Genomic DNA, 115343 nt, shown 5'->3' with positions numbered 1-115343 from the left:
GGCGCCGGGCGGCAGTACCAAAGACACCACGCTAACCGTGAGCGGCAACAGCGAGCCGAATAGCATTGTTAATATCTACGATAGCGACGGTAAAACACTGCTGGGCACCGTGACGGCGGGGCCGAGCGGCAGTTGGTCGGTAGCGATTGCATCGCTGGGTGAAGGCTCGCATTCGATAACCGCCACCGCGACTGACGCCTTAGGCAATACCAGCGTCGCGTCGCCGCCAGCCGTGGTCGTTATCGACCTTTCTGCCCCGGCGCAGATGGGCGCGATTACCGTCACCGACAACAAACAGCCGAGCACCGGCGTTATCCATGCCGATGATCGCATCAACGATAATTTGCCAACCCTCAGCGGGCGTGCGGAAGCCTATAGCACCGTTAATATCTATGACGGCCTCACGCTGGTGGCGACCACGCAGACCGATGCCAACGGCAACTGGAGCGTTACGCCGACGGCGCCATTGGGTGATAAGAGCTACACGCTTACCGCCACCGCCACGGATGCGGCGGGCAACACCAGCGTGGCTTCTCCTGGCTTTAGCTTCACCGTCGACACCCAAGCGCCGAACGCGATGTCTGGGCTGACGGTTGCCGCCGATGGCACGCCTTTATTGGGTGGGGCCAGCACTAACGACACCACGCCAAGCATCAGCGGCGTGTCTGAAGTTGGGGCCACTATCATCGTTTACGATACCGATGGTAAAACCGTATTAGGGACAACCGTCGCTGGAGTCGGCGGTGCGTGGACGGTGAACCTGCCGGTTCTCAGCGAAGGCTCGCATACGCTCACCGCCACGTCCACCGACGCCGCTGGCAACGCTAGCGTCGCCTCGTCGCCGGTAGTGGTGGTTATCGATACGACGCCACCAGCGCAAATTAGCGGCATTACCGTCTCTGACACCAAACTCCCGACCACTGGTCCCGTGGTTGGCGGCACGGATATTAACGATAACCTGCCGACCTTAAGCGGCCGCGCCGAAGCGAATAGCATTATCAAGGTGTACAACGGCTCAACGCTGATTGGCACCGGCCAGGCGAATGCAGATGGCGACTGGAGTTTCGCACCGACCGTCGCTCTGCCTGACGGCAACTACAGCCTGACGGCAACGGCGACCGACTCGGTAGGCAACGTCAGCAAACCGTCTCCGTCCTTCTCCTTTACCGTTGATACTCAAGCGCCAGATCCGATTACTGCGCTGATTGTCACCGATAACGTAGCGCCGGTGATTGGCAACGTAGCGAATGGCGGCAGCACCAACGACACCACGCCAACCTTCAGCGGCAAAGTCGAAGCCGGGGCGACCGTGACGCTGTATAACGGTGCCGCTGTGATGGCGACCGTCAAAGCGGACAGCAATGGTAACTGGAGCTATACATCTGCGGCGCTGGACCAAGGGACTTACCATTTCACGGCTAAAGTGACCGACTCAGCGGGGAACGCCAGTACCGCTTCCACCGATTTTGTCCTGACTATCGATACTGCTGCTCCGCTGACTGCACCGACGTTCACCGTCTCCGATGACGTCTCGCCGATTATTTCACCGGTATTGACCGGAGGCAGCACCAACGATCCGACGCCAACCCTCAATGGCTTCGCGGAACTGGGCAGCACGGTGACAATCTACAATGGCACAACGATACTGGGCACCGCCCAGGCATCCGCCATAGACGGCAGTTGGACCTTCACGCCGGGCAGTAATCTGCTTGATGGAGAGTACAACCTCAAGGCGACGGCGACGGATGCCGCGGGCAACGTTGGTCCGGCATCACCGATATTCGACCTGATTATTGACACCGTCGCTCCTGCCAATGTGACCAATCTGGCGGTCAGCGACAATGTTTCACCGGTGACCGGTTTGCTGACCAGCGGCAGCAGCACTAACGACACGACGCCAACCTTCACCGGGCGTGCAGAAGCCGGAAGTACGGTCACGTTCTACAACAACGGCAACGTGCTGTTGGGGGCGGTGACCGCAGACAGCAATGGGCAATGGACCTTTACGCCAACGCTGTCGATAGATGACGTTTACAAGATAACCACGACCGTCACCGACAAAGCGGGTAACGTCAGCATTGGCACGTCGCCAATCTTTGAGCTGACTATCGACACCGTCAAACCAAATCCCGTTGGCAGTTTCGTGGTTACAGATGACGTTCTGCCCGTTTCGGGAAGCGTCGGTAACGGTAAAGCGACCAACGACACTACGCCAACCCTCAGCGGGACTGCTGAGCCAAACAGCAGCGTCATTTTGTTCGATAACGGCGTATGGGTGGCGACGGTCAAGACGGATGGCGGCGGGGCGTGGCAGTATCTGCCGACGGGCAACTTGTCTCAGGGGCAGCATAGCTTTACGACCATCGTCGAGGATGCGGCGGGCAACCAGAGCGTAACTTCACCGCCGTTTGTGATTACCGTCGACAGCGTTGCGCCAAACGCCGTTACCGGCCTGCTGGTGAATGATACGGTTTCGCCGGTTAGCGGCTTGCTGACCAGCGGTAACAGCACCAACGATATGCGCCCAACCTTTAGCGGCAGCGCCGAAGCCGGTACCACGGTTGCGCTTTATGAAGGCACAACCAAACTGGGCGAGGTGCAGGTGGATGTCAACGGGCACTGGAGCCTCAGCCCGACCGATCCCCTTGACCCTGGCTTGCACAACATTAGCGTGGTGGTGACGGACGCGGCGGGTAACGTCTCGACCAGCAATCCAACGTTCACGCTGACGGTGGATACCGTCGCCCCGGATCCGGTCAGCACGATTACGGCGTCGGATAATGCCGCCCCGCAGGTTGGCACTATCACCAACGGTTTTACCAACGATACCACGCCGACGTTTAGCGGCACCGCTGAGAAGGGCAGCACGGTGACTGTCTATGATGGCGTCAAGGTGCTGGGCACCGTGACGGCGTCTGCAACCGACGGTTCATGGAGCTTTACGCCAACCACGCCGCTGGGCGAGGGGGCGCATACGATCACCGCGACGGCAACCGATGCGGCGGGTAATGAAGGCCTCGCCTCTCCGACTCTTAACCTGACGGTAGATACGATAGCGCCAGCGGTAGCCAATTTTGTGGTCAACGATAACGAGCCCGGTGGTAAGACAGGGAATCTCGTCTCGGGCGATGTGAGCAATGATAGGACGCCAACGCTGAACGGCACGGCAGACAACGGCGGCACGGTGACCATTTATAACGGCACTGACCTCCTGGGCACCGTGCCCGTCTCTGATACCGGCGTATGGACCTTTACGCCAGGTTCGCTGTCTGACGGCACCTATAACTTTATTACCGTGGTGACCGACAAAGCCGGCAACGTCAGCGGCCCATCAGCGTCGTTTACGGTGATAGTGGACGGCACCGCGCCGGTCAAACCGGGGAGTATTACGGCTACTGATGACGTTGCGAATTATCAAGGGACCGTGCCGGCAGGTGGGCTGACCAACGATCCAACACCGACGCTGAGCGGCGTGGTGGAGGCTAATGCGCTGGTGACTATCTATCAAGACGGTGTCTTTATCGGTACGACTAATGCGGATGCGGCCGGGCGGTGGAGCTACACGACGGCGCCGCTTACTGACGAAACCTATGGTTTTTATGTGACGGCTACTGATAAGGCCGGGAACGTCAGCGATCGCTCAGACACTCTAAGCCTGGAGATAGACACTAAAGCACCGACAGGGATATCGATACTGCTGGTTTCGGATCTTTCTGGCGCTATTGTCGACAGCAACCAACCGACCTTCACAAGCCTAGCGTTGACTGGTGAATTGGATGTTACGATCAATATTTATGATAACGGCAAGCTTCTCGGCAGCACCACAGTCGACGGCGCAGGGGTCTGGCAATTTACCCCAAATGTACCGCTAGCTGATGGCCCACATAATTTTACCGTTACGGTTATGGATAAGGCCGGCAACGAAAGTCCGCCAAGTGCTGCTGTCCAGGTTACCGTAGATACCTCTGGGCCAAATGGTGGGATTACAGATCTGGCGGTTTATGATGATGTGCAGCCGCTTGTTGGCAATATTACCAGCGGCGGCGTTACTAACGATCAGCGGCCAGACTTCAGCGGCAAGGCACCGGCCGGAGCCGAGATTACGTTTTATGATAACGGACAGGAGATTGGCAGAACGACGGTAAATGGTGATGGCACTTGGAGTTTCACTCCATCTTCATTACTCGATGGCTCTCACCTCATCACTACCACGGTGACTGACGGGGGCATCACCTCGCCGCCGAAAGCGCTTATCCAATTTACCGTGGATACCTCCGCCCCTAGCAACCTCGGGACGCTGGTGGTCACTGACGATCAGGCCCCGGGGCTTGGCAATCTCACCAGTGGTGACACCACCAACGATAAAACGCCAACTTTCAGCGGCGGTATTGTCGGGACGGAAATCGGTAGCACGGTCATTATCACCGATGGAGGACTTGAAATTGGTCGCGCAACCATCGGGTTGACCGGTCTGTGGAGTATCACGCCAACTATCCCGCTGGGCGAAGGGTTGCACAACTTTGTCATCACCGTAGTCGATCAGGCGGGCAATAGCAGTGGAACCAACTTCACGTTAACTATTGACTCACTGCCGCCAGCGCAGATAACGACGTTTACGCTGGTTGATGATGTTGCGCCGGGTCTGAGCAATATTGCGCAAAACGGCTTCACCAACGACACCAAACCCACGTTGGTGGGTGCAGCGGGCAGCGCCGAAGGCGGCAGTACCATCAGCGTTTACGACGGTATCTTCCTGCTGGGCACCACCGTTGCAAATCCTGACGGCTCGTGGAGTTTCGAAACGCCAACCTTGTTAAACGGCAGTCACAGCTTGACGGTTACCGCAACGGATAGCGTTGGTAACGTCAGCATCGCTTCACCAGCAGCCAACTTCACGGTCGATACCCTTGCACCAACGCCGATTCTGGCACTGACGGTCAGCAACAACGTTGGCTCCCCGGCGCTGGCAAGCGGGGTGGTCAGTAACGACAATACGCCGATTATCAGCGGGCGTGCGGAAGCCGGCAGCTTAGTGACCGTCTATAACGGCGCGGCGGTTGTCGGCACGGTGACCGCCGCAGCCGACGGCACTTGGAGTCTTGCGCCATCATCAATGGGCGACGGCACCTATGTTCTGACCGCCACCGCCACCGATGCTGCGGGTAACGTTAGCACACCATCGCCGAGCTTCAGCCTGACGATTGACACCGCCGCCCCGAATGCGCCGCTGGCCTTCACCGTCACCGACAATATTTTGCCGAACACGGGAAGCATCGCCAACAACGGCGCCACCAACGATACCCGTCCGGTGCTGACGGGGGCTGCGGGCAGCGTTGAAGCGAATGCGCTGGTAACGGTCTATGATGGCGGCACGCTACTCGGCACCGCCCGGGCGCAGGCGGACGGCTCGTGGTCGTTCACGCCGCTGCTGCCGCTGGGCAATAGCAGCCATGCGCTGTCGGTCACCGCGACCGATGCCGCGGGTAACGTCAGCGGTAGCTCGCCGATATTTAACGTCACCGTGGATACCATCGCCCCCGTGCAGCCGGGGGCGATTACCTTCAACGACAATGTCGGCTCCATCGTCGGCAATCTGACGAACGGCGCTGCGACCGACGATACGCAGCCGTTGCTTAGCGGTACCGTGGAGGGCGGGGCGAAGGTCAATATTTATGATAACGGCGTGCTGCTGACTACGGTCACGGCTAACGGTGCCGGGCTGTGGACCTTCCAGGTCACCACACCTTTGGCGACGGGAAGCCACAGCTTTAGCGTCACGGCAACCGATGCCGCCGGTAACGTCAGCCTGCCGTCGGCAAGCTTTAACGTCACCGTCGATACCACGGCCCCTGCGCCAATCTCTTCATACACCGTGACCGATGATGTCTCGCCGGTAACCGGCACCCTGACCAGCGGATCGGCCACCAACGATAATCGGCCGACGATTTCCGGCCTTGGCGCGACGCCAAATTCGACGGTGATCATCATGGATGGGGCGGTGGAGATTGGGCGCGCGGATGTCAATGCGCTGGGGATCTGGTCGTTTACACCGGTCACCCCGCTGGTCGATGGGCCGCACAGCATCACGCTGCGGGTCACCGATGAGGCGGGCAACACCAGTACCGCAACACCAGCCTTTAACCTGACGGTCGACACGTCAACGCCGACGGTGGGACTACTGCCGATTGTCAGCGACAACTTCGGCGCGGTGGTGGGCGATTTGGCGAACGGCGCGCGATCTGATGACAACACGCCGACGCTTCGTGGCACGGTCGAAGGCTCTGCCTGGGTCAATATCTACGACGGCAGCACGCTGCTGGCGACAGTGCAGGCCAACGCCTCCGGCGCGTGGACCTACACTCCGTCGGCGCTCAGCGACGGTGTTCATCGCTTCAGCACCACGGTAAGCGATAGTGCCGGTAACGTCAGCGCCTCCTCGCCGGTCTTCACCCTGACTATCGACACCACGCCACCGGCGGCGGCATCTAATATCACGGTCAGCGACAACGTGAACCCGGTGAGCGGACTGGTCGCCAACGGTGGCTTCACCAACGACAATACGCCAACGCTTAACGGCACGGCGGAAGCGAACAGCACCGTGACGATTTACAACGGTAACACGGTTCTCGGAACGGCCCTCGCGGACGGCAACGGCGCGTGGACATTCACCCCGAGTGCGTTGACCGATGGCACCTATACCCTCTCAACCACGGTCACCGACCAGGTAGGGAACGTCGGGGCGCGTTCGCCGAACTTTGTCATCACGGTGGACACCCAGGCACCGGCAACCCTTGGGGCGTTGACGGTAACCGACGATGTTCAACCGAACATCGGTACGGTGAATAACAACGGCAGCAGCAACGACACCCGTCCAACAATCGGCGGCGTTTCGGAAGTGGGGGCCACCATCACTATTTATGATGGTGCGAAGGTTCTCGGCACCACCACGGCGGGTGTTGGCGGCGTATGGAGCTTTACGCCGACCGTCGCGCTGGCGGACGGTGCTCATACCTTCACGGCGGTCGCCAGCGACGCGGCGGGCAACATCGGCGGCACCTCGCCAACGTTTACCCTCAATATCGATACCGCGGCACCGGCAGTCATTACGGGGCTGACGGTGACCGATGATGTCGCCCCGGATTTGGGCAACCTGACTACCGGCAGCATCACCAACGATACCAGACCGACCTTTGCTGGCGTGGCGGAGGCCAACAGCCAGGTCAATATCTATGATGGCGGCGTGGTGGTTGCCACGGTAACGGCGGGGGCCAACGGGCAATGGACCTGGACGCCGACCACCGCGCTGACCAGCACCACCCATAACTTCACCTTTAGCGCCACCGATGCGGCGGGTAATGAGGGGCCGAAAACACCGGTCTTCACGGTCACCATCGACCCAACCATCGGCACACAGATCTTGAATGCGGTAAATGATGAGGTCGGGCTGTCGCTGACCACGTCCGTTCAGCAGATTAGCGGCGCAACCGGTGCCACGCAGAACCTCAACGTGCTGAACCTCGGCGTTGGCGATCTGCTGACAGTGAACTTGATTCAGACCAATCAGTTGCCGACCTTCCACGTTGACGAAGGGGCGTCGCGCGCGTTGTCGCTGAAGGCCAGTGCAACGGGTGTGACACTGCTGTCGACCTTCGATCTCTACATCTATAAGGCCAACGGTGATGGCACCTATAGCATGTATCAGAAAGTCGATAACCTGCTGAAAATCCTGCTGCTGACCGGCTCGTCGGGAACGGTGAACCTCAACTTGCCGAGCGGCGATTACGCGCTGATGCTCAAAGCTGACGATGGCCTGTCGTTGCTGACCGGCAGCCAGCTGCAGATAATCTCCGATGTCACGACCGGCGTCTTTGTTGATACTGCGGGCGGCACCACCACCGGTAACGTGATTACCGGCGCGGGCGGCGGCGGGATCGATAGCGCACCAAATGGCACCGTGGTGAGCGGCGTCAGTATCGGGGCGTCCAGCAGCATGACGACGGTGAACGCCACCGGCAATACGGTGATCAACGGGACCTACGGTACGCTGACTATTAACGCCCAAGGCGGCTACACCTATGCGCTGAAAGCGGGGGTATCGCCGTCTAGCATTACCGGGCCTGAAGTATTCACCTACCAGCTTAAAGCGCCAAACGGTAGCACCAGCAATGCAACGCTGACTATCGATCTCAGCCTGCCGAACCTGCATGCCAGCAGCGATGTGGTGACCCTTGAGGTCGACCCAACGCCGATGGATGTGAATACTGCCGGGATCAGCACCACCTCGCTGGTACTCGCCAGCGTCACGCTGGGGACGGTACTGGCGGCAAATATCAGTACCGCCGGACAATTGCAGATTGACGTCCCCGAAGGCGGCACGCGTACCTTTACGCTCGGCGGTAGCGTGGTTGGCGTAGCGCTCGGTGCGACCTACGATCTCTATATCTACAAATACAACCCAACCACCGGGCAGTACGAGCAAAGCCAGTTCCTCGATAACTGGATTAAGGCTCCGCTGCTGGCAGGGAGCAATTCGCAATCCTTCACGCTGGGTTCAGGGCACTACGTGTTCTTACTGAAGGCTGATGGTCTGCTGTCGGTGGCGACCTTTGCCACCATCACCACCAGCAACGACGTTACCCACACGCAGCAGGCGGCGGTGGAGTCGGTCACCGGTAACGTGATTACCGGTGCCGGTAATACCAGCGGCGGCGTGGATGTGGCACCCGCCGGGACGGTGGTCAGCAACGTCAACGGTCAGGCGGTTGCCGCCACCGGTAACACGGTTATTAACGGCAACTACGGTACGCTGACCATTAACGCGCAGGGGGTCTACACCTACACGCTGAAAACCGGTCAGCCGGCGACGTCGTTGGGTCAGGAAACCTTTACCTATGTCATCCGCAACGGCTCGTCGGTGAGCACGGCCACCTTGACCATCTCGCTGCCGTCAGTCGGCCAATCGGCGGCACCACAGTCGATGCTGTCAACCATGGCGCTGGTTTCGGATGAGAGCGTGGTTCAGGACTCGACCTCAACGCAGACCACCGCGCAGGCGGCGACGCTGCTGGCGAGCACCAGCGAGACCACGGCGGAAGGCACGACGCTGCAGGTTGCCAGTGCAGACGCGTTGGAAAATTCGGCCCTGGTGCTGACGTTCTCCACGCTGCCAACAGCCAATGGGCAGGCGGTTTATCAAATCCTCGATGCGCAGGGTCACTTGATAGCCACCGGTACGTTGACCGCCGATCTGACAACGCTCACCGCGAATATTGCACTGGGTAACACCGTGCTTCACGACGGTCAGTACAGCATTTTGCTGCAGGATACCGCAGGCAATGCGCTGAGCAGTGAATTCGGTACGGTGCTGACCAGCGTGGCGGTGACGCCAGAAGCGGCGGCAGCAGGCGTCACGGTTGAAGGGCAAATTACGGAAATCGCCCAGGGGACGCTGTGGGCCAGCATCACCTTCGTCAACGGCAGTGGCCAGCAGGTCACCGAGACCGCCGGAAGCGGGGTGTCGCAAACGTTGCAAGGGCTGTACGGCACGCTGGTGCTGCACGCGGACGGCAGCTACAGCTATACCCTGCGTGATGGGGTCAGCATGGCTGACCTGACCCAGCGCGAGCAGTTCGAATACACCCTAAAAGCCGCGGACGGCACGCTGAGCCACGGAAACCTGACGATTGATCTCCATCCGCACGTGGATGGCAGCGATAAGTCAGATATCACCACCAGCAGTGCGTATGACGATACCTATACGCTCGGCAGCGGCGGCGATACGGTGGTCTTCAATCTGCTGGACGACAAGGATGCCAGCGGTGGCAACGGCCATAACAATCACTGGACAGATTTCTCAGTTAGTGACGGCGATCATATAGATATCAGCAAGCTACTGACCGATTGGAGTGGTAAATCTGAAGATCTCGGCCAATATTTATCTATAGAGCACACGGCATCGGGCGACACGGTGGTCTCAATTGACCGCGACGGCGCAGGAACGCAGTACCAGTCGACGCAACTTATCACGCTGGACGGCGTGCAACCTACGCTTGAGGAGCTGCTGCACCAAGACCCATCGGCTCACCACGGATAACGTTCTGCACGGTTGCAGCAGGTCTGATAGGCCTGAAACAGTATCGCGCACCGTTACGCCGCCGCAAGGCTGCGTAACGGCTGTCGCATCAGGAAGGCATCATCTCAGGAGCACGACCCTCCGCCCTCGCGGTTTCCCTATGGAAGGGACTTCACCGTGGGGAAGGATATTCATCAATAGTCATAAAAATATAAACGACCTTAAAAGGTCAAAATATTGATATTATTGGGGATGTTGTATGGGAACGCGAAGCGGTAAACGCACGAGATTTTTTTGGTTAGCGGTCTGTATCCAGCCGCTACTTTTCTCTAATGCCTGGGCCGTATGGGGGCGTTCGGATAGCGAAATCGCCCGCCATATCGACCCGCAAAAAATCGCCGGGCAAGATCAGCTGCCCAATCTGCGTGGGCGTGACCCCGGCCTTGGGGCCAGCAACGTCACGCCGCCGGCCAATCTTAATATCGGCCAGGCGGTTTCGCGCGCTGTCCAGTGGTATCCGGATATTGGCACCGAAGCCGGCAAACTGTTTACCACCGCCGAAAAGGTGGATGTTGCTCGCGCCCGCTACTATCCGCAGATTAGCGGCGGCCTAAATAACGGTGTCACCAACTCCTATTCCAATCACGGTAACGTCCCTTCGGTGGTGCTATCGCTTTCTCAGATGCTCTATGACTTTGGCCTGACGGACAGCGCGGTGAGTGAAGCCAACGCTGCGGTGGCAGGACAACAGGCCGTTGTGCTGCTAAGCATTGATAAAGTGGCCCACGATACCGCGGCTGCGCTGGTGCAGGTGCAGGGCTACCAGCAACTGGTGGCGATTGCTGAAGAACAGCTCCGCTCACTGCAGCAGCTTGGCAAGCTGGCAAATGAACGTAACAGTGAAGGGGCCAGTTCGCTCTCCGATGTGGTGCAGACCGACGCGCGTATCGAAGGCGCACGGGCGACGCTGGCGCAAAACCAGGCGAATCTTCAGCGCTGGCGGGCGACGCTGTCGACCTATGTGGGCTGGGATAATATCGCGCAGGTGAGTAACGAATTTCCCGCATCGCTTGGAAAATCCTGCAGCGTGGCAACCGTCGATGATCAGCTTGTCCCGTCGGTCTTGGCGGCGCGAGCGCGGGTCAACCAAGCGGTGGCGCAACTGGCGGGGGCCGAAGCGCAGATGAAACCGACAATCTCGGTGGAGTCTGAAGTCACCCACTATCTCAACGACCGCTACGCCAACAGCGAGCAGCTCGACCGAACTCAGTACACGGCCTACGTGCGGGTTAAAATGCCCATTTACCAAGGCGGCGGATTGACCGCCAACCGCGATGCCGCTCAATACAGCCTCGATGCCGCCACCACGGCGGTACGTAGCGCCCAGCTTGAGGTCCGTCAGCAACTGAGCGCGGCGCAGAGTGCGTCGGTCAGCCTGCAACAGGCGCTACAGATCCAGGCGCGCCAGCAGATCCTGACGCAAAAAACCCGCGAGCTCTATCAGCAACAGTATCTTGATCTCGGATCGCGTCCATTCCTCGATGTGTTGAACGCCGAACAAGAAGTCTATCAGGCGCAGTTCACCCAGCAGGAAACGGAAAGCCAACTGCGCACCCTGCAGCTTGACTGTCTGTACAACACCGGACGTACACGTGAGCAGTTTGCGCTTAACAACCAGTCCATTCAGGGCGTGGAGATCCAACCATGAGTGGGAAAGCCAACATCACCGAACAGGAAATATTGGACGCCAGCGCGCTCAGTGATTGGGTCGCCGTGATTAGCCAAATTGCGACGCACTATCGTCTGTCATTTTCCCCCGGCGGCCTGCAGGCCATGGCCCGCTGGCAGTTGGGTAAACCGCTAAACGTCGCCCTCAACAACATGGCGCGTCATGTCGGGCTGACGGCGAGGCTGCTGCATGAAAAACGCGATAACGTCTCCGGCTGGCGATTGCCGCTGGTGGTGCAGCTCAAAGAAGGGCCTATAGGGGTGATCCACAGCTTTGACGGCAAGGAAAACGTCGGCGTTAGCTTTACCCGCGATGCCAACCTGATAGTGACCCAGCCGCTCGTCGAACTGCTCGACAAAATTCAGGTGGTGGTGGCGTTTCGCCCTGCATCTATGGCGCGCGATAGTCGTACCGAAGAGTATCTGGCGGACTTTAACCCCGGCTGGCTTAACGAGCTGGTGATGGTCAAAAGTAAACCTTACTGGCACGTGATGCTGGCCTCGCTGATCATCAACGTTCTGTCGATGGCTGGCATTATTTTCTCCATGCAGGTTTACGACCGAGTGATCCCCGCGCAGTCCTATCCGACGCTGTACGTGCTGTTTATCGGCGTGCTGATTGCGGTGATCTTTGGCTTTGCCATGCGCCTGATGCGCAGCCACGTCAGCGATATTCTCGGCAAACAGGCCGATATGCGCATTTCCGACCGCGTGTTCGGCCACGCGCTGCGGTTGCGAACCAGCGTGGTGCCGCGCTCAACCGGCAGCTTTATCTCGCAGCTGCGCGAACTGGAATCGATCCGCGAAATGGTCACCTCGACCACCGTTTCGGTGATAGCCGACCTGCCGTTTTTCTTCCTATTCCTTTTAGTGATGGCAATTATCGCCCCGCAGCTGGCGTGGATCCCTCCGGTGGCTGCGCTGGTGATGATCGCTCCCGGCCTGTTGCTGCAAAAAAAATTGGCCGATCTTGCGCAGGAGAACGTCAAAGAGTCGACCCTGCGCAACGCCGTGCTGGTCGAGAGCGTGCAGGGGTTGGAGGATATTAAGCTGATGCAGGCGGAAAACCGCTTCCTGCAACAGTGGAACAGCTACATCCGCATCACCGCCCAAACCGGGATGAAAAGCCGCCGCCTGACTCAGGGCCTGCTGGCCTGGGGCAATACCATTCAGGGGCTGGTTTATGCGGTGGTTATCGTGGTGGCAGCGCCGATGGTGATTGGCGGTGACATGACCACCGGGGCCATCGTTGCCGCCTCACAGCTCGCGTCGCGCATGATAGCGCCAATGGCGGCGCTGGTCGGCGTGCTGGCGCGCTGGCAGCAGGCGAAAGCGGCGAAAGGCGGCATCGACAGTATCATGCAATTGCCGGTGGAAAACGGCGGCGATTCCCAACGCCTGCACCGCGACGTGCTGCACGGTAACTATCTCTTTGCCGATACCGCGTTCCGCTACCGCCCTGACTCGCCGACCGTCCCGCTGCGGGTGGCAAAGCTGGAAATTACCGCCGGCGAGCGAATTGCCGTGCTGGGGCGTAACGGCGCGGGCAAATCGACTTTCCTACAGGCGCTTATTGGCGGCGTGCCGCTGGAGCAGGGCGAGCTGCGGCTTGACTCGCTCAGCCTGCCGCACATTGATGTCGCTGACCTGCGGCGCAATACCGGCCTGATGACGCAAAATGCCCGGCTGTTCCACGGTTCGCTACGCGACAACCTGACGCTGGGCGCGCCGCAGGCGAGGGATGATGAAATCTTCGCCGCCTTGGTGATGTGCGGCGCCGATGTGCTGGTCAGCAAATTGCCTCACGGTCTCGATCACGTGGTGATGGAAGGCGGGCTGGGGCTGTCCGGCGGGCAACGCCAGTCAATCCTGCTAGCGCGCCTGATGCTACGCGACCCTAACATTGTGCTGCTCGATGAACCGACCGCTTCGCTTGATGAACATACCGAACGTGATTTCCTCGACCGCCTGAGCCATTGGCTGGCGGGGCGCACCCTGATTATCGCTACCCACCGTAGTGCGGTGCTGTCCGTTGTTGACCGCGTGCTGGTGCTAAAAGACGGTCAACTGGTGATGGATATGCCGAAAGACAAAGCGATGGCGACCAGAAACACCCGTGATGCGGAGGTGGAAAATGAAAGACGACCAGCCTGAAACCGCCGTCATACTGCCCGAACAGGCACCAATCCCGACGCCAGCTAACGCTCAGCCGCTCAATTGGAACGGCGATAGCGGCGAAAATGACCTTGATAACCAGAGCCTGTCGAAGTCTGGACGCATCGTGACAATGTGCGGCGTGCTGCTGCTGGTGGCCTGGGGCTGGGCATCATTCAGCACATTGGATGAAGTCTCGACCGGGACCGGCAAGGTGATCCCCAGCTCTCGTGAACAGGTGCTGCAATCACTGGACGGAGGCATCCTAGTGGCGTTGAACGTGAAGGAGGGGCAGCGCGTCGAGGCGGGCGAAGTGGTGGCCCGGCTTGACCCCACCCGTTCGGAATCTAACGTCGGCGAGAGCCTAGCGCGTTACCAGGCAGCGCTGGCCGCCAGCGCGCGGCTATCGGCGGAAGTGAATGAGCTGCCGCTGACTTTTCCGCCGGAGCTTAAAAACGTGCCCCAGTTGGTGGCTTCGGAAACCCGGCTTTATAAGCTGCGTCGCAGCCAGTTCGCCGACTCGAAGGCGCGGGTGGCTGACTCCGTATCGGCAGTGGAACGTGAGCTAGAAATTACTCGCCGCTTGGCGAAAACCGGTGCCGCCAGCAATGTGGAAGTGTTGCGTCTTGAACGCCAGCGTTCGGATCTGCAGCTTAAAATTCTCGACCTGCGCTCTCAGTACTTAGTTCAGGCCCGCGAAGAGCTGGCAAAAGCGACGGCGGAAGCGGCATCGCTGGCTGAAATCATCCGTGGCCGCACCGACAGCGTGACGCGCATGACGGTACGTTCGCCGGTGAAAGGGATCGTCAAAAAAATCAAAGTGAACACCTTGGGCGGGGTCATTCCGCCGAACGGCGAGCTGATGGAAATTGTGCCCCGCGATGACCATCTGCTGATTGAAACACGCCTGTCGCCACGTGATATCGCCTTTATCCACCCGGATCAGGCGGCGCTGGTGAAAATCACCGCCTATGACTACGCTATCTACGGCAGCTTGAAGGGCGTGGTGGACAGCATCTCACCGGACACCATTCAAGATGAGGCAAAGCCGGAAGTCTATTACTACCGGGTGTTTATCCGTACCGAGCACGATTATCTGCAAAACAAAGCCGGCAAGCATTTCAATATTGTGCCGGGGATGATAGCCAACGTGGACATTAAAACCGGCGAGAAGACGGTGATGGATTATCTGGTAAAACCGTTTAACAAAGTCAAAGAGGCGCTGCGCGAACGCTAGCGTTGAGGATGAATCCGCCGTCTCCGCCGCGGCGGCGGACTCATCTCGCTAATTAAAGCCGCATTATTAAATGCGGCACACGAAAATAGCGGCCGTCAGATTATTATTTATAATCTAATCCATGTATTACTACTATCTCGCACTTATATATCAGTAATAGACGTTCAGTATAGTCATTTATGTGGCACAGAAGGATAAGTTGAGGATGAATTAATCGGCTAACATAGGTTTTTAATAACAAGCCGTGATTTCCATGATTTTAATTAGCTTACTTTTGCGCATCATTCTTTTTGTTGTGGCCGTCGCTGCCGCCGTTCTCTGTCTGCATGTTGATGTTAACCTTCTCAAAAATGGCCTGTCTGAAACCTCATTTACCGAGGTGGTTCAGGAGTCGATCCTCTTCATTATTGTTGTCATTCATCTGGTCCGTGCGCGTAAAGATAGCGCGATGAGACAATGTAATGTATTGATTGCAGGTTTCTTTCTCGCCATGCTTATTCGTGAACTGGACGCCGTATTCGATCTCGTTCGCCACGGCAGCTGGGTCTGGTTTGCATTAGTGGCAAGCATCGTGACCATTGCCTATGCGCTGCGGAAACCTTCGCAGGTCGCCCAACAGCTTATCGCCTATGCCCGTCAGCCGTCCTACGGTGTGATGGTTGCTGGCCTGCTGACGATTTTGATTTTTTCCAGATTATTTGGTATGTCGATTCTCTGGCAGTCCATATTACAAGAAGGCTATGCCCGTATTGTCAAAAATATGGTTGAAGAGGGCGTCGAGCTGTTTGGTTATATTCTGTGCTTAGGCGCGTCTGTGAATTTATTGAGCGCCAGAGCTTCCTCCTAAATTGGCAGCAGAATAACCTTATCGGCAGAAATATATTTCGAGATTGGTCAAATAACCCCCCGCTGATTCTTGATACCGACGGCGGCCCCAGCAGGGGCCGCTTTTTTGTGTCCGTTAGGCAATCGTTTGTTTTGCGCCGCTTATTAATTGCAGGTAGGATGCTCCGCGGCGGTTTTATCCCTACACAGAATGACGGGAAAAACCCTGCGGTTGATGCGGATAGTCGTTCATTTTCGCGTCGGCCAGAAGTCTTCCTTTAATCAGACAGGTAACAGGGAAACGATGGAAACACAAAACACACAGGCTGCGGAAAAACACGCGGCAAAACGGCGCTGGCTCAACGCGCATGAAGCGGGTTACAACAAAGCAATGGGCAACCGCCAGGTCCAGATGATCGCCATCGGCGGGGCGATTGGTACCGGGCTGTTCCTCGGCGCGGGCGCGCGTTTACAAATGGCAGGTCCGGCGCTGGCGCTGGTTTACTTGGTTTGCGGGATTTTCTCCTTCTTTATTCTGCGTGCGCTTGGCGAGCTGGTTTTGCACCGGCCTTCCAGCGGCAGCTTTGTCTCCTATGCACGTGAGTTCCTTGGCGAAAAAGCCGCCTACGTGGCGGGTTGGATGTATTTCGTCAACTGGGCGATGACCGGGATTGTCGATATCACCGCCGTCGCGCTGTATATGCACTATTGGGGCGCATTTGGCGACGTTCCGCAGTGGGTCTTTGCCCTCGGCGCGTTGGCTATCGTGGGCACCATGAACATGATAGGCGTGAAGTGGTTTGCCGAGATGGAGTTCTGGTTTGCACTGGTGAAAGTGCTGGCTATCGTCGTGTTCCTCGTGGTCGGCACCGTTTATCTGGGGAGCGGAAAACCGCTGGATGGCAACGCCACCGGCTTCCATCTGATAACCGATAACGGCGGCTTCTTCCCACACGGCCTGCTGCCTGCGTTGGTGCTGGTTCAGGGCGTGGTGTTTGCCTTTGCTTCTATCGAACTGGTGGGGACTGCCGCCGGGGAATGCAAAGATCCGCAAACCATGGTGCCGAAGGCCATCAACAGCGTTATCTGGCGTATTGGCCTGTTTTACGTTGGCTCCGTGGTTCTGCTGGTGCTGTTATTACCGTGGACCGCATATCAGGCGGGGCAGAGCCCGTTTGTCACCTTCTTCTCTAAGCTTGGCGTGCCGTACATCGGCAGCATTATGAATATTGTGGTACTGACCGCCGCACTCTCAAGCTTAAACTCAGGCCTTTACTGCACCGGGCGTATTTTACGTTCGATGGCGATGGGCGGTTCTGCACCGCAGTTTATGAGCAAAATGAGCCGTCAGCATGTGCCGTACGCGGGCATTCTGGCGACGCTTGCGGTGTATGTGGTTGGGGTGTTCCTCAACTATCTGGTGCCGTCCCAGGTGTTTGAGATTGTGCTGAACTTTGCCTCACTGGGTATTATTGCTTCGTGGGCGTTTATCATGATCTGCCAGCTGCGCCTGCGCAAAGCCATTAAAGAAGGTCAAGCCGCCGATGTCAGCTTTAAGCTGCCGGGCGCGCCGTTCACCTCTTGGCTCACGCTACTGTTCCTGCTGAGCGTACTGGTGCTGATGGCGTTCGATTATCCGAACGGGACGTTTACCATCGCCTCTCTGCCGCTGATTGCCATTTTGCTGGTCGCTGGCTGGTTTGGCGTGCGTAAGCGCGTGGCGGAAATCCACCGTACCGCACCGTAATATAACATCGCCCGGTGGTGCTACGCTTACCGGGCATACATACTCAACGTAGGCCTGATAAGGGTAGCGCCATCAGGCAATAACCCCGACACAGAGTCAGACACACCTAAAGAAGTCGTGCTCCTCCGACAAAACCTTACACAGAACACCTTGCACATACATCTGTATTGTTTATGATTCCGCTGTTCTGAATTATCCGGGAAACTATGCGTAATCGTCAGCGTCTTGCGAAATGGCTTTTGATATTAACCTGCCTTGCCATGCTTATCTGCATGGTTCAGCGGGCGGTCTATCTGCACCATTTTTTACAACAAGCCGCAAATCCAACGCCAATGCTTTCCGTCCCCGCACCAGATGATGCCTCGGCCGGCCCGTCGCCGTGCCAGCTTAGCGCTAGCTCCTTACTGTGCGCGCAGCCGGTATTCTTCGATGGTGCACTGCCCGCCGTTATTCTCTTCCTGACCTTGCTGCAACTGTTCACCGAGGTCCGCGCGCTGGTCTTTAGGGATATCCCCGTACGGCCGCCTACACAGCGAATACACCTACAAAACTGCGTCTTCCGTGAATGAATAATCGCCGTTAACGCGACCTATTATTTATTTACGGAGAAAATATATGCTGAATATCTTCAGGGGATGCGTCCTCCTGTTGCTGTCATGCATGGGCATCGCCTATGCGGCAGATACCGGGTGGCTGACGTCACCCCAAAACGACCACGCCCGAATTCGTTTCCAGGCTGAAAGGCACGACGACCAGCTTCGTGGGCTGCTCACCGTTGAGCTACAGTCCGGCTGGAAAACCTACTGGCGATCGCCGGGAGAAGGGGGCGTTGCGCCCGAAATTCAATGGCATAACGGAGAAAAGGCCCAGTGGTACTGGCCGGTTCCCTCGCGCTTTGAAATCTCCGGGCTGACCACGCAGGGCTACCACGACCGGGTCGTTATCCCGATGGTGATTACCGGCAAGCTCGCCGATGTGCTGGATGGCACGCTAACGCTCTCCACCTGTAGCAACGTCTGTTTGTTAACCGACTATCCGCTGCATCTGGATTTTAATCAGCCGCCGGACGCTGATTTCCCGCAGGCGTTTGCCCAAGCGATGCGCGCCATCCCGCCTGATAGCGGGATCTCAGACGATCTTGTCGCCCATCTCTCGGGCAGTAATCTGGTCATTTCCGGCACGACCGCCGGTGAGTGGCGCGATGCGCAGATCTTCTTTGACCCGCTCGATGGCGGCATTATTCCCGGTGCGCCAACGCTCAAAAGCCAAGGGGCAACGCTGCAGATAAGCGCGCCGGTCACCGATGAATGGGGCGAAAAAGTCACCACGCTTGCGGGGAAAAATCTCTCCTTTGTCCTCACCAACCAGGGGAAAGCGCAGCAAACCACCCTGACGGTCGGAGCGGACGAAACGACAGCCTCTGTGACAAGCATAACGCCCGCTAATCTGGCGCAGATTCTGCTGTTTGCGCTGCTTGGCGGGCTTATCCTGAACCTGATGCCGTGCGTCCTGCCGGTGATGGGCATGAAGCTAAACTCGGTGCTCCATGCCGGGAACGATAAGTCCCGTATCCGTCTGCGTTTTCTGGCGACCAGCGCCGGGATCCTGACTTCCTTTGCGCTGCTTGCCGCAATGGTCACCGCGCTTAAGCTCACCGGCGCATCGCTGGGATGGGGGATTCAGTTCCAAAATCCGTGGTTTATTGGCCTGATGGTAGCGGTCACCTTTATTTTTGCCATGAACCTGTTTGGGCTGTTCGAGATGCTGCTGCCGTCGTCAATGAGCGGACGTCTGGCGACCGCCGGGGGCAATGGCGTGGCGGGTAGCTTCTGCGAAGGGGTTTTTGCCACGCTGCTGGCGACCCCCTGTTCGGCACCGTTTCTCGGCACCGCCGTGGCGTTCGCACTGGCGGCACCGCTAACGGAACTGTGGCTTATCTTTATGCTGCTGGGGCTGGGCATGGCGCTACCGTGGCTGTTTGTCGCGCTAGTCCCGAAAACGGCACTGTTGCTGCCGCGTCCCGGCCCATGGATGAATACCCTCAAGGTGCTGCTGGCGCTGATGATGCTGGCATCGAGTTTGTGGCTGGCGTCGCTGCTGGGGTTACATATGGGAAGTACTGCCAGCGGCATCATCACCCTGCTGCTGACGGCTGTCGCGTTGGTTGTTTTCATCTATACGGGAAAGCACCGGACAACACTTTTCTGGCTGGTGGTGGTAACGCTGGCGGCTTTTGGTGGCTACCAGGTGCATGGACTGTTACAGGCCGACACCGCCGTACCATCGCGTGAAACCGGCCCGCAAATTGCCTGGCAGCCGCTGAGCGAGGAGGCGATTACCCGCGCGCAGGCGCAGGGGAAGCGGGTGTTCGTCGATATCTCCGCCGATTGGTGCGTCACCTGCAAAGTGAATGAACTGCGGGTATTAAATCAGCCGGAAGTGATCGCCGCGCTAAACCAGCCGGATGTCGTGGCGCTGCGTGGCGACTGGAGCCAGCCATCCGAACTGATCACCGCGTTTTTGCATAAAAGAAACAGCTACGCGATCCCCTTCAACCAAATTTATGGGCCAGGACTCACGGACGGCAACATTCTGCCGCCGCTGCTGGAAAAGCGCACTCTCCTGGAAACCCTCAAGAATGCTAAAGGCTAATTAACCATGAAAAAAACACTTCTATCACTAATCCTGCTGGCTGTTTCGCTGCCGCTTTACGCCGCACCGGCATTGACGGCGGCGCAGGAGGCTCGGGTACAGGAGCTGGTTCAGGAAACGCTGCTCAATCATCCGGAAATTCTCACGGCGGTGGCGGAAAAGTTGGACCGTCAGGATGCGCAGGCCAATCAACAGCAGCTCGATAAGGTGATTGCTGACCACGCCGACTTCCTGTTTCGCGACCCGAATTCGCCGCGAATAGGCGCGAAAAACCCACGGCTAACGCTAGTGGTATTCACCGACTACAACTGTCCTTATTGCAAAAAGCTCGACCCCTATTTGGAAAAGATTGTCGCTAAATATCCCGATGTGGCGGTTATCTTTAAATTCCTGCCGTACCGCGCGGAAAGCTCGGTCACTGCCGCTCGCGACGCGCTGACCGTATGGCGGGAAAAACCGCAGCAATTTCTGCACTTTAACGAGGTGCTGATGGCGAAAAAAGGCTACCACGACGACGCCAGTATTGTGGCGGCGAAGAAGAAAGCCGCCGTGGTGGTAGATACCCCGGACAACCAAAGCTTGGAAACGCTCAAGAAAAGCCTCTCTTTGGCGGAGCAACTGGGCATTCAGGGCACGCCCGCGACGCTGATCGGCAACGAATTGCTGGCAGGCTGGGTACCCTTCGAACAGTTTGATGCTATGGTCAGCGATGCGCTGAAAAAACGCTGAGCAGTTAAGGATGATGGGAAGCGGTAGGCCGGATAAGGCGTTTACGCCGCCATCCGGCAATGGGTGCCGGATGGCGCTTTGCTTATCCGGCCTACGGCGATAATTCCCTTTTCTGAGCGGTATTCCCTCGTATAAAAGGAACAATGATGAAACGTATTATATTGACCGCATTAATGTTGGCTCCGGTCGTGGCCTACGCGCAGGACGCCGTACCCGATATCGTCAAGCGCTTTAGCGAACAGCAAAATATTACTCACCTGAAAGCCGTCGACGCCCCCGGCGGCCTAAAAAGCTGGGTTGGGCAGTATCAGGACATCGGGGTGAATCTGTTTTTGACCCCTGACGGGCAGCATGTCATCTCCGGCTATCTGTATGATGCACCGGGAAAAAATCTCAGCGAAGGCTATTTCAAAGAGCAAATCTATATTCCGCTTGGCCGGGAAATGTGGAAGACCTTAAATGAGGCGAAGGCGCTAAAAGAGGGACCGGATACCGCGCAGAGAAAGGTGTTTGTCTTTGCAGACCCGTTCTGCCCTTACTGCAAGGCGTTCTGGTCTGCGGCCCAACCGTGGGTTGCCGCCGGAAAGGTGCAGCTCAATACGCTGATGGTGGCGTTTTTGAATCCGCAAAGCGGGCGCTACGCGACGGCAATCCTAAACGCACCCGATCCGGTTGCGGCCTGGCGTGATTACGAATTGTCAGGAGGCAAAAAGCTGCCTCGTTTTGATGGGGTGACGCCGAAAGCAACTTTTAATCTGTTGCAGCACCATCAAAAGCTGATGGATGACTTAGGCGCCAATGCGACCCCGGCAATTTACTACATGAATGCTAACAATGAGCTTTCGCAGGTGCTCGGTATGCCGGATGAAAAACAGCTGGTAGAGATGTTCGGCCCGCGCCCTTAAACGGGCGTATCAGGATAGGGTGGCGGCTGCTTGCGGGCCGCTATCCTTTAGGCCGTCAGGTTGAGGATTTGCCACGCAGCTTATTGACCACCGGTGTTAGCACCATGACCAGCGTAACGAAGGTGAACAGCAATATTGCTGAAAGCCATTTATGGTTATTGATGTTGTTTAATATTGTCGGCAACGTCAAATGAATATCCTTGCGAATAGCGGCAGCGCTGTAAATGCACCCTGATAAATAGGAGGTGCATAAAATGCTATTTATGTGTAAAGAGGATCTTGACTAAAATCAATATAATCGGACGGATGGCGCAACGTATTAAAAAATGATGTGCATCAATTTACGCTAAATATAATATTTTGGGTGTTTTGTTATTATTCCATGAGGTGTTTAAGGGGTGATAATACCGGGGTAAATAATAACGTAAAAACCATTATAACTGCGCACTGGAAATGCGAATTATATTATCCAGAGGATAGGGCGTAGGAGTACAGACGGCGATACTTAGCCCGTCGGTCTGTAAGTCGGTGACGAAATACCCCGCATTGCGGGTGCTGTCCACGCTTGCCATCTGCCAGACGCTGCCGCCGCGCTGTTTCACGATAGCTTCTTTACGCGTCCAGATTCGCCAGAAAGCGGCAAGCTGCTGCTCGGGCGCTTCAAGCGTTATCTGTTCCCGCTCGGCGGGGCAAAACAGCGACTCGGCCAGCGCCGGCCAGTTTTTTCGTGCCCGAAGCACTTCAATGTCGCAGCCCACTTCACCTTCATCGCTAAGCAGCAGCGCAATATCATCACCGCTGTGGCTCAGGTTGAACCACAGCGACGAGGCCACGGCGAACGCCGGTTTACCGCGCTCGGCGTAGCTTATCTCCGGTAGCGGCGAAACGGCCCGGCAAAGTAGAACCCGACCGGCCAGCCAGCTTGCACGTGTCGGCCCGTTGGGTGCGCGGGCGATGACGTTGGCAGGTAGCTCACCGTGGCTTAATTGCGACACTTTGCCCAGCCAAAAGCGGTACATCTTAGGGCCAGCGCCGAATAATGATCGAGGTGTTAATTCCACCGAAGGCAAAGTTGTTACTTTGCAGAAATTCGCAGTCGATCCGGCGGGCCTCGCCCATGATGTAATCCAGTTCGCCGCATTGGGCATCGGGATTGCGCAAATTAAGCGTCGGCGCAAACCAGCCTTCGCGCATCATTTGCAGGCTCATCCACGCCTCCAGCGCACCGCAGGCTCCCAAGGTGTGACCAAAATAGCTTTTCAGTGACGATATCGGCACGTTTTCGCCATAAATCGCCGCCGTTGCCTGACTCTCAGCAATATCGCCGCGATCGGTTGCTGTACCGTGAGCGGAAATATAGCCGATATCCCGAGCGCCTAAGCCCGCCATTTTCAGCGACTTTTCCATGCAAATTTGCATGGTTTCACGCTGCGGCTGAGTAATATGCGCGGCGTCACAGTTGGTGGCAAAGCCGATGATCTCGCCGTATATCGTCGCACCGCGTGCTTTGGCATGCTCCAGTTCTTCCAGAACAAGCGTCCCGGCACCTTCACCAATCACCAGACCGTCGCGCAGGGTGTCGAACGGGGAAGGGGTAGTTTTCGGCGCATCATTACGCTGGCTGGTGGCAAACAGGGTATCAAAAACCGCCGCTTCCGAAGGGCACAACTCTTCCGCGCCGCCGGCGACCATCACCGTTTGATAACCGTGACGAATGGCCTCCCAGGCGTAGCCAATCGCTTGGCTGCCGGAAGTGCAGGCGCTGGACGTCGGGATAACCCGCCCACGTAAACCAAAAAACAGCCCAGCATTGACGGCGGTGGTGTGTGGCATCATCTGCACATAGGTGGTGCCGGTAATGTTACGGGTGTGATGTTCGGTGAGCATGGTGGCGAATTCGCTCACCGAATCGGTGCTGCCGGTCGACGAACCGTAAGCAATGCCGGTTTCACCGTTGGTCAATACCGCCTCGCCGATTAGCCCAGCCTGTTCCAGCGCCAGTTCGGTGGCGCGGGTAGCGAGTTTTGACACCCGGCCCATCGCGCGAATACGTTTACGGGTGTAGTGTTCCGGCAGGGTGAAATCGTCAATCGGTGCGCCGAGTAGCGTTTGCAATCCGTCATAAACCTGCCATTCCGTCATGGTGCGCACCGTATTCTCATACGCTAACAGCCCAGCGGACACCTCCTGCCAGCTGTGACCAAACGCGGTCACGCCGCCCATGCCAGTAATCACCACGCGTCGTGTCATAACATCCCTCCATTGATTGAAATCACCTGGCGCGTGACGTAACCCGCAATATCCGACATCAAATAGCGGGCAAGGCCTGCAACCTCATCGGCCTGGCCCATGCGTTTCATTGGGATTATCGCCATCGCTTCTTTCAGTGCGGTTTCTTCCATGTCGAGCATTCCGGTGTCGATAAGCCCAGGCGCAATGCAGTTGACGGTAATTTTGCGCTTCGCCAGCTCTATCGCCAGCGCCTTAGTTGCGCCGATAATCCCGGCCTTGGCGGCGCTGTAGTTGACCTGCCCACGGTTACCCATCACCCCGGAAACGGAAGAGAGGGTAATGATGCGCCCTCCCTGACGGGCGCCGATCATCGGCATGACGCACGGCTTTATCACGTTGTAAAAACTGTCGAGATTGGTGTTTAGCACCTGATCCCAGTCATCGTCGCTAAGCGCCGGAAACGCCGCGTCACGGGCGATCCCCGCATTGCTGACCACGCCGTACCATGCGCCGTTTTCGGCAAGATCCTGCTCCAGCACTTCCCGACACTGTGTGCGGTCACAGACATCAAAACACAGTAAACGGCCCGCGCCGCCAGCGGCAGTGATTGCCTCCAGCGTTTGCTGTGCGCCTTGCGCATCGCGGTGGTAGTGGACGCCGACGACAAAGCCGTCTGCCGCCAGCGCCAAGGCGATAGCACGACCGATACCTTTACTGGCACCGGTCACCAAAACTGAACGATTCATGCGGACGTTCCTTGCTGAAATAAAGTATGAAGTTCTGCCGTTGTGGGCTGAAAGGTGTTGATTCGCCCGTGGGCGAGCACCGAATTATTCGCCTCAATAGTGCATTCAAAGCTGCCGAAGCGCGTATCTTGCATCAGCCGCGTGGCGCTGATGATGAGCGTGGAATCCGCCGGCAGGCGACCGGCCTCGCAGAGAAGTTCACGCGCGCTGAGCACCATGCCTAACGCAATATGTGTTTCGCCCCGCTGATGGCGGTGCCAGCCGGACCAGACGCCCACGGTCTGCGCCATCAGTTCCAGCGAAAACCAGCCGGGTAGGTCGCCAAGCGGGTCGAGAAACGGCGCCAGAACGCCGTGCGGCGTCACCGTGACGCGGCAGGTTGCTGACTCTTCACTCACATCGACCACCTCTTCAAGCAACAGCATCGGCGCGTCGTGCGGCAGATATTCGCCGGGCGGTAAATAGTGGCTCATGAAACTCTCCCGAGCAAAATGCTGGCGTTATTGCCGCCAAAGGCAAACGAATTGGACAGGATAACCGGACGCGCCAGTGCCTGCGGCGAGGTCAAAATGCCACACGGCATGAGGGTTTCGTCCCACGAAGAGTGGCTGAAATCCTGCGGCGGTAGCGGCAGATCACGCTGGAGAATGAGCATGCTGAGGGCCGCCTCGGTTATTCCCGCTGCCCCCAGCGTATGCCCGGTCAGATGCTTCGTTGAGCTGCACGGCACCGTCTCGCCAAACAGCGCGTTCACCACCGTGGACTCAATTTGGTCATTTAACGGTGTCGCGGTGCCGTGCAGATTAATATAGCCCACCTGTTGCGGGGTGAGTCCGGCGTCGCGTAGCGCCTGCTCGATGGCGCGGATAGCGCCTTCGCCCTGCGGATGCGGCGCGGAAATATGATAAGCGTCGCTCGACTCGCCAACGCCCAGTAGCGCAATAGGCTGAGGCTCTCGGGTCAGCAGCATTAGCGCGGCACCTTCGCCAATGGTAATGCCACAGCGATTGCGAGCAAACGGCTGGCATAGCACCGGCGAGAGCGACTCCAGGCTGTGAAAACCGTTTATCGGCATCCGGCTTAGGGTATCGGCCCCGCCGACAATCGCCACGTCGGCAAGCCCGGCTTCAATCAACCGCCGCCCGCTGATGATGGCTCGGGCGCTGGAAGAACAGGCGGTGGAAAGCGTAAACGCCGGGCCTTCTAGCGACAGCCAGCGGCTGAGAAAACGCGACGGGTCGCCAAGTTCCTGTTGCGCATAGTGCCAGTTGGCGCTTTCTCGCCCGTGTAACGTCAAATCAACGTGTCTGTCGCCTTCATCGAGCCCGGACGTGCTGGTGCCGAGAACCACCGCCACCCGATCGCGGCCAAAACGGGCGATGGCCTCATCAACCTGCGGTTGGATCTGCGCCAGCGCCGCCAGCAATAGCTGGTTGTTACGCGAACGATGGGCGCTAAACGCTGCGGGAATTGCCGGCAACGTGGCATCAACTCCGGCGAAAACTGCCTGCGGTTGCCCCTGAAGCCAGCCTTCGCGTACGCGCATGCCGGGGGCTACACCTCGCGTCAGATTGGCGGCGATTTCGTCCGCATCGTTGCCCAGCGCATTAATCAAGCCGACGGCAGAAATTGCGATCATCTCAGTCACCCAGATATTGAATGGTGATGTGGTATTTAAAGGCCAACTGCGCGATGGCGATAGGCATGCGCTGACCGTGACGGTTCAGATAGGTGATGACGGTGACCCGCTCGCCGTGGGCATTGCGCAGTTCGCGTTTATCGCCGATATCGCTGAGCGTCCAGCCTTTGGGCAACTGCGGCTGCCAGGCGCTAATCGGCCAGTGGCTCAGCATGACGTCGGCGAGCACTTGGCTTGCAGGCGGTAACTGCGGCACCACGATCGACTGCTCGCTGTGCAAACCTTTGTCGTCATAGGTCAGGAGAAACAGACGGATACCGACCGACGACAACCCGGCGAGGGTCACTTTTTTCTCGTCAGCGTTGAGTATCACCAGCAGCGACTGGCTGCTGCCGTTGAAACTGCCGGTTAGCAGCTGTTGCGCGCTGAGCGGTGTAGAAATTCCCGGCGGCGGTAAGGTCACGCGGGTGCCCGGCTCCAGCCACGCCTGCGGGCGTGCGCTGTTTTGCGGCTGCGGATGGCTACAGGCCGCCAGCAGCAGGGCAGAGAGCACAATAACGGCCTTCAATCGGCGCAGTATCGGTTTAATCATGGCGTTTTTTTCTCTTTTTACCGGGCATCGCCAGCGGCGAAAGCAAGAAGGCGGTGAAAATGCCGCTCACCAGCACGATACCAAAACTGCTGATGGCCTGGGTGGCGCTGAATACCAGCATTCCGAGGGTCAGCAGGGTAGTCAGCATCGCCAGCGTGATAGCCAGCAATGAGGTCAGCGGCGTGCCGCGCGGGTTGCTGAAAAACAGCGTGTAGTTAATACCTATCCCCAGTACCAGCACTAGCGCCAGCAGTGAAAACAGGTTGACCGGATGACCGCTGAACGCCAGCGTCGCCAGGCCACAACTAAGCGACAGCAGCGAAGGCAGCAGGCTTTTTAGCCCATGACGCCAGCCAAGCCGAATTATTGCGCCGCAGGCAATCACCGCCAGCGCTACGGCCAGTAGCCCGGTCAGCAGATGACGATATAGGTTGAACAGCGTGTCGAAACTGCTTTTCCGGTCCACCCATGCGACACCTTCAGTACCACGCTGGCTCAGCTTGCCCAGCGCCGCGCTGTCTTTCACTCCGCTCACCGGCAGCAGAACGGCGCTTTCACCATTCGGCTGCGTCAGCCACATCAGCCGCCAGCCCTCGCTTGCCGGGCTGGCGAGCCAATCCTCTACCGTCACCGGCATGGCGCTGAGATCGGGGTTAACCTCCGTCACGCCCGCGCCGTTCAACGCGCGGGTCACAGCGGGCAGCGCGTCTTTCAATAAGGCCACATCCTGCTGCTGGCGGGTGAGCGAGTTCAGCGGAATGGTGCGATAACCGTCGAGTAATCCATCGCTCTTGGCCTGCTCCAGCGTGGCGGTAAATGCCTCCATCCGCTCTAGCGTTTGCTGCGGCGAACGGCCGTATACCACAAACCATTTCTGATCGACGCTCTGTCCGGTCAGGGCGGTGATGGTTTTTTCCTGCGCCAGAATGTCCTGCGGTAGCGCCTGAAGCTGGGAGATATCATCGTTCACCGTAAGCTGGGTTATCCCCGCCAGCGAGTAGAGAGCCAACACCACCGGCAGGCCGACCAACAGCTTTTTATGGCGTCGCCATCCCGCCAGCCAGCGCAGCATCAGCCCCATTGCTGGCACCGGGCGCACCGGCAATCCCCGACATAACCACGGGTGCCAGAAAATCACCGTCAGGCAGGACGCGCTCAGACCCACCGCGGCAAATAACGCCATTTGACGAATGCTCGGGAAGGGGGCGAGCATCAGCAGCAGATAGGCGATGACGGTGGTCAACAGCGCCAAAAGCAGCGCATTACGCACCTTAGCAAGGCTTTGCCACGGTGAAACATCGTGACCGTGCACCATTCGTTCGGTCAGGTAGTAGAGCGTGTAGTCGGCGGAAATACCGATAATGCTCATGCTCATCACCAGCGTCATCAGGTGCAATTCGCCGAAAATCATCAGCGTCGTCACCGTTCCCGCCAGCGCGCCCATACCAATAGACAGCAGGCACAGCAGTAGCGGCCGCAGTGAGCGAAACACGGCGACGATCAGCAGCAACACGCCCAGCACCGTCACCACGCCGAGGGTGGTGATATCCTTTTGCGCCTGCTGGCTGGCGTAGTCGCTGTAAAACGCCGTGCCGCGTGACAGCACCTGCGCCTGCGGATAGCGGGCCTTCAGCGCATTTTCCTGGTCGCCGAGCAGGGTCACCAGCCGGTGGGTTTGCTGCATATCAAACGAGGAACCGGCCAGCTCGCCGTGGAGTAAATACCAATAGTTGCCTTGTGCGTCTTGGGTGACCAACCAGCCGTCCATCAATCTCAGCCGCTGGCCGTTTTTGGCCATCGCCAACTGCTCTGCGCGCGTTAACATCAGTGGATCGTTTTGCAGCTCTTTACCGCTGACGCCGGAGAACGCCGAGTAAAGCTGGGCGAGCACCCACTGGGCCTGCGCCTCGCCGCCGTGCTGCAAGCGGGCGCGGGTGTCGCTATCGATAAGGCCATTACGGTGATGCCAGAAGAACGTTCCCCACGCCTGCTGGCTGGCGGCATCCATCGGCCCCTTTACATCGGCGAGCAGAGTGGAGGCCGAAAGCTGTGCCAGCCACTTTTGGGCGACAGCCGGGTCGGCTTTTTTTCCAGGGCTGACCAGCCACACCAATTGCCGGTCGAGGCGCTGCATAAAGCCGTCGTTAAGGGCCGGTGGAATGGCTCCCAGCGTCTGTTTTGGCAGCATCGCCAGCACGCTGCTGTTAAGGCGCGCCTGCGGCAGCAGCGTGAGCAGCATACCCAGCAAGAGTAGGCCGACGACTGCCCACAGCAGTGCCGGGCGTTTACTTGGCGGCAAAGCGTTGGCGTTCGTCATCGGTCAGCTGTGCGGGGGTTAATTGGTGTTGGGAGAGGGCAATATCGGTGCTGTCGCCTTGTTTGTCGTTAAGCTTGATGGATTCAAGATAGGTCTTGCCGCCCAAATCGATGGTGGCAAAAATCTTATCCAGCGGCGTAGTGATGGGCGTCAGACGCAGTGTCCAGCGGCCATCGCCAAGGTCGGCAAATTCGACGCGGAAGTTTTCTTCCAGCACCTTACGGTCAGCCTGAAACAGCGCGCGCAGCAGATGGTTAAATTGGAACATCTGCGGATTGTTCTCAGCGGTGATGGTCTGCGGCGGCTGGCCGTTAATGGACTGCACCATCCGCTTATCGTCCAGCAGCAGCTGCATCGGGAACGGCGAGGTTTGATCCCACAGCAGCCCTTGGTCGCGGGCAATTAGCATCTGGCCTGCGGAACGCAAAGGCTGCGGCATATCTTTAATCGTCCGGGTTTGCGTGAAGTGCGCCCGTACCACCGGCTGTTCGGTGAAGCGCTGCTGGAGGGTATCCAGCGTCAGGGCGTTAACCAAAGGGCTGATAAGCAGCATCAGCAGCGGCAGGAATTTCATGGCGTGACTCCCATCCGTTCAAAAAGCACCGCCGGACTGACGAAGCACAGCTCGCGGCTTTGTTCCTCCACCGCCACCTGGATGGTGTAACCGCTGGTGGTGCGCTGGCCGCTTTCGGCATCAAAAATGTCATAGGCGATGCGCAAACGGTTTTCATACTCTTCAACCCGCGCACGCACGCGGATACGCTGTTCAAAGGTAAGGGCATGACGGTACTTCACGCGGGTATCGACCACCGGCCACAGATAACCTGAAGCCTTCATCTGCCGATAGCCGTAGTCAAACTGGTTGAGCAGCGCTTCGCGGGCAATCTCGAAATAGCGGAAATAGTTGCCGTGCCACACCACGCCCATCATATCGATGTCGTGGAAAGCAATGGACAGCTCGACTTCAGCCGTAAAACGGGGATCGTTAAGCACCCTCTACTCCTTATCTTTGGGTTCTGGCAACTGCCAGAAATCGAAAAAGTTAAACCAGTCGAGCGGCGAGCGCAGGGCATAATGCTCGAGGCGCTGTGCGTAGCGGTCGACAGCCTGCTGTAGCGCCTGTTGCCTATCGGCGCGCGGCAACAGCAGCGGGTCGGAAAACGGTTCGCAGTGAACGTGCAGCTTGCCCTGCTCGCGGAGGGCAAACAGCAGATCCACCGGGCAGCGCAAGATTGACGCCAGAATGAATGGCCCCTGCGGGAAGGGGGCATCTTGGCCTAAAAATCGGCTCCAGCAAACGCGCCATCCACCGCCGCGCTGGGGATTAACCGCGACGCGATCGCCAACGATAGCAATCCACTCGCCGCGCTCGAGCTTCTCTTTGAGCAACATGGCGGTATCGGGGCCGATGTCGGTAACCGGCATCAGGTTGACCCCGGCCTGTGGCGCCATCTCTTGCATGATTTGCTTAAAGCGCCGGGCATTATCGCTGAACACCAGAGCGTTGATGGTTTTGCTGCCCTGCAATTGCGCCAGCGCTCGACACACTTCGACGTCGCCGAGATGGGACGCCAGCAGCAGCTTGCCGCGTGGGGACGCCACGTTGAGTGCCGCTTCAGCGCCGGGGGCAAAAACCACATCGCGGCCCCATTGCAGCTCGCCACGCCAGCCGGCGATTTTATCGAGCATCGCCTCACCAAAGCGCAGGAAGTGACGGTAGCTGGAGAGGTTCGCCGGTATCGGCATCTGGCGCTCGGTCAGCTGCGAACGAACGCGTTGCAGCCAGTTTTGCGACGCGCGGCGCGCGCGGGTGGCGCTGAGCCAGTACACGCCCACTACCGGATGCAGCAAACAGGTAAACGCCCGGCGGCCCAAGACGCGCCAGACCCACAGCATCAGCTGCATTCCCCAAAGTCCCTTGACCTCCTGCTGTTGCGCCCAGTGCGGTGTAGCCCGGCGAAACAGCAGCGAAGGTATACGCGGCAGCATGCCGAGAAACAGCCGGGTGTGCATCCAGGAGATGCGCAGATTGTCTTTTAAGGCATCGAAATGCGACAGCCCGTCCTGCGGATAGGTGACGCAGGTGGGGACAAAATGGCTGCTGTTGCCCTGCCAGTAAAGACGCACCATCACCTCGGTATCAAAATCCATCCGTTGACCGAGCGTGACCCTTGCAGCCAATGCCAACGTCGGCTCTACCGGGTAGACCCGAAAGCCGCACATGCTGTCTTTTAGCTGCAAGGACAGGGTTTCAATCCATACCCATACATGAGTGACCCAGCGTCCATACAGTCGCGAACGGGGAATGGAGTCGTCGTAAAGGGGTTGCCCTGAAATCAGCGCGTTCGGGTATTGCTTCGCCTTGGCGAGCAGTTTGGGCAGATCTTCAATAGCGTGCTGACCGTCGGCATCGACCTGTACGGCGTGGCTAAACCCGGCCTGCGCTGCCGCGTGTAAACCGCGGATCACGGCGGCCCCTTTACCGGCGTTTTGCGCTAGGCGAATCAGGGTTAAATTTGGCGTTTGTGCCGCAAGGCGTGAGAGCGTCTGCGCGGTAGAATCATCGCTGCCATCATCGACCACAATGCACGGCAGGCCGAACGGCTGTAAACGCGCGAGCACCCCCGCCATCATCGCGCCGTGGTTGTAGCAGGGGATAACTACGCAGGGGGCGAAGGCTAGCGACATAGCGAAATCTTGCCGCTGCTGGCGGCGTGCCGCGCATCACCGTCGTGGCGCTGGTAGCTAAAGGTCAGCAGTTGACGTGCCTCCTGCCAGTTTAGGCTGAGCGTCACAACGGCGCCCGGCAGCAGCGGCGATTGAAATTTGACGTTTTGCAGCGCGCGAAAGCGCCAGCCGGGGGCAACAAGGCTGGCGTAGTGCATCACCCAGTCAATCTGCGCCACGCCGGGCAACAGCGGCTGCACGGCAAAATGCCCACGAAACCAGGGGAGGGCAGGGTCGAGGCGCAGCGTCACCTCGAGCTGCTGTGGATGCAGTTGGCGGCGCTCAATTTCAGCGGGCTTCATCAAACAACTCCTGTAATTGCGCATCAACACGCTTGTTCATCCCATTGACCGGGATCTCATCGACCACCCGCCAATAGCGCGGAACCGCCACCGGCGTCAGCCAAGCGCGAAGCGCTTTGCGCCACGCCAGTATCTGCTTTTTGTTCCCGGAGGTACGGTGGCCTTCTTCCAGCACCAGCAGCGCGCCAATAGACTGACGCCCCCCGCGGTAAACCGGCACCGCCGCCGCTTCGCGAACCCCCGCAAGCGCCAACAAGCGGCGTTCGATTTCGCAAAGCGAGACGCGATTTTCTTCAATTTTGACGATTCGGTCGTGGCGTCCCAGTAGGTGAAAATCGCCGCTCTCCAGAAACTGCAGGTTATCGTCGAGACACAGACCGTTATTATCGGCAATGAGCGGGGAAAATATACGTGTTGCTGCATTTTCCTTGCGCAAAACCACGCCGGGGAACGGTTGCCATGCGGCATCGTTGTGTTGACAGCGTTTAGCGACAATCCCGGTTTCGGTGCTGCCGTAGATTTCATCCGGCCAGACCCGTAGCCCTGCGGCGGCCTGTGCTGCCAGCTGTTCGTTTAGCTCACCGCCCGCGCTGACCGTCACCGCGATGGGCGGCGGCGTAAGCTGATAGTCCAGTCGTTTTAAAAACGCGGGGCTGGTGATAAACGCATAGCGGTGGCGATGGCTTAACGCCGCAAGCTGCTCGGCAAAACCGATCACTCCCGCGTGCAGTGTTAAACCTAATGCCATAGGCAACACGATGCGAAATGTCAGGCCGTAGAGATGCTGATGGCTGACCGAGCCTACCACCCGACAATCGGTTAAACGTTCGGCAAAATGCCCGGCGAGCAACGCGGCTTCATCGTCGAGCTGTGCCAGCGTTTTCACTACCCGTTTGGGCGCGCCGGTTGAGCCGGAGGTATAAAGTTCAATGCTGGCATCGGGTGGGATCGTGGGGAAATGACCCGTTGCAACGGCGGTCATCGCCGAGGTCACGCGGTGCACCGGCCCCGTCCACTCCAGCGTGTCATCGCTTAGTATGCCGTCGAAAAGCGGCGGCTGTTCGGTGAATAGCGCGAGGTTGCGATGCCCCGGTAGCACCGGCGTCTTGCCGGCGTGCAGCGTGGCGAGCATCGCCACGATAAACAGATAGCTGTTGTCAAAGCACAGCGCCCAACGCGTGCCGCGATGCTGTTGCAAATAGGGCAGAAGCTGTGCGACGTCGTGACGCAGATGGCCCAGCGTCCAGACGTGGTCAGCAAGCCATGCAATAGGCGTGTCTGTCGGACGCGTTGGGGCAAGCCAATCAGCCAGTTTCTGCGTTGAGTTCATGGCTTTTCTCGTCTCCTGACCCGCTGGCGCACCAACCACTCGACGGCCATAAGGGTGCCCATCAGCAGATAGGCAATCATGCCGTTCCAAATGGTCCACAGTGACATATCGCCGTGCAGCGCGGTCAGCAGCGCTATTGTGCCGTTGATAATGAAAAACAGGCACCACACTTGGGTGACGCGGCGGGTATACCTGACGCCAGCAGGCGTGAGTTCCGGCTCGCGCAGGCGAGCGATGCGTTCAACAATTGGCATCGTTGACCATAGAGAACCGCCAAAGACGGCCAGCATGACGCCGTTCACCACCACCGGATAAAACAGCAGCAACTGGTGCGTTTTCAGTAGGTAGCTGGCAGCGCAGAGCACTATCGCCACAACGGCAATCCGCTGCATCACCACCGCCAGCGGCCCGGCCTGATGACGCATCTGCAATGCGCGAACTCCGAACACAACCACCATAAGCGGCAGCAGCCAGCGCAGGCCGTCATGCGCCAGCCCGAAGCCGATGAGTAACGGCCAGGCTAGCAACACTAATCCTGTCAACAAGGCGAAGAGAGGCCGCGAGCGGTTGCCCGACACGGTGAGTTATTCTTCTTTAAACAGACGTTCTACCGCATCCACCACATCCTGCACGGTGCGCACGGCTTTAAACTCTTCCGGCTTGATTTTATTACCGGTTTTTTTCTGTAGATGCACAATCATGTCGATGGCATCGATGCTGTCGAGCTCCAGATCTTCATACAGACGCGCCTCGGGGCGAATATCCTTAGGATCGAGTTCAAACAGCGTCACCAGCAGCGCGGAGACTTCGGTATAAATGGCGTTTTTATCGGTCATGCGCGCGCTCCGTCAATATAGGCGGCTAAGGTGGCGACGGAGAAGAAGTGCTGACGCATCTCTTCGCTCTCGGACGACAGCACGATGCCGTACTGATTTTTCACAGCCAGCCCCAGCTCCAGCGCATCGATGGAGTCCAGCCCCAAACCTTCGCCAAACAGCGGCGCATCGGTATCGATATCGTCGGCGGACAGTTCATCCAAATTCAATGTGGTGATGATGAGATTTTTTATTTCAAGATAGAGCGCTTGCATCGTTCATTCCTGTGCCAGGCGTACAGCCTGATTGTAATTGATGCAAAAGATGCCGGTTAAGCTGCCTTGCCGCCAGCGCCGGTTCTTGGGTACTTGCATCGTAAAATTGGTCAATCTTCACCCGCTCGCCTACCGTAACGGTAAAGCGAGGACGGGTTGGCGGCGCGTTGTACCACTTGCTCTGTTTACCCAGCATATGTTCGGTACAGCGAATAACCACCAGACGTAAATCGCTACCGCAGCGCACGGCAATATTCGCCGCACCGCGCTGTAGCGTCATTTTTTCCCCGGGAAGAGTACGGGTCCCTTCGGGAAAAATCAAAATCGTATCGCCCTGTTGTAGGCGCTGACGACAGGCGGGGAGCAAATCCTCCGCCCGTTCGTTAATCAAATAGTCCGCCGCGCGGATGACGCCGCTGAGAAACGGATTCTTTAACAGCGCGCCCTTCACCATGCAGTCGGTTTCCGGCATCACCGAGGCCAGCATCACATAATCAATCAGGCTGGGATGATTGGCTATCACCAGACATCCGTGCTCTTGGCGCAAAATGGCCTGTCCTTCAATACGATAATCAAGGACGCCGACGCTTTTCACCACCGCCAAAAATAGGCGGAAGCTGGCGGAAATGGAGCGTCTTGCCAGACGGCGACGGCGCTGTTTATTGCGCACGATGACCAGCAGCAGGTTGAACCACACCATCGAGAGTATCAGCCCGCCTAGGCCAAACAGCGCAAAGCAGACTCCGGTCATTGCTGCGCGCCATATCCGGTTTAGCCGTGAAAAAAGCCTGCTCACGCCCGGCTCCAGCGCCAGGCTAAGCGTTCACCGGCGAGGGTGAAGTTGGGCGAATCTTGTAAATAGTGCTGTAAAAATTGCAGGCTTTGCGGCAGGGCAACCTCTGCGCCATCGTGCGGCCGCGTCTCGCAGCGTAAATCGCCGCCGGCTTCAATCACCAGCGCCACGGCATAGGCCCAAGTGGGCATCTCCGGCGGCAGGTGCGGGTGATAAAACTCAGGCAGCGCGCCGTCGAAATCAACCATCAGCACGCGCTGATAACCGGCCTGCAGCAAGCAGATTACCTCGCACAGCCCCTGCTGGAACGTCTCGCTTCCGGCGGATAATGACGAAGAGACAATCGGCTTTTTTGCCGCAATGGTCAGATTGCCTACCGCTGAATTATGCACCGACAGGGCAAAATCCGTAGGGGACAGCGCCTGTTCCGTCGCCAGCGCGTGCAGGATGCGGTAGTTACGTTCCAGCTCACCGTGACGGCTGGTATAGAGCACGGCATCAATTTGATGACGGCGCAGCATCGCCATGCCGCATTCCACGGCCAGCTTGCTGCCGGAACTCAGACGGCGGGCAGTCATCATCGGTAGCTCGCAAAGTTTTGCCTGTGGGGCGTCTGGATGAATGGCGAACGGCTGCCGTGCCCATGATAGCCACTGTGCCGGGTCGCTTAATCCTGGGGCCATTGCCTGCCAGTCAATAACGTTAATTGCGAATTTCATTAATGTGTATGGGTCATCTACCGGTGAATATCATGGCGCTGTTCAATCTTAGAATATCGGCGCGATTTTAGCGGTAAATCGTCGGCAAACTATCGCCTGTTATCCGATATTTGCTGCACATCATACCGTGTTGTGGCAAAACAAGGGAATAAGGGTATTTACCGGGTCAGAATTTGACCCGGTAATAGTAGGAAATTACTGCGCGGGGGTGTAGCTCAGGATAACCTTATCATCCGGAATATCGGTGAAGCGGGTAATCAGCGTGTGGTAATCCGCCAACGGGTCGACATCCTTAAACTGCGTGGGGTAGAAAATCTTACTCAAGGTTTCAATGGCGATAATATTGTACGGATTATTGTAGAAATGATGATACAGCGCGCCCGTATGCCCAGCGACAACCGCCGGAATACTGCTGACACCTTGGCGGCCTAGCAGGGCGTTAAAGGCGTGGGTCACATCAGACTGCGCCACGTTATAGCCGAACGGGATAATGGCAGTGCCTTTGGTCGAACGCTTGGAACCGGTCATCAGGTAGTAGTCCGGGTTCATGGAGATTATCTTCTCCACCGACACGTTACCGGTCGCGCCCGGCAGCAGTTGCGAGCCGATATTCTCACCGCCTGCCGCTTCGACCAGCCCGCCCCAACCGTTATGCGCGTGGGTAAAGCAGCAGCCGTTATCCAACCCGGCCACTCCGGCAATTGGCTCGATAAACACCAGCGGTTTTTTCTTCACGTTTGCCAGACGCTGATGCAGCAAGTCCAGACGCTGCTGGTAGAAATCAAGATAGGCCTGCGCGCGGGCGCTTTGTCCCAGCACTTTGCCCAATAGCGCAATACTTGGGCGCGTGTTTTCAACCGGATGCAGCTCATAATCAACGAACACCACCGGCACATGCAGCGCCTCCAGCTTGGCCAGTACGCCGCTTTGGGTCAGCGACGGCTTGGCGCGTAGTTGGGCTATCATCAGATCCGGATGGCGCGAGAGAATGGTTTCTAAATCGACGTTGCCCTGATCGGAAAACTGCATGTCGAGGATCTTATCCGCCTCGGGCCACTTGCGTTTGAGGACGTCCCAGGTTTGGCTATCCTGCTTTTTCGGCAGGTTATTCCACGCCACCACTTTGGCGAATGGGTTCTCGCGCTCCAGCACAGCCAGTGTCAGTATGTCGCGTCCATCTTGCAAAATAATGCGCTGCGGCTCGTGCGCGATGGTGACCGCGCGGTTATCGAGATCGGTTACCGTCACCGGCCAATTCTGCGCCAACGCCAGCAGCGGCGAGAGCAGCAGGGCGGCGCCCAGTATTGCCTTTTTCATCGTCATATTTCCCCGTGTTGCATTTATTGTTGTGTTGTTAAACCATCGACCACCACGTGGGGCAGCCCTTGTGAACAGCGTTCGACGCGTCCGCGCACGCCGTAGACCGTTGCCAAATTGGCCGGTGAAACCACCGCGCCCGGCTCGCCGCTTGCTATCAGCGCGCCGTTTTTGAGCATCACCGCGTAGTGAGCGTGACGCAGAGCGATGTTGATATCGTGGACGACGACCACGGTGACGATATTGCGTAACCGGGTTTCACGGGCGACGATATCCATCACGTGGAATTGGTAGTTCAAATCGAGGGCACTCAACGGCTCATCGAGCAGCAGCAGTTCCGGCTGGCGAATAAGCGACTGTGCCAGGCCAATGAGCTGCTTCTGCCCCCCGGAAAGCTCCTCGAGGTAGTGCATCGCCAGATGGGCGACGCCGAGCTTTTCGAGGATCGCGTAGGCCTCGGCTTCAGAGTTACCGGTGCTATTGCCGCTGGCGCGGCGCGCCACGATTACCGACTCCAGCGCATGCAGATGCACCCCCGCCGGCAGCGACTGCGGCAGGTAGACCACCTTTTGCGCCCGCGCCGCCGTTGGCAGCGCCATCAGCTCTTCACCGTTGAGACAAATGGAACCCTGTGCTGGATTAAGACTGGCGAGGGCGCGCAAAAGCGTTGATTTGCCGCAGCCGTTTGGCCCCAGCAGCGTGGTGATTTTCCCGCGTGGTAGCGTGGGGATAGTGAGGCCGTCGATGACCTTTTTCTGGCGATACCCGCTACGCAGATCGCTCACGGCTAAACCGTCCATTACAGCGTCCCCCGGTGGCGAATAATAATGCTTAGGAAAAAGGGCACGCCGACCAATGAGGTGACAATGCCGACCGGAATAATCACCCCGGGCACGATATTTTTCGATACGACCGAGGCCAGCGACAGCACCAGCGCGCCAATCAGCATGCTTCCCGGCAGATAAAAACGGTGATCTTCGCCAAACATCATGCGCGAGATATGCGGCGCGACCAGGCCGATAAACCCGATGGGGCCAACAAAGGCGACGGTCAGCGCGGAAATAATGCTGATGCGCAGCAGCGAGGCGAGGCGCAGCTGGCGCACGTTAATGCCAAAACTAATGGCCCGGTCTTCCCCCAGACGCAGCGCGGTGAGCTTCCACGCGTTTTTAAGCGACAACGGCACAATAATCACCAGCGCCACTGCGAGAACCGCCAGCTTGTCCCACGAGGCGCGCGCGAGGCTGCCCATGGTCCAGAACACCAGCCCCTGTAGCGTGTCTTCGCTGGCGACGAACTGCAAAATGGAGATCAGCGCATTGAAGGTGAAGACCAGCGCGATACCAAACAGCACCACGCCGGAGGTGGCGACCTGTGTCCAGCGGCTGATGCCGTCGAGAATAAAACAGGCTAACAGTGCAAAAACGAAGGCGTTGACCGAGATAAACCATTGTTCCGGTACGCCGGGGATGCCCAACCCCAAAATGATGGCGAGCGCGGCGCCAAACGAGGCGGCGGAGGAAACGCCTAGGGTAAACGGGCTCGCCAGCGGGTTATTGAGGATGGTCTGCATTTCCGCTCCGGCAAGGCCCAGCGCTAGGCCGACCATAATCGCCATCAGCGCGAAGGGCAGGCGTAACTCCCAGACGATCACCCGAATACCGGCGTCGGCAGCATCGGCATGAAACAGCGTTTGCCAGAGCGTATGCACTGAAATGCCCGCAGGGCCGAGGGTAAAATCAAGCAACAGTGAGCAGAGAATGCACAGCAGGACAACGCCGGCGAGCAGGTAACGTTGCAAGATGACACGACGATAGCGGCGGGCAATCGCCAGCGCGTCTGGCTCAACGCTTGCGGTAAGGCTGGAATTCATTGGATAACCTTATGGAACACGGCAAAGTCAAAAGACCTCCCACCCGTCCATTGGCGAAAACTGCAGGATATCCAATATCCTGGAGAGAGCTGGCGACAATATAAAAAGTGATAATGCTTATCAATTCAAGATTGAAACTATTAGCGTTCCATTGATTGATTGTTTAAGTGAGCAGGGCTGGTAGCGGACGAGTGGGTCATTGCCAGCCTCATGTTGCACAAATGTGATCATGCCCGCTAACCCGATTTAATGCCGGATTTGTCCTGTCTTATGTCATCTCTGTCCGTTGCTTCAAAACCGCATCCGGCTTGTTATGAGCCATGCGGATTTTTCGAGTGCTACTGCCTGGAGGATGTGAGAAATGAGCCATCAGATTACCCTTCGTTTTGAAGACGGTGTAACGCAGCAGATAGACTGCCGTGCCGATGAGTCGGTTGCCAGCGCCGCGCTGCGTGCCAAAGTTGCGATACCGCTCGATTGCCGCGATGGGGTATGCGGCACCTGTAAAGCCACCTGTCGTTCAGGGGATTATCAGCTTGGTGACTATGTGGATGAGGCGCTATCGCCACAAGAGGCCGGAGCGGGCCGCGTACTCACCTGTCAGATGCACCCATCTAGCGACTGCGTGGTGGATATCAATGCTGCGTCAAACGGCGTTAGTGTGCGTGACTTCCATGGTCGCATCACCGTCAGTCGGGCGCTGTCACCGACGACGCTTACCTTCTCCATTGCGCTCAATGAGCGCGATGCCCTGACCTTCCTGCCGGGGCAGTATGTCAACGTGCAGGTGCCGGGTAGTGAACAGACCCGCTCTTATTCATTTAGCTCGGGCCCTTCTTCAACCGAGGTGACGTTTGTGGTGCGCAACGTCGCGCAGGGGCTGATGTCTGGCTATTTAAGTCAGCAGGCCAAAGCGGGCGATGCCATCTCATTTCGTGGTCCGATGGGCCGCTTTTACTTACGCCCGCTGGAAAGACCTGCGTTATTTCTGGCCGGCGGCACCGGCCTTGCGCCGTTTTTGTCGATGCTGGAAAACCTCGCCGTAACTGGAGAAACCACGCATCCGATCCAGCTTATTTTTGGTGTGACCCGCGAGGAAGATATCGTGGCGCTGGACAAGTTAGAGGACTACGCGCGTCGGTTGCCGAATTTCCGCTATCTGTGCACCGTGGCTGACCCGCAAAGCCAATACCCACATAAGGGCTACGTCACTCAACATATTGACTCTGCGAATCTTAACGGCGGCGATGTCGATATTTACCTTTGCGGCCCGCCGCCGATGGTCTATGCGGTGAGTGACTATCTGCAAGCGCAAGGGCTGACGCCGCGCAACTTTTACTATGAAAAATTCGCGGGCAGCAGCGTGGCGACGACCAATGAGGCGCATCCGGCGCTAGCCGACATCGACGACGCCTTTGATTTGCGTCTGGCGCTGGAATTGGGCGCGGTACAACTGACCATGGGGCGGCTTTCCGGCGAACAGTTGACCATCTTCAGACGGTTGGCGGAGGCCACGGCAACGCATGTCTCCGGGCGGCGATTTGTTGACGTCACGCGCTACGCCGAGGCCAACCACGCTTTCCATCTGTTTTTGATTGAGGCCACTAAAAACGCCCAGTTGATTGCGCTCTACAGCAAGCTGGCGGTGCAGGAATACATCAGCCGTGCGCTAACGGCGAGCGTGGAAATCGTCGGGGATATCGTCCAACAGCATCGGGATCTGGTAGCGGCGTTTGAATACGGCGATCTCAACGCCGCCCGGGACGTTCTTGTGCGGCACGCCCAGCACTCGCGGACCACCATGAGCCGGGCGCTGGCGCTGCGAACGATACCCGCCGATGCTTGCGCGGTTGTTCCGCCGGCCGATAGTGCAGTCCTTGTCAACGAGGAGGCGGATATTTCGCGCTGCCCGTTCCACGCCATGCAGTCCGCGCTGCCACCGTATTCCCATGAACTGAACTGGCCGCCGGGATTGGAACCGTTCAAAGTGGTGGATGACGGTTCGCAGGGCGATCCGTACGAACATTACCGATGGATGCGAGAACATGCGCCGGTGCTGCGCTGCCAGTCGGCGACCTCCGACGTCTGGTTTCTCTCGCGCTACGACGACGTCTACCAAGCTATTCGTAATCCGAAGCTGTTTTCGTCTGAGGTAGTCAGCCCGCCGCCGCTCACCTTCTTGACGCTGTTTGATGCACCGGGGCATACCCGTTTGCGTAAAGTAGCGCAACCGTCGTTTATGCCGCTATCGTTGGACCCGTTTACGGCGCAAATTGAACAGCGCGCCGAAGCGCTGCTCGACAGCATGTTGGCGAGAGGCGGTGGCGATGTAGTGGAAGATTTTGCGATCCCGCTGAGTATCGCCACCATTTCGACGATGATTGACGTGCCCAATGAAGACGAAGAGAAGATGAAGTTCTGGTCGGACGAAACCTTCAGTTACTTTGGCCGTTTAGCGCGCAACGCCCCCGGCACCGGTACCGACGAGCAGAGCGCGATGGCGTTTTTTGCCTACCTGAAAGAGGCGATGGAGCGACTTTATCTTAGCAATAGCCAGTCTATCGGCGGCCATATCGCTCGCATGTGGAAACAAGGGTTACTGTCGGAAAAAGAGGCTAAAGAGCTGTGCGCCTTTGTGTTTATCGCCGGGCACGACACCACCACCATTTTGGTTGCCAACGCGTTTCGCATGTTTGCCGAACAGCCGACGCTGGTGGCGCGCATCCGGCACAATATCGACGACGCCGACAACTTTGTCGAGGAGGTGGCTCGCTATCGCGGCACCGTGCAGCGAGTAAGCCGCATTACCACCGAACAAACCACCGTGGCGGGCGTGACTATCCCAAAAGGGGCGATGGTGCGCCTGCTGCTATCGGCGGCGAACCGCGATAGTCGCAAGTTTGCCAACGGCGAAACCTTTGATATCGACCGTGATACTCATGGGCATCTTGGCTTTGGCAACGGCATGCACAAGTGCTTGGGCCAGCCGCTGGCTAAGCTGGAAACGCTGATCGCCACAAAGCTGGTGGCCCGCAAGGTGGCTGAGATTAGCCTCGACTTGACGCGGCCCATTGAATACGTCCGCGGCAACAACCTGACCAACTCCGGCCCGCAGCACCTGTATGTCAACATGACCCGACGGATGGATTAACGAGAAAGCACCAGGCGGCCCTGCTCCTGCAGACGGTATTCAGTAGGGCGCAGCCCGGTTTGCTTACGGAAAAAACGGCCAAAATAGGCCTCATCGCGAAAGCCCAACTCGCGGGCAATCTGCTTGATGCTATAAGACGAGTAGCCTAACAGCCGCTTGGCTTCGTGGATGGCGCGCCTGTCGATGGCTTCGATAGCCGAGATGCCAAAAGCTTCACGGCAGAGGCGGGTGAGTTGGCCTGCGGAAATTCCCATCGCCGCGGCGTAGCTCGCTACCGGCTGACGCGTGCGACAGCGGTCGTCGAGGAGAGTGCGGAAGCGTTCAACGCGTGCAACGGTAGCGGCGCGCGCCGGGTTTTCCGCCCGCTGAACTTTTTCACTAAGCCGCGCAACCTGCACCAGCAGGGCGATGGTTAACGCCAGCCCGGCGGTGTACTGCCAGCGTTCTGGATGCTCGGCCTCGCGACCGATGGCGTCAAACAGTGCAGTGAGCGAGGAGGTGGAATGTTCGGGGGGAGCGATAGGCAGCACCGCGGGCGTGCGCACCACCGTCAGAAGATCGGGCGCGGCGGTCATCGCCACCGACTCAATCGCAGATTGCGCTGTGGTGACAACGTGACCGTCCACGTCATGGCGAAAGCGAAAACCGTGCACTGAGCGCGCGGGGATCACTAGCAGGCAAGGGGCGCTGAACCGCCAGACCTGACCGTCAATTGAGGTTTCACCGCCACCGTGGGTGATATACAGCAGTTGAATCAACGCATCGTGGAAGTGCGGCTCGATGTCAAAACCAAAGCGGCTGGCGCGTGAAGGAATGCGCTCGTGATGCACGATATCGACGGTGGATTGCGCGGCCTCTGCGCCGTAAAGCGCGTAGTTAGGCAGCGCCCGACGCCCGTTGACGTTAGCAGGCATGATGCCGGTTTTGTCCGGTCTGATGACACAGCATAGTGGCACAACCTCCAAAGAGAATGAGCCTGAATTCGGCGATAAAAAACGCGGTGAGGCAAGGGGCAATTGTTCATCTTGTGACATCGACAAGGCTTAGCGTGTGGCACTTCTTTATTGCCACGTGGGCGTAAAATTCGAGCCAGCACACACTTTGCGACAATTGTCGAAAAGTGCAGGTTTTGGTTGGAAAGTGGCCTTCTTTTTCCTCCGCTAGCTGTGAAAAATGCATGAGTAACGTTTTTTAAACATAAATAAAACAATAAAGATCATTCATCTGCGAGGTACCCTATGGCTGTAGAACTTCCCGCCCGCGAGTGCGATGTGCTGGTGATTGGCAGTGGTGTCGGCGGCCTGTCCGCTGCGGTAACGGCCGGTCTGAATGGGCTTGATGTGCAGATCCTCGAAAAAGAGCCGGTCTTCGGCGGCACGACTGCATTCTCAGGCGGCGTGTTGTGGATCCCGGACAACCATCTGGCACGCCAGCAGGGAATTGAGGACAGCCAGAGCGCCGCGCGCACCTATCTACAAAGCGAGGCGGGCGAGAGTTTTCGTCCTGACCTGGTTGATGCTTTTTTGCAACACGGCCCGGAGATGCTGCGCTTTTTCGAAGATAACACCCGCTTTCGCTGCAACCTGTATCAGTATCCCGATTACCATCCGGATGCGCCCGGCGGCGTGATGCGCGGCCGCTCGGTTGTGCCAGAAGCGTTTGATATTCGCGAACTGGGCGACGCCATGTCACGGCTGCGCAAACCGCTGCGCACCATCACCTTTATGGGCATGATGTTCAGCTCATCCAACAACGACCTGAAGCACTTTTTCAACGCCACCCGGTCATTGAAATCTTTTACCTACGTGGTCAAGCGGCTGAGTCGTCATCTGCTGGAGATTGCGCGCTACGGCCGTGGCATCACCGCCAACGGCGGCAACGCGGTGGTAGCGAGGCTGGCGTGCTCGGCGCGGGATCTCGGTATTCCCATTCACACCGGCGTGGCGGCGAAAGATCTGCTGGTTGAGCAGGGCGCGGTGCGCGGTGTGATTGCCGAGGTCAACGGCGAACGGGTCAAACTGTACGCCAGACGCGGCGTGGTGCTGGCCTCTGGCGGTTTTGCCCGCGACGATGCGCGATTAAAGAAACTCTATCCCCACGTTCGTCGCGGCGGCAGCCAACTGTCGCCAACGCCGCCGGGCGTGGATACCGGGGATGGCATCGCCATGGCTGAGCGTATCGGTGCCCGCTTTGACGACAGCTACCCTCATGGTGCGGCGTGGATCCCTGCGTCGAAGGTGCAGATTGGCCGCAAGGAGTACGTCTTCCCGCACTTGGTCGATCGCTACAAACCCGGCTTTATTATGGTTAACAGCCACGGAGTCCGCTTTTGCAACGAAGCTGATTCCTATCACGATGTGGGCATCGCCATGATTGAAACCTGCCGTGAAGATGCTGAAACCTTCGCTTGGCAGATTTGTGACCACCGTGCGCTGCGCCAATACGGTATGGGTTTTGCCAAACCAGCACCGATCCCGGTGTCGGTGTATTTGAAAAACGGCTATTTGGTGACCGGAAAAACCCTCTTGGAGCTGGCGCAGAAAATGGCACTTTCTCCTAGTGCGCTGGCGCGCACCGTTGAGGAATACAACGCCGATGCCCGACTGGGAAAAGATTCGCGCTTTGGGCGCGGCAAATCTGCTTACAACCGCTATCTCGGTGATGGCAATCATCAACCTAACCCCTGCGTGGCACCGATTGAACAGGGGCCGTTTTACGCGGTGAAGATGTTTATGGGCGATCTTGGCACCTTCCACGGTCTGAAAACCGATGGCGAAGCCCGGGTACTTGACCATCAGGGGTTGCCAATCCCTGGCCTGTTTGCCGCCGGTAACGAGATGGCTAGCATTATGGGCGGCAGCTATCCGGGCGCGGGGATAACCCTCGGCCCGGCGGCGACCTTCGGCTATATCGCCGCCCGCAGCATGGCGGCTCGTGGGGAAACCGAAATCTCGCCGCAACGCGCAGCATCATGAATCAGGAGAACAGCATGTCGACACTTTTTAGTCCGTTACAGATGGGGCCGCTGACGCTGGCTAACCGCATTGTTGTGCCGCCGATGTCGCAATATTCTGCGGCGGCTGATGGCATCGCCACTCCCTGGCATGCCCAGCATATCGGCGGTTTGGCAATTTCCGGCGCGGGCATGGTGATTTGTGAAGCCCATGGCGTGACGCCAGATGGCCGTATCACCCCGCACTGCTTGGGTCTGTGGAATCGCGAACAGGCGCAGGCGCTGCAAAAGCTGCTCGCCGATATTCGCACCTACAGCAACACGCCGGTCGGCGTGCAGCTTAATCATGCGGGGCGAAAAGCCGGCACCAACGCGCCGTGGCGTCATCAGGGCGCATCTTTGGACGATAATGACGGTGGATGGCCGACGGTTGCGCCGTCGGCTGTGGCCTATAAACCCGGCTGGCGAGTGCCGCAGGCGCTGGACGAAGCCGGGATGGCGCGAATCATCGACGGCTTTGTGGCGGCAGCCGAACGGGCGCTTGCTGCGGGCGTTGATTTTGTCGAGCTGCATGCGGCCAACGGCTATCTGCTCAACCAGTTCCTGTCGCCGCTAAGCAACCAGCGTGACGATGAATACGGCAGCAGCCCGCAAAACCGTATGCGTTTCCCACTGCGAGTGGCGCGCGCTCTACGCGACGCATGGCCGAAAAGCCGGGCGCTGGGCGTGCGCTTTAACGGCGGGGAATTTGCCGAAGGCGGACTGGCGCTGGAAGAGGCGGTGCAGTTTGCCCGCGAGCTACATGCCATGGGCTACGACTACCTGCACGTTTCCGGTGGCTATAACATCTATAACCAAACGCCACCCGCCGATCGGCCAGGTTACATGGTCCCGTTCGCGCAGGCGGTGAAAGAGGCGCTACCGGAGGCTGTGGTCATTACCGTTGGGCTAATTTATGAAGCGGCACAGGCCGAGGCAATTGTGCAAACCAAACGGGCGGATCTGGTCGCCATTGGGCGCGGAATGCTCGATGACCCGAACTGGCCGATTCACGCAGCCATTGCGCTTGGTGAAAAGGCCCCATGGCCGCAGCCCTACGATCGTTTTGGTCCGCTGGGCTGGCCGACGCATCAACTGCAGGAGGCCAAATAATGACGCTACCGATTGTCGATCATCGGATTTACACCATTCGGCTACGCAAAATGAACGAATTTATTGAGGTGTTTCAGCGACTGGCAATGCCGGTGCTTATCGACACGCTCGGCAACCCGCTGGGTTTTTACACCAGCTTCGTTGGGCCGCAGAACCAGTTCGTGCATCTCTGGGGCTATGAAAGCCTCGATGAGTACGAACGGCGTAGCCGCTTACGCGATGTTCACCCGGATTTTGCCGCCTATCTTAAAGCCTCAGAGCCGTATATTGTGGCCCAAGAGACCCGGCTGATTCGCGCGACCTCGATGCGCTGAACCTGTGCCGCCCCGGCAAGCGCTGCCGGGGAGTGTCCAACCCAAACGGAGACACCATGAATCTGGCCAATAGCATCCCGGTATTCAAACTCTACGGCGAAAGCTGGCACTGGCCGACGCCCGACCTGTTGCACTGCGAGTCGATTCACAGCCGCAGTAGCCTCTACGACTGGCGTATTCGCGCCCATCAGCATAGCGATCTGGTGCAAGTTCTCTATCTCCAGCAGGGGCAGGGCGATATTGAAATAGAGGGTGTCAGCCAGCCGTTTATGAAGCCGTGCGTGCAGATTATTCCCGCGCTATGCGTACACGGATTTCGCTTCTCGCCGGACACCAACGGCTTTTCACTGTCGCTCGCCGCACCGCTTGTCGCCCAGTTTGAACAGCAGTTCGGCCGCGCAGTACAGGTGCTGAACCGGCCCGCCCGTATCGGGGTTGGCGACGCGAAGGCGCAGCTTAACGCGCTGTTTCAGACGTTGCAGCAGGAGTATCTGGCGGATAACGAGGTGCGAAATATGATGCTGCATTCGCAGCTTAGCGCACTGATGGTGTGGCTTAACCGCCAGGCCGCGCCACAGGTGCAGGTTAGCGATAAGGTCGAACGCAAGCGCAGCGCTGTGCGCCGTTTTAACCAACTGGTGGAAAACCACTATCGCGAGCACTTCCCACTTGCGCGCTATGCCAGTTTGATAGGCATGTCCGGCGTGCATCTCAACACCCTGTGCCGTGAGTTTCATGGCTGCAGCGCGTTGGGGGTGCTGCATCAGCGATTATTGTTGGAAGCCAAACGCAGCCTGCTATATACCAGCATGACCGTCAGCCAAATTTCCGACTATCTCGGTTTTAGCGACGCCACCTATTTTTCCCGTTTCTTTCGGCGTGCCACCGGCTTGTCGCCGCGTGATTTTCGCGATAGGCCCAGCGAAATAGGCTGTGAACCTGCCCAAGCGCTGTCGCACACTGGGCAGGAGAGCTGATTAGCGGGTGAAGCCCGGTCGTGGCAGTTTCCCCATCAGCATGGTGGGCAGACCGCCGTCCACCCCCAGCTCCGCGCCGTTGATATAGCCTGACTTATCGCTTAACAAGAACAGTACCGCGTTGGCAATATCCTCCGGCTTGCCGATGCGCTGGCTGGCGGTAAACGCCTCGCGGCTTTCGCGCACGCCGGGTTGGGCGTAATAGTCGGCAGTGAGTGCGGTTTCAATCATCCCAGGCGCCACCAAATTACTGCGAATGCCATCCTGACCCCATTCCACTGCAATCTGCTGTGACAGCAGGCCAACCGCTGCTTTACCCGGGCTGTATGCGCCGCTCCACGGCTGCGGAATACGCCCGGAGATAGAGCCAATGTGCACAATGCTGCCACGTTTGGCTCGACGCATATCGTGGGCAAACTCACGGGCGCACAGCAGATAACCGGTGAGATTGACGTTAAGCTGAGTTTGCCACTGCTCGACGCTAATCTCCGCAAGCCCCGCTGGACGCAAAATACCGGCGGCGTTGACCAGCCCGTAGCAATCGCCAAGCCGCGTGCGAACGCTCTGCGCCGCTTCCTTAATTTGTGCCTCGCAGGCCACGTCACAGGCCACCGCCAGTCGTCGCCCGGGATAGTGCGAAAGCTTCTCGCCCAACGCCTCGCAGCCCTGTGGGTTACGGTCGAGTAGGGCCACATCGGCACCTTGCGCAGCCAGCGCTGTGGCGATAGCTTCGCCAATGCCGCTTGCCGCACCGGTGACGGCGAAGACCTGTCCCGTCAGCCCCAGCCAGTCGTTATGTTGATCTGATTGCGTCATGGTTTTCCTCTTATTATTTGTGTACAGAAAGCTCCTGCATTGTCGGGTGAGGAAGGGGCAAAAGGAATGCACGAACGAAAACCAGACGGGCACTTTTTGATGCGATTGGCGCAGAGGCGCTTTATTCTCTAACCTATTCATTCTTTGATAAAAGACGAAACAGAGGCCCGATATGGATAATGCTGCCGCCCGCGAGATACTGCCGCTCTACCAGCGTCACGCCGACGCGTTTGCCCGTCTACGCTCACGCTCGCTCTTTGAAAAAACGTGGCTCGATAAATTTATGGCCGCCATGCCGCCGTCCGGGCGGGTTTTGGATATTGGCTGCGGTAACGGTCAGCCAATCGCGGAATACCTTATTCAGCAGGGCGTGGAATTGACCGGGGTCGATGGGGCCGAGGCGATGCTGGCCCGCGCGCGTAGTCGTTTTCCCGCGCAGCGCTGGTTGCAGCATGACATGCGCACGCTGGCACTGGGTGAAACCTTTGATGGTCTGATTGCCTGGGACAGCTTTTTCCATCTTACGCAGGACGACCAACGGCAGATGTTTCCCATATTCGCTCGTCACAGCCGTCCTGGCAGTGTGTTGATGTTCACCAGCGGCACCGGTGACGGCGTCGCGATGGGGCAGTTCGAGGGTGAGCCGCTGTTTCACGCCAGCCTCGCGCCGGATGAATATCGAGCCAAGCTTACGGAAATAGGCTTTGCGGTGCTGGAAATGAAAATGGAAGATCCGGACTGCGGTGGGCACACTATCTGGCTGGCAAAACGGGTTTAGCGCTAACAGGCGCTATGTTGGAAATAGCGCTTTAAATATCCTCTTTATATTTACTATCTATTACCAATATTTCGTGAATTAAAAGTATACAATCTCAAAAATAATAAATAGAGGGACTATCCCCCATGAAATGATAATCCGGAAGTTTTGTTTCCGCTTGCGCGGAAAATAATGTGAGGTGGGTTTTGTTTTTGCCCTCTGAATATCGTTTTTGGGATTTTATTGCGCCAGAACAAATTATCGATTAGATGAGCCTGTATGGTAGCCGGCCAAATTAATGACGGTTTACCTTAAAACGATGAAACGCATTTTGTTACTTTTAGCACTCTTTTCTGCCCCTGCTTGGGCACTGGACTTTTCTTCTACGATCTTACGTTTAAACTGCCCATCGCGCGGCTTGGTGCAAATCACGCTGCACGTTTATGGTCACGTCTCTGAGCTGTGGAAAGGCAATTATGAAGTCGGTGGCGGACACCGTTCGCATAATGGCGTGGACTTGGTGAAATTCACCAACGGCGACCAGTTTATTCATAATTCAAATAGCAATGAGTTTATGTTTCGCTATGCGGGAAAAAAGGCGCTGCAGCATTGTCATAAGCTGTCAGAAAACCGTCTCACGGTTCAGACTTTGCCTTACCACCATTAGCCATTCACCGAGCCAAGATTATCCTGAACCCAGTCGATAAAGGCTTTTTTGGGCAGCGGTTTGCTAAACAGCCAGCCCTGCCCATAGCGTACGCCGTGGGCCACCAGCCACTCGCGCTGGTTATCCCACTCAATACCTTCGGCAACCGTTGATAAATTGAGCGATTTCGCAATCTCGATGATATGACCGATGACGTGATTAGATTCGAGCGTATCAACAAAGGATTTATCGATTTTTAGCGTATCGACTTCAAGATCCTGAAGATAGCTGAGGCTGGAATACCCGACGCCAAAATCGTCGATATATACCGCATGACCCAGTTCGCGATAGGCCTGAAGTACGGGACCCGCCGTATCGGGACAGGCTACGCAGCGTTCGGTTAATTCAATAGCAATCTGCTTCGTTGACAGTTGCCAGTGCTGAATCTGCTGATGAATCAACAACGGAAGCGTGGGGGAGTGAAGATCGGCCGCCGCGATATTAATCGAAATATACAAATCCGGATGCTGCTTCAGCCAGCGCCCCATATCGTCAAAAACATGGCGAACAATGTATTCCGTCAACGGGCTTATCACCTCGGCTTGCTCGGCGAGGGGGATAAAAATATCCGGCGATAACCAGCGGCCATCCGGCTGCTGCCAACGAACCAGCGCCTCAGCACCAACCACACGACCGCTGTTCAGCGCCACGATGGGCTGGTAGTGCACGGTAAACTCCCCATCCTTAATGGCATCAAGGATGCGGTAGTGGGAGGATTGCAGTCGGCGCACCATACGCAGCGTAATGAAGGTGGCAAGCGCGCTTATCACCAGACCAACCGGCAGCCAGAACAGTAACTGACGGAGCATGCTGGCATTGAGATGTTTTTTCGGCGACCAGATTAATAGGATGGCGCCAACCGTTGGCAACAGTTGTTGCTGATAGACGATACCGTTAACCTCAAGCGTCGGCTGGTAGGCCCGTAACGTGTTTTGCCAGATATTGGGGTCTAGCGGATGGGTGCTGGCGATCACGTGATGGCTGCGGATGTTGATGAGCGCGGCATAGATCGGGTACGACGGGTTCGGGAGCACATCGATAAGCGCATCAGGTGAGACCACCGCCATATATTTCCCTCTGCTGATGGCTATTTTATTGTTGTCGGTATCGAGGTCATGACGGGTGGTTAACCATACGTGGTAGCCCGCAGGCGTGGAAAATTCCGAGCCGGGCACTTTTTCCGCCAGCGCATTACTGAGCAGGTTGCAGGGGCTACCGCTGTCATTGAGATAAAAAATGCGCTGAATGTACTGATGAACATATGACACTTTCTGAATATGCTGCAGATGCTCAGGGCTGCAGAGAGCGCCACGAAAGCGGTTGGCCTGTTCGAGGGCGATGTGGGTCTGCTCTTTAACTTGGTTGGTACGTGCCACAACCTGCTCGGCATAACCGTCCATTTCCTGCTGAAATAGTTCGTGTGCCTGGCGATGCGCGAGCCAGAGGCTCAAAATAATGGGTAAAAAAATAGAGACTGTCAGCACGCACGTGATGTGTTTGACCGGACGCTGCGTGGGCATCGAAAATCCTTAACGATCGAGCGGTGAATGGGCGGGGTAATCAAGGCGGGAATTATATAGCCAGCAAACCACCTCGGCTATATCAATATAAAGAATGTTCCTATTATCAGATTTTTCAAACTATGAGTGGGTAGATAATCACCTCTTGAGGATTATCTAGGTGGAAGACTCGGTGGCGCAACCTTAAAGGTCAAGGTCGCACCAATGAATCTATTTTCTGTTTACGGATTGCGCAGGCAGCGAAGCGCGGTGACGGCAATGTTCAGCGATTCCATTACGTAAAAGAACATAGTTACGCTATGTCGCTCATGATGCGATTTTTACCGCTGTGTTTAGCGTCATACAGCAGGCTATCCGCACGCTCTAGCGCTTCTTCAATGCGCAACTCACCCTTCATGCACATACCTCCGCTAAAGGTCACGTGGAGATGGGGTTCACGGAACTGGCGCTGGTCGCAGGTTTCCCGCCAGCGGTTCAGATACCCCAGCGCATCAAGCGGAGTTATTCCTTGGAACAGCACGGCAATCTCTTCACCGCCGTAGCGATAGAGGGTGATGTTATCCAATCCGCGCAGTCGCATGCCGAGATCTGAGACCGTTTTCAATACCATGTCGCCGGTGGCGTGGCCGTAGGTGTCATTGATGGCTTTAAAATTGTCGATATCGATAAGGGCCACACATACATCGGGCGACTGCTGGTGGAATTCAATATCGTTATCAAAAGCACGCCGGTTTTTAAGCTCGGTTAAACCGTCGGTTAGCGCCTCATTTTTGATAGCCTCTTGCTGTGCGCTGGAATTATGGATCTCCTCGTACAGAAGCTGTTCGGCGGCTTTTTGCTCGATGGCGCCGTTACGAATGCTGTTGGCGATGCGAATATAAAGAGCGTTGAGCGCATTGCGCACTGTCCACCAACAGAAAAGCAGCCCCATCAGCGCAAAGATCAGGCAGTAAAGGACATTGGCACTCTTGCCGTAGATCTGCTTGTCCATGTCTTGTGCGCTAACCTCATGCACCATCACCCAGCCGCTGTTGCCAATGCTGCTATAGAAATACCAACTCTTGGTTTCGGAAAGGTAAAAGGAGGCGTTATTGCTGTGCATCTTCGCGGCAGAGGCGGCAACGGTTTGTAAACTGAGCGTTCCTTTTTCGCTGGCAACTAACTGCCCTTTGGCATCAATAATCCACGTCTGACCCGGCAGGGGGGAACTGGCGGAATTGATGACACTTTCACTGGATTTCTTGTTCAGACGAATCGCCATGACCCCGACCTTTTCTCCGTCTTCACCGTTAACCAATGATTTAGAGATAGTTAGCGTCTGTGTGCCATCGTCAAAAATATCCTGACTGTGGGTATAGTGCGCGCTGTCAAAATCGTCTTTTGCCGCACTGACGTACCAAATATGGCTGCGGGCATCAATGGTGAGCTGGGCCTCTTTGGGGAGTACAACATTGGGCACACGAATAAACTTTCCTTTCCTGTCGGCGTACACCAGTGAACGTACGTCCGGCATGGCGTTAAAGCGCTCGAATAACCAGTGGCGAAGTGTGTCGTCGTTTTGTGTAGTGATGATGCCATCGCTGGTGTCGTCAAACTGGCGGAGCGTCTCATCCAGCATCTTTTCATAGCCGATAAGATATTTATGGGTGTAAATGGCCAGATTCTGCACAAACCGCATGTTCTGCCGTTGGTAGGAGGATTTAATCTCATACCACTGGACGGCCATCAGCAGAGAACAGATTAACGTTAGAACACAGGCCGTTATCATAAAATACATATTTAACGGTCGGCGGAAATTCAGGTTTTGAATCACGGCTTTCTCCAAAGCAAAATCAGGCATTCCATTTGCATAAAAACAACGTACTCGCAACACGTGTTATTTTGGATATATACATTTAATCGCAGAGTGTATGTATAAAGGGGGCTTTTTTTAAGGAGCGCATAGTACGATCTGAACCATTAATTGTCAAAGTCGATTGAATTGTCTGATATCGATCGATGAAACCGATCTGGATGAATAGCATTAAAATCTCAGTTTGTAGCGATCAATAATGAGTTATCGATCGGCGAAAGCGATCTTTATTCTTTTGTTTTATTTAAAAAATCAAATAAAAACATACGGTTAAATTTGATTTGTGGAGTTATTATTATCTTTTCTATATTTTCGGTAAAAATAATAAAAATTAATCTATCCGTTTCTATTAATGTTTTTTCTAGTTGTTTGTTTTACGGTTGCTAGTGTCTGGTGTTATTTCTCTGGAAGGTTTATTTCCCGCCATTGCGGAAATAAATATTCCTTAACTTCCTCTTCAAATATATATGTTTGGGAAAATAGGCGATGATCAATGGTTTGATGCGCAGAGCATCTTCACGCGTGGCAAGCGGCAATAAAAAGGCTAGCGAATTGTCGCTAGCCTTGAGCCAGTGTATATCCGAAGACCGTGAGGTGACTAAACCATGCTGCGGCTGATTATCTCATCCTGGACTTCTTTGCACAGTTCAACAAAGAAAGCGCTATAACCGGCCACTCTAACGATCAGGTCACGATAGCGCTCGGGGTGCTGCTGGGCGGCAAAGAGGGTAGCGTTATCGATACAGTTAAACTGCATCTGCCCGTTACCCATAATTGAAGCCGTACGCAGCAGGGTGGTGATGGCGTTTTTGCTTTCCGGCGTATCCAGCGCATGTGCACTCAGCTTAAAGTTATGCGCCATTCCGAGGCTCATCGACTCAACGTTGAGGCGCGAAATGGATTTGATGATAGCGGTAGGGCCTTGGCTATCTGCGCCCTGCGTCGGACTCATGGCATCGGAAAGCGGGGCAAACGCCGCGCGGCCATCGGGCGTGGCGCCAATCATCCCGCCAAGCGGCGTATTAAATGATTGAGATAGCGTGCCATGGATATGGCGGGCATACAGCGAAGGGTACTGGTTCATCCGCTTTTCGGTGTAGTCGATGATGTCGGCGGCTATCAGATCCGCATACGGATCGTCATTACCGTATTTGGGCGCGCTTTTACAATCACGGCGCAGCGCTTCGAATCCTTCCCAGTTGGCGTCCAGCGCATTTTTGATTTGCGAAAGCGTGTACTTTTTATCGTCAAACACCAGCCGTTTGATGGCGGCCATGCTGTCAACAAACGTCCCCAGACCCGCAAATATGGTGCCCGGCCCGTCGTAGCATTCGGCACCGCCCGCCGTGACATCTTTGCCCGTCTGCATGCAGCCCTGCACAAACAGCGACATATACGGCGTTGGCGTGGTATCACGGAACACGCGCTGAATAATATTGCTGCCTTTCGTATTCATGGCGATGAGGTAATCGAGCTGACGTTTGACCAACGCGTCAAATTCTTCATAGTTCGCCAGCGCATCGATGGCACCGGTATCCAGCCAGCGCTTATCACCATATGACTTGAGCATCCCGCGGTTTAGCGCCATTTCCAGCGTGATGGGCCACTGGGTAAATCCACCGGCGGTCCATTGGTGCATGCGTCCAGACTTTTGTGGCTCGACGCAGCCCATTAGGCAATAGTCGCGCGCATCGTCAAAATCGAACCCTTTGCGCAGCATTATCTTGATATGGGCATCGTCAAAGTGGCAGGCGGGCATGCCGATTCCGGTTTTAATGATATCGGTGATTTTGTCCAGATAGCGCTGCGGCGACTGGTTGTGGATGCGACAAGACAAAGACGGTTGATAGACTTTGACCTTCTCCACGGCCTCCATGACTAAGTAGGTCAACGCGTTGGTGCCATCGCCGCCTTCTCGCCGCAGACCGCCGACGGTCATATTGATAAAGGGCATATAGCCGGCGAAATATTTGGCGGTGGCGCTTGGGGTATACCAGATCATTTCCGAACATTTGATCAAGAAGCAGCCAAGCAGTTCTAGGGCGTGGGCATCATCTAACCGCTGGGCCGATTTATCACTGGCAAAGTAGGGGAAGACGTACTGGTCTAGGCGGCCAAGCGAGGTGCTGCACTGATTTTCCTCAAGTAAGAACAGCGATTGAATGGTCCAAATGGCTTGTAACGCTTCATGAAAACTGCTCGGCGGGTTGGCGGGTACGCGCGTGTTAACGGCGGCAATCAGTTCGAGTTCAGCTTTGCGCTGTGGGCAGCGCTCTTGCTGCGCCAATTCTAGGGCGTAGGCCGCCAGCCTCGTGGCATAAATTAAAATCCCGTCGCAGATTTCAAGGGCCGACTGATAAAAAGCGATGCGCTCGCGGTTGTCATCGACGTCGGGAGATAATGACTGGAGGGCGCTTTGTGCCTGCATTCTCAGGCCATTTATGCCGTGTTTGAATAAGATATTGTCGTAGCCCGGGCTGGTATCACCGCCGCCGCTGGTGATGTGGTAAGTCAGGTCGCTTATCGCGGCGGTGATGCCAAACTCCCAAAGCTCTTCATCTTCTTCGCGCAGTGTTTTTTCGCAGGCCTCCGCCAGTGACTTTCCCTGCCAGAACGGAAACAGCGCGTCGCGCATAGTCCGTTTATCCGCTTCGCTGATGAAATAAGGGTCCTGTGGGCGCGTGCCGATGGTGTCGAGTTCATCGGCAAGCCATTGCCAAGCGGTATCGGGCGAAAAGGCCCCGGCGCGGGGTTTACCGCAAGGATGACCCACAATCAGTTCGTTGTCTTGAATCAGTAAAGGCGCAGTTTCACAGGCGCGACGGAACCCTTTTGCTCGACGAAGATTGGCGGGAAGGTCCGGATATTGTTGATAGATTTCGGTAAACGCCAACGCGCGGTGAAGGGTAATACTGGGCTTGGCGGCAAGCCACGCGGTTTTCAACTGCTGTAATCGTGTTGGGAGAGGGCTATGGGATAAGCTCATCACGGATGCTCCGAGAAATGATGGGCTACCTGACGCTGCGGTGCGTTGAATGCGTGCCGCAACGTCAGGTATTGAGGGTTACATACCCGAGAACACGTTCATGATGATCCCGCCGCTGATAATCAGCACCATGGCGAAGATGGCCGGCAGGTCAGGTTTTTGCTTATAGAGGATCATCGAGCAGATGGTCACGCCGACAATACCGAAACCGCACCACAGTGAGTAGGCCACGCCCACCGGGATGGTGCTCATCGCGCGGGTCAGCGCGAAGTAGCACAGCGCGTAGGCGCACACCACCAGAATCGACGGCGCCAGTTTGCTAAAACCGTTGGTCTTTTTGATCATCGAGGTGCCGGTGATTTCGGAACCGATAGACAGTGCCAGCCATAAAAATCCGAGATTAAACATATGAAATTCCTTTTCTATTAGTTGGCAACGTTTTTATCGAGGGTGGAAACCGGCGTCGGCGGTGTCTCCGGCTCTTCTTCATGACCCATTTTCGAGAACAGGTTCATAATCACAATGCCGCTGGCGATGATAGCCATGCCGATAATGGCCGCCGTATCCGGGTGCTGGCCGTAGAAGGCCATACCGAGCGTGGACACAACCAGAATACCGGTGCCAGACCAGGTGGCGTAGGCCAGCCCAACCGGAATATCCTTCACCGCGCGCGACAGCGAGTAGTAGCAAATGCAGTAGAGCACGACGATCAGCGCCAGCAGCAGGGTTTTGGTGGTCCCTTCACTGGTATCAAACATTTTCAGTGATGAAGTTGCCGAGGTTTCAGACACGATAACCAGCAGCATCCATAGCCAACATTTTGTTTTCGAGGACATAATCTAAACTCCAGGGTTTATACCCGTCATACTTCAAGTTGCAGGTGCGTTGGCTGCGCTCGCTCACCCGAATCACTTACTAGAGTAAGCTCATCGGGACTCACTCACCGCATGATTCGGCCTGAAGGCCTCACCCCTGAAGGGGCCAGCGCAAGCGCTGTTCAAAACGCCAATACCGTTTTGTCCTGCAACTCGAATTATTTAGGGCATCTTATTGAGGTAAGGTTATTTTTCTTTGTGCTTTTAAATAATCGACGGCGGCATCGGTCATCACGGCGTTGGGCTTCCCGGCGAGTGACGGATTATTGACGATATCTGTGACAGTCAGATAACGACGCGTCGTCTCGATTGGTGCTGCCTGAGCGCTACCCAGTGCCAGCTCCTCCAGCAGCGCGTTCATGGTGCATAAGCTCACGCCGCAGTTCGTCAGTTGGGCCAGCGTAGCGTCCACGTGCGCGACATAGGCGCTGTCCTCAACCGCTCCGCGCAGTTGGTTTAGCTCGCTGTGCGGACAGCAGTGGTAACGCAAGGCCAGCACCGGAATTCCGGCCAGCAGGGCGTCGTGCAGGCGGCGCGCCACGGGGTTTTTCAGCGTACCGCTCACCAAATCAACGGCCAGCGGATAGTCGAGAAACGGCACCACCACGGCCTTATAGCGAGTGATTGGCCCATCGGTGGCAAGCTGCGTTTCGCCCAACGCCTGCCACTGCAACGCATCTTCCAGTCCGTCGTCTAGCGCCAGGTGCAGGCGTTCACCGCAGCCGGCCAAACGCTGGCGAATAGCGTCGCGATAACCCGTTCCCGGCGTCACCATGACCAGCACCGGCGGCTGCAGGCGGGCCACAATAAGCGTCACCAGACGGTCGAGTTGTGAGTCGGTCATGCTGGCCTCCATTAACGAACTAACGTCACCTGTGCGCCGTTCTTCAGTCCGGCAGCGTTGGCTTCTTCAGTGTCGATGTGGAACTCAAGGGCAAAATCTTCCCGCACCCGCACCACGACTTCATCAAAGGTGAGCTGCCGTTCGCCGTCGCTGCGTACGCTGACCTTCTGCCCGTTGCAGACATGTAAGCGGCGGGCATCGGCAGGCGACAGATGTATGTGTCGCCAAGCGCAGATCACTTGGGATGTCAGCTCGACGTGGCCTTTCGGCCCCACCAGCAGCGCGCTGCCCGCGCCGTCCAGTTGCCCGGACTCGCGAACCGGCGCTTTGATGCCCAGCGCAAAGCAGTCGGCACGCGATACTTCAAGCTGCGTGACCGGGCGGGTTGGGCCAAGCACACGCACGTTGGCAAGCTGTCCTTTGGGGCCGACGATGGTCACGCACTCTTCAGCGGCAAACTGTCCCGGCTGACGCAGTGGTTTAAACGGCGTGAGCGCGTAGCCTTTGCCAAACAGCGCCTCGACGTCGGCCTGTGACAGATGGACGTGGCGGTTAGAAATGCCGACCGGGATCCCCGGCGCGGCCTCATTCAGTCGGGCGCTGATTTTCTCCTGTAGCAGGGTGTCGATCATGCCTTTTTCCCTTTCTTGTGCGCGGCATTTTTGTCATCAACCGCAGGCTCAGGTGAGAGGGCAGGTTCGCTTACCGGCGCTTCGACGACCTGTGCGGTCGGCGCTGGTGCTGCCGCTTTTGCCCGTGGCGGGTGCCCTTTCAAATTGCTCATCGCCTCAACGACGCTGCGTTCCGGACGGGCAATCACCAGCGAGTGAACCTGTGCATCAATCGCTTTTGCGACCTCAACGCCGCGTTCCACGGCGGTCTGCACTGCGCTGATCTCGCCTTCAAAACAGACGCTGACCAGCCCTGAACCGACCTTACGATAGCCAATGCAGGTGACACCTGCAGCTTTACAGGCCGCATCGACGGCCTGAATGGCGGCGACCAATCCTCGCGTTTCAATAACGCCTAAACTTTTCATTATCGGCTCCTTTAATGACGCACTAAGCGAATATCAAAATCAAACTGGGCGAAAAACGTTTCCAGCTTGTCCAGCTCTTCGACGCTGTAGGTCGGGTCCTTTAAGATTGGGTAGGGCATTTCCAGACGCTCATACTTTTTGCGCCCGAGTTGGTGGTACGGCAGCATATCGATGCGGCGAATATTTCCGCGTTTCGCCAGCTTCTGTACGTAGTCAATTGCCCCGGTAATCGCTTCCCACGAATCGTTATATCCGCGCACCAGCGGCATACGTACAATCACGCTGGCCCCGGAATCCACCAGCCACTCCAGGTTGCGGCGAACCCCTTCGTTGCCGATGCCGAACAGCGATTTATGGTGATCGCTATCAATCTGCTTGATGTCGAACAAGAAGGTGTCGGTGACCGGCGCCAGCTTCTGGTAGTTGGAAAGCGGCGTGGTGCCCTGGGTTTCAACGGCGGTATTGAGCATCATCTTTTTGCATTCGCTGAACAGGGCGACGGCAAAGTCGGTCTGTAGACTCATCTCGCCGCCGCCGATGGTGACGCCACCGCCGGAGGAGATATAGAAGTCATAGTCCTGCATGATGATTTCCATCAGTTCGCTGACGGTGACGTCTTTGCCCATAATATCCAGCGCGCTTTGGGTGCAAATTTCTTCGCACTTGCGACAGCCAATACAGTCTTTATTACGGTTGACGAAGTGCTTCATCTCACCGTTTTCTTCCGCGCGATAGTGGATCCCCGCCGGGCAGACGTTGACGCAATCGCCGCAGTTAATGCACTTATCCTGTGAGAACATCACCTGGAACTGGCTAGACAGCCCTTCCGGGTTGGCGCACCACGGGCAGCGAATATTGCAGCCTTTGAAAAACACCAGCGTGCGGATGCCATCGCCGTCGTAGATCGAATATTTCTGAATATTGAAGATTCGACCGGTTAATTCTGTCGTATTGCCAATCACGCTTGCCTCCTGAAAACGTCGGACTTCCTTGTCCGTTTGCTGTCCGTGTTATCAGAACTTCTCAATCACCGTACGGCTGATGATCTCGTCCTGAACTTCTTTGCACAGCTCGACGAAGTAGGCGCTGTAGCCCGCCACGCGAACGATCAAGTCGCGGTATTTTTCCGGCTCCTGCTGCGCTTTTTTCAACACTTCGTTATCGACGTAGCTGAACTGCATCTGGCCGTTGCCGAGAATCGATGCGGTGCGCAGCAGCGTAATCAGGCCGTAGCGACCTTCTGGGGTATCGAGCAGCCCCTTGAGGAACTTGAAGTTGTGCACCATGCCGATGTTCATGGTTTCCACGTTCATCTTGCTGACCGACTTGATGATGGCGGTCGGGCCTTGCTTATCCGCGCCCTGGGTTGGGCTGATGCCGTCAGAGAGCGGCATCCACGCCAGACGGCCGTTCGGCGTGGCGTTGGTCAGCTCGCCGATTGGCGTATTGTTGGAAATTGACAAGGTGCCGTGGCTCAGCGTGGAGTAGAGCATTTGGTATTTACGGCACTCGCGCTCGGTCCACTCGGTGATATCCAGCGCGTACTGGTCGACGTAGTTATCGTCGTTGCCGTACTTCGGCGCGTTGAGACAGTCGCGGCGCAGGCCTTCATAACCTTCGAAGTTCGCCAGCATCGCGTCGCGCATCTGCTCGAGGGTGTATTTTTTGTCTTCAAACACCAGTTTGCGAATGGCAGCGAGGGAGTCGACGTAGGTCGCCAGACCCGAGAAAATCAGCCCCGGACCGTGGTTGACCATCGCACCACCGGCGGCAACGTCTTTGCCTTGCTCCATGCAGCCTTCCACCAGCAATGACATCAGCGGCTTCGGCGCCACGTCGCGGTGCACGCGCTGGCTGATGACCGTACCGATAGCCGACAGGCGCACGATATGGGCGATCTGCTGCTTCACCGCGGCATCGAACTGCTCGAAGGTGTGCAGGTCTTTGAGGTCGCCGGTATCCAGCCCCTGATAGCTGTCAAACAGCACCATGCGGCCACGGTTTAAGACAAACTCGATAGCAATCGGCCACTGGGTATAGCCGGTAGAGGTCCACTGGTAGATGCGGCCCGATTTTTGCGGCTCGACGCAGCCCATCAGGCAGTAGTCGCGGGCGTCTTCAAAATCGAAGCCTTTACGCAGCATCATCTTGATGTGTGAGTCATCGAAGTGACAGGCCGGGAAGCCCATGCCCGCTTTGACCACGTCGACGATTTTTTCCATGTACTTCTGCGGTGACTGGTTGTGAATACGGCAGGCCAGCGATGGCTGGTAGACTTTCACAAAGCGCACGGCGTCCATAATCAGGTAGGTCAGGTCGTTACAGGCATCACCGCCGGAACGTTTCTGACCACCAACGGTCAGGTTGATAAATGGTTGATAACCGGCGAAATATTTCGCCCCCAGCTCGCTGGACATCCACATCAGTTCAGCACATTTGATGATAAAGGCCTGCATCATCTCCAGCGCGGATTCATGCGTCAGGCGGCCTTCGCGGATATCGGCTTCAAACATCGGGTAGCAGTACTGGTCAACGCGGCCCAGCGACAGGCCGGTTTGGTTCTCTTCAATCTCAAACAGCGACTCGACGGTCCAGATACTTTGCAGCGCTTCCTGCAAGGTTTTCGGTGGATTTGCTGGAACATTTTGGTTCACGTCGGCGATGGTCAGCAGCTCGGCGCGACGCTGGGCGTTTTGCTCGACGGCGGCCAGTTCACGGGCGCGGGCGGCAATGCGATGGGAATAATTAATCACCCCTTCGCAGGTTTCAATCGCCGCTTTGTAGTAGTAAATGCGGTCGATATCGTCCGGGTTTTCCATGCTGAGGCCGGCGAGATGTGCTTCGGCGTCGGCTTTAATGCCGTTCATCCCTTTGGTGAACAACAGCACGTCGTAGCCCGGACAGGTGTCGCCACCGCCGTTGATTTGATGGTAGGAGAGGTCGCTGACGAAGGTTTCGCCGCTAAATGCCCACACGCCCGCTTCGCGGTACTGGGCTTCACAGATTTCATCCAACGAGCGACCTTCCCAGAACGGTACGATCTCTTCGCGGATGGTTTTCTTATCGGCTTCGCTGATTTCGAACGGATCCTGCGGACGAGTGCTCATGGTGTCGAGTTCGTCGCGTACCCAGCGCCAAGCGATATCCGGAGAGAATGCGCCCGCACGCGGTTTGCCGCACGGATGGCCGACGATCAGCTCATCGTCTTGAATCAGGATTGGCGCGGTTTCGCAGGCATGACGGAAGGCTTTCGCCCGCAGCAGAATGGTTGGCATGCCAGGATTGGCTTTCACCACTTCGGTAAACGCCAGCGCACGGTAGATAGAAACGCTAGGACGTACGGTCAGGTAGTGATCGCGCAGGCGCTGCATACGCGGCGTCAGCCCTTCTGCCGTGGAAGTGGTTTGTGCGGCGGCAAACGGCACGTGGCTGACCGGCTGCACGCCTTTAAACAGACGCACTGGCAGATTCAGCGCGCTGAGGTTTTGCTGGGCGCTCAGGAACATGTCGGAGAGCGGATTAATGCTGGCGTTTTCAAGGCTTGCACCGTGGAGCAGGGCATCGAACATCGGATAACCGTCAACGGCACAGGCGGCGCGCACTTCGCTCAACTCGGCAAGTTTAAGCCACAGGTTTTCGACGATCTCATAGGCTTGAGCGTCGTTAAGCGCGCCATTGGCGATGTCGTGCTGGTAGAACGGCAGCAGTGCTTTATCGGCGCCTTCCGGGTTAACGGCGTAGCTGCCGTTGTCCAATTGGAGCGCCAGTTGAAACAGGTAAAATGCCTGGCAGGCTTCTTTAAAGCTGCGCGCCGGATGAGCCGGAACGTGGTGCAAAATGGCGGCGCTTTCCAGAAGTTCGGCCTTGCGGAAGGTATTGGTTTCGGCGGCAGCCAGCGTCTCGGCGCTGTTTGCCAGATTCTGCGCCAACGCCATCAGCCCGTCACAGGCGTAAATGGCTGCGCGGCAACCGTTGACTTCATCCATCCCGCTGCGGCTAACCGCACTGCCCAGTGAGCGGGTTTTTTCTTCTAGCTGATGTTTAATCGCCAGTACGCCTTTCTCAACCACCAGCTTGTAGTCCGGCGAGTCGATAGCGCTATTGAGATTTAAAAACTGGAAGGCCGAAGGGCGCAGCGCCGCGTTTTCGTCATGGAAAATCGCACCGTGCAGCTTGCGGGTTTGGTTGCCGACAATCAGTTCGTCGGCGCTGATGGTAAGCGGCAGCTGGCGCATCAGTTCATAGAAGCGGCGCGCCGGTTTAACGGCGGCAGGAACGCCGGCGATATCGCTATCGAGCGCGTTCAGCGTGGTGGCATGCTCGGTGCACAAGGTGCTTTTTTGTGAGAGTAGACGTTCTGCCAACACTTTGACGCGCGGCGTTAAGCTGTAGTGGGCCATGTAGTATTCTCCAGATGTTCTTATTGGTTGCCGGCATTTTGCCGGGTGGCGCTGCGCTTACCCGGCCTACATCAGGCGTTACCCGTAGGTTCGGCGATAGAGTTCAGTGAGCGCCTGCGTATCCGGCGCGCGTGGGTTGGTCGGGGTGCAGCTATCGCGCAATGCCTGACCGACCATTTCCGGCAATCGACGCTCAAAATCGGCGGCATCGACGGCGGCATCGCGAATGCCCGCAGGCATCTGCATCTCTTCTTTCAGCGTTTCAATGGCCACCAGCAGGCTGGCAACGCCTTCACGGGCGGTGCTTGCCGGCAGATCCAATAAATGCGCCAGACGGGCATACTTGCGCGCGGCGTCGGTATCGCACTGGCCGTCAAAATCAGCGTTCCACGCCACGACGTTGGCCATCAACAAGGCGTTGGCGCGACCGTGGGGTACGCGGAACACGCCGCCAAGCGCATGGGCCAAGCTATGGGTGATGCCCAGCGAGGCGTTGGTGAACGCCATCCCGGCCATGCAAGACGCGTTGTGCATTTTTTCGCGGGCCAGCAGGTCTTTACCGTCGCGCCAGCAGGTCGGCAGATAGCGAAAGACCTGCTGCACGACTTTCTCCGCCAGCGCATCGGTAAAGTCGCTGGCAGCGCGGGAAACGTAGGCCTCCAGCGCGTGGCACAGCACGTCCATACCGGTGTCGGCGGTAATAGCGGGTGGCACCGAGGCCACAAGCGTAGGATCAAGAATGGCGATATCCGGCAGCAGCGATGGGTCAACCAGCACCAGTTTTTCGGCGTGTGCTTTGACCACCGAAAAACTGGTGACTTCAGAACCGGTGCCGCTGGTGGTCGGGATAGCCACAAAGCATGGGCGTTCACGCGCGGAGTCCGGACGGGTCTGTGCCAGGGCGAAAATAACCGCTTTGGCTGCATCAATCACCGAACCACCGCCCAGCGCAATCACCAGATCCGGATAGCAACTGTCCATCCGCTTCATTCCGCGCACCACGGTGGCGATATCCGGGTCAGCGACCACATCGTCCCAGATCTGGAAGTCGATGCCGCGTTGACGCAAAATCTGCGTGACGCGTTCGGCCAAGCCAAATTTCACCATCGCCTGGTCGGTGACCAGCAGTGCGCGTTGGGCGGAGACTTCGGTCAGTGACGACAGCGCGTCCTGACCAAAGCGGATCCGGGGTTTCAGCAAAAATTCACTCATTGGGTTATTTACTCCTCAGCGTCCCGAAACACGTTCTCGACAATGGCAACTACCGACATGGCCTTGTAGCGCTCTTTGTTAAGCGCCAAATACTCTTCGGCCAGCACGATGTCGTGCATACCGGCCCCCACGCTATCGACGGCGACCCAGGTCTGGTTTTGCATCGGCTGCTGGTCATCATCTAATTTGCTGATGAGCAGCAGGTTGCTTCCCCGTAGCTCATCGCATTTCTGCGTGGCGACGACATGTCCGACTACCTTTGCGAGAATCATTGTTTTTATCGCCTTATATCAATGTGTTACTTACCAAGGCGTTCCAGCACTTGGCGGATGACGCGCTCGACGTTTTGCTCGCTGATCTCGCCTTCTACGCTTGCCGGTGCGCTTGCTGCGAAGCGATCGTCCGCATGTACGGCGTGGCTGGCAGGTGCGGGAGCGGCGAAGCGGGCATCGTCAAGAATGCTGCGGCGCGGGTCGGCGGCAGGGGCGGGAGCGGTGATGGTCGGCTGCGGTTCTACGCGGCTGCCCGGTGCTCGCAGTTCATCAATGGAACGCACGCCGTAGCCCACTTTGCGGATATTCAGCAGGTTCATCGGCCCGACGTTATCAGAGCTTGATCCGCCGCCAACAGCACCGCAGCCGAGCGTCAGCGCTGGGGTGATGTTGGTGGTGGCGCCGATACCGCCGAGGGCCGCGGGCGTATTAATCAGGATGCGGTTCACCGGTTTTTCAAGGCAGAACTGGCGGATAACGTCCTGATTACGGGTGTGGATGACCAACGTATGGCCGAGGCCTTCGTTGGTCAAAAGCTCAACCACGCGATGGCAGGCGGCTTTCCAGTCCTCTTCCACATACAGGCCAAGTACCGGGCACAGTTTTTCGCGGGAATACGGGTTTTTGTGGGAGACGGTGGTCTGTGCAGCAATCAACACACGGGTGCTGGCAGGTACGCAGAAGCCCGCCATCTGGCTTAAATACAGCGCGGTTTTACCCACCACTTTCGGGTTGATAGTGCCGTTTGGACGCAGCAGCAGGGCGGCCATTTTCGCGGCTTCGCTCTCATTCATAAAGTGCGCGCCCTGGGCTTCCAGTTCGCGATGCACTTCGTCGTAAATGCAGCGTTCAACGATGATTGACTGCTCTGAGGCGCAGATCACGCCGTTATCGAAGGTTTTGCTGGTGATGATATCTTTCACCGCATGGTGGATATCGGCGCTGCGTTCGATAAAGGCCGGGCCGTTACCCGGGCCACCGCTGATGGTCGGCGTGCCGGAGGCGTACGCTGCGCGCACCATGCCTTCACCGCCGGTGGCCAGAATCAGCGACACATCTTTGCTGTGCATCAGCTCGGAAGTGGCTTCCAGCGTCAGTTCAGTGATAGCGTCGACAATCCCGACCGGCGCGCCAGCGGCTTCGGCGGCACGTTTCACAATCTCAATCGCCTTCCAGCTACACTGACGTGCGCCTGGATGCGGTGAGAAGATAATGGCGTTACCGGCCTTCAGGGCGATAAGCGTTTTGTAGATAACCGTTGAGGTCGGGTTGGTGGAGGGTACTAGCGCACAAATCACACCGAGCGGCACGCCCACGTCCATCACTTTTCGTTGTTGATCGTCATGAATGATGCCGACGGTCTTCATATCTTTGATGGCGTCGTAAACGCGCAGCGAGGCAAAACGGTTCTTCAGAACCTTGTCCTGCCAGTTACCAAAGCCGGTTTCTTCAGCGGCCATTTTCGCCAGCGATTCGGCGTGGTGCGCCGCTTCCTGGGCCACGTTTTTCACGATGGCGTCGATTTGCTGTTGCGAAAAGGTGGCCATAATCGCTTGCGCCTTTTTGGCGTTGCGCACCCGTTCTCTCGCATTCTGGCGGGAGAGCAAATCGGTATCCAGTTCAATCATGAGTCTATCCTTCATCAGACTAAAAGAGTGCAGACGGGGCGTGCCCGCTCAGTCATGCCTTGTGCTGCGCCGCGATTTTTTCGATGTCGTTGTGCGGACGCGCAATCACGCGGGAGGTGACAACTTCACCAATGCGTTTCGCGGCTTCTACGCCGGAGTCGACCGCCGCGTTGACCGCGCCAACGTCGCCTTTGACCATCGCGGTAACGAGGCCGGAGCCGACGTTTTCATAGCCGATAAGCTCGACGTTAGCGGCTTTACACATCGCATCTGCGGCTTCGATACAGGCCACCAGACCTTTGGTTTCAATCAGACCAAGCGCTTCTTTCATCATGTTTTCTCCGGTTACTCGATAATTTTGTAGTGCGAGATAATTTTGCTGATGTCGTTATGCGGACGCGCAATCACCAGCGACGTCACCACTTCACCAATGCGCTGTGCGGATTCCACGCCGGAATCAACCGCCGCTTTTACCGCGCCGACGTCGCCTTTCACCATCGCGGTGACGAGGCCGGAGCCGACGTTTTCGTAGCCGATAAGCTCGACGTTGGCGGCTTTACACATCGCATCTGCCGCTTCGATACAGGCCACCAGACCTTTGGTTTCAATCAGACCTAATGCATCACCCATTTGCGTTCTCCCAGCGTTATGCTCTGTGGCTTACGCCTTGTGTTTAATGACGATTTTGTTGATGTCGTTGTGCGGACGTGCAATCACCAGCGACGTCACCACTTCGCCAATTCGCTGCGCGGATTCCACGCCGGAATCGACCGCTGCTTTCACCGCGCCGACGTCACCTTTCACCATCACGGTGACGAGGCCGGAGCCGATGTTTTCGTAGCTAATCAGCTCAACGTTGGCGGATTTGCACATGGCATCCGCGGCTTCAATGCAGGCCACCAGACCTTTCGTTTCGATAAGCCCTAATGCATCACCCATGGTTCTCTCCTCTGGACTGTTGTGTGATTTCAGGAAAACCGTCCGTGTCACGGCGTTAACCCACGGCAGCGGCGTTCGAGGGTTACTATAGGGAAGGGGAGGCATGTTGGAATTTAAATCTGTCAGTGATGCTGATTTAGAATATCGTTCTTTAATTTAGCCTTTTATGGTGGTCTATTTATCTATTCATGCTGATTTTTCGGTGTGGATTTTGCTTTCGATGTGGCAAGTTTTAGTGCGTTTTTGCCGAGGGCTTTGTGTGTTATAAAATTGCTAAATAATTACATTGGCAGGGTAAAAAGGCCGACAGGGAACTGTGGGGGGAATCATGTTTTATGACGGAACCTAAACGCAAAAAATGCTTTTTTATCAGCGGGAAAAGTGGGTTAAAAATGCAATGTGCGGTGGATCACACTAAATGAGTGGGTCTATCTGGTGTTTATGCCTAACCCTTGGCGGCTGTGCCTGATGACGCTTCGCTTATCAGGCCTACGGATGGGGTGCGGAGAGGGTGTTGTAGGCTCGGCAAGCGAAGACTGTACCTGATGGCGCTTCGCTTATCAGGCCTACAGATGGGGTGTGGAGAGGGTGTTGTAGGCCCGGTAAGCGAAGCGCCACCGGGCATTGCTGGGAGCAGCAGCCCTATAAAGGCATGGTCTTTTACGATACGCGACGGACTAGTCTAGCTTGCTGCCGGACTTCAGCGTGCAGATCCACAGCGGTGAGTTGATGGAACTCAGTAAAATAGCTTTGTCATTTAGCTTCTGTGCGTTCAGAAAAAGCCCGTCGTGGCTGTCGGACATTTCGCGCATAAAATAATCGAAGATGACGTTGGGGGACTGGTCGATAGACGAAGCGCTAGATTCCCACTGACTTATCCGATAGTGGCGTTCGGTGGCGGAGATGCGTTTGCTGCTATAGGTGAATTTGACATAGCGCTGGAGATAGAGCCAGCCCGCGGCGGAGTCGGTATACCCTTCCACCACCATCGAACCTTTGCCGTGGCTGCCGAAGGTAAAGTGGATATTGCCGTTGACGTTTTCCTGGTCCATGTTTTCAAAACGCATGATGCCCTTGGTTGAACAGCTCATCACACCGTCATTTTTGGCGGGCAGCAGTTGCCAGGCGCAGAAGGCGACGGCGGCGATAAAGACCACCAAGCACAGGGCAAAAAACGGACGCGGCGCGAGTCTCATTACGGCTTCCAAGAGTAGTAAAAGTAGTTATCACAGTAGCTAAACGGATTGTCTTCGTGCATGGCGCAATGGGCGAGGAATACGCGCCCGAGGCCGTTGGTCTCGAGCCTGTCGCCGTAGAAGAACAAGAAGCGCTCGCCGGGTTTACAGGTGACATTCAGCCGCCGGCGGACTTCGTCGAAATTTTTGCCGTATTCGTTGGCGGAAACCGAGCGCAGCATTTCGTCGCTCGCCAGCAGTTCACACTGGCTGTGGCTTATTTGGCTCAGGGCAATCGGCCGCGATTCGCTGACCCCAACCCAACTGAATACGACCAGCAGCAGCGAAATCACCAGCAGGGCAGCACCTGCCATGTACCAGCACATTCCATGGGCATGTGCTGTGCGCGGCTCAATGGGCGCTTCTTCAACCGCCACTGGCTGTGCTTCGTCGGCGAGCGGTTTGGGAAGCGGCAAAGGTGCGGCGGGCGACTCATCAAGCGCTTCAATAATGACTTCTGGATTGAGCTGCAGATAGCCGCGCGAGACGGTGACGATAATATTGTCGATACCGTAGTGGCGGAACGTTTTGCGCAGCATGCTCAGATACTGGTTGAGGTTGCTGTTAGACGAGGTTAATCCGTTGTCGTCCCAGACTTTTTTCAGCACTTCATCGCGGCTGATAATGCCGGTGTTGCGCAGGAAAAAATAGAGCAGGGCGCTGGCGGTGATCGACAGCTGGCTGTCCGGCTCATCGCTTTGCGGCAGCGTTAACGTGCCGTCCGTCGCGTCATAAATAAAACGGGCATTGATGTTGTAGCGCATCGCGGCCTCAGCAGTGGGCTTCACGCGGGAAGCGTCATCTTATTAAGAGAGGCCACCAGTGCCAGACGGTGCTCGGCGCTCATGGTTATCCCTTCCGTTAACTCCGACAGCCAGATACCGTCCGCCGCGTAGCGCACCAGCGTGCCGGTGGGGCTGTTATCAAGCTCATCGCCACATGCCAGTTTCTCCAGCATCCAGTCGCGCCAGCATTTTCGCAGCACCGGCTCGTCGGGCATCGCGAGCGACAGCACCATTAATTGACGGCTTTCATGAGTATCCGTCAGGTCGGCGAGATAGTTCAGATAGGCGCGGGTAAAACGGCCGTAGCTGACGCCGTCCTGTTGCATCAACGCGGTGATAGCTTCTTCCATAATCGCCAGTAAGCGGGCGAACAGCGCGAAGATAAGCGCTTGTTTATTGGGAAAATGGTGCATTAACCCGCCTTTGCTGACGCCAGCTTCGCGAGCGACGGCGTTAAGCGACAGGGCGGCGATGCCATCCCGGCCGGCAATCATGGCCGCGGATTCCAGCAACTGCTGATATAAGCGAACCGGATCTTTTTTGCGGTGTTGGATTTCCATATTCATGCCGCGATCATACCGACCAGACGGTATGTTAATTTTTGATAGCGATCAAAGGTGCGGAAGTAACCCTATTAGGATTGTGGGTAGTGCGTGTGAGGTCACAATTTATCGTATGGATAGGACGATGAACTGATGGGCGTTGGCAGGAGATATCGCAGCTCAATACCGTAGGTGCAGAAAAACATACGAAATTACCCGTTCTCATGGCATGTTAGAACGCTTGCTGTCCTGAAAATGATCAGAGGTTTATGTCATGAATCCAATTGATTTTTATATGGTCGATGCTTTCACCACCACGACCTTTGGCGGTAATGCTGCGGCCGTGTGCCCTTTAGCCGAATGGTTACCCGATGAGACATTGTTAAAAATGGCTAAACAGCATAACCAGTCGGAAACCGCTTTTTTTGTCACCACTGACAGCGGTTTTGAATTGCGCTGGTTCACTACTCAGGGGGAAATCAACCTTTGCGGCCATGCCACGCTTGCGGCTGCTCATGTCATCTTTGAATACCTTGATTACCCCGACACGCGGATTCATTTTGACACCCGTTTTGTTGGCCCACTTTCCGTGACCCGCAATGGTGAATGGTTAACGCTTGATTTCCCCGCGTGGAAAACGGAGCCGGTTTCACCGCCGCCTTTGCTGCTGGAAACATTGGGCATTACCGAGTGCAAAGAGGTTCGCGTGGCGCGAGATTACATGGTGGTGTTGGAGAATGCGCAGCAGGTTGCCACCGTTCGCCCGGACATTAATGCGATGATCCCGCTGGGCAAAATGGTCTGTATTACGGCGCCGGGAGAGGGGGAATACGATTTTGTCAGCCGTTTCTTCTGCCCGGGTGAGGCGGTTGCGGAAGATCCGGTGACCGGATCTGCGCACAGTATGCTGATCCCTTATTGGGCGGAAAAACTCAATAAAACGCAGATGCTGGCGCGACAGGTGTCTGAACGCGGCGGTGATTTACGCTGTCAGCTGCTGGGCGAACGGGTGCATATTGGTGGACAGGCGACGACCTATTTAATTGGCAAGGTTTTATTGCGCTAGCGGTGAGCTGATAAGGTTGCAGGAGAGCGGTAGGCCGGATAAGGCGTTTACGCCGTCATCCGGCAATCGGTGCCGGATGGCGCTTTGCTTATCCGGCCTACCGCGTGTCTTCCCTTAGCTGAGCGACTTATTGCGCATCAGACCATTCGCCCATCTCAATAATGATAAAGTGCGCGTGTTGGTCTTTCGCTTTAAAGGTCAGCGTTGCAGGCCCAACAACTTCGAGTGAGTCCCGTTCATCCAATGTCACAATGCCGTCGACCTTTACGCTGTCTTCAATACTGTTGATATAGGCCTGACGACCGGCTTTGAGTTCATAGGTCACTTCTGCATCGCTGTTGGTCAGCTCACTGACGAACATGTTCACATCCTGATTCAGATGCAGCGGCGCATCGTCTTCATTTTGCAGACTGCCGACGATATGCAGCAGTTTGTTCTCGCGGTCTTCGTCGGTGAATTTATGGTTTTCATAACGGACTTCCAAACCTTGTTCTGGTGGCAGGATCCAGATTTGCAGGAAGCGACACCAATCGTCATGGTTGTTCAGCTCTGAGTGCCATACGCCGTTGCCAGCGGTGACCGTTTGGACATGCCCACGGCTCAGAACATCTTCGACCTGCGTCGCGCTGTCCCAGTGGGTCAAATTGCCTTTCACCAGATAACTGACGATCTCCATATCTTTATGCGGATGGCGATCGAAGCCGCTGTGTGGTTTAACATCATCGTCGTTTACTACGCGCAGCACGCCGTAGTGCATGTTTTCAGGATCGTAATAGTTGGCGAATGAAAAATGAAAATAGGTGTTCGCTGGATGATATTCACTGGCTGGCAGATAATGCAGCAGCTCTGCGCCTTTTTTACGATAATGATTAGCCATAACAGATGTTCCTCGGTGTTTATCTAATGCACGTATGATAGGCAGGGGATTCATACAGATAAATCAGGGTTTAGGTAAGACACCGTTACGCAAAATGAAAGAATACGACCTCATCTCACTTCGCAGCTTTGTCGCCGTCGTTGAAAGCGGCAGCTTCTATAATGCTGCCGTCCAGCTTGATGCCAGCAGCGCGGCCATTAGCCGGCGGGTTTCCGCGCTGGAAGCGGCGCTAAGCGTCAAGCTCATCAATCGCACCACTCGCCAGCTCGATTTAACCCCCAGCGGGCAGCAGTTTTACCAAGACGTTTTAGGTATCCTTAGCGCACTCGAACAGGCTGAAGAACGGCTTAACTGTGCCCAGGAAACCTACAGCGGCATTATTCGACTGGGGGCGCCGCTGAGTTTTGGCACCCAGAAACTGGCTCCGCTACTTCCTGCTTTTTTGAAAAAGTATCCGCAGATTACCGTGACGCTGCAGTTGGAAGACCGGGTCAGCGATCTGCTCAACGAAGGCATCGATCTGTCTTTGCGCATCGGCGAACTGCAAGATTCATCTTTAGTCAGTTTGCCCATTGCGATGATGCCGCGGTTGTATTGTGCCTCCCCGGATTACCTTAAAACTCACGGCAAGCCGGAATCACCCGCTGAATTAAAGCACCACCACTGTCTGCATTATTCACTCCTGTCTACGCGGGATGAGTGGGCGTTTGCCTACGGCGACCAAGAACTGGACGTTCGGGTGCCATTGGCTGCGAATAACGGCGATGTACTGCGCGAAGCCGCGATTCAGGGCCTGGGGATTGCGATGCTACCGGGGTATATCGTCGAAGAGGCATTGCAGGACGGCACGTTAGTCCCGGTGCTGGAGCGCTATGCTCCGCCGCCGTTGCCTCTGTCGATAGTGCGGCCATCTCGCCAGTTTACCCCGGTTCGGGTGACGGTATTGATGCAGTATTTACGTGAAGCTCTCGCTGGGGTTGGCGGTAACAAATAGATTTGAACCGAGAGAGGGGAGTCAGCAGTTTGCATTGCTGCCGTTCAATTATTAAGAATAATAACAACAGAACCTGAAAGACTTTCGGAAATAACTTATCCGCAATATTAACTAATGGTAAAAATAAAGTAACATCTCGTAAAACTTTACTGTTTTGCGTTCTCGTAGACGAGAATTTACATGTCGTGATATAATGCGGCGGTAAAATGTGCGGAATAATTAATCTGCCATTCATGTAAATAAATCTTCGAGGAGAGCATTCCAGTGGGACGTAAATGGGCCAACATTGTTGCTAAAAAAACGGCTAAAGACGGGGCGACGTCTAATGTATATGCAAAATTCGGTGTGGAAATCTATGCCGCTGCGAAACAAGGTGACCCAGATCCAGAATTAAACTCATCTTTAAAATTCGTTATTGAGCGTGCGAAACAAGCCCAGGTTCCAAAACACGTTATTGATAAAGCGATTGATAAAGCCAAAGGCGGCGGAGATGAAACCTTCGTGCCGGGGCGTTATGAAGGCTTTGGACCAAACGGTTCAATGATCATCGCTGAAACGCTGACTTCAAATGTTAACCGCACCATTGCCAATATCCGCTCAATCTTCAATAAAAAAGGCGGAAATATCGGGGCGGCAGGTTCTGTCAGCTATATGTTTGACAATACTGGGGTGATTGTATTTAAAGGGACTGACCCAGACGCTATTTTTGAAATTTTGCTTGAAGCTGAAGTTGAAGTCCGTGATGTCACCGAAGAAGAAGGCAACATCATTATTTATACTGAGTCTACAGACCTACATAAAGGTATTTCAGCGTTAAAAGCCGCTGGCATTACTGAATTCTCAACCACTGAATTAGAAATGATTGCGCAAGCAGAAATTGAACTTCCAGCAGAAGATTTAGAAATCTTCGAAGGGCTTGTCGATGCCCTTGAAGCTGACGATGATGTTCAGAAGGTATATCATAACGTTGCCAATCTCTAATTGCTTATTAAAAGAATCTGTCATTACGGCAGATTTTTAATTAATAAGTTGATTATGAAAAAGCGCATCAGGATCTTATGTCGATGTAAGCCATATTAGCTCCTGATTGCCGCGCAACGTTTTACTTTGTTGTGCTGAATATAACTGATGCCTGCGGCGATAAATAAAGCGCAGGCACCCGAAAGTATTGAAATTGTCATACCATTATTATTGCTCTGGAATGCACTCACCATTAACGGCCCGGCAATTTGCCCAATGCCATAGGTCAGCGTCACCAGCCCCAGTAAATTAATTTTTTGCGGCGCATGAATGCGTTTCGCCAGCGGCATAACTAATGAGCTGGTTCCCATAAAAGTGGCACCAAAGCCGACGCAGCTCAGCGTTAAGAGTAACGGTGAATGGATAAACGAGGCCATGACCACGCAGGTGGCCTGTACGGTCAAGTTCACGCATAGGCACGACAGAATACCCCATCTGCGGGCCGCCCACAGCCAGCCGTAACAGCCCGGAATAACCGCAAGGCCGACAATGGACCAGATATGATTGGCCAGAAATTGATTACCGACGCCACGGGCCATTAACGGCAAATAGGTGGCGACAATGATATAGCCGAATCCCGCTAGGCCATATAATAGCGCCAAGTTCCACCATTGGATATTTGGTTCAGATGAGGCGGCTGCTTTTAGTAAAGGAAGACTATGTTGGCGCTTCGGCAGCAAGATAATCAGTGCCACGAATAACACAGCCGAGAGGATTGAAGCACCGAACCACAGTAGTTTGGAATGCAATGCGAAAGCGATACCGGCAATAACATATTCATTGCCAATAAAAATACCCATTCCCACACCGGCAAACAAAGACGCAATGACAAACGGATTATGGGTGTGCTGTAGCATCAGCATCGAACCAAATATCATCATGCCTGCGCTCGCCACACCGGCCATAAATCTGATTAATATCACCAGCTCAGGATGTGCGATCGCCGCCATGGCAAAAATAAGTATTCCCGTAACCAGCGCACAGGCCAGTAACAGGCCTCTGATATTTTTCAGACCACCGAAAATACCGAATGAGAACAGCAGGCTGCCGACTAGGTAGCCGGCATAATTCGCGCTGGCGATTAAAGAGAGCTGCGAAAAGGTAAAGATCCCCTCGCGTAACATGACCGGCAGCATCGGGGTGTATAAGAATCGTCCAATCCCCATACCTAAGGTCAACACGATCATACCGAAAATCGCGGTACTCAACTGACGATGGCCACCCACACTGTTTTCAAGATCCATTGCTCAGGCTCAATTTGTAAATAAAATTTGATCGTTATGTTACATGAATGAGCAATAATAAAAAGTGAATCAAAAGACGAAAGCATTCACTTTGAGTCACAGACTCGATGAACCGTGTTCCGTACTTGCCCGATTATGCCGCTAAAATCCTAATATTCATCGAATCCGTGTGACATCGGGATGTTTTGCCGTAGCCGCTTCATGAAAAATATCATCAAGCCACCCGACTATCTCGGTTTCCGTAAGGTCGTCGGGAATGATGACGTCATAAAGCCGAGAGAATTTTTGCTCCGACATATCTACACGAAAGACTAGCCAGCGGTCATCCTGGCGTTGCACCCCAATATGTCGGCCAAATACATCGTAAATCAGCATCATAGTTTTCCTTTTACCTCAATATCGCCACCATACCGGGGCATCGACAAAATGTCGTTAATCGCTCATCTCAAGTAGCAGGCGTTCAACCACGCTGATAACGCTTCGAACCCGCTGAGGGATAAAACGAGCGTCGGGATAAACAGCATACAAGAAGCGGTCGGGCAGCCGATAGGCGGGTAACACCGGCACCAGTCTGCCGGCTTTTAGCGCCTCGGCGGCGAGGGGCCGCTGCATACCGCCGATACCGATACCTGACTCAAGTGCCAGCAGCAATGCCGCGCTGGTGTTGGCTCGAAATATGGTATTCACCTTCACGTCGACAGTCTCATCAGCCGCGACCAGCCGTAGCGGGGCGTCTTGGGCAATGCCGCTGAAGCGCACGTGCGGGTGGGCCGCTAATTCGTCAACGGAATGAATCGGCGTAAATCCGGGAGCGGCGTACAGCGCGGTTTCAATTCGTGCAAGAGGGCGTGCAGCATGCGATGGCGGCGGCTCATGGCTCAGGCGCAGTGCGACATCCACCCCTTCTACAACCAAATCGGCTAGACGGTCATCAAGCGAAAGCGTCAGCTGCAATCCGGCGTTTCTATGCTGCAGCGCCAGCAGGTGCGGCAAAAAAATCTGCCCCAGCCCACTCGGCAACTGCACGTGCACCTTGCCTTGCCATTGCGGGTCGGCAGGCGCAAGACGCCTTTCGGCCTCCTGCATCGCTTCCAGCAGCAGGGTCATGTCCCGACGGTATATTTTTCCCTGTTCGGTCAGCGCCATCGCCCGCGTGGTGCGATGCAGCAGGACGACGCCTAGCTCTTCTTCAAGCGCGGCTATCTGCTGGCTAACGGCGGATTGTTTGACCCCGCTTTGGCGAGCGGCGGCGGAAAAAGAGCCGGCTTCGGCAACGCGTAGGAAGGTGGCAATGGCATTGAGCTTATTGTTCATTTAATGATTCTGCTTATAAGTGCCATCAGATTTACGGGATATGTCTAGAAAAAATAATAGATCAAACTGTATCTGTCACCCATTCAGGAGAAACACCATGAGTAAGATACAGCCACAAAAGGTCGCGCTGGTTGCGGGCGCCAGCGGTATTGTCGGTCGGCAGATGGTCAAAACGCTGCTGGATAATCAGTGGCAGGTAATCGGTCTGAGGCATCGGGCAAGCACTCATCCGGATAATATTCCGCTAGTGAATGTGAACTTGTTGGACGCTCAGCACAGTGCGCAGATGCTACAGCCCTTGGTCGGTGTGACTCACATATTTTACAGCGCTTGGGTAAACGCAGCGAACTGGACGGAGATGGTGGCCCCGAATGTGACCATGTTGCGTAATTTGGTCAGCCACGTTGAGAAAACCTCACCGTTGCAGACGGTCAGCCTGATGCAGGGCTACAAAGTCTATGGCGCCCACCTTGGGCCGTTCAAAACACCAGCGCGGGAAAGCGATCCTGGCGTACCCGGTGCCGAATTTAACGCCGCACAGCTCGCGTGGCTCACCGAGTTTCAACGTGGCAAATCGTGGCACTGGAATGCGATTAGGCCCGGGGTGGTGGGTAGCGCGGTGCCCGGTAATACCATGAATCTGGCGCTGAGCATCGCATTGTATGCCTCGCTGTGCAAAGCACAGGGGCTACCGCTGCGTTTTCCCGGTACGCAGCAGACTTGGCACAGTATCGTTGATCACACCGACAGCGGATTGCTGGCCGACGCGACGCTGTGGGCCGCCACTTCATCGACGGCAGAAAACCAGGCTTTTAACGTCAATAATGGTGATATTTGGCGTTGGAGCGAGCTGTGGCCGCTTATTGCACGCTGGTTTGATCTGGAAGCTGCGCCGCCGGTTAATCTGTCGTTTCAACAGCTCTTTCACGACTACCGTGACCTTTGGAGTAAACTGGCCGGGGAGGGGCTGGTGGAGGCGGATATCCTGCGCTTGAGCGACGGTCAATTTGCCGATTTCGTGTTTAGCTGGGATTACGACATGTTTGGCGATGGCAGCAAGCTACGCCGAGCGGGATTCCCGCGTATGCAGGCAACGGACGAGATGTTTTTCAGTCTGTTTACCCAGCTACGTGCCGCGCGGGTTATCCCTTAAAAATGCGTAAACTATTCCTGCATCAGTTCATCATAAAGCGTATGTAGGCGAGTTCTCAGATACAGTACGGCCTTGTGTTTGCGCGACAGCAGGGCCTGTACGCTGACGCCGGTTTCCTCTGCCAGCGCTTTAAAGCTGTAGCCTTCAAGCTCCGTTTTCTCGAATACGTGGCGCTGGGCGTCAGGGAGTTCAGAAAGCGCTTTGTCCAGTTCTTGCCACACCAGTTCGCGCAGATACTCCTCTTCTGGCGATTGTGGGACCCCAAATAAGGTTTCTGCCAGCTCATCTTCCAAAAAGGCGTCATCTTCCTCGCTGTCGTCATCATAGAAAGACAGCGGGAGTTCACGCTTTTTCCGCGCCCGGTCGGTGATTTCGTTGCGTGCGGCGCGAAACAGCCAAGCCGCGACGTTCTCAACCGGCTGTTCCACCTTTATTAGCTGGTAGGTGACTTCCTGCAGGATGTCGTCCGCATCATCGCGAACCGCGGTACGGCCGCGAATGAAGGCTGATAATTTAGCCCGACAGGCGGCCAGCGCTGATAGGATGAGGGACTCATTAGCCTTGTCAGCGCTCATCACTCACGCTCGGTTCCCGCAGGTTTTTGCTCTTCAGTTTCTTGAGCATTAGGCTGCACGGCGGCGTTATCTTGACGGCGTTCGCTCTGGTCGCAAGACCCACCGCGATGATGACCATAGCCATGCCCGCGATGTTCACCATGATGGTGCCCACGGCTTTCATGATGGCAGCCACCGCCACGGCGATGCTGCATAAACTGCTCGCGCTGCTCCTGCGTCATCTGCATCCAGCGCTCGTGCATGCGGCGACGATCGCGCCCCCGGCCAAACATCCCCGGACGCATGCCCAGCCCGCCGAACAGAATGCGGCACAGTACCAATAACCCCAGCGCCTGCCAGAAACCCATGCTGTTTACGCCAACCAACGCGGGCAACACGGCGTTCCACAGTGACATCACCAGCAGCGCCAGCAATGCGACAAATGCGATGCCAATCAATATCGGCTTTGCAAATGATCGATGGCCAAATCCAAGACCGTGACCCCATCCCCGTTTATGCATATCAAAATCTCTCATGTTTTTACTCCTCAATAGATAACTTAAAAGTTGCTTCTGATGAGGTAGACGAATGAGCCGCAGAAATATTGCCAGAAAAATGATTTTTTTTGCTGATGGATTTTTGCTGCGCTCAATCCGTGATGGTTAGGGGGCCATTTGGGCCGCCGAAACGTCAATCGAGCCCATGTCTGCCTAGACCGGCTTGTTCCCGCGTTTGGGCAGCAGGATGATTAAATCCACCACCGGAAAAGAACCCTGCTTTATGGTCAAACAATGCAATAAACCTTTATATCTATGTGTGTTTAATTGCACTAGGTAAATATATCGTTTGTTTTTTGCTCAGTGGTAATGAAAATTAGTCAGCATCAAATAAAAGTAGCGATCTTGCTGAATCCATTTAAAAAATGAAATAGAGTTAACCTGTTGATTTTAGTAAGCTATAATGAGAAAGGGCTTAATGCTTCAATATTAGCCAGGCAGCATGTGTAAATAGCACGATATCTAAATTATAATTCTTTTACATCCAGTAGATAGGTGAGGTTAAAATGCGTGTAATTGTCATGTTTTTAAGCTTGGTGGTGTGCACACAGGTCTGGGCGGGAGAACTTTCCAAACCTACTGGTAAAGTCATTTTAACCGTGTCCGGTAATATAGAAAACACCAATGCGGATGGCAAAGCCGTTTTGGATATCGCTAGCCTTGAGAAATTGGGCATGGAAAGCATCCAGACCACCTCTCCTTGGTATAATGGACGCACCACCTTTACGGGTATTCCAATGCAAAAGTTAATGGATTACCTCGGGGCCAAAGGTTCTATCCTTAAGGTGACGGCGCTTAATGATTACACCACGGTTATCCCGCTTAGCGATTTCAAAAATTACAATGTCATCCTGGCCTTAAAAGTCGACGGAGAATATATGCGTATCCGTGATAAGGGGCCGTTGTTTATCGTTTATCCCTACGACAGCATGCCTGAACTGAATAATCAGGTCTTTTATTCAAGATCGGCATGGCAGGTTAACCGCATGAGCATTGAGTAGGGGTTCAGAAGATCAACATGAACAGAATACTGGCTGGCATAATCTTTTCCCTTTTTCTAGCCACGGGGTATATCTCTTTCCTTGTGCATGAAAGGCAACAAGAGCTACAGAAACTGACTCACTATGCCAATTCTTGGTCAGTGGCGCAGCTGGTATCAGAGTATTACCGATTCGAATCATGGCTTGGTCTTTACACTATTGATGAAACGATGACGCAGGATGATCTGCGCCTGCGTCTCGACATTATGCTTAGCCAGAGTGACCTTATGAAAGAAGGCGATCTGGGGCATTATGTCGATAGCACCAAAGCGCATCATGAACTGGCCTTAAAGCTTGAAAACACGCTTAAATATCTGGATGGTCATCTTGAAAAAATGAGTCGTTCAGACCTTCAGGCCTATTTGAAGGTGATGTATACGCTGGATGCGCCGCTAAGCAGCCTTTCATCCGGTGCATTAAACAAAGATCTTAACGCCATAAACAATGCCAACTTCAAAATTCAGACTCTGTATTATATTTATTCAGCGACATCGGTACTGCTGATAATACTGAGTGCGATATTAGGCGTGCTAATATTCTTCCAGAACAGAAATATCCTCAAGGCCCATCTTCAGGTAAAAAACCTTGCCGAAGAACTCCAAGAATCGAAAGAAACACTGCAAGTACAGAATGCCAGATTGGAGTATGACGTCTACCATGATTCTCTTACCGAGATGAATAACCGACTCTTCTTTTGGGATAACTTAAATAAAACGATTGAGCGCGCAGAAAAAAATAATGATTCCGTGACGGTGATGTTGTTCGATCTCGACCGATTTAAGGAGGTCAATGATACCTATGGCCATGATGCCGGTGATGTATTATTACGCCAGATATCTCAACGCCTGAGCTCCATGGGGCTGAATTCCGATACGCTTTATCGCTTAGGTGGCGATGAGTTTGCGTTTCTGTCGAGTGGCCTGACGGAGAGTCGCGCCGTTTCTCGGGCCCAACAGATCTGCGACGCCATCAACCAGTCCTACACGATTTATAACACGATGATCAACATTACCACCTGTGTGGGCATCGTTATTTCGAGCACGGAACGCCGCTCAGATTTTCTGTATAAATTCGCTGATTTGGCCCTTTATGAAGCAAAAAGTGAAGGTTCTGGGAAGATTAAGGTCTTCCGGCAATATATGCTGGAAAAACTGCAAGAAAGCCGCACCCTTGAGCACGATATGGCGTTAGCATTGGTGAACAAAGAATTCGTGGTTTATTACCAGCCAATTGTTGATTTATTCACCATGGAAACTTACAGCTATGAAGCCCTCATTCGTTGGATACATCCGGTAAAGGGCATCCTGTCACCGGATAGCTTTATTCCCGTTGCTGAAAAAACCGGCATGATTAACGAGATGGGGCGCTCTGTGCTGGAAATGGCCTGTTGGGAAGCCGCCGCGTGGAAGGTTCCGGCTAAAATTTCAGTCAATGTCTCTCCTGTCCAACTCAGCAGTAAAGCCTTTGCCGGAATCGTGCTGTCCATTTTGAAAGAAACGGGCCTCTCAGCCGATCGTCTTGAGCTGGAAGTGACGGAGTCTTCTCTGTTTACGGAAAGTGCGACACCGATGAACACCCTTAATAAGCTCAAAGCGCTGGGCGTGAAAATCTCCATCGATGATTTTGGTACCGGATACTCATCGCTTTCGCGATTGAGCCGACTGGCCTTCGATAAAATAAAAATCGACAAGTCGTTTGTCAATTCCGTCTCGACGCAGGACGATGCCCTTAACATCATCAGACTTATCACCGGTATGGCGAAATCCCTTAATATGAAGACGATCGCGGAAGGGGTGGAAACACAAGAACAGATGGAAAGCCTGCAGGCACTGGGCTGCGATTTCGGCCAAGGGTATCTGTTCGGCAAACCTCAATCGTGTGTGGATGGGAAAATTAGGAACGGGTAAATCGAGAGCGTTTTTGCCCGAACTGCATATGAATAATGACTGTAAACCCGAACTGATTGACTCCGCTAACGATGCCACTCAGGCTGCACGAGAAAACACAAAAAAGGGCGAGGCCAATCTCATGCTGAAAAAATGGACTAAACGGGCTGCTTATTTTGTTGTTTTCATTCTGCTTGGCGTATTAGGAACGCGTATTTTCGATATTCAAAGCCAGCCTGAACTGCAGATTTGGCATACTTTTGTGCCACATGAAATGACGGCGCAAGATATCGATAAAGCGAGCTGGGAAGATTATATCAAGGCAGAAGATTCCCTGTTTAAAGAGGTTCGCGCCGCCGTCACCGATAAATTAGAAAGCCGTCAACAGGTGCCGCTTAATCGTTATTACGCGAAAAGCTCGACATACCCGGAGCATTTCAGCCGCGATTGGAATCGTTCTTATATTCTAAAACCGCAGGGCCAGCCTAAAGGGGCCGTAGTATTGCTACACGGCTTAACCGACAGCCCCTACAGCCTGCGGCATATCGCGGTGAATTATCAGCAACAGGGCTATGTTGCTGTTGGTATCCGGTTGCCGGCACATGGCACGGTGCCCGGCGCACTAACGGACGTCGAGTGGCAGGATTGGCTGGCGGCAACCCGTCTGGCGGTGCGGGAAGCCAAAGCGCTCAGCGGAAAAAACCTGCCGCTGCATATTGTTGGCTACTCCAACGGCGGCGCGCTGGCGATGAAATATACGCTGGACGCCTTGGATAATCCGCTGCTGGCAAAACCGCAGCAACTGGTGCTTATTTCGCCGATGATTGGCCTGACGGCCTATGCGCGCTTTGCCGGCATTGCCGGCTGGCCTGCAGTCTTTCCCGCCTTTGCCAAAGCGGCCTGGCTCGGTATTGTCCCAGAATATAATCCCTTCAAATATAACTCGTTCCCGGTCAACGCGGCGCGTCAATCCTATGAGCTAACGCAGGCGCTGCAAAAGCAAATTATGACCGATGCTCGTGCGCATCGTTTGCAGGCGTTGCCGCCGGTTTTGACCTTCCAGTCCGTGGTCGACTCAACGGTCAGCAGCAGCGCAGTCATCTCGGCGTTATATGATAATCTTCCGGCAAACGGCAGCGAAATTGTGCTGTTTGACCTCAATCAAGCGGCGACGGTGATGCCGCTAATGCGGCCTTCATCCTACACTGCTTTATCCTGGTTACTTCCACCGCCGCCGCGAAAATACGGGGTGACGGTGATATCAACAATCACACCGACCACCACCGAGACCGAAGCCCGTATTACGCCGGTAGGTGAGGAACATGAGCGTGTCGAACCGTTGGGTATTCGTTATCCTGTCGATGTTTTTTCACTTTCCCATATTGCCTTGCCATACCCAACAACCGACTCCTTATACGGAAGCGAGCCCCAGCCCCGCAACCAATTCGGTATTAGCCTCGGCACTTTTGCCGCGCGTGGGGAACGTTCGGTACTGGCGGTTGAACTTGATGCCTTAATGCGGATGTCATCCAACCCGTTCTTCCCGTATATGCTCAAGCGGATTGACCAGCAAATGACGACAGAGTAAAGACGTCATCGTCACGCCTATTTCAGCCATTAATCCTCGTCGTTGCTAAGACAAATTATGTCGAAGCTTTTGCGTTTCTGCGCAAAAGTTAGCGGATAGCGCATTATTTTACCTTTAAATAACAAATCACTAGCCTATAACCCTTTTCGATATAAGGAATAACGAATCGTTATTTGTTCCGCCAAAGGCTGTGTGGGAGCGTAAAAAGACAATACAAAAACAGGGTAGCGAACACGTTATGGCAAAGACTAAACAGACTCTCACACAGATTGCACTGCTGGTAGGTTTGACCGCAACCGGGTTGACCGCATTCACGGCGCACGCCGACCAGTTGGCAGATATTAAAGCGAAAGGGGTGGTGAAGGTCGCCACCTTCGACGCCAACCCGCCGTTTGGTTCCGTGGATGCCAAAACCCACGAACTGGTGGGCTACGACGTCGATTTCGCCAAAGCGTTGGCCAAGTCGTTAGGCGTGAAGCTGGAGCTGGTGGCAACCAACCCTGCGAACCGCATTCCTCTCCTGCAGTCCGGTAAAGCCGATTTGATTGTTGCCGATATCACCATCACGCCGGAACGCGCCCAGGTGGTTGATTTCTCTACGCCGTACTTTGTTACCGGTCAGCAGTTCTTGGTACCTGCCAGCGGCGGCGACAAACTGGATGACTACAGCAAATCCCGCATTGGTGCGGTGAAAGGCACCACCGGTGAACAGACGCTGCATCAGCGCTTCCCGCAGGCTCGCGTACTCTCCTATGATGATATTCCACTGGCATTGACCGCTCTGCGCAACGGCAACGTACAGGCAATTACCCAAGACAGCACCATTCTGGCCGGGCTGCTGGGCGAAGCGCCGGACAAAGCGAAATTTAAAATCCTGCCGGATCTGCTGAGCAAAGAAGAGATTGGCGTTGGCGTCAAAAAAGGCGAGCCGGCGTTGCTGAAAGCGGTGAACGATGAGCTGGTGTCACTGGAGAAATCTGGTGAAGCGGCAAAAATTTACGCTGTTTGGTTTGGCCCATCAACCAAAGCACCACAGCCACGTTCATTCACCATAGAAGCAAAATAATATGCTGTCGGCTTTACTCCCTCACTCCGCGGCTAAGGCCGCGGATTTTTCACATCTCGACAACGCCAGCGTGGTGTTTCGTCAGGTGGTGAAAGAATACGGACGTCATCGGGTGCTAAACGGCATCGATTTGTCAATTAACGCCGGCGAAGTGGTGGCGATACTGGGACCTTCAGGCTCGGGGAAATCGACGCTGATCCGGCTTATCAACCAGCTAGAAACGCTCAGCGGCGGCGAAATCTTGGTGGATGCCAAACCGACAAGCCAGCTTGGCGGCAAGGCGTTACGCCAGTTACGTAGCCGGATTGGTTTTGTCTTCCAGCAATTTAATCTCTATGCCCACCTGACGGCGGCGCAGAATATTACCCTCGCGCTGGAGTCGGTACACGGCTGGCAGCGACGCGATGCCGAACGGCGGGCGGTGGAACTGTTGGAACGCGTAGGGCTTGCTGAAAAAGCGCATGCCATGCCGTCCCAGCTTTCCGGTGGCCAGCAGCAGCGTGTGGCGATTGCCCGGGCGTTGGCCTCTTCGCCGCAAATCATCCTGTTTGATGAACCCACTTCTGCGTTGGATCCTGAGATGATCGGCGAAGTATTGCAGGTGATGAAATCGCTGGCCCACAGCGGCATCACCATGATTGTCGTCACCCATGAAATGCAGTTTGCCCGCGAAATCGCCGATCGGGTGGTGTTTATCGACGGCGGTGACGTGCTGGAAGTGGCTCCGCCTGCTGAATTTTTTGCCCGTCCGCAGCATCCGCGCGCGGTCCGTTTTCTGCAAAAGGTGTTAAACCCGCTGCATCAGGCAGGGACGAGTGATGATGCATTTTGACTGGCAAGGCGTGCTGGCCGGGCAGCCGCTGCAATGGATCATTTCCGGCTTTCTCACCACCTTGTGGGTGACGCTTGCCGGGAGCGTGTTGGCAAGCATGTTGGCGGCGCTATTCTTACTGCTGCGCTTGGCGGGTGGGGCGCTGGGACGGGGGATCACTGCCGGTTGGGTGTCGGTCTTTCGCAATACCCCGCTGCTGGTACAACTGCTGTTTTGGTACTTCGCGGCGTGGAATTTTTTGCCGCAAGGATTGCGCGATTTCGTCAACGCTCCACACGACGGGGCAATTCTGCCGGGTGATGTCTGGTGGCTCACGCCAGAATTTCTGTGCTCGGCGTGGGGATTGGGGGTCTTTACTTCGGCGTTTTTGATTGAAGAAGTCGCTGCCGGGCTACAAAGCGTGCCGAATGGGCAGCGTGAAGCTGCATTGGCGCAGGGCTTTTCCACCTCCGCATTGCTCCGCCATGTGCTGCTGCCGCAGGGGTTGGCTAACGCTTGGCAGCCGGTGGTGGGGCAGTATTTGAATCTGATGAAGCTATCGTCACTGGCTAGCGGCATCGGCTTTGCTGAGCTGACCTATCAGGTACGACAAATCGAAAGCTACAACGCGCATGCGCTGGAGGCTTTTGCCGTCGGCACGGTGCTGTATCTGTTGACCGGCGTGGCGCTGGGGCTGCTATTGACCCGTCTGGGGCCAAGGCCGGTGGGGCAGGCAAAGCGTATTCAGGAAACCGTCGGCGTACAGGGAGATATTTCGCATGAACGCTAATCTGGCGGTCATTTACGACAACCTTGACTACCTGCTGTGGGGAAGGCTGGCGGCGGGAGAGCCTGGCGGGGTTGCGCTGACGTTAATGATGGCGATAGGCGCGGGGGCGTTGGCGCTGCCGCTGGGGATTGTTCTGGCCTGCATCGCGTGGCGTTTTCCCGGCACCACGCGGCGTTTGCTGTATCTGTGGGCGGAGATCATTCGCGGTATCCCGCTCATTTTTGTCATCTTCTGGCTGTGGTATCTGCTGCCGATGCTAACGGGGAGCGATATGCCAGGAGCGGTCACGGTGACGTTGGCTTTGGCTTGGTTTACCGCCGCGATGGTGATGCATTCGGTGCTGGCGGGCCTGCAGGCGTTGCCCGTCGGGCAATATGAGGCGGCGCTAACCCAGGGATTCAGCGCCGGGCAGAGTTTACGCCTTGTTCTGTTACCGCAGACGCTGCGCAATGTGCTGCCGTCGCTGGTCGGCATTTTTATTGGTTTATTAAAGGATACGTCGCTGGCGTTTATTGTGAACGTGCCGGAATTGACCACGGTTGCCGGGCAGGTGAATAACCGGGTGCAGATCTATCCGACGGCGATATTTGTCTTTATCGGCGTGGTCTATTACCTGCTGTGTTTTGGCTTAGAACGGGTAGCCAAACGCTGGCAAAGGCGGTCTGCGGCGTAACTGCGGCGCAAAAACGCCGACTTCCGGAGGCCCGGTTGTCGGCGTATGAGCGTTGTGAATTAGACGTTTTTACGTTCTATGGTTTGCTCGCCCCAGAACAGCGCATCTTTATCCGTTCTGCTGAAGGCCAGTTCGAGAACAGCATCGCTGCCTTCTTCCCAGATTTTTTCCGCTATTTTTTCATCGTATTTCGCCAGCTCAAAAATCGCCTCGGCGATTTCCGGTGAGGTGTTACGCAAACTGGCCCATTCGCCAATACGATGTGCTTTGCCTTCTTGTGTGGGCATATCTCACTCCCTAAATCATTCGCTTTTCATTTTGACAGCCAGTCCTGCCACGTACTCGCCCTGATAGCGAGCGATCGCCAATTCTTCTGGACTTGGCTGACGTGAACCGTCCGCACCGGCAATGGTGGTTGCACCGTACGGTGTGCCGCCGCGAACCTGAGAGACATCAAACAGTTCTTGCGCAGCGTAGCCGATAGGGACAATGACCATACCGTGGTGCGCGAGGGTGGTCCAGGTTGAGGTTATCGTCTGTTCTTGACCGCCGCCGGTACCGGTTGAACTAAATACGCTGGCGAGTTTGCCGTACAGCGCGCCGGACGCCCATAGGCCGCCGGTTTGGTCGAGGAAGGTCCGCATTTGTCCGGCCATGTTGCCGAAACGGGTTGGCGTCCCAAAAATAATCGCGTCGTAATCGGCCAGTTCCTGCGGGGTGGCGACCGGAATAGCCTGTGCTTTGCCGCCAGCTTTCAAAAAGGCCTCTGCTTGCATGGTTTCTGGTACGCGTTTGATGACGACATCAACGCCATCGACCTTGTTCGCGCCTTCGGCAACGGCCTTAGCCATCGTCTCAATGTGTCCATACATCGAATAATAGAGCACCAGAACACTTGCATTTCCACTCATCTTAACTCTCCTGTGTCAAATTGGTTGGTCACATAACAAGCCTCATTAAGCATAGTCCCAAATGATGGGTCTGCTGCATCAAGCCCGCAATAAATCGGTGAAAAGAGGATGGTTTGCCTAGAAAGTAAACGATGCGAGGTTTGTTTGAGCGAAATGTGTTTTGCTTATGAATGAAGATATTGGCTGGTATTAATAATTCAAACAAATAGTACCGATTGATAACTATTTATTTGATTGATTGTTATCAACAATTTTGCGCCATGAGTACGGGAAAATTGACCTAGGCTGAGAACAATGACGAAGATCTGTAGATGAGTAAATTGATGGTGGCGGCAGTGATGGTGGGCGCGAGCCTGCTGGTCAGTACGATGACGCCTGTACAGGGGGTTTTACAGTACGCGCAAATCGCCAAAAAACGCGTTTATCAGGGCTTCGATGTCACGGTGACCCGCATTGGTGACCGGGTGACGGTAAACGGTGAAGCCGCAAGCAAGCAGGAGTGGAATGCAGATGCCGATGTGTTTATCTGTGGCCCGTACCGCATTGTCTTTCACCATCGCACCGGCAAAGTCAGACTGATGAAGGACGGATACTATCTGGGCATTTTGAAATAGGCCCGGCGTACAGCCATTGACGCACAATGACACATTTTTTGTAGGCCGATTTCCCGCTATTTTCCCCTGTGGGGACTACCCTTAAAGATACCCGTGCAACCGTGCGGGCGATTACGCTTTAATCTACGTAATGCACTGTATCGTTCTCTCAACTGGAGGTCAGTAATGGCAAACCATCGTGGCGGTTCAGGCAATTTTGCTGAAGACCGTGATAGAGCATCAGAAGCAGGTCGTAAGGGGGGCCAGCATAGCGGCGGGAACTTTAAGAACGATCCCCAACGCGCCTCAGAAGCGGGCAAAAAAGGAGGGAAAAATAGCCATGGCAGTCACCGCAATAGTTAGCGATGAGTGATAAGTTCGCGTTCCTCCCAGCCGCCGGTTAATCCGGCGGTTTCTTTTTGGCGCCGTAGCCTTCAAAATGAGTATGTAAGCGGTGAATATAATGGAGAGGGCGCATGGCTCAGGATGCAGTAAAAAAGAGCGGCAAACGTTCGCAGGCGGTGAGCGCCAAAAAACAGGCCATTCTTAGCGCCGCGTTAAATACCTTTTCACAATTCGGCATACACGGTACGCGCCTTGAGCAGGTGGCGGAGCAGGCCGGAGTCTCAAAAACCAATCTGCTGTACTATTTCCCGTCAAAAGAGGCACTTTACGTCGCCGTGATGCAGCAAATTCTCGATATTTGGCTGGCGCCGCTGAGAGCGTTTCGTGAAGACCTCGCGCCGCTGGTGGCGATTAAAGAGTACATCCGCCTAAAGCTTGAGGTTTCCCGCGACTACCCGCAGGCGTCGAAGCTGTTTTGCTTAGAAATGTTGCAGGGGGCGCCGCTGGTGATGGAAGCGTTGACCGGGGATTTGAAAACGCTGGTGGCGGATAAATCCGCAATCATTGCAGCGTGGGTTAACGGCGGAAAACTTGCGCCCATCGATCCGCATCATCTGATTTTTATGATTTGGGCGACCACTCAGCACTACGCGGATTTTGCCACTCAGGTGGAGGCGGTCACCGGTAAAACACTGCGTGATGAGACCTTTTTCCAGCAAACCGTCGAGAACGTCCAGCGGATTATTATCGACGGCATTCGGGTACGTTAGTTGGCTGGCGGCAGCGGGCAACTGGTGTCGCCTTCTTCGCACTGCAATAGCGAAGCCAGAAACGCTTCGCGCTCCTGCGTTTTATCGGTCAGGCACTGGCTGTGGATCATCGGCTGAATGCTGCCGCCAACGCTCGCGGAGCTGATAAACTCGCAGTCGGCATCTCGCAGGCTAATCCATGCGGTTTGTGCTTTCTTCAGCAGTTCGCGCTGGGCGGGCTGGGCGCGTTTTAGAACATCCTGCCAGGTCTGGTTTAGCTTTTTGTCGGCAGCCTGATATTGGGTGACAGTGCAGGCGTTAATATCGGCCTGGGTGCTGGCGTTGGCGCAGTCATCCGCCAGCGCGTAGTTGCTTGCGAGCAGCAAGGCGAGGGCCGGTAAGACAAGTTTCATTTCGGGACTCCCTAGGGTAATGGTAGAGAGGATATAGCACGATTTTGGGTTTTGGGATATTGCCGGATACCCTCACCCCGGCCCTCTCCCAAAGGGAGAGGGAGAAAAGCTGCTAGGAACCCTTGTGTGGGAGAGAGAAGACCCGCGCTGAACGGTTCCCTCTCCCCTGTGGGGAGAGGGTTAGGGTGAGGGGGTTAACCAATCGTCATCAGACTGGCGTTACCGCCCGCCGCTGCGGTGTTCACGCTGAGAGACCGTTCGTGATACAGACGCTCAAGCAGCAGGTTAGTTTCCCCGCGCGCAAAGCCCTGCACCGAGACAATCGCCCCGTCACGAGCCGCCACCTGCTCGCACAGTTCGCGCAGCTGGTCAGAATCACCGTGGTAGATAACCGCATCGAAGAACGCGTTCATTAAAGCGTCAGGCTTGGCAAAGTGCAGACGTTCCGTCACCGCTTTTGGCAGAGATTTTGCCAGCTCGCGCTGTAGCGGCGCATCGACCCACAGTATTTCGCTGCCCACCGCCAACACGGCGGCAAGCTGGGTCAGCAGATCCATCTCGTTATCGCCAATACACAGCACGCGTTCACGCGGCACCAGCGTCCAGGTATTGCGTTCGCCGGTTGGCCCCGGCAGCACGCGCTGGGTTCCTGCCTGTGCCAGTTCGCTATACTGTTTGCTCAGCGCCAGCAGCTCTGGGCGATTGGACAGCGATCCCTGTAGCTCGGTGAGCGGTTTTTCCAGCAGCGTTTTGAGCTGAGTATCGACAACCTGACCCGCATCCTGACGCGTAAGCGTTGTGGCCAATGCCGTTTCCGGGCGGCTTGCCAGCAAACGGTAGAGATACATTGGACCACCGGCTTTCGGACCGGTACCGGAAAGACCTTCGCCGCCAAACGGCTGCACGCCGACCACGGCGCCGACCATGTTGCGGTTGACGTACAGGTTGCCGACCTTCGCGCTGCCGGTGACTTGGGCGATAGTTTCATCGATACGCGTGTGCACGCCCAGCGTCAGACCGTAGCCGGAAGCATTAATCTGAGCGATCAGCGCCTCAAGCTGGTTACGGCTGTAGCGCACGACGTGCAGTACCGGGCCGAAGACCTCTTTTTTCAGTTCGTCGAAGCTTTCCAGCTCAATCAGCGTTGGCGGAATGAAGGTTCCGCTCTGCCATTCGCGGCTATCATCGGCGTTTTCACGCGCAGCCTGGAACACCTTACGGCCTTTGGCGCGCATGGCCTGGATATGATTTTCAATACCCGCTTTCGCTTCGGCGTCGATAACCGGCCCAATATCGGTGGTCAAACGACCTGGGTTGCCCATCCGACATTCGGCCATCGCGCCGCGCAGCATGGTCAGCGTGTGGTCGGCTACGTCATCCTGTAGGCACAGAATACGCAGCGCCGAGCAGCGCTGTCCGGCGCTATCAAAGGCAGAAGCCACCACATCAACCACCACCTGTTCGGTGAGCGCTGAAGAGTCGACGATCATCGCGTTCATGCCCCCGGTTTCGGCGATAAGCGGCGTTGGTCGGCCTTGTGCATCCAGACGTGTCGCAATATTACGTTGCAGCAGGGTAGCAACATCGGTAGAACCGGTGAACATCACACCACGAACGCGTGCGTCCGAGGTCAACTGGGCGCCGACGGTTTCACCGCGGCCTGGCAGCAACTGTACAACGCCTGGTGGTACACCGGCTTCCAGCAGCAGAGCGATGCCTTGAGCGGCAATCAGCGGCGTCTGTTCCGCCGGTTTCGCCAGCACGCTGTTACCGGCGGCAAGCGCGGCGGCAACCTGGCCCATAAAGATTGCCAGCGGGAAGTTCCACGGGCTAATACAGACCACCGGGCCTAGCGGGCGGTGGGTTTCATTATCGAAGTCATGACGCACCTGGCCTGCATAGTAATGCAGGAAATCAACGGCTTCGCGGACTTCGGCGATAGCGTTGCTGAAGGTTTTACCGGCCTCGCGTACCAGAATGCCCATCAACGGCTGCATCTGATCTTCCATCAGAATGGCGGCGCGTTCGAGGATCGCGGCGCGCTCCTGCGGTGGGGTTGCAAACCATATCGGTGCATTGTTAACCGCGCTTTCCAGCGCCTGTTCCACTTCGCTTTCGCTGGCCTCACGGACATAGCCGACAACATCTTTCGGCTCTGCCGGGTTAATGACCGGCAGCATATTGCCGTCGTTAACCGGGTGCTCAAGCATCGGTTTCGCCGTCCACTTGTGTAGTGCGCTATTGAGCAAAGATGAAGAGAGCGAAGCCAGACGATGTTCGTTGGCCAGATCCAAACCGGCAGAGTTAATGCGATCGCTGCCGTACAGATCGCGCGGCAGTGGAATTTTCGGATGTGGCAGACCGGCAGCACCTTCCTGCAGCGCCATTTTTTCGACCGCCAGCACCGGATCGGCAACCAGCTCGTCCAGCGGCAGGGTGCTGTCGGCAATACGGTTGACGAACGAGGTGTTGGCCCCGTTTTCCAGCAGACGGCGCACCAGATAGGCCAGCAGGGTTTCATGAGTGCCGACCGGCGCATAAATGCGACAAGGACGGTTCAGTTTGCCATCAGCCACTTTGCCAACCACCTGCTCGTACAGCGGTTCGCCCATGCCGTGCAGGCACTGGAACTCGTACTGTCCAGGATAGTAGTTCTGCCCGGCGAGCTGATAAATGGCTGCCAGAGTGTGGGCGTTATGGGTGGCAAACTGCGGATAGATAAGGCTTGGGACGCCAAGCAGTTTTTTCGCACAGGCCAGATAAGAGACGTCGGTATACACCTTGCGGGTATAGACCGGATAGCCTTCCAGACCGTCCATCTGCGCGCGTTTAATTTCGCTGTCCCAGTATGCGCCTTTCACCAAGCGGATCATCAGGCGGCGACGGCTGCGCGTGGCGAGGTCAATTAGGTAATCAATGACGAACGGGCAACGCTTCTGGTAGGCCTGAATCACGAAGCCGATACCGTTCCAGCCAGCCAAGTCCGGCTCAAAGCACAGTTTTTCCAGCAGATCGAGAGAGATCTCTAAGCGGTCGGCTTCTTCGGCGTCAATGTTAATACCAATATCATACTGACGCGCCAGCAGGGTCAGCGACTTCAGGCGCGGGTACAATTCTTCCATCACCCGGTCATACTGCGCGCGGCTGTAGCGCGGGTGCAGGGCGGAGAGCTTAATCGAAATCCCCGGGCCTTCATAAATGCCACGGCCGTTGGAGGCTTTACCGATGGCGTGGATCGCTTGTTGATAAGAGACCATATACGCTTGCGCATCGGCGGCGGTCAGCGCGGCTTCGCCCAGCATGTCATAGGAGTAGCGGAAGCCTTTATCTTCGAGCTTACGGGCATTCGCCAGCGCCTCGGCGATGGTCTCGCCGGTCACGAACTGTTCGCCCATCAGACGCATCGCCATGTCCACGCCTTTACGCACCAGCGGTTCGCCGCTCTTACCGATAATACGATTCAGCGAACGTGACAGGCTGGTTTCGTTATGGGTGGAGACAAGTTTGCCGGTAAACAGCAGGCCCCAGGTGGCGGCGTTGACGAATAGCGACGGGCTGCGGCCAATGTGCGACTGCCAGTTACCGTTGCTGATTTTGTCGCGGATTAACGCATCGCGAGTGGCTTTGTCCGGAATACGCAGCAGCGCTTCCGCAAGGCACATCAGCGCCACGCCTTCCTGCGAGGAGAGGGAGAACTCCTGCAGCAGACTCTGCACCATACCGGCACGACCGCTGGCCGTTTTTTGGTTACGCAGTTTTTCCGCCAGCGTCCAGGCTAGCTGATGCGCCTGTTCTGCAATCGGCTGCGGCAGGCGGGCTTGTTCCATCAGCATCGGGACGGCGTCGGTTTCGCTACGACGCCAAGCGGCGGTAATCGCGGCACGGGTGACCGATTGCGGGAGGATCTGCTCGGCAAACTCAAGGAACGGCTGATGATTTTCGTCGCTCGCCGGGGCGGCTTCGTCACTCTCATTGGCGGCGCCAGAGAGCAGCGCCGGCAGTTCTGGCAGCGTTTCGTTGTTTTCTAGCTTTTCCAGATAGTTAAAAATTGCCTGCTTGATGAGCCAGTGAGGGGTGCGGTCGATTCGTGTCGCCGCGCTCTTAATGCGCTCACGGGTTGCGTCATCCAGCTTAACCCCCATGGTGGTGGTGCCCATGCTCTCTACTCCTGTTATCTGGTTATCTTATTTATTGCGTAACAGGAATATCCATCATGTTGCAACTTTGTGCAACCGTGTTAAATGTGACGCCCGTTGCAGGGTTAAAAATGAAATGAATGTTAATGGAAAAACTTATGCTAAGTACGGGCGCAACGGACGCTCTAGGCGTTGTTTCATGCGCCACTTAACAGAAATTAATGGTGCAACCCGGAAAAATGTGAGGGAGTGCAACCTATAGAAAAATGCTCTGACCGTGGTGGTGCATTCAATGTAAATGCGGTGTTAAATCATTTGTGAAAAATTACAGCTTCCGTCAGGATACGGTCGCCTCAAATTATTGCTTCGTTCCGGCAATGATTAAGAACGGCAAATTGGGATATTGCCGACAAATAATTCTGGAGATCGTAATGACTATTAGCACACCGATGCTGGTGACCTTTCTTGTTTATATTTTTGGCATGCTCCTCATTGGCTTTATTGCATGGCGTAACACCAAAAACTTTGATGATTATATTCTAGGCGGTCGTAGCCTTGGGCCATTTGTGACTGCGCTGTCCGCCGGGGCTTCTGATATGAGCGGCTGGCTGCTGATGGGTCTGCCGGGGGCGATTTTCATCGCCGGTATTTCCGAAAGCTGGATCGCCATCGGTCTGACCCTTGGCGCGTGGATCAACTGGAAACTGGTGGCGGGGCGTCTGCGCGTCCACACCGAGATCAATAATAACGCCTTAACCCTGCCGGATTATTTTACCGGCCGCTTTGAAGACAACAGCCGCGTGCTGCGTATTATCTCGGCGCTGGTTATTTTGCTGTTCTTCACCATTTACTGCGCAAGCGGCATTGTTGCCGGGGCGCGACTGTTCGAAAGCACATTTGGCATGAGCTACGAAACGGCGCTGTGGGCCGGTGCAGTCGCCACCATTTTGTATACCTTCATCGGTGGATTCTTGGCGGTAAGCTGGACCGATACCGTGCAGGCGAGCCTGATGATCTTCGCGCTTATCCTGACGCCGATTATCGTTATTTTCGCCGTCGGCGGCCTTGGCGATTCGCTGGAAGTGATTAAGCAAAAGAGCATTGAGAACGTGGATATGCTCAAAGGGCTTAACTTTGTCGCCATCGTATCACTGATGGGCTGGGGTCTTGGCTACTTCGGTCAGCCGCACATTCTGGCGCGCTTTATGGCCGCGGATTCTCACCACAGCATTGTGCACGCGCGTCGTATCAGTATGACCTGGATGATCCTGTGCCTCGCCGGTGCGGTGGCGGTTGGTTTCTTCGGCATTGCCTACTTCCAAAACAACCCGGCGGTTGCCGGTCCGGTGGGTCAGAACGCCGAGCGTGTGTTTATCGAGCTGGCGCAAATTCTGTTTAATCCGTGGATCGCCGGTATCCTGCTGTCGGCGATTTTGGCGGCGGTGATGTCAACTTTAAGCTGTCAGCTGCTGGTTTGTTCCAGTGCGATTACGGAAGACCTGTATAAAGCGTTTCTGCGTAAAAACGCTAGCCAGAAAGAACTGGTGTGGGTAGGTCGCTTTATGGTTCTGGCGGTGGCGCTGGTGGCGATTGCACTGGCGGCGAACCCGGAAAACCGCGTGCTGGGTCTGGTAAGCTACGCGTGGGCGGGCTTTGGTGCGGCGTTTGGTCCAGTGGTGCTGTTCTCGGTAATGTGGTCACGCATGACCCGTAATGGCGCTTTGGCTGGGATGATTCTTGGCGCACTGACTGTCATCGTGTGGAAGCAGTTCGCGTGGCTGGGGCTGTATGAAATTATCCCAGGCTTTATCTTCGGCAGCATCGGGATCGTTGTGTTCAGCCTGCTGGACAAAGCGCCGTCTGCCAGCATGCAGGAACGCTTTGCCAAAGCGGATGCGCACTACCATTCCGCACCGCCGTCAAAATTGCAGGCGGAGTAAGGTAAGCAGCAGGCCGGATAAGCGTAGCGCCATCCGGCACTCTGCAACAATCAGCCGGATGGCGCTATGCTTATCCGGCCTACGTTTAAAAGCCCGCATTGCTGCGGGTTTTTTTACGCCGGATGAATGTGTTTATTGGCGGTAACTTACACAACTATTACTCCGCTATTTGTTTACATCTCGTCATTATTTCCCACATATTTCACTTGTGTTTCTTTTTGGCTTAATGATAATCACTATCACTCACATTTACCTGTCTTTGCAAAAGTTGACGGCGTTTCACATTTAAGGATGTCTGTATGTTTGTTCCTTTTCTCATCATGTTGCGAGAAGGGCTGGAAGCGGCGCTGATTGTCAGCCTGATCGCCAGCTATTTGAAACGTACTCAACGCGGGCGCTGGATCGGCGTGATGTGGATTGGCGTCATTCTCGCCGCCGCGCTATGTCTGGGGCTGGGTATTTTCATCAACGAAACCACCGGCGAGTTCCCGCAAAAAGAGCAGGAACTGTTTGAAGGGCTGGTGGCGGTTATCGCCGTCGTCATCCTGACGTGGATGGTGTTCTGGATGCGCAAAGTCTCCCGCAACGTGAAACAGCAGCTTGAGCAGGCGGTCGATAACGCGCTGCAAAAGGGCAATAACCACGGTTGGGCGCTGATTATGATGGTCTTTTTCGCCGTGGCGCGTGAAGGGCTAGAGTCGGTCTTCTTCCTGCTGGCGGCTTTCCAGCAAGATCTTGGTATCTGGCCGCCGCTGGGCGCGGTGCTTGGGCTGGCGACGGCTATCGTGCTCGGCTTCTTGCTGTATTGGGGCGGAATACGCCTGAATCTCGCGGTGTTCTTCCGCTGGACCAGCCTGTTCATCTTGTTGGTGGCCGCAGGGCTTGCGGCTGGCGCTATTCGTGCCTTCCACGAAGCCGGGCTGTGGAACGCTTTCCAAGACGTCGCTTTTGACCTGAGCGGCACGCTGACGACGCATTCGCTTTTTGGCACGTTGCTGGAAGGCATTTTTGGTTATCAGGAAGCGCCAAGCGTCAGCGAAGTGGCGGTCTATTTCCTGTACTTAATTCCTGCGCTGGTGTTCTTCTTCTGGCCTCCGCGCGCGACGACATCGACATCACGTATCGCCCCATAAGGCTGATAACGGTTGCTTAGTGACAACAAACTTTATTGAAAGGGATGGAACATGACCAAGAACTTCCGCCGCAGCGCGTTGCAGACGGGCATTGCCGCACTCTTCTCTACCGCGTTTATGGCACATGCTGCCGATATTCCGCAGGTTAAAGTGACGGTAAACGACAAACAGTGTGAACCGATGTCCATCACCGTAAACTCGGGCAAAACCCAGTTTATCATCCAGAACCACAGCCAGAAGGCGCTGGAGTGGGAGATCCTCAAAGGGGTGATGGTGGTGGAAGAGCGTGAAAACATCGCGCCGGGCTTCACTCAGAAAATGACCGCCAACCTGCAGCCGGGCGAATACGACATGACCTGCGGTCTGTTGACCAACCCGAAAGGCAAACTGATTGTGAAGGGCGAGGCCACGGCCGACGCGGCGAAAGCCAACGCGTTGCTGGATCTTGGCGCGGCCATCACCGCCTATAAAGCCTACGTCACCGCAGAAACCGCTGAGCTGGTTAAAGGCACCAAAGCTTTCACCGACGCAGTCAAAGCGGGCGATATTGCCAAAGCCAAATCGCTGTACGCACCAACGCGTCAGCATTACGAGCGCATTGAGCCAATTGCCGAGCTGTTCTCCGATCTTGATGGCAGCATCGATGCTCGTGAAGACGATTACGAACAGAAAGCGGCAGATCCGAAATTCACCGGTTTCCACCGTCTGGAAAAAGCCCTGTTCGGTGACAACAGCGTCAAAGGCATGGAGCATTATGCCGACCAGCTGAACAGCGATGTGCTGGAGCTGCAAAAACGTATCGACGAACTGGCCTTCCCACCGTCTAAAGTCGTGGGCGGCGCGGCTGGCCTGATTGAAGAAGTGGCTGCGAGCAAAATCAGCGGTGAAGAAGACCGTTACAGCCACACCGACCTTTGGGACTTCAAAGCCAATATCGATGGCGCACAGAAGATCGTTGATCTGCTGCGTCCACAACTGCAAAAAGAAAACAGTGCGCTGCTGGCGAAGGTCGACGCTAACTTCAAGAAAGTTGACGCGATTCTGGCTAAGTACCGCACCAAAGACGGTTATGAAACCTACGACAAACTGACCGATGCCGATCGCAATGCGCTGAAAGGGCCGGTTACCACACTGGCGGAAGATCTGGCGCAGCTGCGTGGGATCCTGGGTCTGGACTAAGTACCATGGCAAAGCAGCACATTGACGACCTGAATGAACCTTCACGGCGTCGTTTATTAAAAGGGATCGGCGCGCTGGGAGGCGCGCTGGCGATTTCCGGCGGTTGCCCGGTGGCTCACGCCGCTAAGGCAAGCGAAGCGCCGGCGGCAAATAGCCGTATGGAGACGCAGTCGTTTTACGGCGAACACCAGGCCGGTGTGCTCACGCCCCAGCAGGCATCCATGATGCTGGTGGCGTTTGACGTGCTGGCGGCTGATAAAAGCGATCTCGAACGCCTGTTCCGGTTGTTGACCGAGCGTTTTGCCTTCCTGACCAAAGGTGGCCCGGCACCGGATACGCCAAATCCTCGTCTGCCGCCGATGGATTCAGGCATTCTTGGCGCGTTTATCGCGCCGGATAACCTGACCATGACGCTTTCCGTTGGCCATTCGTTGTTTGATTCGCGTTTTGGCCTAGCGGATAAAGTGCCGAAAAAGCTGCAGAAGATGACCCGTTTTCCAAACGACTCGCTGGATGCAGCCCTGTGTCATGGCGATCTGTTGCTGCAGATCTGCGCCAATACGCAGGACACGGTTATCCATGCGCTGCGCGATGTCATCAAGCACACGCCGGATTTGCTCAGCGTGCGCTGGAAGCGAGAGGGGTTTATCTCCGACCACGCAGCCCGTAGCAAAGGTAAAGAAACGCCGGTCAATCTGCTGGGCTTTAAGGACGGCACCGCCAATCCTGATGGCAGCAATAAAACGCTGATGGACGACGTGGTTTGGGTGACGCGCAACCAAGGCGAACCGGCATGGGCGCTGGGCGGCTCCTACCAGGCGGCGCGTATTATTCAGTTCCACGTTGAGTTCTGGGATCGAACGCCGCTGAAAGAGCAGCAGACGATTTTTGGTCGCGATAAGCACAGCGGCGCACCGCTAGGCATGAAGCTTGAGCACGATGTACCGGATTACAGCCGCGATCCAGACGGTGATGTGATTGCCTTGGATAGCCATATTCGTCTGGCAAACCCACGTACCAAAGAGACCGAAGCCAACTTGATGATGCGTCGTGGCTACAGCTATTCGCTCGGCGTGACCAACTCAGGTCAGTTGGATATGGGGCTGCTGTTTGTCTGTTACCAGCATGACCTTGAAAAGGGCTTCCTGACGGTGCAAAAACGGCTCAACGGTGAGGCGCTGGAAGAGTACGTGAAGCCGATTGGCGGCGGGTATTTCTTTGTCCTGCCCGGTGTGGCATCACCAGACGCCTATCTTGGCAGCACGCTGCTACAAGCCTGATTCCATTTTGTAGGCCGGATAAGCGCAGCGCCATCCGGCAACATATCGCAGCGTGCCGGATGGCGCTGCGCTTCTCCGGCGTACTTGATGTGTTCATCTAAAGCCCACTGCAAAATATCGCCGCAAATCAGCACTTTTTTTCATTTTTTTTCGTATTGATATAAAACTGTCACATAAGTGTCAGATGCTATCTTCAAGGGCTATCGTTATATTTATGTAAATTTAATGTTGCAATATTTGCGCTTGATGGTGTAAATATTATGTAGAGCGGTAGTTCCCGACAGTGATGTTGTTTCACTATGGAGATCGCGAATGGTAGCGTCCTTGATTGGACTAAGCAGTACTCAAACCCGCACCATCCAGCGCGGAGGCCTCTTCTCCGGCAGCGATTTCGTCACCTTAATTTTTCCCCCATGTTCAATTCAACTTGTAGTAAACGATGCCATACGCGGTGCGCGTAGCCGCGCGTTGGCGTCATTTCGACAGGCAGTTGCTATGGCTTACAAGGAAGCCAAACCTCAGACGTTCGTGCGCATAATCGCGCTGTTATTAGCGCGTGTGATGTAAACCAACAACTCAAGGTGCTATCCATGGGAAGACAGAAAGCAGTGATCAAAGCTCATCGCGAAGCAAAACGTGTGCTGAGACGGGATTCACGCAGCCACAAACAACGTGAAGAAGAATCGGTCACCTCGCTTGTGCAAATGGGTGGTGTGGAAGCGATTGGCATGGCGCGGGATAGCCGCGACAATTCACCTATCGCTGCCCGCAATGACGCTCAGGCCCGTTACCTGAATGCTATCGAGAGTAAGCAGCTGATCTTCGCAACGGGCGAAGCGGGCTGTGGCAAAACCTGGATCAGTGCGGCGAAAGCCGCAGAGGCGCTGATACATAAGGATGTGAATAAGATTATCGTCACGCGTCCCGTTCTTCAGGCCGATGAAGACCTGGGGTTCCTACCCGGAGACATCTCGGAGAAATTCGCCCCGTATTTCCGCCCCGTCTATGACGTGCTGGTGAAACGGCTGGGTTCCTCCTTTATGCAATATTGCCTACGCCCGGAAATCGGTAAGGTAGAGATCGCGCCGTTCGCCTATATGCGCGGACGTACGTTTGAAAATGCAGTGGTCATTCTTGATGAGGCTCAGAATGTCACTGCTGCGCAAATGAAAATGTTTTTAACTCGCCTCGGGGAGAACGTCACGGTTATCGTGAACGGGGATATCACCCAGTGTGATTTGCCTCGCGGCGTTCAGTCGGGCCTAAGCGATGCGATGGCCCGTTTTGAGGAAGATGAGATGATAGGGATTATCCGCTTTACCAAAGATGACTGCGTACGCTCGGCGCTATGCCAGCGTACGCTGAAAGCTTACGATTAAGCGTTGTTAAGTCTGCAAAGCCCGGGAAACCGGGCTTTGTTCTTTATGGCTGCTGGATTACTGATACGCCAAAACCCCTTTCGCCACCGGCAGGTAGCGTAATGAGAAGTAGACGCTGTCTTTGCCACAATCAGATCTTTGCGCCAGACGGCTGGCAATCTCAGTTGACGATAGCGGCTCGGCGCTAAAGGTTTTGCCCGGGTTTACGCGGAAAATCTCATAGACAATGCCGCTGGCCGGTGTGGAGGCCGCACAGCCGGTGCTGGCGTCAAGATAGCGCTGGCGTTCGCTGCTGTTCATGGTATTGACCCCATGTCCATCCTGAACCCACACCTTGATGCCCAATTGGTGAATTTCGCTGAGCATCTGGCGGTAACCTTCCGGCGCCATATTGCCGGCAAAGAAGCTGCTGATGTATACCGGCTTGTTGCCAACGGCGGTGAGCTGGCCTTGGGTGTTTTTAAGCCACTCAAGCAATTGCTCGCGGGTGGCTGGATTACGCCAGTTCAGATCGTCAATTTCCGCGCTAAGGTACCAACCATCATACATCGCCCAGTTTTTGGCCTGTTGAACATCCGCAACCCGCAGGCGGGCAAGATAGTGGGTCAACGCCGTACCGCGCTGTTTCTGACGTTGGAAAAATTCCGGATCGCCATGTAAACCGACAATCACCCGCAGCCCAACCGCACGCGCAGCGTCCGCGCGCTGGTGTAATAACGTCTGCTCCTGCGCATCGGCAAAGGCATCTCCGTAGCGCGTCCATTGCAGTACCAGAGTGTCAAAGCCTTGTTGTTGTAGGCTTTGCATCAGACTGTGCCATTGTGGGGCTGAGACCGCATTGTCACGCAGTTGAGGCTGCCAGAAAACCGCCTTCATTGCGTTTGCCAGCGGGCTTGCCAGCGCCAGCAGCAGTAGAAAATGACGTAGTCTCATTACCAGTGAACTCCCACGGTGAAGAAAGCGCTATTACGCTTGTCGATATCCTGATTGATGGCTTTGAAGGTATGCTGATATTCCACGCCAAGGCTGACTTTGTGCGGCCAGGCATCGTATTGCGTCTGCCCGGTCCAAATATTCCAGCGCACGCCAATGCCGCCAAGCTGGGTGCCCTGTGTGTGGTCGTCACGATAGCCGTTAACCTGCACGTGTGCGTACGGCTCAATGGTTTGTTGCGACGCCACTTTCTGGTGCCAGCTGGCGCGGTAATCTGCGGTCCATGCCTGAATGTCCTGATGGACATATTGCGCGGCATCGAGGTAGAGGTTCTGGGCAAACCAGCCGTTACCGTTCGGGTGCCACTCATCGCTGTATTTGCCGTTATTAAACAGCGACGCGCTCGCCCGTACCATAGTGTCGATTTCACCGTGATGCCTGTCGAGCGGGAACTGTTCTTCCAGCGCCAAGAAGAAGGTGTAATCGTGAAGCGGTTTCCAGCGAAGCCCGGTGCCGATCATGGGATCTTTGACCGGTAGCAACACGCCGCTGTCACCGCTGCCGGCAAACAGGCGGCTGTAAACGGAGAGCATATCACCATCCAGCAGCATGTTCCGACCAAGGCGATATTCTGCTTCTAACTGACCAAAGCTACGATAGCTCTGCGAAGAGGATGGGGCGCTCTGCTGGCTGCCAGAAGGGCTCATCGCATTGGAATTGAGCCCGATGGAGGAGTCGAAATTGATGGTCCAGCGACGACCAATATCCTCATGCAGGCGACGAACGTCGAAACGTTCCTGATTTTGCGCAGGCGTGAGCGGGGCGATTTGCGCGTTGGCATCGAGTTCATCGACGACCTGGCGAGCATAACCTTGGGTTTGTGGAATATCGCCGAGGCGTTCATTCACATACATCAGTTGGCGAATCAGCTGCGGATCGTCCGGCGAGGATTTTTGCGCCTGTTCCAGCGTGTCTCGAGAGGCGATGTAATCACCTTTGCTCCACAGCGCGTAGCCCAATGCCGCTTTCGTGGCGCCGTCGTTTGGCTCTATAACCAAGGCCTGGCGCAAATCGTCGACGGCGGCGGCGTCTTGTTTCAATTGCCGATGCAGCGCGGCGCGGGCGGTGAGGGCACGTACCGTTGGGGTAATCGCAATGGCCTGATTGAGGTCGGACATCGCCTGTTCTGGCTGGGAGGGCAGGTAGCGCTGGGCGTGAAGCCACCACCAGGCTTCACTGTTATCCAGCCCGCGTTGCCGGGCTTCATCGACCCACAGGTCGCGTGCGGTGTCATCGCCTGCGGCTTGGGCGGTATTGGCTGCCGCCATCACGTCTTCGTTGGTTAATTGATTGTTCGGTAGTTTTTTCCACGCCGTCAGCGCGGTGGCGTAATCCTCGACCTGGTAGGCTTTATAGGCCACGGCGCGATGCTGGTAGGCATCCGGCTGACGACGCTCTGCCAACTGCTGTACGTACAGCGCCATGCCCGGCAAATCGTCACGGTAGCATTCGGCCAGTTGACTGAGGCTGCTTGCGTCATAGCGCGGCGAGAGATCGCCTAACAGCGCGCGCGTCGTTTGGCAGTCGGCGCTGCTGCCCAGTAAACGGCTCTGCGTTTCGCGAAGCGTCGCGGTTGCCAGCGGACGGCTCAGACGCGCACGCGTGGCATCGGTGAGCATATCTGGATACCGCTGGAGTAGTTCAGCCAGTCGCGTGACCAAGGTGCCTGCTTGCGTGCCGTTGCCGTTAAAGGGATAGCGCGACAGCAGTAAAGAGGCGGCCTGGCGCGACTGACCGCTTTGCATCATCTGCCAGCTGTAGGTGTCGAGCAGCGCAAGATTGTTCGGGGAGCGTTGATACATTAGACCGGCGACCCGCAGGGTCTCTGCTTGATTATGGGTGGCAGTGCTGAGCGCATAACGTTCGTTGAGCATCTGATCCGCCGGCACGGTATCCAAAAACTGCTGCGCCTGCTTGTAGTTACCCGCTTTCATGGCGGCCGGGAAGGCTGCGCCGTCGGCAAAACGGCGGTTGGCGGCAAAGCGCGGGTCAAAGCTTTGCATCATGGGAATCGGATCTTGACCGTAGCGTGAGATCAGATACAGCCAGTTTTGCTCCTGTGCCGTGGTGTCAAAACGCGGCCGGTGGCTGGACAGATAGCGCTGTAAATCATCCCGTTTATCGCGGGACGCCAGCGTACTTGCATAGGCTAACTGCTGTTCGGGGCTGTTCATCAGGCCTTGCGACTGCAACTGTTCGATGCGCTTATCAAGCTGACCGGCCGTCAACACGTCAAACCACTGCTGCTGTTGTGTCGCCGTCAGGGCGCCACGTTGATTTCTGCGGCTATAGATATCGTCCGCATTGCGCCAGTCTTTGAGATAAATAGCCCGCTGGAGAACGCCCTGTTCGAGGTCTTTACCCTCCGGCGTTTGGCTAAATTCGCTATCGGTAAGCTGCGCCTGCGCGATATCGAGCTGTCCCAGCTTGAGTGCGTACTGGCCCGTCTCGCTACGACAGCGGGTAGTTGGTGTCGCATCACAGCGTTTTTGCAGCGCTTGCAACTGCTCGACGGTGTTCACGACTTCTGCTTTTTGCGGAATTGCCGCCAGCTGTTGCAGCAGTCGTGGGTCGTTTGGATGACGTTTTAACTGTTCGCTCAAGACCTGCTGTGCCTGATCATTGTGACCAAAGTGGCGATAGGCTTCAGCGAGATAGAGCGTCAGCGGGACGTTATCCGGCGCCTGTTCATGGATATGACGAAATTCGGTAAGCGCCGTATTTTCATCATTTTGCTGCTGCGCCCGCAGCGCTTTTTCCAGATGCGGATAGATGACGAAGTGGCGATAGTCGCTTAGCCCAAGCGCTTTTGCACTGGTGCCTACGTTGGTTGTTTGGGCAAATGCGCCGGTGCTCAACAGTGAGGCAACGACGACGCTAATGACCCGTGGTGAGAATCGAAAGCTATGCACCTTGTTCATGCCGGCTCGTGTCCCTGATTAATTTCTGCCAGTTGTTCGTCGGAAAGCCCGGCGCTTTTGAGGAGTTCAGGCATAGAAAGCTGAAGCTTTTCCTGAATCTCAAGGACGTCATCCAGGGTTTTCTGAGTGATGACGCCTTCCGTGACCAAGAATTCGCCCAGCGGCAAATGGCTGCGCTCGTGGCGAAGCAGCAGGGCGTTCATCGCCGAGTTGTTGATTTTGCCAAGCGAGGTCAATACTTCAGCAAACAGCAGTTGGCTTGGGACGAAGCGTTGCCATAGCGTCTGCGCTTGCTCAGTCGACAGCCAGCCTTTTTCTACCGCCGAGTCCAGCAGCGCGCGATCGTCATGTCCGCGAAGGCGAGCGTACCAGTGACGCAGTCCCGTCACGACCTGGCCGCGCGGCACAATGACGTACTTCACGTTGTATTCCATTTTGCGGTTCAGCGCCGCCAGCGACACCGGGTCGATACCGTCTTCGCTGGCAACGGTCAGCGTGCGTTCTTCAAGGCGCAGCGGTAATACGGCGTAACGCAGGGCAACGGCTTCCGGCATTTTGTCTATCAACGTCCGGTTGATCTGCCAAGCGTCAATGGATTCCATCGGCACGCCGTTTTGCTCGGCAAGTGCGCGGGCAAGCTGTTCTGGCGTCACTAGTCCCTGAGCCAACAGTGAGCCGCCAAGACGCAGACCCATGACGCGGTTGGTTAACGCCTGTTCCAGCTGCGCTTGGGTAAGCGCGTTTTGTTCCACCAGGATTTGGCCTAGTGGACGCAGGGCGCGGTTTTCGCCAGTTACGCTTGGGAAGTCATGGGTTGTTTTGTCCCACGCTACGCGGCGAGGATCGCCATGCTGAATAACCTGGCGCAGGGCGCGCCAGTTGGCCATAAAGTTAATCAGGTTGCCCCAGAACAGGCGCAGCACCGACAGCAGGCCCTGGGTGAGCCCGTAGTAGCCGGTTACGAAGATGACGCGCTGAAGAATGCGGTTGACCATCAGACCGAAGTTGAGCCATAGCAGGGTGACCAACCACGGGCCGCCGGTAAAGATGGATAAGAACTGCCAAGCGTCCGGCCAGGTGTGCTGATAAATAAACAGCAGCACCAACTGGATCATAATGATCATGGCAAAGAAGCTTAAGAAGTTACTGATTGCCCCTTTGCGGTCGCGCCAGAGGAAATAGTTCAGCGTGGGGTTGCTGGTCCAGCGGTGCGTTTTAAAACCCTGGAAAACGATACCGATAATCCAACGTGATTTCTGGCGCATGGCGGTGGTAAAGGTATCCGGAAAATATTCGCGCACGCAGATAACCGAAGAGGTGCGAGCGCGCTGCAAAAATTTACGCGCCTTTTTGGCTTCGGCAGAGTTATCAACCACTGGGAAGCGGCAAAAAATCTCCGTCATGCCTTTGGCTTTCAGGCGAAAACCGATGTCGTAGTCTTCGGTGAGACTCTGCACATCAAAGGCAATACCGTCACCATCGACCAACAGGGCCAAGATTGCGCGTCGGCTAAAGCAGGTGCCGACACCCGCACTTGGAACCTGACCCGCGACGGCTTCGCGCACGGGGACATCTTTACCATGCAGTTCGGCAAATTCATCGATGTAGGTCATGCTGGTGAAGTGTGACCATTTACGCTCAAACGGATAGACCGGGATTTGAATCAGATCTTTTCTGTCGACCAAATAGTTAAAGAGGCGCAGCTCCATCGGAGAGATGACATCTTCGGAATCGTGCAGAATAAACCCAGCAAAGGTGAAATTAGCGCTGCGTTCAAACTGGGTGATGGCGTCGAGAATGTTGTTGAGACAATCCGCCTTGCTCGTGGGGCCTGGGCGTGCGCAAACCACTTTATGGACGTTTGGGAAACGGGCGCACACTTCGTCGACATCGCGCTGAGTATCTGGGTCATTAGGGTAGGTGCCGACGAATATATGGTAATTTTCGTAATCTAGCGTCAGCGCGGCGAACTCCGCCATATGGCCTATTACGCCGGTTTCATTCCACGCTGGAACCATGATGGCGAGAGGTTTTTCATCGGGCTCATATAACACATGGTGATCCATGTGCGAATGTCGTCGATATACCGTGAAGGCCCTCAGTACGCGGCGACACCAGTAGACGATATCGATAATGAGATCGTCTAACCCACTAATTAACATCATAATTGCTAGCGCAATCGCCACCATCTTAAGACCATAAAGGTAGGTGGAGAAAATATCTACAAACCAGCCCATTATTCACCAGAGAATTACTTGTTTTCTAAGATATATGTATAGCTTACTACACATACCCTACTAACCGTACGGACAATGGCATGTTGTGTTCATTCTTTTATTTTAATTTTATATAGATAGCTATGCTTGATTTTAGATTTTTCTTAGATTTCTATTCTGACTTGTATGTTTTAAACGACGTAAAATAACTTTTAATTCTCGTGATTATCCGGGCGTGGATAGGGGGACGGGTGCCCGTCTTTCGGGGATGCGCGGGAAGGAGAGGTGGCTTCAAAAATGGCGGTGAGGAGATTGCTTGATTTGTTCACCGAATGCGTCTGTTGTCAAAATTGGTCATACAACAGACGAAAAAAAAGCCCGTACTTGCGTACGAGCTCTTCTTAAAATATGGCGGTGAGAGAGGGGTTCGAACCCTCGATACGTTGCCGTATACACACTTTCCAGGCGTGCTCCTTCAGCCACTCGGACACCTCACCATATTGTTTCGCCGCTCACCTTGGGTGGGCAACGGGGCGCTACTATAGGGAGTTGGCTTAAAACGGTCAAGTATAATTTAAGCTTTATGTATCGTTCGGTTAATCCATGAACACTGCCCCGTCAATTATGCCAGGGCAGTTGGTTTAGGCGGGAAATCGATGCTCCCGAAGTTTAAATTTGACCAAAACGACCGGAATTAAAATCGCGAATGGCTTCCTCGATTTCGCTTTGACTATTCATCACGAAGGGACCGTAGCCCGCAATCGGTTCAAGCAGCGGTGCCCCTGCCAGTACCAGCACTTTGGCATCGCGGCTGGCGTGGAGATGCACCTGTTTTCCCTGCTGGCTTAATACCACCAGCTGCGCTTCCTGCGCGCTGATGTCGCCGTTTACCATAACGCTCCCCTCCAACACGATAATCGCGCTGCTCCAGCCGTCTGGCTGTTCAAAGGAAACCTCTTTATCTTGTCGGATTTGCATATCCCACACGTTCAGCGGCGAGAAGGTCTTCGCCGGCCCGGTTTCCTCCCCGTATTGGCCAGCAATGATCCGCAGCGAGCCGCTGTTGTCAGGCAGTGCAACGGTTGGGATTGTCGTTGCTTCAATGCTCTGATAGCCCGGAGCGGTCATTTTGTTTTTCGCCGGCAGATTGACCCATAGCTGGATCATTTTCAGCTCGCCGCCACGGCGGGAGAATTCAGCTGAGTGAAATTCCTGATGCAAAATCCCAGAGCCAGCCGTCATCCACTGTACGTCACCCGGTCCTATAACGCCGCCCTTGCCGGTGGAATCGCGGTGTTCAACTTCACCGGCATAAACAATGGTTACTGTCTCAAAACCACGGTGAGGATGTTCACCTACTCCACGTTTGTTGCCATCGGCAGGGAAGCTATGTGGTCCGGCGTAATCCAGCAGTAAAAAAGGACTGAGACTTTCGCCGTGCGACTGATAAGAAAATAGCGAACGGACCGGGAAGCCATCGCCTACCCAGTGCGGACGTGGTGCGGAATAAACACCCGTAATTTGTTTCATTTCATTCTCCTGCGTAGCGAACTTTGATGTTTATTAGCTTATATCGGTGCGAGTTATCTCGCTAGATTGCACAATTGGCCTACACTGTTGCAAAAATAGGACAATGAGGTAGCGATGCAGGATCTCAATGCATTAGCGTGGTACGTGCACGTGGTAGATAACGGCGGCTTTGCGGCGGCAGGACGGGCGCTGGATATGCCGAAATCGAAGCTGAGTCGGCGGATTGCTCAACTGGAAGAGCAACTGGGTGTGCGTTTGATATACCGGACCACCCGACAATTTGCGGTAACGGAAGTCGGGCAAGCGTTCTATCAGCATTGCAAGGCGATGCTGATAGAAGCCGAAGCGGCGCAGGAGGCGATTGCGGCTCTACAGGTAGAACCACGCGGCTGCGTGAAGCTGGCCTGTCCGGTGACGTTATTACATGTCCACGTTGGGCCGATGCTAGCGCGTTTTATGGTGCGCTATCCTGATGTACAGATCCAACTCGAGGCGACTAATCGGCGGGTCGATCTGGTCGCGGAAGGCGTTGATGTCGCTATTCGGGTCAGGCCGCGACCGTTTGAAGATAGCGAATTGGTCATGCGGGTGCTGGCCGATCGTGGACATTGTCTGGTGGCAAGTCCTTTGCTGGTGTCGAGGATGGGGAGTGCGCGCGCGCCAGACTGCCTCAGCCGCTGGCCGGGCTTGAGCATGTCGGCTGGCAAACTCATTCATAAATGGCTGCTGGATGGCCCGGACGGTGCCAAGGCTGAAGTGCGCTTCACGCCGCGCTTGATATCCGGTGACATGCTGGCGTTGCGTGAGGCTGCCATTGCCGGAGTGGGAGTGGTGCAACTTCCGGTCCTGATGGCCAAAGAGCAGTTGGCTTCTGGCGCATTAGTCCGTGTGCTTGACGGCTGGGAGCCAAAGCGCGAGGTGATTCACGCCGTATTTCCGTCGCGCCGCGGTATGCTGCCTGCGGTGAGAGCGCTGGTTGACTTTCTCGGTGAAGAGTACGCGCAGATGATTGAAGATTGAATTTATACTTTATCTATCTTCTTGAGGCACAGCGGACCACAGACGAAAAAAAAGCCCGTACTTGCGTACGGGCTCTTCTTAAAATATGGCGGTGAGAGAGGGGTTCGAACCCTCGATACGTTGCCGTATACACACTTTCCAGGCGTGCTCCTTCAGCCACTCGGACACCTCACCATATTGTCGTCCCTGTGTTGCTGGGACGAGCGCTAATGTAGGGAAAAGGCCTGTCAGCGTCAATAAACTTTTTAAAAAAATCGTGCGTTTAGACAAACTTCGCGCAACTTGCTGCTTAAACACGCATAAATCGTCTTTTTTGCGATCGGTGCCGCATTTAGCAGGACAGGTATATGAAATTTGATATGCTGTTTAATCACAAAAATAATCAAAAATGCATCCGGCGAACGCTCGCTGAGATGCTTTATATCAGGAGCCGCAATGGAGATCATCTTTTACCATCCTACGTTTGATACCCCTTACTGGATTGCCGAACTGAGCAAGAAATTGCCGGGCGCTAATGTTCGTGCGTGGCAGCGTGGCGATAATCAGCCGGCAGACTATGCGTTGGTATGGCACCCTCCGGTAGAAATGTTGCAAGGCCGCAAGCTGAAGGCAGTGTTCGCCTTAGGCGCAGGGGTTGATTCCATTCTGAGTAAACTCAAAGCGCATCCTGAAATGCTGCCGCAGTCGACTCCACTGTATCGCCTTGAGGATACCGGGATGGGAAGCCAAATGCAGGAATACGCTGTCAGCCAGGTGTTGCATTGGTTCCGCCGTTTTGATGATTATCAGGCCTTACAACGCGAAGGCACTTGGCAACCGCTTCCCGACTACAGCCCGGATGAGTTCACCATTGGCATTATGGGGGCGGGTGTTCTCGGTTCTAAAGTGGCGCAAAGCTTGCTGGCGTGGGGATTCCCGGTGCGTTGTTGGAGCCGTAGTCGCAAAGATTGGCCGCAGGTTACAAGCTTTGCCGGGGAAGATGAACTGGGCGACTTCCTAAGTAAAACTCGCGTACTCATTAACCTTCTGCCTAACACTGCGGAAACTATTGGTATTATCAATCAGTCTTTGCTCAGCCAACTACCGGACAACAGCTACGTGCTGAACTTGGCGCGAGGCGTTCATGTTGTGGAAGATGAACTACTCGCTGCGCTTGATAGCGGTAAGCTGAAGGCGGCTATGCTCGATGTCTTTAGCCGGGAGCCGTTGCCAAAAGAGAGCCCTTTATGGCGCCATCCACGGGTGACCATGACCCCGCATGTGGCTGCCGTTACCCGCCCGCAAGAGGCGATTGCCTATATCTCGCAGACCATTACCCGACTGGAGCGCGGCGAAATTGTTGATGGACAGGTCTGTCGTGAGCGTGGCTACTGATTTACCAAGCTAATAAGTAGGGGGCTTTCCTGCTATTCTTGGTTTATCACGAAAGAGGAGAATGTGATGTATCCTGTTGACTTACATATGCACACCGTGGCGAGTACGCACGCTTATAGCACGTTGCATGATTATATTGCTGAAGCGAAACGCAAAGGGATCAAGCTATTCGCTATCACCGATCATGGCCCGGATATGGCGGATGCTCCGCATTACTGGCATTTCGTCAATATGCGTATCTGGCCGCGAATTGTCGACGGCGTTGGGATCCTGCGCGGTATCGAAGCAAATATTAAAAATACCGACGGTGAAATTGACTGCACCGGACCCATGCTGACCTCATTGGACTTTATCATTGCAGGCTTCCATGAACCCGTCTTCCCGCCTCAGGATAAAGAGACGCATACTCAAGCGATGATTGCCGCGATGGCGAGCGGTAACGTCCACATGATAAGCCATCCCGGTAACCCAAAATTCCCCGTAGATATCCCAGCGATTGCGGCCGCCGCGGCAAAATACAATGTGGCGTTGGAGATAAATAACTCCTCTTTCGTGAGTTCGCGTGTGGGCAGTGAGCAAAACTGTCAGGCGATTGCCGCAGCGGTACGTGACGCGGGCGGTTGGTTAGCGCTGGGTTCGGACTCGCACACCGCGTTTACCTTGGGTGAATTTACACAATGTCAGAAGATCCTTGATGCAGTGGCTTTCCCGCAGGAGAGGATCCTCAACGTGACGCCACGACGTTTTCTTGATTACCTTGAGTCGCGCGGCATGCCGGCGATTCCTGAATTTGCTGAATTTTAATAACCACTGGAATAACTGAATGAACGAGTTTTCAATCATCTGTCGCGCGCTTGGCTCGCTTTACTACCGTCAACCGCAAGACCCGCTGCTGGTACCGCTGTTTACCCTGATCCGTGAAGGCAAGCTGGCGGCAAACTGGCCGCTGGAACAGGATGAACTGCTGGCTCGTCTACAAAAAAGCTGCGATATCCAGCAAATTGCTGCTGACTATAATGCGCTGTTTGTGGGTGAAGAGTGCAGCGTGCCGCCGGTGCGTAGCGCTTGGGTTGAAGGGGCGACGGAAGCTGAAGTCCGCGCGTTCCTCACCGAACGCGGCATGCCATTAGGTGATAATCCTGCGGATCAACTGGGAACGCTGCTGCTCGCCGCATCTTGGCTTGAAGACAATGCGGGTGAGGATGATTCCGACGCGCTGGATATTCTATTTGAGGACTACATTCTACCTTGGGTGGGGACTTTCTTAGGCAAACTTGAAGCGCATGCGACGACGACTTTCTGGCGAGTGATGGCAACGCTAACCCGTGAGGCGATCTCCGCGATGTTTGACGAGCTGCAAGAAGAACAAGAAGAGTGATTTTGGTCACAAAACCAATGTAATCGAAAATACTATTTCGAGCATTTTGTGTTCGTGATCTCATCAAAATAGCGAGCATCTGCTAAGATGCTCGCTATGAACGTTATCTTAGCTATTGCAATCACTACAGGCATTCTCTCCGGTATTTGGGGATGGGTTGCCGTTTCCCTCGGGTTACTCAGCTGGGCCGGCTTTTTAGGCTGTACGGCCTATTTTGCCTGCCCAACGGGTGGGTTAAAAGGGTTGGCAATTTCCGCCAGCACCACCATGAGCGGTGTTATTTGGGCGCTGGTTATTATCTATGGCAGCGCGCTGGCTCCCCATTTAGAAATCGTCAGCTATGTCATGACCGGCATCGTGGCGTTTCTGATGTGCATTCAGGCCAAGCAACTGCTGCTATCGTTTGTTCCGGGTACGTTTATCGGTGCCTGTGCGACTTTTGCCGGGCAAGGTGACTGGAAGCTGGTTGTTCCCTCTTTGGCGGTGGGGTTGCTCTTCGGTTATGCGATGAAAAATAGCGGCCTCTGGCTTGCCAACCGAAAGCCTAAAACTCAGTCTGCGAAAGAATCGGCGCTCTGACGGCGCAACAAATCAAAACGGCGACCGATTTTAATCTGTCGCCGTTTTTTTATGTCTTGATTTAGTGTTTAAAATTGTCGTTGGCCCACGAAACGGCTTGGGTTCGATTCTTGACGGCAATTTTTTTGAACAGATGGTAAAGGTGGGTCTTTACCGTGCTCTCGCTGATAAACAACGAGCGAGCTATTTCTACATTTGAAGCACCAATGCGGAGTTTGTTCAGGATCTCTTTTTCTCTATAGGTCAGGATGGTGCTTTCTAAATTGTCATAGCGATAGTTGCCTGAATGCATAATGAGATAGCTGGCCAGCTTGCGGGAAAAGTAGCATTCTCCCTCCATCACTTTTTGTAACCCTTTGATCAGAAAATGTTCTTCATCATGTGAGTAGAATATGCCGCAAATATGGGGCCAAGTCTCAATATCTGAATAAGGATAATCTTCAGGTGCGTTAAAGAGCAGTAACTTAACGCCGCTTTTAATTTTACACAGTTCTTCCTGCCATCCTTTTATTAACCGCCTGTCAGTATCGATTAAATCAAAAAGAATGATGCCATTAGATATGTTTTCTATGTTAACTGTATGAATATTAATGATTTTAATATCCATTTTTAGGAGCTTTTTCAGATTCTGAGAAAGGGCGCACGACTGGAGCGACGGCCTTGTGATCAAGAAAAGAGTCTGGCTTGAAAAGTTGAGCTCTTTTGTCATGATGAGTCCCCAAATTTTTTATTAACAACAGTCACATATTATAGAATCATCTATTTAAGCACTGCTGAAAAGTGGTTGCTGTATGGATTAAGTGTTAAGAATATAGAAAAAATGCTCAAGAGTTCTTAATTTAAAATTTAGTCGTTGGATACTTTAAAGCAAGAAATAATCATGAAACATAATGTAAAAATAAATTACAAAATGTAAAAAAGTTATATCCATTAAATTTCTAGCGTATTATCTTAATGATCATACATATACTTGAATTTGGATTAAGAACTATTGTTATCAAATCGATGTAAAATTAATCTGTTGACATAATATGATCTCATCATCCTTTTTGTATGATGATTTGCTGTGATGCTTGCCGCTCTTCAAACTTTAGTAGAAGCCTCATCCTTATAAGGTGTTGTTTTCGTGCTGCGTTCGGGAAATGTATTAATAGCGTAACCGATAATACTAAAGTTTGACTTTTTCAAAATAAATCATTCTTTGTTATGAGAACATCATACCTTTCTAATATGCATACTCATCCATATAGCAGCAAACCACTGAGTATTTCGGTGTTGCAACACTTACGTATCTTTCTTTCGATTATTCCGGCACGGTAAGGCGGCAATCTTTTAAAGATTAATATGGTTGGGAACTCATTAAATGGCGAACGGTAGAGGCTATGATTGTTATTTAAATCAATAGTGAAAACTGTATTGGCTATTAAATATCGGACGTAATCATATTTTGATTGCGGGAGTTCTCTACATTCAGATCTTTTGTTTTCGTGCCTTTCATTATCATTTGGATTTGTAACTTCTTGAAATAAATGTATTTTTTGCCTCCATTTTAATTGCGTACTTATCGTTAGGACGTTATGTAATTTACTGAAGGGTGTCGTGATTATTTCTGGTTATATTTGTTTTTATTACAAAATGATCGGTTGTTACGGCAATAGCACACAGCAATTAATAACGCGTGAAGGGTTCATCATGAAAATGAAGCAACTCGCCATCATTGTGGCGCTCACCGTTTTATATCCTGCATCGACTATATATGCCGTAGCTGCAGGTGGTAACGGTAATAATGGCAATAGTGGCCAGAACACTAATAGTAAAGGAAATGGTAACGGCAATGGAGGCGGTAGTAACGGTAATAATGGAAATGGCAATGGCGGCGGTGGAGCCCATGGAGGCGGGGGCGGTAACGGAGGCGGTGGCGGCAATGGCGGTCACGGCGGCGGCATCGGCGGAGGTATTG

98 protein-coding genes, 2 tRNA genes and 2 pseudogenes (1 of these 102 running past the window's edge) are annotated in these 115343 nt (G+C 55.2%); 44 read left to right on the top strand and 58 right to left on the bottom strand.

Features of this window, described 5'->3' with window-relative positions; translation table 11 throughout:
* The 11 genes from AB4K05_RS19555 to AB4K05_RS19505 form a co-directional block, all read left to right on the top strand.
* On the top strand, window positions 1-10093 hold the 3' portion of the coding sequence (locus AB4K05_RS19555; RefSeq protein WP_368481535.1) for a BapA/Bap/LapF family large adhesin. Its footprint begins 4862 nt before the window's first position; the window shows 10093 of its 14955 coding nt (coding positions 4863-14955); its start codon lies beyond the left edge, outside the window; it ends in the stop codon at window positions 10091-10093.
* A gap of 238 nt (window positions 10094-10331) precedes the next feature.
* On the top strand, window positions 10332-11780 hold the full coding sequence (locus tag AB4K05_RS19550; RefSeq protein WP_368481534.1) for a TolC family outer membrane protein: 1449 nt from the start codon (window positions 10332-10334) through the stop codon (window positions 11778-11780).
* Window positions 11777-13954 carry a type I secretion system permease/ATPase gene (locus AB4K05_RS19545; protein ID WP_368481533.1) on the top strand — a complete coding sequence of 726 codons (2178 nt, stop codon included), beginning with the start codon at window positions 11777-11779 and terminating at the stop codon, window positions 13952-13954. The genes AB4K05_RS19550 and AB4K05_RS19545 overlap by 4 nt, the downstream gene beginning before the upstream one ends.
* Before the next feature lie 133 nt (window positions 13955-14087).
* The gene (locus tag AB4K05_RS19540) at window positions 14088-15191 is read left to right on the top strand and encodes an HlyD family efflux transporter periplasmic adaptor subunit (protein ID WP_368481624.1); all 1104 of its coding nucleotides are present in this window, start codon (window positions 14088-14090) and stop codon (window positions 15189-15191) included.
* Between the two features lie 262 nt (window positions 15192-15453).
* A complete protein-coding gene (locus AB4K05_RS19535) occupies window positions 15454-16038 on the top strand; it encodes a transporter (protein WP_368481623.1) in 585 nt (194 codons plus the stop codon).
* A 282-nt stretch (window positions 16039-16320) separates the two neighbouring features.
* Window positions 16321-17763, top strand: a complete 1443-nt coding sequence (gene ansP / locus AB4K05_RS19530; RefSeq protein ID WP_368481532.1) for an L-asparagine permease — start codon at window positions 16321-16323, stop codon at window positions 17761-17763.
* Between the two features lie 206 nt (window positions 17764-17969).
* Window positions 17970-18332, top strand: a complete 363-nt coding sequence (locus AB4K05_RS19525) for a hypothetical protein (protein WP_368481531.1) — start codon at window positions 17970-17972, stop codon at window positions 18330-18332.
* 46 nt (window positions 18333-18378) lie between these two features.
* On the top strand, window positions 18379-20415 hold the full coding sequence (locus AB4K05_RS19520; protein ID WP_368481530.1) for a protein-disulfide reductase DsbD family protein: 2037 nt from the start codon (window positions 18379-18381) through the stop codon (window positions 20413-20415).
* Window positions 20416-20421: 6 nt separating this feature from the next.
* Window positions 20422-21144: a DsbA family protein gene (locus tag AB4K05_RS19515; protein WP_368481529.1), complete on the top strand. Its 723-nt coding sequence runs from the start codon at window positions 20422-20424 to the stop codon at window positions 21142-21144.
* Between the two features lie 146 nt (window positions 21145-21290).
* The gene (gene dsbG, locus AB4K05_RS19510; RefSeq protein ID WP_368481528.1) at window positions 21291-22049 is read left to right on the top strand and encodes a thiol:disulfide interchange protein DsbG; all 759 of its coding nucleotides are present in this window, start codon (window positions 21291-21293) and stop codon (window positions 22047-22049) included.
* A 68-nt stretch (window positions 22050-22117) separates the two neighbouring features.
* Complete coding sequence (locus AB4K05_RS19505) at window positions 22118-22243, top strand: hypothetical protein (protein WP_368481527.1); 126 nt, start codon at window positions 22118-22120, stop codon at window positions 22241-22243.
* Between the two features lie 240 nt (window positions 22244-22483).
* Here AB4K05_RS19505 and acpT read toward each other — a convergent pair whose 3' ends face one another.
* The 20 genes from acpT to AB4K05_RS19405 form a co-directional block, all read right to left on the bottom strand.
* Complete coding sequence (gene acpT / locus AB4K05_RS19500; protein WP_368481526.1) at window positions 22484-23068, bottom strand: 4'-phosphopantetheinyl transferase AcpT; 585 nt, start codon at window positions 23066-23068, stop codon at window positions 22484-22486.
* Window position 23069: 1 nt separating this feature from the next.
* On the bottom strand, window positions 23070-24299 hold the full coding sequence (locus tag AB4K05_RS19495) for a beta-ketoacyl-ACP synthase (protein ID WP_368481525.1): 1230 nt from the start codon (window positions 24297-24299) through the stop codon (window positions 23070-23072).
* Window positions 24296-25027 carry a 3-ketoacyl-ACP reductase FabG2 gene (locus AB4K05_RS19490; RefSeq protein WP_368481524.1) on the bottom strand — a complete coding sequence of 244 codons (732 nt, stop codon included), beginning with the start codon at window positions 25025-25027 and terminating at the stop codon, window positions 24296-24298. Before AB4K05_RS19490 ends, AB4K05_RS19495 begins: the two co-directional genes overlap by 4 nt.
* Window positions 25024-25500, bottom strand: coding sequence for a 3-hydroxy-fatty acyl-ACP dehydratase (locus AB4K05_RS19485; protein WP_368481523.1), 477 nt, complete (start codon window positions 25498-25500; stop codon window positions 25024-25026). Before AB4K05_RS19485 ends, AB4K05_RS19490 begins: the two co-directional genes overlap by 4 nt.
* On the bottom strand, window positions 25497-26666 hold the full coding sequence (locus tag AB4K05_RS19480; protein WP_368481522.1) for a beta-ketoacyl-[acyl-carrier-protein] synthase family protein: 1170 nt from the start codon (window positions 26664-26666) through the stop codon (window positions 25497-25499). The genes AB4K05_RS19485 and AB4K05_RS19480 overlap by 4 nt, the downstream gene beginning before the upstream one ends.
* A gap of 1 nt (window position 26667) precedes the next feature.
* Window positions 26668-27258, bottom strand: a complete 591-nt coding sequence (locus AB4K05_RS19475; RefSeq protein ID WP_368481521.1) for a DUF3261 domain-containing protein — start codon at window positions 27256-27258, stop codon at window positions 26668-26670.
* The gene (locus AB4K05_RS19470) at window positions 27251-29575 is read right to left on the bottom strand and encodes an MMPL family transporter (protein WP_368481520.1); all 2325 of its coding nucleotides are present in this window, start codon (window positions 29573-29575) and stop codon (window positions 27251-27253) included. Before AB4K05_RS19470 ends, AB4K05_RS19475 begins: the two co-directional genes overlap by 8 nt.
* A complete protein-coding gene (locus tag AB4K05_RS19465) occupies window positions 29544-30149 on the bottom strand; it encodes an outer membrane lipoprotein carrier protein LolA (RefSeq protein ID WP_368481519.1) in 606 nt (201 codons plus the stop codon). The genes AB4K05_RS19470 and AB4K05_RS19465 overlap by 32 nt, the downstream gene beginning before the upstream one ends.
* A complete protein-coding gene (locus tag AB4K05_RS19460; RefSeq protein ID WP_368481518.1) occupies window positions 30146-30568 on the bottom strand; it encodes an acyl-CoA thioesterase in 423 nt (140 codons plus the stop codon). The genes AB4K05_RS19465 and AB4K05_RS19460 overlap by 4 nt, the downstream gene beginning before the upstream one ends.
* A 3-nt stretch (window positions 30569-30571) precedes the next feature.
* On the bottom strand, window positions 30572-32263 hold the full coding sequence (locus AB4K05_RS19455) for a glycosyltransferase (protein WP_368481517.1): 1692 nt from the start codon (window positions 32261-32263) through the stop codon (window positions 30572-30574).
* Window positions 32254-32604, bottom strand: coding sequence for a hydroxymyristoyl-ACP dehydratase (locus AB4K05_RS19450; protein ID WP_368481516.1), 351 nt, complete (start codon window positions 32602-32604; stop codon window positions 32254-32256). Before AB4K05_RS19450 ends, AB4K05_RS19455 begins: the two co-directional genes overlap by 10 nt.
* Window positions 32591-33934, bottom strand: a complete 1344-nt coding sequence (locus AB4K05_RS19445) for an AMP-binding protein (protein WP_368481515.1) — start codon at window positions 33932-33934, stop codon at window positions 32591-32593. The genes AB4K05_RS19450 and AB4K05_RS19445 overlap by 14 nt, the downstream gene beginning before the upstream one ends.
* Window positions 33931-34512 (bottom strand): hypothetical protein, encoded by a 582-nt coding sequence (locus tag AB4K05_RS19440; protein ID WP_368481514.1) that lies wholly within the window; start codon window positions 34510-34512, stop codon window positions 33931-33933. The genes AB4K05_RS19445 and AB4K05_RS19440 overlap by 4 nt, the downstream gene beginning before the upstream one ends.
* Window positions 34513-34518: 6 nt before the next feature.
* Window positions 34519-34770, bottom strand: coding sequence for an acyl carrier protein (locus AB4K05_RS19435; protein ID WP_368481513.1), 252 nt, complete (start codon window positions 34768-34770; stop codon window positions 34519-34521).
* Window positions 34767-35024, bottom strand: coding sequence for a phosphopantetheine-binding protein (locus AB4K05_RS19430; RefSeq protein WP_368481512.1), 258 nt, complete (start codon window positions 35022-35024; stop codon window positions 34767-34769). The genes AB4K05_RS19435 and AB4K05_RS19430 overlap by 4 nt, the downstream gene beginning before the upstream one ends.
* Entirely contained in the window at window positions 35005-35838 is an 834-nt protein-coding gene (locus AB4K05_RS19425) for a lysophospholipid acyltransferase family protein (protein ID WP_368481622.1), read from the bottom strand. Before AB4K05_RS19425 ends, AB4K05_RS19430 begins: the two co-directional genes overlap by 20 nt.
* A complete protein-coding gene (locus AB4K05_RS19420) occupies window positions 35817-36536 on the bottom strand; it encodes a beta-ketoacyl synthase chain length factor (protein ID WP_368481511.1) in 720 nt (239 codons plus the stop codon). Before AB4K05_RS19420 ends, AB4K05_RS19425 begins: the two co-directional genes overlap by 22 nt.
* 195 nt (window positions 36537-36731) lie before the next feature.
* A complete protein-coding gene (locus AB4K05_RS19415) occupies window positions 36732-37859 on the bottom strand; it encodes an ABC transporter substrate-binding protein (protein ID WP_368481510.1) in 1128 nt (375 codons plus the stop codon).
* Window positions 37860-37876: 17 nt separating this feature from the next.
* The gene (locus AB4K05_RS19410) at window positions 37877-38653 is read right to left on the bottom strand and encodes an ABC transporter ATP-binding protein (protein ID WP_368481509.1); all 777 of its coding nucleotides are present in this window, start codon (window positions 38651-38653) and stop codon (window positions 37877-37879) included.
* Window positions 38653-39726, bottom strand: coding sequence for a FecCD family ABC transporter permease (locus AB4K05_RS19405; protein WP_368481508.1), 1074 nt, complete (start codon window positions 39724-39726; stop codon window positions 38653-38655). The genes AB4K05_RS19410 and AB4K05_RS19405 overlap by 1 nt, the downstream gene beginning before the upstream one ends.
* A gap of 361 nt (window positions 39727-40087) precedes the next feature.
* On the opposite strand from AB4K05_RS19405, the pseudogene benC reads away from it, so the two are divergent.
* A pseudogene (gene benC, locus AB4K05_RS19400) lies at window positions 40088-41077 on the top strand (benzoate 1,2-dioxygenase electron transfer component BenC); the annotation flags it as partial.
* A 12-nt stretch (window positions 41078-41089) separates the two neighbouring features.
* The gene (locus AB4K05_RS19395) at window positions 41090-42877 is read left to right on the top strand and encodes a cytochrome P450 (RefSeq protein ID WP_368481621.1); all 1788 of its coding nucleotides are present in this window, start codon (window positions 41090-41092) and stop codon (window positions 42875-42877) included.
* On the opposite strand, the gene AB4K05_RS19390 is transcribed toward AB4K05_RS19395, so the two are convergent.
* Complete coding sequence (locus AB4K05_RS19390) at window positions 42874-43791, bottom strand: helix-turn-helix domain-containing protein (protein ID WP_368481507.1); 918 nt, start codon at window positions 43789-43791, stop codon at window positions 42874-42876. The two genes, AB4K05_RS19395 and AB4K05_RS19390, sit on opposite strands and share 4 nt — an antisense overlap.
* Before the next feature lie 324 nt (window positions 43792-44115).
* Between AB4K05_RS19390 and AB4K05_RS19385 the strand changes: the two genes are divergently transcribed.
* Genes AB4K05_RS19385 through AB4K05_RS19370 form a run of 4 tightly spaced genes read left to right on the top strand, consistent with a single transcriptional unit; the run spans window position 44116 to window position 48273 of the window.
* Window positions 44116-45852 carry an FAD-dependent oxidoreductase gene (locus AB4K05_RS19385; RefSeq protein WP_368481506.1) on the top strand — a complete coding sequence of 579 codons (1737 nt, stop codon included), beginning with the start codon at window positions 44116-44118 and terminating at the stop codon, window positions 45850-45852.
* A gap of 14 nt (window positions 45853-45866) precedes the next feature.
* Window positions 45867-46982, top strand: a complete 1116-nt coding sequence (locus AB4K05_RS19380; RefSeq protein WP_368481505.1) for an NADH:flavin oxidoreductase/NADH oxidase — start codon at window positions 45867-45869, stop codon at window positions 46980-46982.
* Entirely contained in the window at window positions 46982-47296 is a 315-nt protein-coding gene (locus AB4K05_RS19375; protein WP_368481504.1) for an NIPSNAP family protein, read from the top strand. The genes AB4K05_RS19380 and AB4K05_RS19375 overlap by 1 nt, the downstream gene beginning before the upstream one ends.
* 56 nt (window positions 47297-47352) lie before the next feature.
* Window positions 47353-48273 (top strand): helix-turn-helix domain-containing protein, encoded by a 921-nt coding sequence (locus AB4K05_RS19370; RefSeq protein WP_368481503.1) that lies wholly within the window; start codon window positions 47353-47355, stop codon window positions 48271-48273.
* Here the strand turns inward: AB4K05_RS19370 and AB4K05_RS19365 are convergent, their stop codons facing one another.
* Entirely contained in the window at window positions 48274-49089 is an 816-nt protein-coding gene (locus AB4K05_RS19365) for an SDR family NAD(P)-dependent oxidoreductase (protein WP_368481502.1), read from the bottom strand.
* Between the two features lie 172 nt (window positions 49090-49261).
* Between AB4K05_RS19365 and AB4K05_RS19360 the strand changes: the two genes are divergently transcribed.
* Complete coding sequence (locus AB4K05_RS19360) at window positions 49262-49867, top strand: class I SAM-dependent methyltransferase (RefSeq protein ID WP_368481501.1); 606 nt, start codon at window positions 49262-49264, stop codon at window positions 49865-49867.
* Between the two features lie 277 nt (window positions 49868-50144).
* Complete coding sequence (locus tag AB4K05_RS19355; protein ID WP_368481500.1) at window positions 50145-50513, top strand: hypothetical protein; 369 nt, start codon at window positions 50145-50147, stop codon at window positions 50511-50513.
* Here AB4K05_RS19355 and AB4K05_RS19350 read toward each other — a convergent pair.
* From AB4K05_RS19350 to AB4K05_RS19260, 19 genes and pseudogenes are all read right to left on the bottom strand, one after another.
* Window positions 50510-52072, bottom strand: a complete 1563-nt coding sequence (locus AB4K05_RS19350; protein ID WP_368481499.1) for an EAL domain-containing protein — start codon at window positions 52070-52072, stop codon at window positions 50510-50512. The two genes, AB4K05_RS19355 and AB4K05_RS19350, sit on opposite strands and share 4 nt — an antisense overlap.
* A gap of 292 nt (window positions 52073-52364) precedes the next feature.
* Entirely contained in the window at window positions 52365-53750 is a 1386-nt protein-coding gene (locus tag AB4K05_RS19345; RefSeq protein WP_368481498.1) for a diguanylate cyclase, read from the bottom strand.
* Between the two features lie 772 nt (window positions 53751-54522).
* A pseudogene (gene cutC, locus AB4K05_RS19340) lies at window positions 54523-56880 on the bottom strand (choline trimethylamine-lyase); the annotation flags it as partial.
* 108 nt (window positions 56881-56988) lie between these two features.
* Complete coding sequence (locus AB4K05_RS19335) at window positions 56989-57318, bottom strand: multidrug efflux SMR transporter (RefSeq protein ID WP_368481497.1); 330 nt, start codon at window positions 57316-57318, stop codon at window positions 56989-56991.
* Between the two features lie 17 nt (window positions 57319-57335).
* Window positions 57336-57746, bottom strand: a complete 411-nt coding sequence (locus tag AB4K05_RS19330) for a multidrug efflux SMR transporter (protein ID WP_368481496.1) — start codon at window positions 57744-57746, stop codon at window positions 57336-57338.
* Window positions 57747-57957: 211 nt separating this feature from the next.
* Entirely contained in the window at window positions 57958-58629 is a 672-nt protein-coding gene (locus AB4K05_RS19325; RefSeq protein WP_368481495.1) for a hypothetical protein, read from the bottom strand.
* An 11-nt stretch (window positions 58630-58640) separates the two neighbouring features.
* On the bottom strand, window positions 58641-59261 hold the full coding sequence (locus AB4K05_RS19320; protein WP_368481494.1) for a phosphate propanoyltransferase: 621 nt from the start codon (window positions 59259-59261) through the stop codon (window positions 58641-58643).
* Window positions 59258-59668 carry a BMC domain-containing protein gene (locus tag AB4K05_RS19315; RefSeq protein ID WP_368481493.1) on the bottom strand — a complete coding sequence of 137 codons (411 nt, stop codon included), beginning with the start codon at window positions 59666-59668 and terminating at the stop codon, window positions 59258-59260. The genes AB4K05_RS19320 and AB4K05_RS19315 overlap by 4 nt, the downstream gene beginning before the upstream one ends.
* An 11-nt stretch (window positions 59669-59679) precedes the next feature.
* A complete protein-coding gene (cutD, locus tag AB4K05_RS19310) occupies window positions 59680-60627 on the bottom strand; it encodes a choline TMA-lyase-activating enzyme (RefSeq protein ID WP_368481620.1) in 948 nt (315 codons plus the stop codon).
* A gap of 54 nt (window positions 60628-60681) precedes the next feature.
* Window positions 60682-64068: a choline trimethylamine-lyase gene (gene cutC / locus AB4K05_RS19305; protein WP_368481492.1), complete on the bottom strand. Its 3387-nt coding sequence runs from the start codon at window positions 64066-64068 to the stop codon at window positions 60682-60684.
* 78 nt (window positions 64069-64146) lie between these two features.
* Window positions 64147-65280 (bottom strand): 1-propanol dehydrogenase PduQ, encoded by a 1134-nt coding sequence (locus AB4K05_RS19300; protein WP_368481491.1) that lies wholly within the window; start codon window positions 65278-65280, stop codon window positions 64147-64149.
* An 8-nt stretch (window positions 65281-65288) separates the two neighbouring features.
* On the bottom strand, window positions 65289-65552 hold the full coding sequence (locus tag AB4K05_RS19295) for a EutN/CcmL family microcompartment protein (RefSeq protein ID WP_368481490.1): 264 nt from the start codon (window positions 65550-65552) through the stop codon (window positions 65289-65291).
* Between the two features lie 26 nt (window positions 65553-65578).
* On the bottom strand, window positions 65579-67180 hold the full coding sequence (locus AB4K05_RS19290) for an acetaldehyde dehydrogenase (acetylating) (RefSeq protein ID WP_368481489.1): 1602 nt from the start codon (window positions 67178-67180) through the stop codon (window positions 65579-65581).
* A gap of 52 nt (window positions 67181-67232) precedes the next feature.
* Window positions 67233-67511 carry a BMC domain-containing protein gene (locus AB4K05_RS19285; RefSeq protein ID WP_002442217.1) on the bottom strand — a complete coding sequence of 93 codons (279 nt, stop codon included), beginning with the start codon at window positions 67509-67511 and terminating at the stop codon, window positions 67233-67235.
* Between the two features lie 14 nt (window positions 67512-67525).
* Window positions 67526-67810, bottom strand: a complete 285-nt coding sequence (locus AB4K05_RS19280) for a BMC domain-containing protein (protein ID WP_062778384.1) — start codon at window positions 67808-67810, stop codon at window positions 67526-67528.
* Between the two features lie 30 nt (window positions 67811-67840).
* Complete coding sequence (locus AB4K05_RS19275; RefSeq protein WP_010634659.1) at window positions 67841-68119, bottom strand: BMC domain-containing protein; 279 nt, start codon at window positions 68117-68119, stop codon at window positions 67841-67843.
* Between the two features lie 677 nt (window positions 68120-68796).
* The gene (locus AB4K05_RS19270; protein ID WP_368481488.1) at window positions 68797-69315 is read right to left on the bottom strand and encodes a FidL-like protein; all 519 of its coding nucleotides are present in this window, start codon (window positions 69313-69315) and stop codon (window positions 68797-68799) included.
* The gene (locus tag AB4K05_RS19265; RefSeq protein WP_368481619.1) at window positions 69315-70118 is read right to left on the bottom strand and encodes a transcriptional regulator; all 804 of its coding nucleotides are present in this window, start codon (window positions 70116-70118) and stop codon (window positions 69315-69317) included. The genes AB4K05_RS19270 and AB4K05_RS19265 overlap by 1 nt, the downstream gene beginning before the upstream one ends.
* Window positions 70119-70138: 20 nt before the next feature.
* Window positions 70139-70705, bottom strand: coding sequence for a TetR/AcrR family transcriptional regulator (locus tag AB4K05_RS19260; RefSeq protein ID WP_368481487.1), 567 nt, complete (start codon window positions 70703-70705; stop codon window positions 70139-70141).
* A 250-nt stretch (window positions 70706-70955) separates the two neighbouring features.
* Here AB4K05_RS19260 and AB4K05_RS19255 point away from each other — a divergent pair, with 250 nt between their 5' ends.
* Window positions 70956-71747 (top strand): PhzF family phenazine biosynthesis protein, encoded by a 792-nt coding sequence (locus tag AB4K05_RS19255; RefSeq protein WP_368481486.1) that lies wholly within the window; start codon window positions 70956-70958, stop codon window positions 71745-71747.
* 127 nt (window positions 71748-71874) lie between these two features.
* Here the strand turns inward: AB4K05_RS19255 and AB4K05_RS19250 are convergent, their stop codons facing one another.
* Window positions 71875-72624, bottom strand: coding sequence for a pirin family protein (locus AB4K05_RS19250; protein ID WP_368481485.1), 750 nt, complete (start codon window positions 72622-72624; stop codon window positions 71875-71877).
* Window positions 72625-72718: 94 nt separating this feature from the next.
* On the opposite strand from AB4K05_RS19250, the gene AB4K05_RS19245 reads away from it, so the two are divergent.
* Window positions 72719-73618, top strand: coding sequence for a LysR family transcriptional regulator (locus AB4K05_RS19245; RefSeq protein ID WP_368481484.1), 900 nt, complete (start codon window positions 72719-72721; stop codon window positions 73616-73618).
* Window positions 73619-73882: 264 nt separating this feature from the next.
* The gene (locus AB4K05_RS19240) at window positions 73883-74599 is read left to right on the top strand and encodes a YebC/PmpR family DNA-binding transcriptional regulator (protein WP_368481483.1); all 717 of its coding nucleotides are present in this window, start codon (window positions 73883-73885) and stop codon (window positions 74597-74599) included.
* Between the two features lie 95 nt (window positions 74600-74694).
* Here AB4K05_RS19240 and AB4K05_RS19235 read toward each other — a convergent pair whose 3' ends face one another.
* The 3 genes from AB4K05_RS19235 to AB4K05_RS19225 form a co-directional block, all read right to left on the bottom strand.
* The gene (locus tag AB4K05_RS19235) at window positions 74695-75882 is read right to left on the bottom strand and encodes an MFS transporter (protein WP_368481482.1); all 1188 of its coding nucleotides are present in this window, start codon (window positions 75880-75882) and stop codon (window positions 74695-74697) included.
* Between the two features lie 156 nt (window positions 75883-76038).
* On the bottom strand, window positions 76039-76257 hold the full coding sequence (locus tag AB4K05_RS19230; protein WP_368481618.1) for a hypothetical protein: 219 nt from the start codon (window positions 76255-76257) through the stop codon (window positions 76039-76041).
* A gap of 57 nt (window positions 76258-76314) precedes the next feature.
* Window positions 76315-77196 carry a LysR family transcriptional regulator gene (locus AB4K05_RS19225; RefSeq protein WP_368481481.1) on the bottom strand — a complete coding sequence of 294 codons (882 nt, stop codon included), beginning with the start codon at window positions 77194-77196 and terminating at the stop codon, window positions 76315-76317.
* A 97-nt stretch (window positions 77197-77293) separates the two neighbouring features.
* On the opposite strand from AB4K05_RS19225, the gene AB4K05_RS19220 reads away from it, so the two are divergent.
* Window positions 77294-78349 (top strand): SDR family oxidoreductase, encoded by a 1056-nt coding sequence (locus tag AB4K05_RS19220; protein WP_368481480.1) that lies wholly within the window; start codon window positions 77294-77296, stop codon window positions 78347-78349.
* Between the two features lie 11 nt (window positions 78350-78360).
* Here AB4K05_RS19220 and AB4K05_RS19215 read toward each other — a convergent pair whose 3' ends face one another.
* Together AB4K05_RS19215 and AB4K05_RS19210 are read right to left on the bottom strand one after the other, a co-directional pair.
* Entirely contained in the window at window positions 78361-78924 is a 564-nt protein-coding gene (locus AB4K05_RS19215) for an RNA polymerase sigma factor (RefSeq protein WP_368481479.1), read from the bottom strand.
* The gene (locus tag AB4K05_RS19210) at window positions 78924-79439 is read right to left on the bottom strand and encodes a hypothetical protein (protein ID WP_368481478.1); all 516 of its coding nucleotides are present in this window, start codon (window positions 79437-79439) and stop codon (window positions 78924-78926) included. Before AB4K05_RS19210 ends, AB4K05_RS19215 begins: the two co-directional genes overlap by 1 nt.
* Window positions 79440-79966: 527 nt before the next feature.
* On the opposite strand from AB4K05_RS19210, the gene AB4K05_RS19205 reads away from it, so the two are divergent.
* The 7 genes from AB4K05_RS19205 (at window position 79967) to AB4K05_RS19175 (ending at window position 87314) form a co-directional block, all read left to right on the top strand.
* Window positions 79967-80461 (top strand): molybdopterin-dependent oxidoreductase, encoded by a 495-nt coding sequence (locus AB4K05_RS19205; RefSeq protein ID WP_368481477.1) that lies wholly within the window; start codon window positions 79967-79969, stop codon window positions 80459-80461.
* A 17-nt stretch (window positions 80462-80478) separates the two neighbouring features.
* Window positions 80479-82407, top strand: a complete 1929-nt coding sequence (locus tag AB4K05_RS19200; RefSeq protein ID WP_368481476.1) for a putative bifunctional diguanylate cyclase/phosphodiesterase — start codon at window positions 80479-80481, stop codon at window positions 82405-82407.
* Between the two features lie 121 nt (window positions 82408-82528).
* Window positions 82529-83974, top strand: a complete 1446-nt coding sequence (locus AB4K05_RS19195) for an alpha/beta hydrolase (protein ID WP_368481617.1) — start codon at window positions 82529-82531, stop codon at window positions 83972-83974.
* Window positions 83975-84212: 238 nt separating this feature from the next.
* Window positions 84213-85040, top strand: a complete 828-nt coding sequence (locus tag AB4K05_RS19190; RefSeq protein WP_368481475.1) for an ABC transporter substrate-binding protein — start codon at window positions 84213-84215, stop codon at window positions 85038-85040.
* 1 nt (window position 85041) lies between these two features.
* Window positions 85042-85872 (top strand): amino acid ABC transporter ATP-binding protein, encoded by an 831-nt coding sequence (locus tag AB4K05_RS19185; protein ID WP_368481474.1) that lies wholly within the window; start codon window positions 85042-85044, stop codon window positions 85870-85872.
* Entirely contained in the window at window positions 85859-86641 is a 783-nt protein-coding gene (locus AB4K05_RS19180; RefSeq protein WP_368481473.1) for an amino acid ABC transporter permease, read from the top strand. The genes AB4K05_RS19185 and AB4K05_RS19180 overlap by 14 nt, the downstream gene beginning before the upstream one ends.
* The gene (locus tag AB4K05_RS19175) at window positions 86631-87314 is read left to right on the top strand and encodes an amino acid ABC transporter permease (protein WP_368481472.1); all 684 of its coding nucleotides are present in this window, start codon (window positions 86631-86633) and stop codon (window positions 87312-87314) included. The genes AB4K05_RS19180 and AB4K05_RS19175 overlap by 11 nt, the downstream gene beginning before the upstream one ends.
* Window positions 87315-87373: 59 nt before the next feature.
* Here AB4K05_RS19175 and AB4K05_RS19170 read toward each other — a convergent pair whose 3' ends face one another.
* The gene (locus tag AB4K05_RS19170) at window positions 87374-87601 is read right to left on the bottom strand and encodes a YccJ family protein (RefSeq protein ID WP_368481471.1); all 228 of its coding nucleotides are present in this window, start codon (window positions 87599-87601) and stop codon (window positions 87374-87376) included.
* A gap of 15 nt (window positions 87602-87616) precedes the next feature.
* The gene (gene wrbA / locus AB4K05_RS19165; RefSeq protein WP_368481470.1) at window positions 87617-88225 is read right to left on the bottom strand and encodes an NAD(P)H:quinone oxidoreductase; all 609 of its coding nucleotides are present in this window, start codon (window positions 88223-88225) and stop codon (window positions 87617-87619) included.
* 311 nt (window positions 88226-88536) lie between these two features.
* Between wrbA and AB4K05_RS19160 the strand changes: the two genes are divergently transcribed.
* The 3 genes from AB4K05_RS19160 to rutR all read left to right on the top strand — a co-directional run bounded on the left by AB4K05_RS19160 (window position 88537) and on the right by rutR (window position 89933).
* Complete coding sequence (locus AB4K05_RS19160) at window positions 88537-88839, top strand: hypothetical protein (protein WP_368481469.1); 303 nt, start codon at window positions 88537-88539, stop codon at window positions 88837-88839.
* Window positions 88840-89004: 165 nt separating this feature from the next.
* Window positions 89005-89181, top strand: coding sequence for a general stress protein (locus AB4K05_RS19155; protein ID WP_368481468.1), 177 nt, complete (start codon window positions 89005-89007; stop codon window positions 89179-89181).
* Between the two features lie 113 nt (window positions 89182-89294).
* Complete coding sequence (gene rutR, locus AB4K05_RS19150; RefSeq protein WP_368481467.1) at window positions 89295-89933, top strand: HTH-type transcriptional regulator RutR; 639 nt, start codon at window positions 89295-89297, stop codon at window positions 89931-89933.
* Here the strand turns inward: rutR and AB4K05_RS19145 are convergent.
* Together AB4K05_RS19145 and putA are read right to left on the bottom strand one after the other, a co-directional pair.
* On the bottom strand, window positions 89930-90325 hold the full coding sequence (locus AB4K05_RS19145) for a lysozyme inhibitor LprI family protein (protein WP_368481466.1): 396 nt from the start codon (window positions 90323-90325) through the stop codon (window positions 89930-89932). The genes rutR and AB4K05_RS19145 overlap by 4 nt on opposite strands.
* Window positions 90326-90519: 194 nt before the next feature.
* Complete coding sequence (putA, locus tag AB4K05_RS19140; protein ID WP_368481465.1) at window positions 90520-94482, bottom strand: trifunctional transcriptional regulator/proline dehydrogenase/L-glutamate gamma-semialdehyde dehydrogenase; 3963 nt, start codon at window positions 94480-94482, stop codon at window positions 90520-90522.
* A gap of 410 nt (window positions 94483-94892) precedes the next feature.
* Here putA and putP point away from each other — a divergent pair, with 410 nt between their 5' ends.
* The 5 genes from putP to phoH all read left to right on the top strand — a co-directional run bounded on the left by putP (window position 94893) and on the right by phoH (window position 101372).
* Window positions 94893-96401, top strand: a complete 1509-nt coding sequence (gene putP / locus AB4K05_RS19135; RefSeq protein ID WP_368481464.1) for a sodium/proline symporter PutP — start codon at window positions 94893-94895, stop codon at window positions 96399-96401.
* Between the two features lie 299 nt (window positions 96402-96700).
* Entirely contained in the window at window positions 96701-97534 is an 834-nt protein-coding gene (efeU, locus tag AB4K05_RS19130; RefSeq protein ID WP_368481463.1) for an iron uptake transporter permease EfeU, read from the top strand.
* Between the two features lie 51 nt (window positions 97535-97585).
* Entirely contained in the window at window positions 97586-98713 is a 1128-nt protein-coding gene (efeO, locus tag AB4K05_RS19125; protein WP_368481462.1) for an iron uptake system protein EfeO, read from the top strand.
* 5 nt (window positions 98714-98718) lie between these two features.
* Window positions 98719-99993 carry an iron uptake transporter deferrochelatase/peroxidase subunit gene (gene efeB, locus AB4K05_RS19120; RefSeq protein WP_368481461.1) on the top strand — a complete coding sequence of 425 codons (1275 nt, stop codon included), beginning with the start codon at window positions 98719-98721 and terminating at the stop codon, window positions 99991-99993.
* Between the two features lie 590 nt (window positions 99994-100583).
* Window positions 100584-101372, top strand: a complete 789-nt coding sequence (gene phoH, locus AB4K05_RS19115) for a phosphate starvation-inducible protein PhoH (protein WP_368481460.1) — start codon at window positions 100584-100586, stop codon at window positions 101370-101372.
* 57 nt (window positions 101373-101429) lie between these two features.
* On the opposite strand, the gene AB4K05_RS19110 is transcribed toward phoH, so the two are convergent.
* The 5 genes from AB4K05_RS19110 to AB4K05_RS19090 all read right to left on the bottom strand — a co-directional run bounded on the left by AB4K05_RS19110 (window position 101430) and on the right by AB4K05_RS19090 (window position 109032).
* Entirely contained in the window at window positions 101430-102305 is an 876-nt protein-coding gene (locus tag AB4K05_RS19110; RefSeq protein ID WP_368481459.1) for a DUF4434 family protein, read from the bottom strand.
* Window positions 102305-105286: a phage receptor gene (locus tag AB4K05_RS19105; protein ID WP_368481458.1), complete on the bottom strand. Its 2982-nt coding sequence runs from the start codon at window positions 105284-105286 to the stop codon at window positions 102305-102307. The genes AB4K05_RS19110 and AB4K05_RS19105 overlap by 1 nt, the downstream gene beginning before the upstream one ends.
* A complete protein-coding gene (gene nrfB, locus AB4K05_RS19100) occupies window positions 105283-107523 on the bottom strand; it encodes a cyclic di-3',5'-guanylate-activated glycosyltransferase NrfB (RefSeq protein ID WP_368481457.1) in 2241 nt (746 codons plus the stop codon). Before nrfB ends, AB4K05_RS19105 begins: the two co-directional genes overlap by 4 nt.
* A 388-nt stretch (window positions 107524-107911) precedes the next feature.
* Window positions 107912-107999, bottom strand: a tRNA-Ser gene (locus AB4K05_RS19095).
* 172 nt (window positions 108000-108171) lie between these two features.
* Window positions 108172-109032, bottom strand: coding sequence for a pirin family protein (locus AB4K05_RS19090; protein ID WP_368481456.1), 861 nt, complete (start codon window positions 109030-109032; stop codon window positions 108172-108174).
* 114 nt (window positions 109033-109146) lie between these two features.
* Here AB4K05_RS19090 and AB4K05_RS19085 point away from each other — a divergent pair, with 114 nt between their 5' ends.
* The gene (locus AB4K05_RS19085) at window positions 109147-110052 is read left to right on the top strand and encodes a LysR family transcriptional regulator (protein ID WP_368481455.1); all 906 of its coding nucleotides are present in this window, start codon (window positions 109147-109149) and stop codon (window positions 110050-110052) included.
* A gap of 86 nt (window positions 110053-110138) precedes the next feature.
* Here the strand turns inward: AB4K05_RS19085 and AB4K05_RS19080 are convergent.
* Window positions 110139-110226 (bottom strand) — tRNA-Ser (locus AB4K05_RS19080).
* Window positions 110227-110487: 261 nt separating this feature from the next.
* Between AB4K05_RS19080 and ghrA the strand changes: the two genes are divergently transcribed.
* The 4 genes from ghrA (at window position 110488) to AB4K05_RS19060 (ending at window position 113383) form a co-directional block, all read left to right on the top strand.
* Complete coding sequence (gene ghrA, locus AB4K05_RS19075; RefSeq protein WP_368481454.1) at window positions 110488-111426, top strand: glyoxylate/hydroxypyruvate reductase GhrA; 939 nt, start codon at window positions 110488-110490, stop codon at window positions 111424-111426.
* Between the two features lie 66 nt (window positions 111427-111492).
* Complete coding sequence (locus AB4K05_RS19070; RefSeq protein WP_368481453.1) at window positions 111493-112230, top strand: phosphatase; 738 nt, start codon at window positions 111493-111495, stop codon at window positions 112228-112230.
* Window positions 112231-112249: 19 nt separating this feature from the next.
* The gene (locus AB4K05_RS19065) at window positions 112250-112804 is read left to right on the top strand and encodes a molecular chaperone (RefSeq protein ID WP_368481452.1); all 555 of its coding nucleotides are present in this window, start codon (window positions 112250-112252) and stop codon (window positions 112802-112804) included.
* Window positions 112805-112900: 96 nt separating this feature from the next.
* Window positions 112901-113383, top strand: a complete 483-nt coding sequence (locus AB4K05_RS19060) for a DUF1097 domain-containing protein (RefSeq protein ID WP_368481451.1) — start codon at window positions 112901-112903, stop codon at window positions 113381-113383.
* A gap of 61 nt (window positions 113384-113444) precedes the next feature.
* Here the strand turns inward: AB4K05_RS19060 and csgD are convergent, their stop codons facing one another.
* A complete protein-coding gene (gene csgD / locus AB4K05_RS19055; protein WP_368481450.1) occupies window positions 113445-114092 on the bottom strand; it encodes a biofilm master transcriptional regulator CsgD in 648 nt (215 codons plus the stop codon).
* A gap of 890 nt (window positions 114093-114982) precedes the next feature.
* Between csgD and AB4K05_RS19050 the strand changes: the two genes are divergently transcribed.
* Window positions 114983-115343 (top strand): hypothetical protein (locus tag AB4K05_RS19050; protein ID WP_368481449.1); only part of this gene is annotated, 361 nt, incomplete at its 3' end.

The organism is Kluyvera sp. STS39-E (assembly GCF_040932435.1).
Taxonomy (GTDB): Bacteria; Pseudomonadota; Gammaproteobacteria; order Enterobacterales; family Enterobacteriaceae; genus Kluyvera.
The sequence above is the reverse complement of the archived record's forward strand: the minus strand, read 5'-3'. Positions and strand labels throughout refer to the sequence as shown.

Bases quoted from the DNA above. Each gene is read 5' to 3' on its own strand.
- AB4K05_RS19315 (WP_368481493.1), bottom strand. From the start codon at position 59,668: ATGAAAAGTTTAGGCGTTATTGAAACGCGAGGATTGGTCGCCGCCATT.
- AB4K05_RS19455 (WP_368481517.1), bottom strand. From the start codon at position 32,263: ATGTCGCTAGCCTTCGCCCCCTGCGTAGTTATCCCCTGCTACAACCAC.
- AB4K05_RS19105 (WP_368481458.1), bottom strand. From the start codon at position 105,286: ATGAACAAGGTGCATAGCTTTCGATTCTCACCACGGGTCATTAGCGTC.
- dsbG (WP_368481528.1), top strand. From the start codon at position 21,291: ATGAAACGTATTATATTGACCGCATTAATGTTGGCTCCGGTCGTGGCC.
- AB4K05_RS19345 (WP_368481498.1), bottom strand. From the start codon at position 53,750: ATGCGGTTTGTGCAGAATCTGGCCATTTACACCCATAAATATCTTATC.
- AB4K05_RS19410 (WP_368481509.1), bottom strand. From the start codon at position 38,653: ATGGACGGTTTAGCCGTGAGCGATCTGCGTAGCGGGTATCGCCAGAAA.
- efeB (WP_368481461.1), top strand. From the start codon at position 98,719: ATGGCAAAGCAGCACATTGACGACCTGAATGAACCTTCACGGCGTCGT.
- putA (WP_368481465.1), bottom strand. From the start codon at position 94,482: ATGGGCACCACCACCATGGGGGTTAAGCTGGATGACGCAACCCGTGAG.
- cutC (WP_368481492.1), bottom strand. From the start codon at position 64,068: ATGGCCCACTACAGCTTAACGCCGCGCGTCAAAGTGTTGGCAGAACGT.
- AB4K05_RS19370 (WP_368481503.1), top strand. From the start codon at position 47,353: ATGAATCTGGCCAATAGCATCCCGGTATTCAAACTCTACGGCGAAAGC.
- ghrA (WP_368481454.1), top strand. From the start codon at position 110,488: ATGGAGATCATCTTTTACCATCCTACGTTTGATACCCCTTACTGGATT.
- AB4K05_RS19360 (WP_368481501.1), top strand. From the start codon at position 49,262: ATGGATAATGCTGCCGCCCGCGAGATACTGCCGCTCTACCAGCGTCAC.
- AB4K05_RS19355 (WP_368481500.1), top strand. From the start codon at position 50,145: ATGACGGTTTACCTTAAAACGATGAAACGCATTTTGTTACTTTTAGCA.
- AB4K05_RS19300 (WP_368481491.1), bottom strand. From the start codon at position 65,280: ATGAGTGAATTTTTGCTGAAACCCCGGATCCGCTTTGGTCAGGACGCG.
- AB4K05_RS19430 (WP_368481512.1), bottom strand. From the start codon at position 35,024: ATGCAAGCGCTCTATCTTGAAATAAAAAATCTCATCATCACCACATTG.
- AB4K05_RS19225 (WP_368481481.1), bottom strand. From the start codon at position 77,196: ATGAACAATAAGCTCAATGCCATTGCCACCTTCCTACGCGTTGCCGAA.
- AB4K05_RS19230 (WP_368481618.1), bottom strand. From the start codon at position 76,257: ATGCTGATTTACGATGTATTTGGCCGACATATTGGGGTGCAACGCCAG.
- AB4K05_RS19275 (WP_010634659.1), bottom strand. From the start codon at position 68,119: ATGGGTGATGCATTAGGGCTTATCGAAACGAAAGGTCTGGTGGCCTGC.
- AB4K05_RS19540 (WP_368481624.1), top strand. From the start codon at position 14,088: ATGTGCGGCGTGCTGCTGCTGGTGGCCTGGGGCTGGGCATCATTCAGC.
- AB4K05_RS19365 (WP_368481502.1), bottom strand. From the start codon at position 49,089: ATGACGCAATCAGATCAACATAACGACTGGCTGGGGCTGACGGGACAG.
- AB4K05_RS19260 (WP_368481487.1), bottom strand. From the start codon at position 70,705: ATGAATATGGAAATCCAACACCGCAAAAAAGATCCGGTTCGCTTATAT.
- AB4K05_RS19470 (WP_368481520.1), bottom strand. From the start codon at position 29,575: ATGACGAACGCCAACGCTTTGCCGCCAAGTAAACGCCCGGCACTGCTG.
- AB4K05_RS19250 (WP_368481485.1), bottom strand. From the start codon at position 72,624: ATGGCTAATCATTATCGTAAAAAAGGCGCAGAGCTGCTGCATTATCTG.
- acpT (WP_368481526.1), bottom strand. From the start codon at position 23,068: ATGTACCGCTTTTGGCTGGGCAAAGTGTCGCAATTAAGCCACGGTGAG.
- wrbA (WP_368481470.1), bottom strand. From the start codon at position 88,225: ATGAGTGGAAATGCAAGTGTTCTGGTGCTCTATTATTCGATGTATGGA.
- AB4K05_RS19200 (WP_368481476.1), top strand. From the start codon at position 80,479: ATGAACAGAATACTGGCTGGCATAATCTTTTCCCTTTTTCTAGCCACG.
- AB4K05_RS19160 (WP_368481469.1), top strand. From the start codon at position 88,537: ATGAGTAAATTGATGGTGGCGGCAGTGATGGTGGGCGCGAGCCTGCTG.
- AB4K05_RS19065 (WP_368481452.1), top strand. From the start codon at position 112,250: ATGAACGAGTTTTCAATCATCTGTCGCGCGCTTGGCTCGCTTTACTAC.
- AB4K05_RS19515 (WP_368481529.1), top strand. From the start codon at position 20,422: ATGAAAAAAACACTTCTATCACTAATCCTGCTGGCTGTTTCGCTGCCG.
- AB4K05_RS19280 (WP_062778384.1), bottom strand. From the start codon at position 67,810: ATGGGTGATGCATTAGGTCTGATTGAAACCAAAGGTCTGGTGGCCTGT.
- AB4K05_RS19405 (WP_368481508.1), bottom strand. From the start codon at position 39,726: ATGAATTCCAGCCTTACCGCAAGCGTTGAGCCAGACGCGCTGGCGATT.
- AB4K05_RS19265 (WP_368481619.1), bottom strand. From the start codon at position 70,118: ATGCGCTACAACATCAATGCCCGTTTTATTTATGACGCGACGGACGGC.
- AB4K05_RS19110 (WP_368481459.1), bottom strand. From the start codon at position 102,305: ATGAGACTACGTCATTTTCTACTGCTGCTGGCGCTGGCAAGCCCGCTG.
- AB4K05_RS19060 (WP_368481451.1), top strand. From the start codon at position 112,901: ATGAACGTTATCTTAGCTATTGCAATCACTACAGGCATTCTCTCCGGT.
- AB4K05_RS19450 (WP_368481516.1), bottom strand. From the start codon at position 32,604: ATGAAGCCCGCTGAAATTGAGCGCCGCCAACTGCATCCACAGCAGCTC.
- AB4K05_RS19180 (WP_368481473.1), top strand. From the start codon at position 85,859: ATGATGCATTTTGACTGGCAAGGCGTGCTGGCCGGGCAGCCGCTGCAA.
- efeU (WP_368481463.1), top strand. From the start codon at position 96,701: ATGTTTGTTCCTTTTCTCATCATGTTGCGAGAAGGGCTGGAAGCGGCG.
- AB4K05_RS19445 (WP_368481515.1), bottom strand. From the start codon at position 33,934: ATGAACTCAACGCAGAAACTGGCTGATTGGCTTGCCCCAACGCGTCCG.
- AB4K05_RS19330 (WP_368481496.1), bottom strand. From the start codon at position 57,746: ATGTCCTCGAAAACAAAATGTTGGCTATGGATGCTGCTGGTTATCGTG.
- AB4K05_RS19295 (WP_368481490.1), bottom strand. From the start codon at position 65,552: ATGATTCTCGCAAAGGTAGTCGGACATGTCGTCGCCACGCAGAAATGC.
- AB4K05_RS19525 (WP_368481531.1), top strand. From the start codon at position 17,970: ATGCGTAATCGTCAGCGTCTTGCGAAATGGCTTTTGATATTAACCTGC.
- AB4K05_RS19435 (WP_368481513.1), bottom strand. From the start codon at position 34,770: ATGACCGATAAAAACGCCATTTATACCGAAGTCTCCGCGCTGCTGGTG.
- AB4K05_RS19245 (WP_368481484.1), top strand. From the start codon at position 72,719: ATGAAAGAATACGACCTCATCTCACTTCGCAGCTTTGTCGCCGTCGTT.
- AB4K05_RS19175 (WP_368481472.1), top strand. From the start codon at position 86,631: ATGAACGCTAATCTGGCGGTCATTTACGACAACCTTGACTACCTGCTG.
- AB4K05_RS19085 (WP_368481455.1), top strand. From the start codon at position 109,147: ATGCAGGATCTCAATGCATTAGCGTGGTACGTGCACGTGGTAGATAAC.
- AB4K05_RS19465 (WP_368481519.1), bottom strand. From the start codon at position 30,149: ATGAAATTCCTGCCGCTGCTGATGCTGCTTATCAGCCCTTTGGTTAAC.
- ansP (WP_368481532.1), top strand. From the start codon at position 16,321: ATGGAAACACAAAACACACAGGCTGCGGAAAAACACGCGGCAAAACGG.
- AB4K05_RS19255 (WP_368481486.1), top strand. From the start codon at position 70,956: ATGAATCCAATTGATTTTTATATGGTCGATGCTTTCACCACCACGACC.
- putP (WP_368481464.1), top strand. From the start codon at position 94,893: ATGACTATTAGCACACCGATGCTGGTGACCTTTCTTGTTTATATTTTT.
- AB4K05_RS19170 (WP_368481471.1), bottom strand. From the start codon at position 87,601: ATGCCCACACAAGAAGGCAAAGCACATCGTATTGGCGAATGGGCCAGT.
- AB4K05_RS19190 (WP_368481475.1), top strand. From the start codon at position 84,213: ATGGCAAAGACTAAACAGACTCTCACACAGATTGCACTGCTGGTAGGT.
- AB4K05_RS19385 (WP_368481506.1), top strand. From the start codon at position 44,116: ATGGCTGTAGAACTTCCCGCCCGCGAGTGCGATGTGCTGGTGATTGGC.
- AB4K05_RS19185 (WP_368481474.1), top strand. From the start codon at position 85,042: ATGCTGTCGGCTTTACTCCCTCACTCCGCGGCTAAGGCCGCGGATTTT.
- AB4K05_RS19350 (WP_368481499.1), bottom strand. From the start codon at position 52,072: ATGCCCACGCAGCGTCCGGTCAAACACATCACGTGCGTGCTGACAGTC.
- AB4K05_RS19205 (WP_368481477.1), top strand. From the start codon at position 79,967: ATGCGTGTAATTGTCATGTTTTTAAGCTTGGTGGTGTGCACACAGGTC.
- AB4K05_RS19325 (WP_368481495.1), bottom strand. From the start codon at position 58,629: ATGACCGACTCACAACTCGACCGTCTGGTGACGCTTATTGTGGCCCGC.
- AB4K05_RS19490 (WP_368481524.1), bottom strand. From the start codon at position 25,027: ATGAATCGTTCAGTTTTGGTGACCGGTGCCAGTAAAGGTATCGGTCGT.
- AB4K05_RS19475 (WP_368481521.1), bottom strand. From the start codon at position 27,258: ATGATTAAACCGATACTGCGCCGATTGAAGGCCGTTATTGTGCTCTCT.
- nrfB (WP_368481457.1), bottom strand. From the start codon at position 107,523: ATGGGCTGGTTTGTAGATATTTTCTCCACCTACCTTTATGGTCTTAAG.
- AB4K05_RS19145 (WP_368481466.1), bottom strand. From the start codon at position 90,325: ATGAAACTTGTCTTACCGGCCCTCGCCTTGCTGCTCGCAAGCAACTAC.
- AB4K05_RS19285 (WP_002442217.1), bottom strand. From the start codon at position 67,511: ATGAAAGAAGCGCTTGGTCTGATTGAAACCAAAGGTCTGGTGGCCTGT.
- AB4K05_RS19155 (WP_368481468.1), top strand. From the start codon at position 89,005: ATGGCAAACCATCGTGGCGGTTCAGGCAATTTTGCTGAAGACCGTGAT.
- AB4K05_RS19215 (WP_368481479.1), bottom strand. From the start codon at position 78,924: ATGAGCGCTGACAAGGCTAATGAGTCCCTCATCCTATCAGCGCTGGCC.
- AB4K05_RS19210 (WP_368481478.1), bottom strand. From the start codon at position 79,439: ATGAGAGATTTTGATATGCATAAACGGGGATGGGGTCACGGTCTTGGA.
- AB4K05_RS19415 (WP_368481510.1), bottom strand. From the start codon at position 37,859: ATGACGATGAAAAAGGCAATACTGGGCGCCGCCCTGCTGCTCTCGCCG.
- efeO (WP_368481462.1), top strand. From the start codon at position 97,586: ATGACCAAGAACTTCCGCCGCAGCGCGTTGCAGACGGGCATTGCCGCA.
- csgD (WP_368481450.1), bottom strand. From the start codon at position 114,092: ATGACAAAAGAGCTCAACTTTTCAAGCCAGACTCTTTTCTTGATCACA.
- AB4K05_RS19335 (WP_368481497.1), bottom strand. From the start codon at position 57,318: ATGTTTAATCTCGGATTTTTATGGCTGGCACTGTCTATCGGTTCCGAA.
- phoH (WP_368481460.1), top strand. From the start codon at position 100,584: ATGGGAAGACAGAAAGCAGTGATCAAAGCTCATCGCGAAGCAAAACGT.
- AB4K05_RS19520 (WP_368481530.1), top strand. From the start codon at position 18,379: ATGCTGAATATCTTCAGGGGATGCGTCCTCCTGTTGCTGTCATGCATG.
- AB4K05_RS19420 (WP_368481511.1), bottom strand. From the start codon at position 36,536: ATGAAATTCGCAATTAACGTTATTGACTGGCAGGCAATGGCCCCAGGA.
- AB4K05_RS19380 (WP_368481505.1), top strand. From the start codon at position 45,867: ATGTCGACACTTTTTAGTCCGTTACAGATGGGGCCGCTGACGCTGGCT.
- AB4K05_RS19485 (WP_368481523.1), bottom strand. From the start codon at position 25,500: ATGAGCCACTATTTACCGCCCGGCGAATATCTGCCGCACGACGCGCCG.
- AB4K05_RS19195 (WP_368481617.1), top strand. From the start codon at position 82,529: ATGCTGAAAAAATGGACTAAACGGGCTGCTTATTTTGTTGTTTTCATT.
- AB4K05_RS19545 (WP_368481533.1), top strand. From the start codon at position 11,777: ATGAGTGGGAAAGCCAACATCACCGAACAGGAAATATTGGACGCCAGC.
- AB4K05_RS19390 (WP_368481507.1), bottom strand. From the start codon at position 43,791: ATGCCTGCTAACGTCAACGGGCGTCGGGCGCTGCCTAACTACGCGCTT.
- AB4K05_RS19235 (WP_368481482.1), bottom strand. From the start codon at position 75,882: ATGGATCTTGAAAACAGTGTGGGTGGCCATCGTCAGTTGAGTACCGCG.
- AB4K05_RS19550 (WP_368481534.1), top strand. From the start codon at position 10,332: ATGGGAACGCGAAGCGGTAAACGCACGAGATTTTTTTGGTTAGCGGTC.
- AB4K05_RS19220 (WP_368481480.1), top strand. From the start codon at position 77,294: ATGAGTAAGATACAGCCACAAAAGGTCGCGCTGGTTGCGGGCGCCAGC.
- AB4K05_RS19480 (WP_368481522.1), bottom strand. From the start codon at position 26,666: ATGATCGCAATTTCTGCCGTCGGCTTGATTAATGCGCTGGGCAACGAT.
- AB4K05_RS19320 (WP_368481494.1), bottom strand. From the start codon at position 59,261: ATGATCGACACCCTGCTACAGGAGAAAATCAGCGCCCGACTGAATGAG.
- AB4K05_RS19270 (WP_368481488.1), bottom strand. From the start codon at position 69,315: ATGAGACTCGCGCCGCGTCCGTTTTTTGCCCTGTGCTTGGTGGTCTTT.
- AB4K05_RS19290 (WP_368481489.1), bottom strand. From the start codon at position 67,180: ATGATTGAACTGGATACCGATTTGCTCTCCCGCCAGAATGCGAGAGAA.
- rutR (WP_368481467.1), top strand. From the start codon at position 89,295: ATGGCTCAGGATGCAGTAAAAAAGAGCGGCAAACGTTCGCAGGCGGTG.
- AB4K05_RS19070 (WP_368481453.1), top strand. From the start codon at position 111,493: ATGTATCCTGTTGACTTACATATGCACACCGTGGCGAGTACGCACGCT.
- AB4K05_RS19090 (WP_368481456.1), bottom strand. From the start codon at position 109,032: ATGAAACAAATTACGGGTGTTTATTCCGCACCACGTCCGCACTGGGTA.
- AB4K05_RS19495 (WP_368481525.1), bottom strand. From the start codon at position 24,299: ATGACACGACGCGTGGTGATTACTGGCATGGGCGGCGTGACCGCGTTT.
- AB4K05_RS19375 (WP_368481504.1), top strand. From the start codon at position 46,982: ATGACGCTACCGATTGTCGATCATCGGATTTACACCATTCGGCTACGC.